At 39.4% G+C, this 115,343-nt stretch carries 94 protein-coding genes, 3 tRNA genes and 4 pseudogenes (1 of these 101 only partly in view); 46 read left to right on the top strand and 55 right to left on the bottom strand.

The features are described from left to right. Positions 1-12 precede the first annotated feature (12 nt). On the top strand, positions 13-984 hold the full coding sequence (sds, locus tag ACOWPH_RS24980; protein WP_015212813.1) for a solanesyl diphosphate synthase: 972 nt from the start codon (positions 13-15) through the stop codon (positions 982-984). Between the two features lie 63 nt (positions 985-1,047). Here the strand turns inward: sds and ACOWPH_RS24975 are convergent. After that, positions 1,048-1,525 (bottom strand): annotated as a pseudogene (locus ACOWPH_RS24975) (hypothetical protein). Between the two features lie 176 nt (positions 1,526-1,701). On the opposite strand from ACOWPH_RS24975, the gene hetZ reads away from it, so the two are divergent. The 5 genes from hetZ to gmk all read left to right on the top strand — a co-directional run bounded on the left by hetZ (position 1,702) and on the right by gmk (position 8,837). Continuing rightward, positions 1,702-2,892, top strand: a complete 1,191-nt coding sequence (gene hetZ, locus ACOWPH_RS24970; protein WP_015212811.1) for a heterocyst differentiation protein HetZ — start codon at positions 1,702-1,704, stop codon at positions 2,890-2,892. Between the two features lie 149 nt (positions 2,893-3,041). Beyond that, positions 3,042-3,887, top strand: a complete 846-nt coding sequence (locus ACOWPH_RS24965) for a hypothetical protein (protein WP_015212810.1) — start codon at positions 3,042-3,044, stop codon at positions 3,885-3,887. A gap of 302 nt (positions 3,888-4,189) precedes the next feature. Beyond that, complete coding sequence (locus ACOWPH_RS24960) at positions 4,190-6,490, top strand: transglutaminase TgpA family protein (RefSeq protein WP_015212809.1); 2,301 nt, start codon at positions 4,190-4,192, stop codon at positions 6,488-6,490. Positions 6,491-7,786: 1,296 nt separating this feature from the next. After that, positions 7,787-8,053 (top strand): extracellular matrix/biofilm regulator RemA, encoded by a 267-nt coding sequence (gene remA, locus ACOWPH_RS24955; RefSeq protein ID WP_012410221.1) that lies wholly within the window; start codon positions 7,787-7,789, stop codon positions 8,051-8,053. Positions 8,054-8,228: 175 nt separating this feature from the next. Next, a complete protein-coding gene (gmk, locus tag ACOWPH_RS24950) occupies positions 8,229-8,837 on the top strand; it encodes a guanylate kinase (protein ID WP_015212808.1) in 609 nt (202 codons plus the stop codon). Between the two features lie 83 nt (positions 8,838-8,920). Here gmk and ACOWPH_RS24945 read toward each other — a convergent pair whose 3' ends face one another. From ACOWPH_RS24945 to ACOWPH_RS24935, 3 genes are all read right to left on the bottom strand, one after another. Next, positions 8,921-9,442, bottom strand: a complete 522-nt coding sequence (locus tag ACOWPH_RS24945; RefSeq protein WP_015212807.1) for a photosystem I reaction center protein subunit XI — start codon at positions 9,440-9,442, stop codon at positions 8,921-8,923. 122 nt (positions 9,443-9,564) lie between these two features. Beyond that, positions 9,565-9,714 carry a photosystem I reaction center subunit IX gene (psaJ, locus tag ACOWPH_RS24940; protein ID WP_006276004.1) on the bottom strand — a complete coding sequence of 50 codons (150 nt, stop codon included), beginning with the start codon at positions 9,712-9,714 and terminating at the stop codon, positions 9,565-9,567. Between the two features lie 40 nt (positions 9,715-9,754). Next, positions 9,755-10,249 carry a photosystem I reaction center protein PsaF subunit III gene (locus ACOWPH_RS24935; protein ID WP_015212806.1) on the bottom strand — a complete coding sequence of 165 codons (495 nt, stop codon included), beginning with the start codon at positions 10,247-10,249 and terminating at the stop codon, positions 9,755-9,757. A gap of 223 nt (positions 10,250-10,472) precedes the next feature. Between ACOWPH_RS24935 and tsaD the strand changes: the two genes are divergently transcribed. After that, positions 10,473-11,522 (top strand): tRNA (adenosine(37)-N6)-threonylcarbamoyltransferase complex transferase subunit TsaD, encoded by a 1,050-nt coding sequence (tsaD, locus tag ACOWPH_RS24930; protein ID WP_015212805.1) that lies wholly within the window; start codon positions 10,473-10,475, stop codon positions 11,520-11,522. A gap of 50 nt (positions 11,523-11,572) precedes the next feature. Here the strand turns inward: tsaD and ACOWPH_RS24925 are convergent, their stop codons facing one another. Further along, positions 11,573-12,478, bottom strand: coding sequence for an alpha/beta fold hydrolase (locus tag ACOWPH_RS24925; protein WP_015212804.1), 906 nt, complete (start codon positions 12,476-12,478; stop codon positions 11,573-11,575). A gap of 120 nt (positions 12,479-12,598) precedes the next feature. Further along, complete coding sequence (locus tag ACOWPH_RS24920; protein ID WP_015212803.1) at positions 12,599-13,318, bottom strand: hypothetical protein; 720 nt, start codon at positions 13,316-13,318, stop codon at positions 12,599-12,601. Positions 13,319-14,322: 1,004 nt separating this feature from the next. Between ACOWPH_RS24920 and ACOWPH_RS24915 the strand changes: the two genes are divergently transcribed. From ACOWPH_RS24915 to prmC, 4 genes and pseudogenes are all read left to right on the top strand, one after another. After that, positions 14,323-14,850: a GNAT family N-acetyltransferase gene (locus tag ACOWPH_RS24915; RefSeq protein ID WP_015212802.1), complete on the top strand. Its 528-nt coding sequence runs from the start codon at positions 14,323-14,325 to the stop codon at positions 14,848-14,850. Between the two features lie 274 nt (positions 14,851-15,124). Further along, a tRNA-Pro gene (locus ACOWPH_RS24910) sits at positions 15,125-15,198 on the top strand. A gap of 673 nt (positions 15,199-15,871) precedes the next feature. Further along, positions 15,872-16,677, top strand: a pseudogene (locus ACOWPH_RS24905) (Tic22 family protein). 2 nt (positions 16,678-16,679) lie between these two features. Continuing rightward, positions 16,680-17,600, top strand: a complete 921-nt coding sequence (gene prmC / locus ACOWPH_RS24900) for a peptide chain release factor N(5)-glutamine methyltransferase (protein WP_015212798.1) — start codon at positions 16,680-16,682, stop codon at positions 17,598-17,600. 40 nt (positions 17,601-17,640) lie between these two features. Here prmC and ACOWPH_RS24895 read toward each other — a convergent pair whose 3' ends face one another. From ACOWPH_RS24895 to ACOWPH_RS24850, 10 genes are all read right to left on the bottom strand, one after another. After that, the gene (locus ACOWPH_RS24895) at positions 17,641-19,368 is read right to left on the bottom strand and encodes an Rqc2 family fibronectin-binding protein (protein ID WP_015212797.1); all 1,728 of its coding nucleotides are present in this window, start codon (positions 19,366-19,368) and stop codon (positions 17,641-17,643) included. Positions 19,369-19,574: 206 nt separating this feature from the next. Beyond that, positions 19,575-19,847 carry a hypothetical protein gene (locus ACOWPH_RS24890; protein WP_015212796.1) on the bottom strand — a complete coding sequence of 91 codons (273 nt, stop codon included), beginning with the start codon at positions 19,845-19,847 and terminating at the stop codon, positions 19,575-19,577. 102 nt (positions 19,848-19,949) lie between these two features. Further along, positions 19,950-21,215 carry a glycosyltransferase family 4 protein gene (locus tag ACOWPH_RS24885; RefSeq protein WP_015212795.1) on the bottom strand — a complete coding sequence of 422 codons (1,266 nt, stop codon included), beginning with the start codon at positions 21,213-21,215 and terminating at the stop codon, positions 19,950-19,952. Between the two features lie 1,183 nt (positions 21,216-22,398). Next, positions 22,399-22,893: an RNA recognition motif domain-containing protein gene (locus tag ACOWPH_RS24880; RefSeq protein WP_015212794.1), complete on the bottom strand. Its 495-nt coding sequence runs from the start codon at positions 22,891-22,893 to the stop codon at positions 22,399-22,401. 351 nt (positions 22,894-23,244) lie between these two features. Continuing rightward, positions 23,245-23,430 carry a hypothetical protein gene (locus ACOWPH_RS24875; RefSeq protein ID WP_015212793.1) on the bottom strand — a complete coding sequence of 62 codons (186 nt, stop codon included), beginning with the start codon at positions 23,428-23,430 and terminating at the stop codon, positions 23,245-23,247. Positions 23,431-23,491: 61 nt separating this feature from the next. Next, complete coding sequence (locus ACOWPH_RS24870) at positions 23,492-25,714, bottom strand: M48 family metalloprotease (protein WP_015212792.1); 2,223 nt, start codon at positions 25,712-25,714, stop codon at positions 23,492-23,494. Between the two features lie 202 nt (positions 25,715-25,916). Then, a complete protein-coding gene (prfC, locus tag ACOWPH_RS24865; protein ID WP_422665630.1) occupies positions 25,917-27,557 on the bottom strand; it encodes a peptide chain release factor 3 in 1,641 nt (546 codons plus the stop codon). 331 nt (positions 27,558-27,888) lie between these two features. Continuing rightward, positions 27,889-28,302, bottom strand: a complete 414-nt coding sequence (locus ACOWPH_RS24860) for a type II toxin-antitoxin system VapC family toxin (RefSeq protein WP_015212790.1) — start codon at positions 28,300-28,302, stop codon at positions 27,889-27,891. Then, complete coding sequence (locus tag ACOWPH_RS24855) at positions 28,293-28,556, bottom strand: hypothetical protein (RefSeq protein ID WP_250855161.1); 264 nt, start codon at positions 28,554-28,556, stop codon at positions 28,293-28,295. The genes ACOWPH_RS24860 and ACOWPH_RS24855 overlap by 10 nt, the downstream gene beginning before the upstream one ends. A gap of 878 nt (positions 28,557-29,434) precedes the next feature. Continuing rightward, positions 29,435-29,770 (bottom strand): hypothetical protein, encoded by a 336-nt coding sequence (locus ACOWPH_RS24850; protein ID WP_250973210.1) that lies wholly within the window; start codon positions 29,768-29,770, stop codon positions 29,435-29,437. A 124-nt stretch (positions 29,771-29,894) separates the two neighbouring features. Between ACOWPH_RS24850 and ACOWPH_RS24845 the strand changes: the two genes are divergently transcribed. The 9 genes and pseudogenes from ACOWPH_RS24845 (at position 29,895) to ACOWPH_RS24805 (ending at position 41,326) form a co-directional block, all read left to right on the top strand. Continuing rightward, a complete protein-coding gene (locus tag ACOWPH_RS24845; RefSeq protein ID WP_015212788.1) occupies positions 29,895-30,254 on the top strand; it encodes a DUF4870 domain-containing protein in 360 nt (119 codons plus the stop codon). Positions 30,255-30,525: 271 nt separating this feature from the next. Continuing rightward, positions 30,526-31,503 (top strand): porphobilinogen synthase, encoded by a 978-nt coding sequence (gene hemB, locus ACOWPH_RS24840; protein WP_015212787.1) that lies wholly within the window; start codon positions 30,526-30,528, stop codon positions 31,501-31,503. A 381-nt stretch (positions 31,504-31,884) separates the two neighbouring features. Beyond that, positions 31,885-32,112 (top strand): annotated as a pseudogene (locus ACOWPH_RS24835) (type II toxin-antitoxin system HigB family toxin); the annotation flags it as partial. Between the two features lie 57 nt (positions 32,113-32,169). Beyond that, positions 32,170-32,589: a helix-turn-helix domain-containing protein gene (locus ACOWPH_RS24830; protein ID WP_015212786.1), complete on the top strand. Its 420-nt coding sequence runs from the start codon at positions 32,170-32,172 to the stop codon at positions 32,587-32,589. 420 nt (positions 32,590-33,009) lie between these two features. Further along, the gene (locus ACOWPH_RS24825; protein ID WP_015212785.1) at positions 33,010-36,030 is read left to right on the top strand and encodes a valine--tRNA ligase; all 3,021 of its coding nucleotides are present in this window, start codon (positions 33,010-33,012) and stop codon (positions 36,028-36,030) included. 169 nt (positions 36,031-36,199) lie between these two features. Further along, a complete protein-coding gene (locus ACOWPH_RS24820; RefSeq protein WP_015212784.1) occupies positions 36,200-36,631 on the top strand; it encodes a hypothetical protein in 432 nt (143 codons plus the stop codon). 416 nt (positions 36,632-37,047) lie between these two features. Continuing rightward, positions 37,048-38,496, top strand: a complete 1,449-nt coding sequence (gene atpD / locus ACOWPH_RS24815; protein WP_015212783.1) for a F0F1 ATP synthase subunit beta — start codon at positions 37,048-37,050, stop codon at positions 38,494-38,496. Positions 38,497-38,605: 109 nt separating this feature from the next. Next, complete coding sequence (atpC, locus tag ACOWPH_RS24810; RefSeq protein ID WP_042465614.1) at positions 38,606-39,019, top strand: ATP synthase F1 subunit epsilon; 414 nt, start codon at positions 38,606-38,608, stop codon at positions 39,017-39,019. Between the two features lie 195 nt (positions 39,020-39,214). Further along, a complete protein-coding gene (locus ACOWPH_RS24805; RefSeq protein ID WP_015212781.1) occupies positions 39,215-41,326 on the top strand; it encodes an SPFH domain-containing protein in 2,112 nt (703 codons plus the stop codon). 201 nt (positions 41,327-41,527) lie between these two features. Here ACOWPH_RS24805 and ACOWPH_RS24800 read toward each other — a convergent pair whose 3' ends face one another. Continuing rightward, positions 41,528-41,827, bottom strand: a complete 300-nt coding sequence (locus tag ACOWPH_RS24800; RefSeq protein ID WP_013190996.1) for a 30S ribosomal protein PSRP-3 — start codon at positions 41,825-41,827, stop codon at positions 41,528-41,530. Between the two features lie 313 nt (positions 41,828-42,140). On the opposite strand from ACOWPH_RS24800, the gene ACOWPH_RS24795 reads away from it, so the two are divergent. Further along, complete coding sequence (locus ACOWPH_RS24795; protein WP_042464492.1) at positions 42,141-42,947, top strand: tetratricopeptide repeat protein; 807 nt, start codon at positions 42,141-42,143, stop codon at positions 42,945-42,947. A 184-nt stretch (positions 42,948-43,131) separates the two neighbouring features. Here the strand turns inward: ACOWPH_RS24795 and ACOWPH_RS24790 are convergent, their stop codons facing one another. Beyond that, the gene (locus ACOWPH_RS24790; protein ID WP_015212779.1) at positions 43,132-43,632 is read right to left on the bottom strand and encodes a dihydrofolate reductase; all 501 of its coding nucleotides are present in this window, start codon (positions 43,630-43,632) and stop codon (positions 43,132-43,134) included. Positions 43,633-43,903: 271 nt separating this feature from the next. Between ACOWPH_RS24790 and ACOWPH_RS24785 the strand changes: the two genes are divergently transcribed. Next, positions 43,904-45,184, top strand: coding sequence for a glycosyltransferase (locus tag ACOWPH_RS24785; protein ID WP_015212778.1), 1,281 nt, complete (start codon positions 43,904-43,906; stop codon positions 45,182-45,184). 278 nt (positions 45,185-45,462) lie between these two features. After that, on the top strand, positions 45,463-46,563 hold the full coding sequence (locus ACOWPH_RS24780) for a glycosyltransferase family 4 protein (RefSeq protein ID WP_015212777.1): 1,101 nt from the start codon (positions 45,463-45,465) through the stop codon (positions 46,561-46,563). 248 nt (positions 46,564-46,811) lie between these two features. On the opposite strand, the gene ACOWPH_RS24775 is transcribed toward ACOWPH_RS24780, so the two are convergent. Together ACOWPH_RS24775 and ruvB are read right to left on the bottom strand one after the other, a co-directional pair. Next, entirely contained in the window at positions 46,812-47,603 is a 792-nt protein-coding gene (locus tag ACOWPH_RS24775; RefSeq protein ID WP_015212776.1) for a TIGR01548 family HAD-type hydrolase, read from the bottom strand. 29 nt (positions 47,604-47,632) lie between these two features. Beyond that, a complete protein-coding gene (ruvB, locus tag ACOWPH_RS24770; RefSeq protein WP_015212775.1) occupies positions 47,633-48,736 on the bottom strand; it encodes a Holliday junction branch migration DNA helicase RuvB in 1,104 nt (367 codons plus the stop codon). Between the two features lie 347 nt (positions 48,737-49,083). Here ruvB and hisF point away from each other — a divergent pair, with 347 nt between their 5' ends. The 5 genes from hisF (at position 49,084) to ACOWPH_RS24745 (ending at position 52,004) form a co-directional block, all read left to right on the top strand. Then, complete coding sequence (gene hisF, locus ACOWPH_RS24765; RefSeq protein ID WP_015212774.1) at positions 49,084-49,857, top strand: imidazole glycerol phosphate synthase subunit HisF; 774 nt, start codon at positions 49,084-49,086, stop codon at positions 49,855-49,857. A gap of 99 nt (positions 49,858-49,956) precedes the next feature. Continuing rightward, entirely contained in the window at positions 49,957-50,148 is a 192-nt protein-coding gene (locus tag ACOWPH_RS24760; protein WP_015212773.1) for a hypothetical protein, read from the top strand. A gap of 122 nt (positions 50,149-50,270) precedes the next feature. Further along, positions 50,271-50,343 (top strand) — tRNA-Ala (locus tag ACOWPH_RS24755). Between the two features lie 271 nt (positions 50,344-50,614). Continuing rightward, positions 50,615-51,823 carry an alanine racemase gene (gene alr, locus ACOWPH_RS24750; protein WP_015212772.1) on the top strand — a complete coding sequence of 403 codons (1,209 nt, stop codon included), beginning with the start codon at positions 50,615-50,617 and terminating at the stop codon, positions 51,821-51,823. 99 nt (positions 51,824-51,922) lie between these two features. Further along, positions 51,923-52,004, top strand: a tRNA-Leu gene (locus ACOWPH_RS24745). A 32-nt stretch (positions 52,005-52,036) separates the two neighbouring features. On the opposite strand, the gene arsS is transcribed toward ACOWPH_RS24745, so the two are convergent. The 15 genes from arsS to ACOWPH_RS24670 all read right to left on the bottom strand — a co-directional run bounded on the left by arsS (position 52,037) and on the right by ACOWPH_RS24670 (position 66,471). Continuing rightward, a complete protein-coding gene (gene arsS / locus ACOWPH_RS24740) occupies positions 52,037-53,023 on the bottom strand; it encodes an arsenosugar biosynthesis radical SAM (seleno)protein ArsS (protein WP_015212771.1) in 987 nt (328 codons plus the stop codon). 449 nt (positions 53,024-53,472) lie between these two features. Beyond that, a complete protein-coding gene (gene arsM / locus ACOWPH_RS24735; RefSeq protein WP_015212770.1) occupies positions 53,473-54,441 on the bottom strand; it encodes an arsenosugar biosynthesis arsenite methyltransferase ArsM in 969 nt (322 codons plus the stop codon). A 94-nt stretch (positions 54,442-54,535) separates the two neighbouring features. After that, the gene (locus ACOWPH_RS24730) at positions 54,536-55,210 is read right to left on the bottom strand and encodes a response regulator transcription factor (RefSeq protein ID WP_042464489.1); all 675 of its coding nucleotides are present in this window, start codon (positions 55,208-55,210) and stop codon (positions 54,536-54,538) included. 145 nt (positions 55,211-55,355) lie between these two features. Continuing rightward, a complete protein-coding gene (locus ACOWPH_RS24725) occupies positions 55,356-56,786 on the bottom strand; it encodes a sensor histidine kinase (protein WP_015212768.1) in 1,431 nt (476 codons plus the stop codon). 247 nt (positions 56,787-57,033) lie between these two features. Continuing rightward, complete coding sequence (locus ACOWPH_RS24720; RefSeq protein WP_015212767.1) at positions 57,034-57,489, bottom strand: DM13 domain-containing protein; 456 nt, start codon at positions 57,487-57,489, stop codon at positions 57,034-57,036. A 93-nt stretch (positions 57,490-57,582) separates the two neighbouring features. Then, on the bottom strand, positions 57,583-58,383 hold the full coding sequence (locus tag ACOWPH_RS24715; RefSeq protein WP_015212766.1) for a GNAT family N-acetyltransferase: 801 nt from the start codon (positions 58,381-58,383) through the stop codon (positions 57,583-57,585). 640 nt (positions 58,384-59,023) lie between these two features. Continuing rightward, the gene (locus ACOWPH_RS24710; RefSeq protein WP_015212765.1) at positions 59,024-59,944 is read right to left on the bottom strand and encodes an NAD(+) kinase; all 921 of its coding nucleotides are present in this window, start codon (positions 59,942-59,944) and stop codon (positions 59,024-59,026) included. Between the two features lie 6 nt (positions 59,945-59,950). Next, on the bottom strand, positions 59,951-60,256 hold the full coding sequence (gene nuoK / locus ACOWPH_RS24705; RefSeq protein ID WP_015212764.1) for an NADH-quinone oxidoreductase subunit NuoK: 306 nt from the start codon (positions 60,254-60,256) through the stop codon (positions 59,951-59,953). A gap of 102 nt (positions 60,257-60,358) precedes the next feature. After that, complete coding sequence (locus tag ACOWPH_RS24700; protein WP_015212763.1) at positions 60,359-60,970, bottom strand: NADH-quinone oxidoreductase subunit J; 612 nt, start codon at positions 60,968-60,970, stop codon at positions 60,359-60,361. A gap of 79 nt (positions 60,971-61,049) precedes the next feature. Beyond that, positions 61,050-61,634, bottom strand: a complete 585-nt coding sequence (gene ndhI / locus ACOWPH_RS24695) for an NAD(P)H-quinone oxidoreductase subunit I (RefSeq protein ID WP_015212762.1) — start codon at positions 61,632-61,634, stop codon at positions 61,050-61,052. Positions 61,635-61,725: 91 nt separating this feature from the next. Then, positions 61,726-62,844, bottom strand: a complete 1,119-nt coding sequence (gene nuoH / locus ACOWPH_RS24690) for an NADH-quinone oxidoreductase subunit NuoH (RefSeq protein WP_015212761.1) — start codon at positions 62,842-62,844, stop codon at positions 61,726-61,728. 561 nt (positions 62,845-63,405) lie between these two features. Further along, positions 63,406-64,542 (bottom strand): citrate synthase, encoded by a 1,137-nt coding sequence (locus tag ACOWPH_RS24685; protein ID WP_015212760.1) that lies wholly within the window; start codon positions 64,540-64,542, stop codon positions 63,406-63,408. Positions 64,543-64,654: 112 nt separating this feature from the next. Further along, positions 64,655-65,149, bottom strand: a complete 495-nt coding sequence (gene sixA, locus ACOWPH_RS24680) for a phosphohistidine phosphatase SixA (protein WP_015212759.1) — start codon at positions 65,147-65,149, stop codon at positions 64,655-64,657. Between the two features lie 318 nt (positions 65,150-65,467). Then, positions 65,468-66,148, bottom strand: coding sequence for a Shedu immune nuclease family protein (locus tag ACOWPH_RS24675; protein ID WP_015212758.1), 681 nt, complete (start codon positions 66,146-66,148; stop codon positions 65,468-65,470). Next, positions 66,145-66,471, bottom strand: a complete 327-nt coding sequence (locus tag ACOWPH_RS24670; RefSeq protein WP_015212757.1) for a type II toxin-antitoxin system RelE family toxin — start codon at positions 66,469-66,471, stop codon at positions 66,145-66,147. Before ACOWPH_RS24670 ends, ACOWPH_RS24675 begins: the two co-directional genes overlap by 4 nt. A 503-nt stretch (positions 66,472-66,974) precedes the next feature. Between ACOWPH_RS24670 and gap the strand changes: the two genes are divergently transcribed. The 3 genes from gap (at position 66,975) to ACOWPH_RS24655 (ending at position 70,717) form a co-directional block, all read left to right on the top strand. Continuing rightward, the gene (gene gap, locus ACOWPH_RS24665) at positions 66,975-68,000 is read left to right on the top strand and encodes a type I glyceraldehyde-3-phosphate dehydrogenase (RefSeq protein WP_015212756.1); all 1,026 of its coding nucleotides are present in this window, start codon (positions 66,975-66,977) and stop codon (positions 67,998-68,000) included. A gap of 130 nt (positions 68,001-68,130) precedes the next feature. Next, the gene (gene pyk / locus ACOWPH_RS24660; RefSeq protein WP_015212755.1) at positions 68,131-69,561 is read left to right on the top strand and encodes a pyruvate kinase; all 1,431 of its coding nucleotides are present in this window, start codon (positions 68,131-68,133) and stop codon (positions 69,559-69,561) included. A gap of 154 nt (positions 69,562-69,715) precedes the next feature. Beyond that, positions 69,716-70,717, top strand: a complete 1,002-nt coding sequence (locus ACOWPH_RS24655) for a transaldolase (protein ID WP_015212754.1) — start codon at positions 69,716-69,718, stop codon at positions 70,715-70,717. 106 nt (positions 70,718-70,823) lie between these two features. Here ACOWPH_RS24655 and ACOWPH_RS24650 read toward each other — a convergent pair whose 3' ends face one another. The 14 genes and pseudogenes from ACOWPH_RS24650 to ACOWPH_RS24585 form a co-directional block, all read right to left on the bottom strand. Beyond that, complete coding sequence (locus tag ACOWPH_RS24650; RefSeq protein ID WP_015212753.1) at positions 70,824-73,265, bottom strand: ABC transporter substrate-binding protein; 2,442 nt, start codon at positions 73,263-73,265, stop codon at positions 70,824-70,826. A gap of 208 nt (positions 73,266-73,473) precedes the next feature. Then, the gene (locus ACOWPH_RS24645; RefSeq protein WP_015212752.1) at positions 73,474-74,595 is read right to left on the bottom strand and encodes a DUF1822 family protein; all 1,122 of its coding nucleotides are present in this window, start codon (positions 74,593-74,595) and stop codon (positions 73,474-73,476) included. 6 nt (positions 74,596-74,601) lie between these two features. Further along, positions 74,602-75,267, bottom strand: a complete 666-nt coding sequence (locus ACOWPH_RS24640) for a sigma-70 family RNA polymerase sigma factor (protein ID WP_250855263.1) — start codon at positions 75,265-75,267, stop codon at positions 74,602-74,604. Positions 75,268-75,342: 75 nt separating this feature from the next. Further along, on the bottom strand, positions 75,343-77,712 hold the full coding sequence (locus tag ACOWPH_RS24635; RefSeq protein WP_096713104.1) for a tetratricopeptide repeat protein: 2,370 nt from the start codon (positions 77,710-77,712) through the stop codon (positions 75,343-75,345). A 111-nt stretch (positions 77,713-77,823) separates the two neighbouring features. Further along, positions 77,824-78,645, bottom strand: a complete 822-nt coding sequence (locus tag ACOWPH_RS24630; protein ID WP_015212749.1) for a glycine-rich domain-containing protein — start codon at positions 78,643-78,645, stop codon at positions 77,824-77,826. Positions 78,646-79,033: 388 nt separating this feature from the next. Continuing rightward, positions 79,034-80,701, bottom strand: a pseudogene (locus ACOWPH_RS24625) (IS1634 family transposase). A 300-nt stretch (positions 80,702-81,001) separates the two neighbouring features. Further along, positions 81,002-82,579 (bottom strand): HlyD family efflux transporter periplasmic adaptor subunit, encoded by a 1,578-nt coding sequence (locus ACOWPH_RS24620; protein WP_015212747.1) that lies wholly within the window; start codon positions 82,577-82,579, stop codon positions 81,002-81,004. A gap of 99 nt (positions 82,580-82,678) precedes the next feature. Next, positions 82,679-85,684 (bottom strand): peptidase domain-containing ABC transporter, encoded by a 3,006-nt coding sequence (locus ACOWPH_RS24615; RefSeq protein WP_015212746.1) that lies wholly within the window; start codon positions 85,682-85,684, stop codon positions 82,679-82,681. 87 nt (positions 85,685-85,771) lie between these two features. Next, the gene (locus ACOWPH_RS24610) at positions 85,772-86,497 is read right to left on the bottom strand and encodes a peptidylprolyl isomerase (protein ID WP_015212745.1); all 726 of its coding nucleotides are present in this window, start codon (positions 86,495-86,497) and stop codon (positions 85,772-85,774) included. A 643-nt stretch (positions 86,498-87,140) separates the two neighbouring features. Further along, complete coding sequence (locus tag ACOWPH_RS24605; RefSeq protein WP_015212744.1) at positions 87,141-89,036, bottom strand: FG-GAP-like repeat-containing protein; 1,896 nt, start codon at positions 89,034-89,036, stop codon at positions 87,141-87,143. Between the two features lie 305 nt (positions 89,037-89,341). Continuing rightward, entirely contained in the window at positions 89,342-90,115 is a 774-nt protein-coding gene (locus tag ACOWPH_RS24600) for a COP23 domain-containing protein (protein WP_015212743.1), read from the bottom strand. A 153-nt stretch (positions 90,116-90,268) separates the two neighbouring features. Then, positions 90,269-91,402: a CO2 hydration protein gene (locus tag ACOWPH_RS24595; protein ID WP_015212742.1), complete on the bottom strand. Its 1,134-nt coding sequence runs from the start codon at positions 91,400-91,402 to the stop codon at positions 90,269-90,271. 101 nt (positions 91,403-91,503) lie between these two features. Further along, entirely contained in the window at positions 91,504-93,003 is a 1,500-nt protein-coding gene (locus ACOWPH_RS24590) for an NADH-quinone oxidoreductase subunit M (RefSeq protein ID WP_042464483.1), read from the bottom strand. Positions 93,004-93,123: 120 nt separating this feature from the next. After that, positions 93,124-94,980 (bottom strand): NAD(P)H-quinone oxidoreductase subunit F, encoded by a 1,857-nt coding sequence (locus ACOWPH_RS24585; RefSeq protein WP_015212740.1) that lies wholly within the window; start codon positions 94,978-94,980, stop codon positions 93,124-93,126. Positions 94,981-95,637: 657 nt separating this feature from the next. Between ACOWPH_RS24585 and ACOWPH_RS24580 the strand changes: the two genes are divergently transcribed. The 11 genes from ACOWPH_RS24580 to ACOWPH_RS24530 all read left to right on the top strand — a co-directional run bounded on the left by ACOWPH_RS24580 (position 95,638) and on the right by ACOWPH_RS24530 (position 107,209). Continuing rightward, positions 95,638-95,946, top strand: coding sequence for a carbon dioxide-concentrating mechanism protein CcmK (locus tag ACOWPH_RS24580; protein ID WP_015212739.1), 309 nt, complete (start codon positions 95,638-95,640; stop codon positions 95,944-95,946). A gap of 88 nt (positions 95,947-96,034) precedes the next feature. Further along, positions 96,035-96,379 (top strand): carbon dioxide-concentrating mechanism protein CcmK, encoded by a 345-nt coding sequence (locus ACOWPH_RS24575; RefSeq protein ID WP_015212738.1) that lies wholly within the window; start codon positions 96,035-96,037, stop codon positions 96,377-96,379. A 6-nt stretch (positions 96,380-96,385) separates the two neighbouring features. Next, entirely contained in the window at positions 96,386-96,685 is a 300-nt protein-coding gene (locus ACOWPH_RS24570; protein WP_015212737.1) for a EutN/CcmL family microcompartment protein, read from the top strand. A gap of 124 nt (positions 96,686-96,809) precedes the next feature. Next, entirely contained in the window at positions 96,810-98,474 is a 1,665-nt protein-coding gene (locus ACOWPH_RS24565; protein WP_015212736.1) for a ribulose bisphosphate carboxylase small subunit, read from the top strand. A 97-nt stretch (positions 98,475-98,571) separates the two neighbouring features. Next, positions 98,572-99,336, top strand: coding sequence for a hexapeptide repeat-containing transferase (locus ACOWPH_RS24560; protein ID WP_015212735.1), 765 nt, complete (start codon positions 98,572-98,574; stop codon positions 99,334-99,336). A gap of 52 nt (positions 99,337-99,388) precedes the next feature. After that, a complete protein-coding gene (locus tag ACOWPH_RS24555) occupies positions 99,389-100,183 on the top strand; it encodes a BMC domain-containing protein (RefSeq protein WP_015212734.1) in 795 nt (264 codons plus the stop codon). A 246-nt stretch (positions 100,184-100,429) separates the two neighbouring features. Next, positions 100,430-101,371, top strand: a complete 942-nt coding sequence (locus tag ACOWPH_RS24550) for a LysR family transcriptional regulator (RefSeq protein WP_015212733.1) — start codon at positions 100,430-100,432, stop codon at positions 101,369-101,371. Positions 101,372-101,558: 187 nt separating this feature from the next. Beyond that, positions 101,559-103,187: a mucoidy inhibitor MuiA family protein gene (locus ACOWPH_RS24545; RefSeq protein WP_015212732.1), complete on the top strand. Its 1,629-nt coding sequence runs from the start codon at positions 101,559-101,561 to the stop codon at positions 103,185-103,187. Positions 103,188-103,311: 124 nt separating this feature from the next. Continuing rightward, the gene (locus ACOWPH_RS24540; RefSeq protein ID WP_015212731.1) at positions 103,312-104,535 is read left to right on the top strand and encodes an AAA family ATPase; all 1,224 of its coding nucleotides are present in this window, start codon (positions 103,312-103,314) and stop codon (positions 104,533-104,535) included. A gap of 5 nt (positions 104,536-104,540) precedes the next feature. Beyond that, entirely contained in the window at positions 104,541-105,614 is a 1,074-nt protein-coding gene (locus ACOWPH_RS24535) for a hypothetical protein (RefSeq protein WP_015212730.1), read from the top strand. After that, positions 105,611-107,209: a DUF262 domain-containing protein gene (locus ACOWPH_RS24530; RefSeq protein ID WP_015212729.1), complete on the top strand. Its 1,599-nt coding sequence runs from the start codon at positions 105,611-105,613 to the stop codon at positions 107,207-107,209. Before ACOWPH_RS24535 ends, ACOWPH_RS24530 begins: the two co-directional genes overlap by 4 nt. Before the next feature lie 38 nt (positions 107,210-107,247). On the opposite strand, the gene ACOWPH_RS24525 is transcribed toward ACOWPH_RS24530, so the two are convergent. The 3 genes from ACOWPH_RS24525 to ACOWPH_RS24515 form a co-directional block, all read right to left on the bottom strand. Next, positions 107,248-107,511: a DUF29 domain-containing protein gene (locus ACOWPH_RS24525; protein ID WP_015212728.1), complete on the bottom strand. Its 264-nt coding sequence runs from the start codon at positions 107,509-107,511 to the stop codon at positions 107,248-107,250. Between the two features lie 95 nt (positions 107,512-107,606). Then, entirely contained in the window at positions 107,607-107,987 is a 381-nt protein-coding gene (locus ACOWPH_RS24520; protein WP_015212727.1) for a PIN domain-containing protein, read from the bottom strand. Continuing rightward, entirely contained in the window at positions 107,984-108,244 is a 261-nt protein-coding gene (locus ACOWPH_RS24515) for an AbrB/MazE/SpoVT family DNA-binding domain-containing protein (protein ID WP_015212726.1), read from the bottom strand. Before ACOWPH_RS24515 ends, ACOWPH_RS24520 begins: the two co-directional genes overlap by 4 nt. Positions 108,245-108,652: 408 nt before the next feature. Here ACOWPH_RS24515 and ACOWPH_RS24510 point away from each other — a divergent pair, with 408 nt between their 5' ends. Then, the gene (locus ACOWPH_RS24510; protein WP_015212725.1) at positions 108,653-109,363 is read left to right on the top strand and encodes a Uma2 family endonuclease; all 711 of its coding nucleotides are present in this window, start codon (positions 108,653-108,655) and stop codon (positions 109,361-109,363) included. Here ACOWPH_RS24510 and ACOWPH_RS24505 read toward each other — a convergent pair. Further along, positions 109,360-109,560 carry a hypothetical protein gene (locus ACOWPH_RS24505; RefSeq protein WP_015212724.1) on the bottom strand — a complete coding sequence of 67 codons (201 nt, stop codon included), beginning with the start codon at positions 109,558-109,560 and terminating at the stop codon, positions 109,360-109,362. The two genes, ACOWPH_RS24510 and ACOWPH_RS24505, sit on opposite strands and share 4 nt — an antisense overlap. 117 nt (positions 109,561-109,677) lie before the next feature. On the opposite strand from ACOWPH_RS24505, the gene mnmE reads away from it, so the two are divergent. Then, complete coding sequence (gene mnmE / locus ACOWPH_RS24500) at positions 109,678-111,072, top strand: tRNA uridine-5-carboxymethylaminomethyl(34) synthesis GTPase MnmE (protein ID WP_015212723.1); 1,395 nt, start codon at positions 109,678-109,680, stop codon at positions 111,070-111,072. Between the two features lie 146 nt (positions 111,073-111,218). Here the strand turns inward: mnmE and ACOWPH_RS24495 are convergent, their stop codons facing one another. Then, on the bottom strand, positions 111,219-112,412 hold the full coding sequence (locus ACOWPH_RS24495) for a DUF4336 domain-containing protein (RefSeq protein ID WP_015212722.1): 1,194 nt from the start codon (positions 112,410-112,412) through the stop codon (positions 111,219-111,221). Positions 112,413-112,590: 178 nt separating this feature from the next. Between ACOWPH_RS24495 and ACOWPH_RS24490 the strand changes: the two genes are divergently transcribed. Further along, positions 112,591-113,337 (top strand): DUF561 domain-containing protein, encoded by a 747-nt coding sequence (locus ACOWPH_RS24490; protein WP_015212721.1) that lies wholly within the window; start codon positions 112,591-112,593, stop codon positions 113,335-113,337. A gap of 163 nt (positions 113,338-113,500) precedes the next feature. On the opposite strand, the gene ACOWPH_RS24485 is transcribed toward ACOWPH_RS24490, so the two are convergent. Then, positions 113,501-114,649 (bottom strand): DegT/DnrJ/EryC1/StrS family aminotransferase, encoded by a 1,149-nt coding sequence (locus ACOWPH_RS24485; RefSeq protein WP_015212720.1) that lies wholly within the window; start codon positions 114,647-114,649, stop codon positions 113,501-113,503. A 223-nt stretch (positions 114,650-114,872) separates the two neighbouring features. Here ACOWPH_RS24485 and ACOWPH_RS24480 point away from each other — a divergent pair, with 223 nt between their 5' ends. Next, on the top strand, positions 114,873-115,343 hold the 5' portion of the coding sequence (locus ACOWPH_RS24480; RefSeq protein ID WP_015212719.1) for an ABC transporter permease. Its footprint extends 306 nt past the window's final position; 471 of the gene's 777 nt are visible here — the first part of the coding sequence; its start codon is at positions 114,873-114,875; the stop codon falls past the right edge of the window.

Raw genomic sequence — 115,343 nt, 5'->3', positions numbered from 1 at the left:
GTCCACCCATCCATGACCCCAGCCACCTCCCTGTTCACCCCTGTGGAAGCAGACCTGCGAATACTAGCAGATAACCTCACACAGCTAGTTGGAAATCGCCACCCCATCCTCTATGCAGCAGCCGAACATTTGTTTGGAGCTGGGGGAAAACGTATCAGACCAGCTATTGTGCTGCTAATATCACGGGCAACCATGCTAAAACAAGATATTACGCCCCGTCATCGTCGCCTAGCAGAGATTACGGAAATGATCCACACAGCCAGCCTGGTACATGATGATGTAGTGGATGAATCCAATATGCGCCGTGGTGTACCTACGGTTCATAGTTTGTTTGGTAATCGCATTGCTATACTAGCAGGAGATTTTCTCTTTGCTCAGTCCTCCTGGTATTTAGCAAATCTAGATAACTTGGATGTAGTAAAACTGCTTTCAGAAGTGATCATGGATTTTGCCTCTGGGGAGATCCAACAAGGGTTAAATCATTTTGACACTAATCTTGCTACAGAAACTTACCTGAAAAAGAGTTACTACAAAACAGCTTCATTAATTGCCAACAGTTCTAAAGCAGCTGGATTACTTAGCGAAGTTTCCCCAGAGAGAGCCGAAAATTTGTATAACTACGGTAAGCATATTGGTCTGGCATTCCAGATAGTAGATGATATTCTAGATTTCACTAGTTCTACAGATACTTTAGGTAAACCAGCCGGATCTGATCTCAAAAGCGGTAATCTGACTGCACCAGTATTATTTGCCTTGGAGGAACAACCTTACTTAGAAGCGCTGATTGAAAGAGAGTTTGCCCAAGAAGGAGATTTAGAACAGGCACTAGGGCTGATTTCAGATAGCCAAGGCATACAACGGGCTAGAGAATTAGCTGCTCACCATGCTAAGGTAGCAGCTGAACATATTGCTACTCTAGAACCCTCAGATTCACTGCAAGCATTAATTAATATGACTGATTATGTACTGAGTCGGACTTGTTAGAGAATTTTGGATTTTAGATTTTAGGTTCGATCGCAAATCCAAAATCTAAAATCTAAAATTGATTCAAGCAATATCTGGAGGCACTTGTTGATTGGGTCTGTGTTGTTGCAGGTTTTGCTGAATCAGGTTTTGCAGTTCAGCTCGCTGCACTTCAATAGCGTCGCTGGTTGTTCCAGGAGTCTCAAAAAAAACTATACTATCTACTGGTGCTAATGCCATCAGTTGAAACAAAATATGAATTACTGGAATGGATGGAGCTACTACTTGAGGGTTAAGCCCAGCAGATGAGAACAGAGAAACATCCTGTAATCTAGGAAAGGCGTAAACCACGTGCTTTTCTAATTCTGGATTTGCCTTGTTGCTTAATGTAGTTAAAATCCAGCTTGACTGCGAATTTTGGAGAATATAGTACTGGGGGTAGCGTAACTTTTGGGCGATCGCTCTCAGCACAGGTGGCAACTGTAGTTACGAGTTTTGGTGTCACACCATCCTGGGGTGCATTATCAATCAATAATTGAATTTGTACTTCTAGATCCGTCATGACTTGTAAATAGCTCTTGAGTAATGTCCAAAATATTAAAGCAGGTAACAGGAAACAGGGAACAGTTACAACTGACCACTGATAACTGGTAGCTTATACACGAAATCTATCAAGCTAACACCCACAGCCCTACAGGTTGTGTTTAAGTATGTTAGGGTCTTTTTAAAATTCAGACTATGAATTCAGCCGCAACTGCAACTACTCAGGGAGAGAATTCTATCGGCGTGGAGGTTATATTTCAATTCCTATTGAAGGAGCTACAGCAGTCAACCAAGGCTTCTGAAAAGAATTGCCACAATGTGGCATTGCGAATTGCTGGTGAAGTCCTGCGAATTTGTAATGAAAGTAAACGCATCCAAGCTTCCGGTGAAATAGAAAGTGCCGCCATGACCTTAGCCCGACATCGGCTGCAACAGTGTCTCAGGTACTATCAATTCGGTTCCAATCGGGGCAGGATAGAACTACACAGTACTCTAAGTGCAATCATCTATCGCTATATTAATCCTCCTCAAAAGCAATTAAGCTATCAAGGGCGGCTGACTATCATAGAAGATTTTCTCCAGAGTTTTTATCTGGAGGCATTGAATGCTTTCCGTAGGGAGAATCAACAAGAACCGACCTACCGCCCCCAAACCTTACTAGAATTGTCCGAATATATGGCATTTACCGAGCGCTATGGTAAACGCCGGATTCCTTTACCAGGAAGACAACAACAGCTAATTATCCTGCGAGCGCAAACTTTCTCACAACAGCAACCGCCAGAAACTAGTATAGACATAGAAAAAGCTGCTGAAGGTGGTAGTGGTGAATCGGATGGATTTTGGGAAGATCCAGCCATACAGCAGTTAAGATCAGCAATGGCGATGCAATCTGAACCTGAACCTGAAGAAGACACCCTGCGCTCTGTTGTGATTACCGAATTAATGAATTATCTCGAACAAAGGCAACAATCAGACTGTGCTGATTACTTCTCTCTCCGACTTCAGGATTTATCCGCGCCGGAAATTGAGTCGATTTTGGGTTTAACCTCACGTCAGCGAGACTACTTGCAGCAGCGTTTCAAGTATCATTTAATTCGGTTTGCACTCTTGCATCGTTGGGAATTAGTTCATGAATGGTTGGAAGCTTCTTTACCTACTAATTTAGGTTTAACCCCCCACCAATGGCAAGTCTACACAGCGCAGTTGGATGATCTAGAAATGTCATTACTAGAGTTGAAGCAACAAAGTCAATCTGACGAAACAATTGCCAAAACTTTAGGATTGTCAATAGCACAACTACAAAAACGGTGGTTTAAAATTTTGGAACAAGCTTGGGAAATTCGTAACTCATTAGTGTCCGGATCTAGTGCATCTACCCATGAATAGTGACTCACAACCTTACGATCCGAGTGACTCAATTGGTTTTTGGCAGATAATGTCAAACCGGCGAGCATCCCTCGGTAGATTGTGAGAAAATTGATGGGTTAGAAGACCCTCTCAAGGAAGCCACTACATTATAAAGTGGTGAGCCAGAGTTGGGAGGAAAACCCCAAACCTTTCAACTAGGAGAAATTCCTACTGTGCAAGAACGTTTCCAAGCCGTCCTTAAGCGTCGGTTACAAATCGAAATCCAAGACCACCCACCTTTGTTCCCTTGGGAAAGCCAATTAATAGATTATCCAGAATTTGTCGAAGAGCCGTCGATTGCCTTAGTTCCTGCCTGGGGGTGGTTGGCACAGCAATCGAAACTCAATTTGCCAGTTACTTTACCAGACAAAATTTTCCAACAATTGATGGAAAAATGTCAGTTATTACTGACATCTTCTCTGCCCTTAGGCCCTAAATTGGTTCAGGCGGTAGAGAGCTTTTTTCCCGAAGATTACCAGTTAATAAATGATTTAGCTGGGTTGGTACTCAGAAGCGCCTATCGTTCCGTAGATGCTCTGGAAACAATACCCAATATTCAGAGAGATTACTCAGATTTACAACCACGTCAGCAAATGGCGTTGTCGTTAATGGCAGCTAAACAACTGCTAGAAAATCTGACTCTGCCAATTTCTATCACCAATCCGGTGATAGAAAAACAATGGCAAACTACGGCTGGGACTCTAAGTATCAGAGTAGAATTACAGTTTTTGGGTAAGCTAACTAAATTACGTATTCACAGTGAGTTACCTACTCAAGGAGTTTTGAAGCTACGAATGAATGGTATTCAAGGTTATGCTTCTAGCACACCAGAGATAGTTGCACAATCTTCGGTTTTGGCTAAACCGAGTGTTGAATTATACTGTGAACGTACTAACCAGAATTATACTCTGGAAGTTAAATGCCCAGAACTAGAACAAGAGCCATTGTTGTTGGCAATTAATCTCACCGTGTAATCCAATATTACTGATGCTAGAGTTCTCTGTTGATTAACGCTGATAAAAAAAGATGATTATCCTGGGTTTCAAATTTACTCCTCTTTGCAAAAACACTAATTAAGGCATTTATTAGGAAGTAACTATGAGCTGGACACGTACAAAAAATGCGTAGATTCCCTTAGAAAGTTCAAGGGAGTCTAAGGCTAGGATATGTATGGGCTAAGATAGAAGACAAGGTAATCAGTTTTTTGCCCTAGTATTGTGTCCGTAGCGTCTACATCATAGTTATACTTACCTAAATAATGTTAAATTTCTCCAGGATGAATCGATTTTTGCGCGTACCTGTAGGTAATGACTGGCTGCCAACTAGACAGCGGTCGTCTTTAACAGAAGTGGAAGATTCAATCCTTTTACGGTTTCTAGTGTTAGGGTTGGTAATTTTAGGAACTGTGGCGACGGATATTGCATCTGAGACTACCTTTAGTCTTTGGGCAGTGCCTCTAAGTATAGTGGGAGCAATTTGGAGTTACTACCGTCGTCGCAATGCTAATATTCCCGTCAAGTTTTGTATCGCCATAGGAATGTTAGTCGCTCTTGGTGCTTTTTTTGGCCGATTCCTGGGTGATTGGAATGATACACGACTGAGTTTGGCACAGTTACTAATTGAGCTTCAGGTGCTGCACAGTTATGATACTCCCCGACGCAAGGATTTGGGGTATTCAATTGTGATCGGTTTAATACTCTTAGGTGTAGCTGCAACATTAAGTCAAACTATGGGGTTTGCACCTGTGTTGCTGTTATTTTTAGGATTGGCTCTACCGACTTTAGTTCTAGACTATCGATCGCGCTTGGGTTTAAAACCAACAAAAAAAGAGAAGTTTGCCAAAAAGAATACTGCTAGTTCCAATTTCAAAGTTTTAATTGTCAATTTTTTAGTAATTTTGGGGATAGGACTAGGCATTTTCGCTATTTTGCCCCGATTTCCCGGTTATCAACTTAAGTCTTTTCCTGTCAGTGCGCCGATTGAATTAAAGGGCAATTTTACAGGTCGCAATATTAATAACCCTGGTTATGTCCGTGAAGGTAATGGAAGTGGTAATGGGAATGGTACGGGACAGGGAAGCAGTGGTCAAGCAGGTAAAGTAGATAATAATTTTTATTACGGTTTTAATAGCGAGATGAACCAAAACCTGCGGGGGGAAATGAAACCCAAGGTGGTGATGCGGGTAAGATCTCAAGCAGAAGGTTTTTGGCGAGTTCTAGCTTTTGACCGTTATACAGGAAAGGGGTGGAAAATTTCTCGTAATGATCAAGTTACTACCTTGAGGAGATCATCTTGGAATTACAGAATTTTTGTTGATCTCCCCCTGATGAGAACTCTAACAAAAGAGGTAGTACAAACTTATAATGTGGTATCAGATTTGCCTAATCTGATACCTTCTTTGTCTTATCCCAAAGAAATCTACTTTCCTGGGCCTGTGATCGCGGTTGATCCAGAAGGGGGTTTGCGATCGCCTGTACAATTATCAGAAGGGATGACTTATACAGTAGTTTCGGAAGTTCCCTACCGCGATCGCACTTTGTTAGGTAAAGCTACAAATAAATACTCAACAGACATTAAAAATCATTATCTGCAAATCCCCCCAGAAATTTCTGAAAAAGTCCGCAACAAAACCGAAGAAATTCTAGCTAACTATAATCATGAACGGGTTTCTCGAACAGAAGATACTAGAACCCTCAATTCAGCTTATGAAAAGACTCTTTACCTAGCGCAGTATCTCAAACAAAATTATTCTATTCCTGAAAACCCTTTAGGATTACCTTATCTAGATGAAAAAGATGATTTGGTAGAGTCCTTTTTGTTTAAAAATCAAGGAGGCTATCCAGACCAATTTGCTACTGTGCTAACTATGATGCTGCGTTCGATTGGTATTCCAGCAAGGTTAGTAGCGGGGTTTGCACCAGGAGAATTTAATCCATTTACGGGGATGTATATTGTCCGTAACACCGATGCTTACGCCATGACGGAAGTGTATTTTCCTAAATATGGGTGGTTTGCTTTTGATCCAATTCCCAATCATCCTTTAATTCCTCCTTCCATTGAAGAAGATCAGACTTTTAGCGTGTTGCGTCAGTTTTGGAGTTGGGTAGCTGGTTGGCTACCAACTCCTGTGACAGGTTTACTAAATAATGTATTTGGGACAGTGTTTAGCTGGTTATTTAGAGCGATCGCTTGGTTTTTAGCTTTATTTTCTCAAGGTTGGCTAGGAGTATTAACTGGCTTAATTGTCGGGACAACTACAGCCTTCTTTGGTTGGTTGGGTTGGGTACAATGGCGAAAATGGCTCAACCGTCGTTGGTTAAAAAAATTGCCACCAATGGAAAGCCTGTATCAACAAATGCTGCAATGGACAGCCGAAAAAGGTTTGGGTAAACATCCAGCGCAGACACCCTTGGAATATGCCCAAGTGTCATACCAACAACATCCCAGAGAAACTGCTCAAGTGATAGATGAAATTTGTCAAGCGTATGTTAGTTGGCGTTATGGTGGTCATATTCCTAATTGGAAGCAATTACAGCAACGCTGGCAAGATTTGAACAAGACAAAGAGCGCTAAGTGATTTAGTTTTCAGCCACATTTCCACTACAACTAAGCGCCCACCAAGCCAAATGGGTAAATTGGGCGCACTCAAACCAAGTTAAAGTAAAGGCAAGATAAACAATTAGCACCGCTTCAATGCCCCGGTAAGGGGAATTTATCACCTGCCACAAACACCATTGCCAACACTCTCTGAGCGTGTCCTAACAAGCGCGAGTTGAGCAAATTCTGGCATCGCATCCTGCGATAAATCAAACTCTACCGCATCAGGACTGAGTGATACTTCTGTGAACTTGATGTAGAGATTGTTGAGCGGTACTGCTTGCGTCCAAGGGTATGAGCGGAAAGGCGTAGATTTTTTTCCTTCATGCAACAAAGCCACAAAATGTTTTAAGATTCAGGTACGGCTACCACTTGAACGATAATACCTTAACCCACAGACTCCACCCCAAATTGCACCTAGAATCGTTCCAGTTTGAACACAAAAGAGCCAAACAAAAATTAAATATCCTGCCATCATTCCGTGACTGAGACCACTCAAGTTCGGATTTGAGAAACTTGGATCTGTTCGTATCGTCCATTTATACCACAACCATCCGATAAAAAAACCAGCACTAGAACCAAGTAAACCAACAATAAATGACCACAAAAATGTTGATAATCCGTACTTAAAAGACCTCAAACGCACTGTAGCGAGCGCGACAAATATCACTCCTATGAATGCTGCAATTGTTACTGTTGATAGAATTAGTCTTACTATTGAATCCCCCTTAATTACTCTTAAAGTTGACAATTACTTAAAATTTCACTATTGTATTTTGTTCATGTCATCTCCATATTATTAACTATATCAACACCTTGATTTGCATTGTTGAGAACAAAGACATTAGCACTTGTATTCTACGTAAGTACACCGTTGCCATGAATTACCAATCAGCGTAAAATAGGCTTTTTCAACTAACGCGCTTATTAGCTTTTGTTCTTAAAACTTTTCCTTCTTGTCAGTTCGCTACGTCCACTTAAGGTATCGCACTATATAGTATAATGACTCGTTCTTAGAAGTAGATAAGCGTAGCGATAGTTATTGAGGTGGGGCGAGTGTCAAAGGGGCTTTCTCTTATCTCTGATGAGTATAATTGCCAATATGTCTTTAGAGAGATTTTTAGGATATTTAGTTGATAAATAGCTAAAAAAAAGCAGTTGTTATTAAAAAACTCAATTTAGCTAGACTTTAGGCGTTGTAACTACGATTCTTTAGATATAACATGGGAATAAGTTTATCACAAGCTTTTTCTAGCGCCTTTAGCGTCAGTTTTTTATGGAAATTCAGTTAATCAACATCGGTTTTGGCAACATCGTATCCGCCAATCGAGTAGTTGCCATTGTCAGTCCAGAATCTGCTCCCATTAAGCGCATCATTACCGATGCTAGGGACAGAGGCCAACTGATTGATGCCACCTACGGTCGTCGGACTAGGGCTGTAATTATCACTGATTCCAGCCACGTCATTTTATCAGCGATTCAGCCGGAGACAGTAGCAAATCGCTTTGTCATTTCCCGTGATCATCAGACTGTAGATAATTAGTTAGAGGTGGGGCTGTCAACCCCCCCTATTTGCATCATCTCGGCATGAGGATATGAATTAGATAGGTGTTCTGTCACTATTGCTACAAATTCTTTAGTCCCAGCTTTCTCTGGCAACTAATACAAGACTAATGAATAATATCTATTGATGAATTAATTCACAAGTTGAACGGATAATGCAAGTTTTACCCATCCCTAGTGGTGCTACTACGAAAGAATCCCCATCTCTGGGTAAGCTGATTGTTTTGACTGGTCCCAGCGGAGTCGGCAAAGGTACTTTAATGCGATCGCTTCTCCAGCGTCATCCAGAATTCTATTATTCAGTATCTGCAACTACTCGTTCCCCCCGTCCCGGAGAAACCAACGGCAAAAACTATTACTTTATTAGCCGTAAAGAGTTTGAACAACTAGTTGCTCAAGGGGAATTCTTGGAATGGGCAGAATTTGCTGGTAACTATTACGGTACACCTCGTGAAGCTGTACTTAACCATATTCAGTCTGGTAAGTTGGTGGTACTAGAAATAGAACTAGAAGGAGCAAGGCAAATTAGAAACTCCTTTCCTAGCGCCCTCAGCATTTTTATTCTGCCGCCGTCATTTTCCGAATTAGAAAAACGGATACGCGGACGAGGACAAGATTCTCAAGAAGCGATCGCTCGTCGTCTGCGCCGTGCCGAAGAAGAAATCAACGCCGCAAATGAATTTGATACTCAAATTATAAATGACGATTTTGACACCGCTGTCAATCAAATAGAAACGTTTCTATTTAAAGAAACAACGGTTTAAGAACACATCTATTTTGGTAATAGGTAATAGGTAATAGCAACAAATCAATTACAACTACCCATTACCCATTACCGGAAATCAAATTAACCCACTAGACCTTGGATAAGTCCCAAATTACCAGTCAAAAAGTAAGCAACTACTGCACCACCAATACCACCAATTAAGAAAGCACTGGCAAAGTTATTCCAACTTTCCTTAGAGTTAAAAGCATCTACTGGAGGGTTGGGGACAGTAACACTAGCGAGTGCTTTGTCAGGATTGCTATTGGAATATAGAGATAGGCAGGCTGTGAGAATTACAACCAAACCAATACTAGCCAGCAACCCAGCTAAATTAGCATTAGGTGCGTCCCGCAGTGGGCCCAATTTAGCAAATGGTCCAAATAACAAATAACCATGTGCCATACCGACTTCTAGACCCCTTCTAGAAGGATTTAGACCAGGGCGATAGGCAGGCAAGTTATTAATAAACCACTTGACCAACGGAGAAGAATTAATTGGGGTTTCTAGATTGCCATCTTGTGGATCACGTCCAGCGGGTCTAACTGTCTCCCGATTTCTGGGGTCACTGGGGAGATTCTTGGATCTATCTACTGCTTGCGCCATATTTTTATGTTGCCTCTAAATTCAGAATGGTGGCATTTATTTTCATTTGTAGGGGCGAATTGCATTCGCCCTTACTTATCAGTCATCAGTCTGTTAACCGATATAAATCTCAGTTTTTCACCCTATGGTAGAGGATGGAAAAGTAAGTCCGGGAAAAAACGGTTAAATTCGATCAAAATACCTGCTGTGATTGTCAGCCAGATGGTAGCTGCCACAGGTGCTGTGGAAATGAACTTAATCAAATAGGATGATTGGTCGCTTTTATCAGCCATGAATTTAGTCTCCAAAAACAAGTGAATGAGTTCAGATGAATTAGCGTGGAGAAACAGTAATTTCTGAATCCTTCGCTGTTAATTCGCCTGAGAGAAGTTCTTTAATTGCTGCTGCTGGCCAAGCAAACCCAGTGGTAATAATGGGTAGTGCTAAACCCAAATCGATTTGGATTTCTTTTTGTTCAGCATCCGAACCCTTTTTGATCGCTTGTAGATAAGCGCGACCAACCCAACCAATCCAACCAGCAATATAGAGGAAAAGGATGCTGGGGATTAAAAAGTCACCAGCGCGGTCTAGGCGACCATCTACAATCAGGTGAGGATAACCTTCTGGGCCACATAGCGCTTGAGAATAACGCTCAAACCGCTTTTTGCCTGATTCGGGGTCAGCGGTGGTGTTACGGGCATTTTGTGCTAGTGCTTGAAATGCGGGAGAGTCTTTACAGGGTACAAGGTTAGCGCCCAAAGCTTGAGCTTGAGGAGCAAAATTGAACCAAAGACCAATCGCTAAAATCAAAGCAAACAATCGTCGCATGGAGTTGTTTCCTTTTATTACAAAACAAGAAGTTCTTTGTACAAAACGAAGCGGCTTGTACAGTGTTTTAATTTGCATAACTAGCAAGTCATCATACTCTTGGGCGGGAACCGAGTAAAGTTTAAGTAAATAAAAGTTAAAGCTTCTCAACCAAAAGTAAGAATTGGGGGCTGGGAAAAATTCATCACAATCACCACTTACCAATTACCAATCACTAATCCCTATGTCAACCGTTTTAGCAATCGAAACCAGTTGTGATGAGACTGCCGTCGCAATTGTTAACAATCGTCATGTTTACAGCAGTGTCATAGCCTCTCAAATTCCCATTCATCAACAGTATGGTGGAGTAGTGCCAGAGGTCGCATCGCGTCAGCACTTAGAAATTGTTAATCAAGCTATAGCGCAGGCTATGGATGAAAGTCATTTGGAGTGGGGACAAATTGATGGAATTGCGGCTACCTGTGCGCCAGGACTCGTAGGAGCGCTGTTAGTGGGGTTAACAGCAGCCAAGACCTTAGCGATGGTACATCAAAAACCGTTTTTGGGTGTTCATCACCTCGAAGGTCATATCTATGCGACTTACTTGAGCGAGTCAACTTTAAACCCCCCATTTCTTAGCTTACTTGTTTCAGGCGGACATACAAGCTTGATTTATGTGAAAGATTGTGGTATGTACGAAACCTTAGGAGAAACCCGTGATGATGCGGCGGGTGAAGCTTTTGATAAGGTGGCGAGGTTGTTAAAGCTGGGTTATCCCGGTGGGCCAATTATTGACAAGCTGGCACAAGAGGGGAACCCCCAAGCCTTTGCACTACCAGAAGGAAAAATTTCTCTACCGGGTGGGGGTTTTCATCCCTACGATAGTAGTTTTAGCGGACTAAAAACAGCGGTATTGCGTGTAGTACAGCAGTTAGAAAAAGACGGTGGGCAAGTGCCTTTAGCAGATGTAGCGGCCAGCTTTCAGGAAACTATAGCGCGATCGCTGACCAAAAGAGCGATCGCTTGCGCCCGTGATTATGGTTTAGATACAATTGCCGTCGGTGGTGGCGTAGCAGCTAATAGTGGACTGAGAAAGAACTTACAAGCTGCTGCTGCCCAGCATAATCTAAAAAGAGTCCTTTTCCCACCATTCAAATTTTGTACTGATAACGCCGCCATGATTGGCTGTGCTGCATCGGATCATCTCTCTCGTGGACACACATCCCCCCTCACATTAGGCGTTCATTCTCGGCTACCCCTAACACAGGTCATGCAATTATATTCACCCAAGTAGCTAATCATCTAGTTTAAGCTGGTAATTGGTGATTAAAGTCCGTTATTTCCCTATTCTCTTTTAAACTCCCCAATAACCAATGACCGGATATGATCAGCAACTGCCTCCGGTTGCTCTAACATCCCCAGATGTCCACAATCGGGAATTTCCATAAAATTATCGCCAACATATTGGAACAGCCGATGAAAACTGGCTAAGTGACGTACATACTTAGATTCCATCACTTTATCGTCAGCACCAGCTAAAAAATAAACTGGCTGCTTTAGTTGTGATACTAACTGAGGTAAGCGGTTAACTTCCTCCTCCGTAGTAGAATCTAAAAGCGTTCCTAGTGCAGCTTCTGGATCAGCAACAATGAAATCAATCACTCTTTGACGCGCCCAATAGCGATCTAAAGGGCGTGCTACACTTGCTCTACTAAACAACAAATCAATCAAAGGTAATTGGAAAAGCCAACGTGGGCGAACTTGTAAAAACTTCTGACCTGCCAAGCGAAACTGCTCAAATGCTTCTTTAAGATAAATACCACCACCTGCATTAATACAAATAACTCCTTTAACACAATCAGGTAATTGAGCAGCTGCCCACAAGGCAATAGTGCCTCCCAACGAATGACCAATTAGCCAAACACTAGAAATATTTAAGTGTTCCAAAAGTATGACTAAATCCTGAGCATAGGCAGAAGGAGAATATAGAGAATCAGCAGCATCTTGAGCATTGATCTGCAAAACAGTTTCCGCTGGCTCCAAATCAAATTTGGACTGAGACTGGGATTCACCAAAACCTCGCAAATCATAAGACAAACACTGGAAATCAACTGATAGGCGAGAAATCACAGGTTGCCAGTATCCACGACTATTAAGCCAACCGTGGATAAATACTAAAGCATGAGGGCAAGACGTAGGAGCCGTTAGCTCATATGCGTGTGGAACGCCTAAGATTTCTATTGTTGCCATACGTGTATCGTACTGCTAAGGGCGGGTGCGACTAAATACGAGGAGAGAAAAATAAATTCAAAATCCCCTGTGAGAAGCCGCTGTGCGTCTACAAAATCCAAAATTTGAATTTTTCTATACTCATCGACCTAGTAACCTCTGTCGCACTCCTTCAGCAATCTTGTTACCCAGATATTCAGGAATCAGACTTTCATTTGGTCCCAATAAATAGAGTATTAACCTTGTACGTCCGCGCCAAACCAACAAATTGGCATTAACTACGAGCAGGTCTTCCTGCCAGATGCCATACATAACTTTATAAAATAATCCTGGTTGATTATCAGCTTCAATGACTAAGGCCGGGAGATGAAAAACTGGATCTACATAGAACTCGGTTTGTACCTGCTCTAAACCAGCATTAAGGTTAAACTCCACCGCTAACATCTCTTCTACCTCAAACCGATTGCCCAAAGCCTCACGAATGGCACGACAAACATTTTCTGCGGTTTTTTCGGTCAAGGCTTTGCTGCCACGAGACACCAACAGCTTAATAAACACTAACATTGGTGGTCGGATCTGACCATAAAGGCTCAATCCATGAATAGTCAAGCCATAAGCTGCCAGCACACCAAAAATATCACTGAGGAGAAAAGACTGATTACGGTATGCAAAGTGCAGCGCACTTTTGCTACCTTCAGGTTTCATCTCTATAACTGCTCGTCTGGTTTTATATAGACGGTAAGCCAGTCGTAAATTTTGCAGTTGAATCTCACTACTAACAAATTGCTCATAAAATTGGGGAAACGCTCGGTTAAAGCGCTTTAGGAGTTCCAGTGTCGAAGATTTTAAACCAGAAGTCATTGTTGGTGGTAAGACTTGCTTGCTTTGTTAAAAATAAAGCTAAAAACTACGTTATCTACTACTTTGTTCTCATATCTTTCTGTTTGAGGACTTAATCATAGACTTTAGTTAATGGCGGGAAATGTGTTGGAAGTTTGATATCATACCAGCTGCAAACGAACAATATACATAATTTATAAGAAACTTTGAGTCTTTTTATCTTGAAAATGCATCAAAATTATAGACTTGAGCAAGGTAGAGTACCTCATGATGTAGTATCTTGATTTGAGCTAAATCCGACAGGAACAATTTTATACTTATACCTTTTCAGAGAAGCAAGCTACAACTGTGCAGAAAATTCTTTTATGAAAATCAGACACAAATAGATGCTTTGGTTAGAAGACGAGACTCTTTTAAGCGCTTGATCTGGGAGTATGCCACTGTATTAGATTTAGAGGAGTGTGAAAACAAAGTGCTACAGTTGGAAATGATTAGTGTGAAAAGTTTAGCGCAAACGACAAAAAGCCTCTCACTCACCCACAAGGAATTAATGAGAAAAGTTTTTGGGAAGTAAGGAGTCCCATCTCAACCTCTAATGAATACCACTCATTGAGGGAGTGGGTGATAATTCAACAAGCTCTATCACCACCAATTGCCAGGCCCCTGATGTATTCACGAACTCATCAAATCTGATATAATCTAATTAATTAGGTGTAATCCAAATTAAATGCTGAAAAGCAGCCTATTTAAATTTCGGTGAATAATATTGCAAAAAAGCTCCTAGGGCATAGGACTTTAAAGCTCAGTCAATGTCTTCAAAGAAGAGTCGCTGAGAAACCCATACTGACCTGAAAAGGAGTGTGTGGAGTATGTCACTAACTAGCTGTGACTATTGTCAAAACCCAAAACACTAAAAATTCAAATTTATGTGTCTGGATATACAATAAATACAGTTATCTTAACTTGTGAATCAACACTCTCAAAGAGTGGCAACAATTCAGTCATATTAACCGAACCACGTTGGCATGGGTTTTTGGAAAACTTGGTTTAGTGCTTCTGAGTCTGTAACGACAAATAAAACAACCGCATTTGAAGAGTATACAACGGGAGATAGAGGCAACTCTAACGCCAGTAAAGATAACATTGTTTTCAGTACTGAGCGCGATATCGACCTGTATGAACTAGAAGAACTCTGTGACGCGGTTGGTTGGTCACGTCGCCCCCTGAGAAAAGTAAAAAAAGCCATTGAGCATAGTTTTCTCGTCGCCTCTATGTGGCAAGTACGAGGAAATCACAAAAGGTTGATTGGTTTTGCCCGTGCTACCTCAGATCATGCTTTTAATGCCACTATCTGGGATGTGGTAGTTCACCCAGACTTCCAAAGTCAAGGACTGGGTAAGGCGTTAATGAAATATGTCCTCAAAAAACTCAGGAGTGAAGAGATTAGCAATGTTACTCTTTTTGCTGATCCCCATGTTGTAGATTTTTACAGGACTATGGGATTTATGCCTGATCCAGAAGGTATTAAAGGGATGTTTTGGTATCCTCATTAATCCTCAAGCGAAAACAGACAAAAGAGGTTGCTTCTATAAAACGGCTAAAATACCCAAAGTGTGCTAAGATAGTTTAGCGATTAGCATTCTTATAGCAAAATCACTTCTGTCAGGGCGAGTTAGCGAAAAAACTCTTAATTGAGAAAATAATTTTATTTTTCTGGCTAAGAGGGTTCGCAATCAGCTTTGATTTATGATATGATAGCGGAGATGACTAAGCAAAGCATAATTTTGGTTATGTAAAGCTAAACTATCGACAGCAAGATAGTTTTTTCGGGATGTAGCGCAGCTTGGTAGCGCGCCTGCTTTGGGAGCAGGATGCCGCAGGTTCAAATCCTGTCATCCCGATTTTTGGTAAATATCAAATCTCCTTGTTTGTTCATAAATAGATACACCAGTCACAGGCAAAGACTTAATCTTTGTCACACTTTAGCTTGCATTCCGTAGGGTAACAAGCGTAAGGGCAGTGAAGCATTTGGGAGATTGATAGATACAGCAATTTGTGCGATCGCTTTACTCAAAATGAGAATTTTCAGCATTTTTTAGTATAAAATGTTTTTTTATCTTGTTTTTTGGAAAAATTACTGCAAATAATTACACAAAATTCATTAAATAGATAGATTCTTTTGTTTTTCCCTTGAAAAGTCTTCACTAATGAATTTAATAGTGTTATCTTTTTCAGGTCTGCCAGAGAAGCGATGCCTGCTAAGGGCATAGCCATAGCAGTGGGAACAATTAATTTAATCATAGCTTCACCACTAGTTGAGAAAAACAATAAAATAGCATTGTTCTGATCAAGAGTCCGGGAGATCACTCCCCGCTTGAGAAGAAATATAATAGGCTAATACAGTATTTAGTCCTGAATGGCAAGACAGCTAAAAACAATTAGCTCAATCTATAAGTTATTTAAACACCAAATAGCTTAACAGATAACTGAAATCAGGTGTTGTTGTATAAATCTAAACCATTTTTTTGATTGTCTAAGTTAATTCAACTATTAAAATTGAAGTGAGGAGTAGTTATGAAATCATTAGTTCGCTTGGGCGCAACCTTAGGTCTAGTAGGTGGTACGTTGCTCTTAAGTGTCGTATAGGGATTAATATTCCTGTGCAGGCATTAACAGAACAACAAATAAAAGATAAATTAGACTCAGTACCTGTTTACTTGATTACTAACGAGAAAGGTCTACCCCTGAGTCGTAACTTACCTGATGCTCAAAATGGGCAAAAAGGTGGCTCGGTGACAGGAGTATATATGAGTCGCCAGGAAGCTTTAGCTTTTATCAAAGAACTACGAAATGTGAAAAATAAAGATCCAAAACTGGAAGACATGGCTAAGAAACTACAAGTTACAGCTGTGCCTTTAGGTGTGATTTATCAACAATTACAACAAACAAAAAACCAGGCCAATCGCCTCTTGTTTGCTTTTAAACCTGTAGACCAAGAACTCAAAGGGGCTTTAGAGTTGCTACGCGCCAGTGGTCAAAAAATAGATCAATTTAAAAGTGTACCAGTTTTTGCCGTGAGATTTGCACCAGATAAGGGGTATGTACCAATTCAAGTAACTGCTGATAAACAGCAATTAATTCCTCTATTCTTGAGTAAACAAGACGCACAAGGTTTATTGAACCAGGTGAAGCCAAAGTTTCCTACGGCTGATATTCAAGTTATAGATGTGGATGGGGTGATTAAAACTTTAAAAGATAAAAGCGATTCGTGGTTAAACCAAGTCGTCTTGGTGCCATCGGCAGAGTCTAGAGAATATATTAGAACTCTACCAAAAGAAAATGCTCCTAAGCCGAAAAGTTTACCTGCCAAGCAATTTTAAGCATGATGAGTCAACAGCCAAGGGCGGTTTGTGGTTTAGAACTTTGGCAGTGGCGCAATCAAGCAATTGAGACTGCGATCGCTCACGATATCCTCCCGTTGGAAGTAGATTGGCTGTTACAGGAAATAGCAGGTTTAGACCGCTTGGCGCTGCGTTTGGAGTCTTTTAAAACATCGACTCCAATAAAAATGCAGTTGTCTCTAGATGAGTTAGAGCAGTTGTGGCAGAGGCGTTTACATGACCGCTTGCCAGTACAGTACATCGCTGGGGTGACACCTTGGCGATTTTTTAAAATCGCGGTGTCCAATGCCGTCTTAATTCCCAGACCGGAAACAGAGTGTTTGATTGATTTAGCTGTAGTGGCTGCTAAAAATAGCCCAATAGAAGGTTTAGAACAAGGACATTGGGCGGACTTGGGGACTGGTAGTGGTGCGATCGCTCTTGGATTAGCTGATGTATTGACAAACACCACAATTCATGCAGTTGATTTAAGCCCAGAAGCATTAGCCGTTGCTCAAACCAATGCCAAAAATTTAGGTTTTGCAGAACGGATTAAATTTTATCAGGGTTCTTGGTGGGAACCTCTAAAATCTCTGAAATGTCAGTTTAGCGGCATGGTATCCAATCCGCCATATATTCCCACCAGTACCGTACTTACATTACAGCCAGAAGTAGTTAATCATGAACCCCATTTAGCCCTAGATGGTGGTGTTGATGGTTTAGACTACATTCGTCATTTAATTGATATTTCCCCCCATTATTTACGTCCTGGTGGGGTGTGGTTGATTGAAATGATGGCAGGACAGGCAGATACAGTCAGAGAACTGCTACAAAATCATGGTAGTTATGAAAATATTCAGATTCATGCTGATTTAGCGGGAATTGAACGTTTTGCTTTGGCTTGTAAAAAAATGATTGTCTGATAGCGCAGCGTGGCGCAAGCCATATCAGGATTTACAGGATTTAATGATTACGCATAATTTCCGGTTGTCCCCAAATAATTGTTTCTTGCTTGTAAATTACAAGTCCTGGTTTAGTGCCTTTGGGTTTGTAGACGTGCTTTGGTTGAGTATAAACTACTGGTACTTGGTCACTTTGACGAGCGCGACTGAAGTAAGCGGCAAGATTGGCGGTAAACTGTAAATCAGCTTCTTCTGCGACTGTTCCCGGTTCAAGACGTAGCAGGACATGGCTACCAGGAATTTCTTGAGCGTGAAACCAGAGGTCATAATCACCGGCTACCCGAAATGTTAATTGGTCATTTTGGATGTTGTTACGACCAATTAAAACTTCAAAGCCGCTAGGGGTGCGATAACGATGAAAATTGATACTTGCAGTCTCGTTGGTACTGCGGCTGCGGTATTCTAGGGCTTCTAGATATTTTTGCCCGATTAATTCATCACGAATTTCTTCTAAAGCTTGTAAATCTGCTGCTGTTTGGTATTTTTCTATTTGGGAAATAGCTGCTTCTACTTGTTCCAAATAATCAATTTCTGATTGCACTTCAAATAGTAGGGGTTCGACAGCAGCACGAGCGCGTTTAAGTTTTTGGTGCTGTTTATAAAGCTTCTGGGCGTTTTGAACGGCGTTTTTATCTGGGAGAAGTGCGATCGCAATTGGTTTACCAGTTTCAAAGTCTGACAGAACAATTTCTTTCATCCCCGGTTGCCAATTTTGCAAATATGCCATCAATAAGTCGGCTTTTTGGCGATATTCATCGGCTTGATCTGACTGCTTTAAGCGATCGCTAAAAGTTTGGGCTTTAGTCCGCAATTTACCCAAAATGTTACTCAATTTCTGAATTAACTGATGACGCAATTGAGCAAATAACTGTTGATTTAACTCAGCTATGTAATATTGATTGAGTAATTCTTGGATATCCTTGGCTGGTGCGACAACACCCCAACCCATGACAGTATATCCATTTGCCGTCCAAGCCGGTTGGAATCTACCAACTTCCAAGGCTTGTAGCCATTCTTGCCAACGTGTAAATAACCTGTTCCAATCATCAGCAGTCAGGGCATCAGTGCTGCTTTCTGGTGCTATATCTGCTACTAGCAACATCGTATCTAGCAAAGCTGCACTCAAACCCCGATAATTTTTCAGTAGTTGCCGCTTAATAGCGCCTGGGACTAAACTAACCCGTTCTTGCCAACGTGCTTGGGATTCACTCAAACTGGGGATAGGGCCAGTCTGTTTAGGTGGTGGTTCATAAGACTGTCCGGTTTGGATGGGACGGACGCTGGATTGTTGCTGACTAACTTGATGGGCAGCAGTGATAATAAAATTGCTGGCATCGGTGAGAATGGCGTTACTGTACTTACCCATCACTTCCACATACAAGTGATAGAGGGCATTTTCACCGGGACGACGGGCAAATTGTAAATCAATCACACGTTCCCAAGGAGCGATCGCTTCAATTGCCACTAAGGCCAAACCACCCAACTGATGAATTAACTGTTGACTAAAGGTAAATGTATCTGGTGTGCGTGGTGGTGGTTCCCCAATACAAATGCGTGTCGCTTGGGGATGCCAAGAAACCTCTAGCCACACCCGTTGTTTTAAGGTACGTAAGGCTATGGCAATAGTATAGCGATCGCGCTGGTATACCTGTTCTGTCCGCGAGGGAAGCCAGTTAGCGCGTAGTTCGCTACAAGCAGCTGTGAGAGTAGTAAAATCAACTGGTTGCAAAACGATTACTCACTGGCATTTAAAGTTTTATCTCTATTAAATCAGTCGGAAGCACTAACGAGTATTGAGTAACGAGTACTTAGTATTGAGTACCTAGTACTGTAAATCTCTGTAGGAATGACTGAATTTAGATCAGTAGCAAAGCATTGAGCAGCGTGTAATTAATTTGATTTTTCACTCAATACTCAATACTCGTTACTCGTTACTCACTGCCAGGGTGAAGGAATAGCTGTGGTTGAAAGCACTTCTTTTGCCATCAGCCTTAAACCTGTTTTACCACAACTGGGGCATTCAATCTCAAGATACTCTGAAGAAGTTACATCTACCTCACTCAAAAGACCTTGTTTACAATGCCAACACTCAAAAATTACCCGACTAACGGGTTGGTTGCAATCTAGTATCCTGATGTGTTGAGAAGCCGTAGCTTCGGCTTCTGTTCTTCTGGGCTTAGGAAATTTTTTGAGTTCTTGAACTTCCATTATTTTACCTGCCTAACTCTTTATTGACTTTACCCCAATATCAAGACATGGGAAGTCAAAGTATGAATAAGAAACAGGCTGAAACCTTTACCAATTCTATGTTTAAAGGGTAAGCAATGCAGGTTCTTTAACTGGTTGCATGAGTTGGGTGTATAGCTGATCTAGCTGCATAGCTACACCATCCCAGCTAAACTTACTCATCACCCGTCTATGACCTGATTGACCCAATTCTGCTCGCCATTCGGGGTTGCTGAGAATGCGGTCAATGGCATGACTAAAGGCCGCTACGTCTTGGGGTGGTACTAATAACCCAGTGTTTTCATTAACGACGGTGAACTGAAGCCCACCGACATCACTAGCTATGACTGGTGTGCCACTGGCCATTGCTTCCACTGCTACCAATCCAAAGGGTTCGTAGTGACTGGGTACAACGCAAACATCAGCAGCGGCATAGTAAGTTGGTAGAACTTCTTGACTAAGACGACCTGGAAAACAAGTACATTCGCTCATTCCCAATTCGTTGACAATGGATTCAATGCGATCGCGTTCTCTACCGTCGCTGTTACCTGGGGTACTTCCACCACCAATAATTAGCTTTAGGTCTTTTGAGCCATAAAACTTTGATTCACGCACTGCACGCACCAAGGTTTCTATGCCTTTGCGCGGGTCAAAACGCCCTACATACAATACAATTTTAGCCTCTGGTTCAATTCCCAATGCTGCTCTAGCTGCTTCTCTTTTGACTGAACCAAAACGCCGAATATCTGTACCGCAGGGAATAATGTCAATCTCGCCTTGATCAGAAACGAGCGATCGCATATGTTGCTTTTCTTGCGGACTTGTCGCCACAATTCTTTCAGCAGTTTCCAAAACTTCTTTTTCTACTGCTAGGCGTTGACTAGCCACAAGAGGAATACTTTCTATTGTGTTGTATTTAACTATTCCTAAAGAATGGTATGTGTGAACCTGTTTACTTCCTTGGATTTGCTTCAACTGCAACCCTACCCAGCTAGAAAGCCAGTAATTAGTGTGAACCAACTCATATTGAATGCCGTTTTCTTGTTGAAATTGCAATAACTGTTCCACGAATTCCGGCAAGTATTTAAAACCGTTATCCCGTGGTACAAATTCAATCGGACCTGCTGTTAACCGAATGGTTCGACATTGAGAGTTATGTTGAACAATCGTTTCTTGTTCAGCACTCACTCTGCGGCTAAACATATCAACTTTCCATCCCAGCCGAGATAGTGCTTCACCCACTTGGAGTACATAAACATTCTGTCCTCCAGCCTCCTCTTTCCCAATTTCAATCGCCGGATCACCGTGAACTGAAATCAAGGCAATGCGTTTGTCAGTGGTAGACTTCATAAGTTGTGTTTTGCTTATTTTCACAAGGTAGTAGGCAGTTTCAAGCTGGCGTTATTCACGCTTCCCTGAATAATCTAGAAGGTCTTAGTAATTTTTATTCTAATTATGTCAGAAAAAATTCATATATTGTTCATAATTCGGTAGTTTATTTCTAGTATTTACATTTGATTTATTTATGAATTATTTGTAGTAATAATATTCAATGATTTTGATAGACAAAACCCTATTTGCTTATAAAAAAATACAGCAAAATCCATAAATTATGACCTATATATTAGCCATAAAAAGAATTTACTGTGGAGATATAACAGCACAATAAAAGTGAATTTTAAATCTTTTAATTTCGCGTTTTAAGCTAGTTATTCATTTGTATGAATAATGCTAATTACGTGTCAATTTGCTCCTATTAACTGTCAAGAACAGAGGGATTTTTGACAAACTTATTTTTTTAGTGATTGTATTAACAGATACTATTATGAGAAAATATTATTTTTTGTTAAATAAGATACATTCTTGTAAAAAAACTGATAAATAGGGCTTGCTGAACGCGAAGAGCGTGCCGTTAGGCATATAAGTCTTTTCGTTAGGGCTAGGAGTCAGGAGCCAGGAGAAGAATTAGAGGGAGATCACAATAGTCTCTAATTTGGGTAAATGAATGGTTTTTGATGGTTTCATCACTTATTCCTTGCACTTTATTGTATCTTATCCCCCTATATCCCTTGATTTATATAGGTTTTACATTTATTCAGCATCCCCTAAATATTTCTAAGAAACTAAGAAAATCAAACCTTATACTGCAAACGGGCTTAACTGGTGATAAGGCTTTCCCTGCGCTCTCAATGAGAGTAGAGGCAGAGCCTCTGTGATAGCATTCCTAGTCAGAGACTAGGAACGAGATAACGAGATATGGTAAAGATTTGAGCTTATTTAATTACACTCAATAAATTAAAATTGAGCAGTGCGGAAGGCCTAGTTTGGCTTTCAGCACTGCTCAATACCTTTTTTATTGGTGTTGGTTTGCACAAAAAACAGTCCCACATGGGGGCTGGTGATTTCAGTTTTTAGATTAGTGGCTGATATTGATCATCAGCAAACAAGCCAACTCACTAAGATAAAAAATAATTAAAAATTAAAAATCAGCTTAATTTGCGATTCTTAATTTTTAATCTCTTTGCCTAAAGGATCAGTTTGTAGTTTGTGCAGCCAGCATCTGTTTCAGCTTTTCTAAGTCAGCTGCCCAACGGGGATCTGGACGAATAGCGTCTGAATCAACATTGCTAGTTGTTTCACGTACACTGCTACCGCCACCACGCCGAGACTTCTTAGCGCCTTTTTCACGACGACTTTCTTTGTTGATGCTAGGTGTGGGAATGCTAGTAGCTTGACTAGCAACTTTAGGAGCTTGCTCATCACCCTCTTCACCTTTGGTGCGAGGTAATGCCTTCTCCAGCTTAATGGCAGTGTCTTTGAACATTTGACCATTATATTTTTCAATAATTTGGTCTGCTTGTTCGTCATTGTTCACCGTTAGAAAACCGAAACCACGACATTTACCTGTTTTGCGGTCTTTAATTAGTTTAGTGGTGACTGCATCGCCTTCTTCTGCAAATACTGCTTGCAATTCTTGACGATCTATTTCTTCTTTAGGCAAATTACCTATGTATAGGCGAACGGACATGAACTATACCTCCAGAGTTTAAATGAACTTGTCTTGACAAAACAATTACCTTGGCTTTGGCTTTTAAATAGATGCTATTAACTAAAATCGCCATAAACCAATTTTTTTAATCCAAACTGCCAACCTATACAATACAGTTTTTTGTTGGGATCAAGCTTATTTAAGACAAAAGGGCTACTGCGCCCAGCTAATACCATCTTAATTCTAAGAATTGTAAATTTAATAGCCCACCGTCCGCCACAGTAAATGAATTCTTTCTAGGTTCTATCGGCAGGACAAAATACCATCTCTTAAGATTATCACGGTATTTTTTACGTAGCTAGTTCAGCACCTACATTTTTGCCGATAGTATTAATGCATCGTAACATAAAACACAATTTTTGGACAAGGTGTAGAAGTTGGAAACAAAAACCAGCCACTGGCTGGTTGATTTGCTGCTGTGTTGGGAGAAGAAAAGGACATGGATTTAGTGGTGACAGCCAGACAAATCATTAATTTGGGGGGCTGAATTACTGATTGTGTAACTAAATGTAACATTTTTGTGGCTAACCTGCAACTTTTGTTTACGTTTCATTTGATCGGTCAATAAATTGCAGTGTTATCTTGCCAGAGATTGCGCTGTCAACATGATATATGCTCCCCATGCTTGGGCGACGACTGCCAAAACAGTAGACCAAATGGGATGAGGACTGTTAATGGTTTTGCCACTTTGAGTTTCTAGGGTTTGGATGTCTATCCAAGGTGTTGCTCCTCTTCTTAACCAGCCTGTAACGATAATTTGGCGACCAATCCATTTTGTGGGGTTGATTGACTGTCCTAACCAAGGAATGTGGTGTAATTTCACTAAACCTGTGCTGGATTGCAGAATGAGGTCTTGTCCGAGACAGTTGGCAGTACCCCGACGACCTAATAATTTACCTGCTAGACGGACGCTGATGCTATCGAGTGGTAAAACAGAGGGATCGGTTAATAAATGGGAGAGATGGTCATCGGCTTGTAAATTAAAGGGTTTAATTTCTGGAAAAAAGGCATTAATCCGCATGACTGTACCGATGCTAAAGCCAATCATGAAAAAACCTATGACGAAGTTCCAATCATCGTAAATCCATTTCAGGTTTAACAAATGCATGGCAAATGCGGTTTGCCAAATTAACCAGAACAGAACTGCTAATAAAAAACTGATGGGAATTCCCAACCAGGGGGCGATTTGTAATAGGAATGACTGAGTTTTGACTTGGCAAGATCCTTCAATGGTCAGATGCAGTTCAGGTTCTAAATGCCAATTACGGGCTATTTCGCACAGGCGTTCAATGCGATCGCCCATGAGGGGGTGACTATTATTAATGGTAAACCATCGCCGATAGGGATTGAAGTTTTCCCACATTAAGAATGACTCAAAGGAAAGATGCCTGACCATACTTCCTAAAGAAAGACTTTGTTGGTAGCTGACTGGAGCTAAGACATTCAAGCTTTCTAACTGCCAACTAGTCTGTTCTTGTTTTTGAATATCATCAGCAACACCAATGGAAATTTTGAGTAAGGCACGAATTAGCCCATTGGGATTGCCTGTAATTTCAGCAGCATGGCGATCGCTATAATAAAGCCGAAACCGGGAATTAAGCAAAGTTGTACCAGTCAGTAAACACCAAATTCCATAGGTCAGTCCAGCCAAACCTGTAGTAGTCCAGCACCAGATTTTCTTTTCGCTTTTGTTTCCCCAAACTGATAGTTGGTAATACAGTCGATAAAATGGCAGAGTCACTAGCAATGCCAAAGACATGACATTAAAATCCCATCGGCCAATTTGTCCGAGAGCAAGTGCGTAGATAGTCGCTATTTCATCATCCGTTAATTGTTCTAACAGACCTTGACTCACAGTAATTCTGGCTGTGCTGGGCAGATTTCCATAGGACAGCATGATAGGTGCTGATATTGGTAAAATTCGTAATTTAGGAATTTTCCAATGTCGCTGTTGACAAGTTCGTTGTAATACCCGAAATGCCTCACGACTATGAGTGTGTAAAACTTCTTTGGATAGGTGTTCTTGACTATAAAAGCTTGCTAATAGCCCATCAATTAACCAAGGAGACAATCCGATCAAAACCAAAAATAAGACTAGTATTAATAAACTAGGATTGCCATATAAAAGTTGTAATGGCTCTAAATATGGAAGTTTGTCTAAAATCTGGTTGATTAAACCCATTCCCAACATGACGAATGCTCGCAACATCCAAAATAGCGCGATGAATGTTCCTGCTGCTAGTAAACAGGAGAGCATGGAGAGCAGGAAGTTAGGCTTACGGAGAGGTTGCCATATCTTAGCGCGTCGGGCTTGTCGCCAAAATATGTTAATCGGTTCAGATTTTGTCCCACCGACAGAACCTATTAAGCCAGTATTTGATAATTCAGGGTAAGCAGCAGGGATATTCTTTTTAATCACACCCTCTAGCGTCTGGTGTGTTGACACAGCATCGACTGAGGGAGTATCTAAAGAATTATCAAAGTTGACAAACTCAGTTTCAATGTTTTTACTTTTTTGATGGCGTTTTTGGCGTTTTTTGAGGTGTTCAAGAGCGCGTGTTGCCCACTCTTTAACTTCTGGATTACCACTCGAAATCAGATTCTGACAGAGGGCGATCGCTTGAGAAGCTTCTCCTGTACGTGCATAAGCCATGACCAAGCCAACCTGGGCTTGTAAGCAAGTATTGCTTTGATTCTGGCTGCCAGCAATAGGTTCCAGTTGAGTAATTGCTGCGTAGTAATTTCCCTGTTTGAGGGCAACTAAACCAGCCTCCAAAGATGATTTTTCATGTGAAGGCATACAAATTTTGGCACTCCAATTTCTTCAAGGTGATACACGTTGGTGCAAAAGTGCGAAATTGAGATACTCTGATAATTCGTAATTCGTAATTCGTAATTCGTAATTCGTAATTCGTAATTCGTAATTCGTAATTCGTAATTCGTAATTCGTAATTCGTAATTCAGAATGACGAATTAAGTTGACAATTGCTCCCTTGGTTGTGTCAAGAGTGAATTATTCCTCCACGGGGTTTTTGGCTGGAGAATACAGGAGCGATCGCACTTAATTTCAACTCTGGATGGTCGCCCTCTAGCTGTTGACAATTCCATTCATTGCGGAATAGCAACACTGGTCGTCCCATACTGTCTTTCACAGTAGTTGTGTTAAATAAACGTCCTACTTGCTGCAAAGCTTCCCAACCACCTTCAACCCAACGGGCGACACTGTAGGGCAATAAATCTAGTATGGTTTCTACACCGTACTCATTTTGTAACCGAAACTGCACCACTTCAAATTGCAACTGACCCACCGCTGCCAAAATAGGATCGCGCTTGGCTTCATCAGTAGAGTACATAATCTGCACAGCACCCTCTTCCCGTAATTCGGAAACGCCTTTTTGAAATTGCTTAAATTTAGAGGGGTTGGGGTTTCTGAGAGTGGCAAACAGTTCTGGTGAGAAGTAAGGAATTCCCTCATATTCCAGTTTTTGCCCTGTATAAATTGTGTCGCCTATTGCAAAAACGCCGGGATTATTCAAACCGATAACATCACCAGGATAAGCGACATCAATGGATTCACGTTCTTGAGCGAAAAGTTTTTGCGGTCGAGATAGACGGACAACTTTACCTGTGCGAGCATGATTAACTGTCATATCTTTTTCAAACTTACCTGTGCAGACCCGGACAAAAGCCACGCGATCTCTATGCTTGGGGTCCATGTTGGCTTGCAGTTTGAAGACAAATCCTGAAAATTCCGGGTAGCTGGGGGGAACTTCTCCAAGGCTGCTGCTATGTGTACCTGGTTTGAGGGCATAGTCCAGGAAGTACTTGAGAAATAACTCCACTCCGAAGTTAGTCATGGCGCTACCAAAGAATACGGGTGTCATTTTTCCTTGATGCACTAAATCCAAATCTAAGTCTCCTCCTGCTCCTTCTAATAGTTCTAAATCACTTTTTAGTTGGTGGTAAAGGCTTTCTTCTAGTAATTCTTCAATTGAGCCATCGCCTAAGTTAATGATGGTATCACGGGCTTCTTTGCTGCCGTGGGAGCTACGTTCAAACAGATGGATTTGCTGTTGGTGGCGATCAAAAACACCTTTAAAGCGATCGCCCATTCCTATCGGCCAATTCACCGCATAGGTCTGTAATCCCAATTCTTGCTCAATCTCATCCAACAGTTCTAGGGGTTCTCTTCCCGGACGGTCGAGTTTATTGACAAAGGTGAAAATAGGTATACCCCTAAGCTTACACACTTCAAACAGTTTCCGGGTTTGGGGTTCTAACCCTTTAGCAGCATCAATTAGCATCACCGCATTATCAGCAGCGGCTAAAGTTCGATAGGTGTCTTCACTAAAATCCTGGTGTCCAGGAGTATCAAGCAAATTAATCTGACAATTACGGTAGATAAATTGCAACACCGTCGAAGTAATAGAAATACCCCGTTGTTGTTCCATCGCCATCCAGTCAGAAGTCGCTTTACGCTGCGCTCTCCGGGCTTTTACTGCCCCAGCTTCGTGAATAGCACCCCCGTATAATAATAGTTTTTCCGTTAACGTAGTTTTACCAGCATCAGGGTGAGAAATAATCGCAAAATTGCGTCTTAGATCCACCGCTTCCAGCAGTTCATCTTGAATTTCCGTAGACATGATTGTAATTTGTGTGTTACTTAACTTAATGTAATCTTTTCCAGGACTAGGAATCACATTTGTAAATTCATTCTATTAATCTTCACATCTGAATCAATCTTACTCAATTCAGAAATTAATCAGTGTAATAGTTGACAAATGCCCGATTTTTCATTATATTTTTATTATAGTGGGAATCTGTACGCGCATATATAAGGTTTAGATTTTTCCAACATCATTAAATTGTCTGATAGCGAAGCATGGCGTAGCCATATCAGGATATCCAGGATTTATAGGATTTGGGTTTAAATTATAATGTTTTGAATATTGATTTTATAAGCTATTTTTATCTCTAAAGAAAATCTGCTAAACAGTTACCTAATTTTAAATTTTCTATGTTTTCAAAATCACTATCATAAGTAAATAAAATTAAATTATGTTGAATTGCTGTAGCTGCAATCCAAATATCATTAGTAGGTATAGGTTTTCCTTTCTTTCGTAATTGAGAATAAATGAGAGCATAATATTTTGATGTTTTCTCATCTATAGGAAATACTTTGACTCTAGGAGATTCCATAAATTTTTCCAATTCATCAAGATTAATTTCTGGTTTATTTCCTAGCGCAAAACCTCCTAGTAATTCTCCAAGGATGATGGGATTGATGACAATAATATCTACATTTCCAATTATTGCAACTGCTTCATTTTGATTACGTTTAAAAGCAGTATAAGCATTGGTATCTAATAAGATTGATTTTATTGCCATAATTGTTGATCTATTTCATTAAATTGTTGAGTATTCAGTAAAAATTCAGTTTCATCTTCTTTTGTCCATGTTCCAGCAAGATAATCTAAATCATGGTAAGGATAGGAAGTAGATAAATATTTTTCTGCCGATTCCACGGTTTCTGAATGTTTCATATTATTTATTTTACCAGTAAATTCTTTTATCCATTGATAAAGGTTATTTAGTTCTTGTTCTGGTATTTTGTCAATTTCTGCTTGAATAAGTTCTTTCATAGTCATAGCTTTTACTCCTGGTGGGAATTTATTATATTATATCTGAATGAATAACTGCCAGAATCAGGTTATCCAGGATTTAAGGATGTAGGTTTTTTATGTTTAGATGATTCAGCCTGCATTACACTACAGGTTTTTATTTGTCTGAATCAGGATGTACAGGATGTGGGTTTAGATGATATTGTTTGATATCAGAATTTTTGCAATGTGGGGATTTTTTAGATATTCGCTATATTATGTCAGTGAATGATTATTAAATAAATCTCTAAAACATCACATTTTCCACCAATATCCTGTAAATCCTTTAATTCTGTGCATTATCTCGTCTTGTCTCCGACACACTTCGTGAACGGTCGATAACCACCTGATTCTGACAATTGAGAGATTCAGATCCCCTACTAATTTTATTTATATTATCATTACAAAAATCAATAACATCTAAAATACTTTATGAATCACAATCCTGTAAATCCTTTAATCCTGGATATCCTGATTCAGACTTGATAATTTTCTGTAACCCTTAAATGTTACACTTTACAAGTCTCGACGCGAGAGAAGAAAGCCAACCCAAATAAACCCAACCATAAACAATCTCCATTTAGCCAAAGATAAAGCAACTTGCAGTAAAGAGGGAGGTGGACTTCTGGTGCTTTCTTGTCAAAAGTAATATCACTGTAATACAACCATTCACCTCCTTAGTTAGATACAAAATTACCTCTCCCCAATCCTCCCCTTACCAAGGGGAGGGTGCGCGACAGCGCGGGTGGGGTGTATTTCATGAGCTTGGGAATTGCTATAAGTGCTTCTAATTCTGATAATTGTCCTTTATTCTGAACATATTTAAATAAAGTCTCTCCATCAATATATTCCATCACCACTCAAAAAAGTTCACCTTCTTGGATGACTTCATCAACTTTGAGAATATGCGGATGGTCAAAACCTTTAATTGTCAAGGCTTTGTTAATAAACTTAACCTGTTGTTCTGCAAAGTCATCACTGAGTTGCATGATTGAGTTCAGGGTTTTGATGGCGTATAATTTACCCGTGCTGGGTTCTAAAGCTTTGTAGGTAAAACCAAAACCACCACTACCCAAAGCTTTACCCTGAATAATAAATCTACCGTTATTGATTTTTTGATCTGGTTGCCAAATAATCATACCTTGGATAGTCGATATTGCTGAGATTGATTTAATATCTTGTAAAAGATATATCATGATAGCAATTCTATCTGGTTTTCTCATATCCCCAACTTATAAAAGAAGTTATGTATTTTTTAGTCTGAAAATCGAGCCTTCTTTCTTGATATAATAAATAACCAGAACTGAATAGGAGGCAACAATGTACGACAGCGATAAACGTAAACTATTATCAGCTTTATGTCACGGGGCCATTTTTTTCAGCACCGCAATAGTATCTGTTGGTTTACCTATAGCCATATTATTTGTATCCGATGATCCTGTCGTTAAAGACAATGCGAAGGAATCAATCAATTTCCACTTTAACGTTTGGTTCTACGGTGCAATTCTGGGAGCTTTGTTTTTTCTAACTGGTTGGTTAGTTTTACCACTAATTATTTTGTTACCACTCGCCGGTTTAGGATATATCATCCACTGGGGACTAACAATCTGGGCGCTAATTGGTGTTTTTAGCAATCCTGATCAACCTTGCCGTTATCCGTTTATTTTCCGATTTCTTTAGAATTAAGATTAGGTAGTTTGATTAATCACAAACATTTGATTTAACAATTTACTCAAATTAATTGAATGATTTTTTTAAGATTGTTTTTTGTAAATTTGTTCTAAGCAAATGTCAACTAAGTTGTAAAATACAAAATTGCCCCACAGCTTCATCAACAGTAGGGCAAAGACAGTTAAGCACTGTTTCTAGTTTGTCTGAAGGTCACAAGATAAAACTTGACTTTTGTGACGCTTTCCTTTATGTCCATTGAGTTTTTTGTTGATAAAAAATTATGTTTCCTACACATCGCCCCCGCCGTTTACGTACTCATCCACAATTGCGTCGAATGGTGCGTGAAACCGTTTTAACAACTAATGATTTGATTTATCCACTGTTTGCTGTTCCAGGCGAAAGTGTTGCTAAAGAAGTAAAATCTATGCCTGGTGTTTACCAACTTTCGGTAGATAAAATTGTTGAAGAGGCAAAGGAAGTTTATGATTTAGGTATTCCTGCTATTATCTTATTTGGAATTCCGGCAGATAAAGATGTAGATGCTACAGGTGCTTGGCATGATTGTGGTATTGTCCAAAAAGCAGCAACCGCCGTTAAAGAAGCAGTTCCTGATTTAATTGTCATGGCTGATACTTGTTTGTGTGAATATACAAATCATGGTCATTGTGGTTATTTACAAGTTGGTGATTTGACAGGACGAGTTTTAAATGATCCAACTTTGGAATTATTGAAGAAAACAGCAGTTTCTCAAGCAAAAGCCGGCGCTGATATTATCGCACCTTCGGGAATGATGGATGGTTTTGTCCAAGCAATTCGTGCGGGTTTAGATGAAGCGGGATTTGAAGATATCCCGATTATGTCTTATGCTGCTAAATATGCTTCTGCTTATTATGGGCCGTTTAGAGATGCAGCAGATTCTACACCTCAGTTTGGAGATAGACGCACTTACCAAATGGACCCTGGTAACGCCCGTGAAGCGATAAAAGAAATTGAGTTGGATATTGCTGAAGGCGCTGATATGCTGATGGTGAAGCCAGCTTTGGCATATATGGATATTATCTGGCGTGTGAAGGAAGCTAGTAATTTACCTGTTGCTGCTTACAATGTTTCTGGTGAGTATGCGATGGTGAAGGCTGCGGCTTTAAATGGTTGGATTGATGAACAGCGCGTTGTGATGGAAACTTTGACTGGGTTTAAACGGGCTGGTGCTGATTTGATTTTGACTTACCACGCTAAAGATGCGGCTCGGTGGTTGTAATAAGATAATGTCTCACGCAAAGGCGCAAAGGCGCAAAGAGGATTTTGAGTGTTTTTGTGTTTGGGCGTGAGATTTTTGGTTTTTGGTTGCAGTTCATGGAAATTAACCCTGGTGAAATTTTTGTAGGGGTGCAGGATGAATAAGTTGAACTGAGTAAGCCCGTCATAACTTACACAAAGATTAAAAAATTATAAGTTGACAAATAAATATAAAGTGTGTTATGATTGATTGTTGTAGCTAATTTTATTATTTTTGTGCTATCTTGGGTTTAGGTATACCTAAAAATAGCTGCAAAAGTAGGAAAATAGCTTATGAAAATAATATTCCGAAGCAAGATTCAAGGAATTCACCAGCAAATACCCTGATGCTAAAGCTAATCTTTCAACTTGGCATAAGCGAGTCAAATTAGCTAAATGGCAAGATTTTAATGAAGTCTGCCAAAATTTCAAACAAGGGAGCGTTGATAAAGTCAGTGATTTTATTATTTTTGATATTTGTGGTACAGACTATCGCTTAATTACTTATATTGATTTCATCGGCAAGAAAGTATACTTAAAATATTTCCTGACTCACGCGGACTATAGTAAAGATAAATGGAAAAATGATTAAAAGTCTGAGCTATTAATAAAAACGTTGCCGACTGTAACGGGTGTTAAGGTAGTAATTATGATTAAGACTTCTGATAAAGCTCTAAGCTACATTAATTTATTACAAACTTTTCCTCCTAGACCTATTAAATCTGATGAGGAACTACTTGCTACTCAAAATGTAATTGATTCTCTGTTAGACAATACTCCATTAACACCAGATGAGCAGGACTATCTTGATTTATTAGGTACTTTAGTTTACGAATACGAGCAAACAAAAGAGCCTGTTCCTGATATTCATGGAATAGAGTTACTCAAAGCTCTTATGGAAGAATATGGGTTGTATCAACAGGATTTGATTCCTGTATTTAAGACAGAATCTATGGTGTCAGATATTTTAACAGAAAAAAGCCAACTAACTGTTAGTCACATCCAAGAGTTAGCAGAGTTTTTCCATCTTTCATCTGCTGTTTTTTTACCGCTACCTACTCAAAATTGATAAGTGAATTATCAATATAATTATCTGAAAAATTATTCCTGAAGTCTTTCATCTATAGATGTTCAAAAATTGAGGATGTATTGACTGATAATTTTTTTTTAGCTTTTGAGGTGCTTCACTAGGTATACATATTCCTATATTCTTCAATAGTGAAAAGGTAGATAGGGGGACTGCATAGTTTTTCCATTTTTAATAATTCTAAAATTAAGTACTTAGGCAGAATTATTTACACATTTTTGAATACGAATGAAACGGCTGCATTCTTTTACTGTTGCCTGTTTCCTATTTCTTTGTATAATTATACAATTTATTTTGCACGAGTGCTGATTACAGGTTGGGCTGAAAATATAGAAGCTAATCTACAATCCTCCTCCAAGCCTGTGGCAAAATTGATCAGAGTCCTAACTGATTATTCCCAGCATGACCGCAACTATTCCCAATCTCCCCAGTCTGTACGAACCTTTCTCCACAGAAGCCAAATGGCAAAAATTCTGGGAAGAAAACCAAGTTTACAAAGCTGACCCTGACCACAAAGGCGAACCCTACTGTATCGTCATTCCTCCCCCAAACGTGACCGGCAGTTTGCATATGGGTCACGCCTTTGAAAGTGCGTTGATTGATACCCTCGTGCGCTACCATCGCATGAAAGGACGTAATACCCTCTGGCTACCCGGAACTGACCACGCGAGTATTGCTGTACAAACAATTCTGGAAAAGCAACTTAAGGCTGAAGGTAAAACTCGCTATGATTTGGGACGGGAAAAATTCCTAGAACGCGCTTGGCAATGGAAAGCGGAATCTGGGGGTACAATTGTTAATCAGCTGCGCCGTTTGGGTGTTTCGGTGGACTGGACACGGGAACGCTTCACTTTAGATGAAGGTTTATCGAAAGCTGTTTTAGAAGCATTTATTCGTTTGTATGATGAAAAGTTAATTTATCGCGGTAATTATTTGGTGAATTGGTGTCCTGCTTCTCAGTCTGCGGTGTCTGATTTAGAAGTAGAACCAAAAGAGGTAAATGGTAATCTTTGGCACTTTCGCTATCCCTTGAGTGATGGTTCTGGTTTTGTAGAAGTGGCAACAACTCGACCAGAGACGATGTTGGGTGATACAGCAGTTGCGGTGAATCCCGAAGATGAAAGGTATAAACATTTAATTGGTAAAACCCTGACTTTGCCAATTATGAACCGGGAAATCCCCATTATTGGTGATGAGTTGGTTGACCCTACTTTCGGTACGGGTTGCGTGAAAGTGACTCCAGCCCATGACCTCAATGATTTTGAAATGGGTAAACGTCATGATTTGCCGTTTATCAATATTATGAATAAAGACGGTACTCTGAACGAAAATGCTGGGGAGTTTCAAGGTCAAGACCGCTTTGTGGCTAGGAAAAATGTTGTTTCTCGCCTAGAAGCAGATGGGGTTCTGGTGAAGATAGAAGATTATAAACATACAGTACCTTATAGCGATCGCGGAAAAGTACCTGTTGAACCTCTCCTTTCTACCCAGTGGTTTGTTAATATTCGCCCCCTTGCTGACAAAACTCTCGAATTTTTAGATAATCAAAATTCCCCTGATTTCGTTCCCCAACGCTGGACAAAAGTTTATCGTGACTGGTTGGTAAATCTGCGCGACTGGTGTATTTCTCGTCAACTATGGTGGGGTCATCAAATCCCTGCTTGGTATGCTGTCAGCGAAACCGGCGGACAAATCACCGACTCAACACCCCATTTTGTAGCGCGCAATGAAGCTGAAGCTTGGGAAAAAGCCAAATCACAATTTGGAGAAAATGTCCAATTAGAACAAGACCCCGACGTTTTAGATACTTGGTTTTCTTCTGGTTTATGGCCATTTTCAACTTTAGGCTGGCCAGAACAAACCCCAGATTTAACAACTTATTATCCCAACGCCACCTTAGTTACAGGTTTTGATATCATCTTTTTCTGGGTTGCGAGAATGACGATGATGGCGGGACATTTCACCGGACAAATGCCATTTAAAACTGTTTATATTCACGGCTTGGTTAGGGATGAAAATAATAAGAAAATGTCGAAATCGGCAAATAATGGTATTGATCCATTATTGCTAATTGATAAATATGGTACTGATGCCCTTCGTTATACCTTAATTAAAGAAGTAGCGGGTGCTGGTCAAGATATTCGTTTAGAATATGACCGCAAAAAAGATGAATCCATATCTGTAGAAGCATCTCGAAATTTTGCCAATAAGTTGTGGAATGCTGCCAGATTTGTAATGATGAATTTGGATGGGCAAACTCCAGCCCAATTGGGTAAACCTGAACCGACAGAACTCAGTGATAAATGGATTATTTCCCGTTATCATCAAGTAGTTAAACAAACCACTAATTATATCGACAATTACGGTTTAGGGGAAGCAGCAAAAGGACTTTATGAGTTTATTTGGGGTGATTTTTGCGATTGGTATATTGAATTAGTAAAATCTCGCCTCCAAAAAGATGCAGATCCCCCATCTCGCAAAGTTGCCCAGCAAATTCTTGCCTATATTTTAGAAGGAATTTTAAAACTACTTCATCCCTTGATGCCTCATATTACTGAGGAAATTTGGCAAACTCTGACTCAGCAACCAGCAGAAAATCCACAAATTATCGCCTTGCAGCCCTATCCTGAAACGGATGAAAAATTAATTGACCAAGCTTTAGAAGAACAGTTTGAATTGTTAATTAATACTATTCGCACAATTCGCAATTTACGAGCGGAAGCTGACATTAAACCTGGGGTAAAAGTCGCGGCTAATTTGCAAAGTGAAAATGCCAATGAGCGATTCATTCTCAACGCTGGCCAATCTTATATTCAAGATTTGGCAAAGGTGGAAACTTTAACTATTACTGACAAAACAACTACTGACGAACAAAAAAGCCAACCTGTTGTCACTAAATCAGCTTTTAAGGGTTTAAAAACTATTGGCTTAATTATTGTCGGACTTGTCTTGTTAAGAGTTGCTATTATTGTCGGGAATGCTTCACTGCGTCTTCCCATTTTTGGCGCTTTCTTTGAAACAGTTGGTCTTGGTTATACTGGTTGGTTTATTGTCTACAATATACTCAATGCTGAAAGCAGACAAAAGTTATTTGCAAATTTGCCCAAAACTGATACCCAAGACCTACCACAACCAGAATCTACCCAAATCGAAGAATCAGACAATTCTATTTCTGGTGTTGTCGGTACTGTTCAAGTCGTAATTCCCTTAAAAGGTGTAGTAGATATTGAGGCTCTCCGTGCCAAACTAGAGAAAAGTATCAGCAAAGCCGAAGCTGAAGCTACATCCCTACGTGCTAGACTGAGTAATTCTAAGTTTGTGGATAAAGCTCCCGCAGATGTAGTTCAAGGTGTGCGTGATGCTTTAACAGAGGCTGAGAAACAAGCGGAAATTTTGCGCGTTCGCCTTCAGGCGTTGCCGTAGGTATCGCTTGCTTACCTTATAACAATTGACTAGTAATAGGTAATCGGTGACAGGTGACAGAAAGAAATTGACCAATTACCAGTTACCGTTCGGCTGACGCTCACAGCGTCAGCCAATTACCAATTACTAACTATTAATTACCTAATTTTGAATTGGGAACGCAGCGACAATGCTATACTTAGCCCAAGTACGTAAAAATGATTTTTTAGACCAATATCAATTACGCTTATTAGCACGTCAGGAATCTGAACATTTATGGTCAATTATTTCTGAAGAGGCATTTATTCTCTTAGGAAAAGGGAATACCATGAGTGAAAAAGTGCTGGTGTTAGTTGAGCTTTCCTCTACAGGTGATATAGAAGTTATTGAAGATGCTACTTGTTGGATAGTTTATCTAGTACAAACTTATCTCAAAACAGGTATTACTCCAGAATTTTTACAAAAAGAAGCAGAACAAGCGGAAAATTGGCGACAGGCGTTAACTTTGCAAAACCAAGATTTAGCACGTCGTTCCTTAGAATTAGAAGCCCGTAGGGAACAAATTCAAGCCTTAGAAGAAAGTATTAATCGGGAAAAAACTGAACAACCAGACAATTCGTAATATTTTCTTTTCTGTGGTGTAATAGAAAATTTAATACCTCATCAGCAGCAAAGGTAATAATGAAGTTCAGTGTAAACGATCGGCTGGCATGGAAGGATTCTTCTGGTAAAACTTTGCGCGACACCGAGAAGCAAGAAATATCAACCGCTAATAAACAAATCTAGCCAAAAGGTTAGTGTGATCGCCGCTCTTGTAAAGTTATGCCGAGGGAGAGTATGATCTCCCGCCCTTCCAAATATTTGATACTAAAATTTTCTAAGTAGTTAAAGGATTTTCAAGAAATCGGGGATCTACTCTTAATAATGAATTTAAGGCGAAGGTGGGGGCGTTAGGTGCTAACCTAAAAGATGACATTGCCTGATCTCAGGTCGTTTACGACCCATTCTCAAAAATAGCTTCAATCATTTAGGCGCAGCATGGTCACCACCGCAGAAAAAACAAACATCGGTTACATTACTCAAATCATTGGTCCAGTCGTAGACGTTAAATTTCCCAGCGGGAAATTGCCTCAAATCTACAACGCTTTGACCATCAAAGGCACCAACGAAGCCGGACAGGAAATCAACCTCACCGTTGAAGTACAGCAACTACTAGGCGACAACCAGGTACGGGCTGTGGCTATGAGTACCACAGATGGCCTAGTGCGCGGTTTGGAAACTGTTGATACTGGCGCTCCCATCACCGTGCCTGTAGGTAAAGTTACCTTAGGACGGATTTTCAACGTTTTGGGCGAACCCGTAGATAACCGGGGTCCTGTAAATGCTGAAGCAACTCTACCCATTCACCGTCCTGCTCCTAAATTCACAGATTTGGAAACCAATCCTTCTGTGTTTGAAACGGGGATTAAGGTTGTTGACTTGCTAACTCCCTATCGACGCGGTGGAAAAATCGGTCTATTCGGTGGTGCTGGTGTTGGTAAAACCGTGATCATGATGGAATTGATCAACAACATCGCTACTCAGCACGGTGGCGTGTCTGTGTTTGCTGGTGTGGGTGAGCGGACACGGGAAGGAAATGACCTCTACAACGAAATGATGGAATCTGGGGTTATCAATAAAGATAATCTCAACGAATCCAAGATTGCTCTCGTTTATGGTCAAATGAACGAGCCACCCGGAGCTAGAATGCGGGTTGGTTTGTCTGGTTTGACAATGGCTGAGTATTTCCGTGATGTCAACAAGCAAGACGTATTGCTGTTTGTTGATAACATTTTCCGGTTTGTACAAGCTGGTTCTGAAGTATCGGCGCTGTTGGGTCGGATGCCTTCTGCGGTAGGATATCAGCCTACCTTAGGTACTGACGTAGGTGCGTTGCAAGAGCGGATTACTTCGACTACAGAGGGTTCTATTACTTCTATTCAAGCTGTATATGTACCTGCGGATGACTTGACAGATCCCGCACCTGCAACTACATTTGCTCACTTGGATGGAACAACAGTATTGTCTCGCGGTTTAGCATCTAAAGGTATTTATCCTGCGGTTGATCCCCTAGGTTCTACTTCCACCATGCTTCAACCGAACATTGTTGGTGAAGACCACTACAACACCGCTCGTGCTGTACAATCAACCCTACAACGTTACAAAGAACTACAAGATATCATCGCTATTCTTGGTTTAGATGAATTGTCTGAAGAAGACCGTCTAATTGTGGCACGGGCGCGAAAAGTTGAGCGTTTCTTGTCTCAGCCATTCTTCGTAGCAGAAGTATTTACTGGTTCTCCTGGTAAGTATGTGAAGTTGGAAGACACCATTAAAGGATTCAAACAAATTCTGTCTGGTGAGTTGGATGCTTTACCAGAGCAAGCTTTCTACTTGGTAGGCGATATTAACGAAGCGATCGCTAAAGGTGAAAAGCTTAAAGGTTAATTAGGTAATGGGTAATCGGTGATGGGTAATGGGTAAGAAATTCTTGCCAATCACCAATTGCCTTTTTCCCAGTTACCAGTCACCCTTTCGCCAATTAGAAATTAACAATATGACCTTAACTGTTCGTGTAATTGCCCCAGATAAGACTGTTTGGGATGCCCCAGCTGAAGAAGTGATTTTACCTAGCACTACTGGGCAATTAGGTATCCTATCTGGACACGCACCGATGTTATCAGCCTTAGATATAGGTGTAATGCGTGTTCGTGCCAATAAAAATCAAGATTGGCAAGCGATCGCTCTTTTGGGTGGTTTTGCTGAAGTTGATGAAGATGAAGTGACTATCTTGGTTAATGGTGCTGAACGTGGCGACAAAATCAACCTGGAAGAAGCCCGCACAGCTTACAACCAAGCCCAAACTCTTCTGAATCAAGTTTCGGCAGGCGACCGTCAAGCACAAATCCAGGCAACCAAAGCCTTTAAACGCGCCCGCGCTCGTTTTCAAGCTGCCGGTGGTTTGGTCTAAAAACATTCAAATTGTCAGAACAGGCATTTTGCTCACTAGGGGTTTAACAGTGTTAAACCCCTATTGTCTTTAAAGTACATAGCAGAATCCTGGCTTTTTATTTATACTCAAAAAAATTACATCAAGTTTAAGAAAATAACCTCTGCCTTAGTGAAGTGATATTTTAGATGATTAATTGCCCAAAGGGGCAAAAATATGAACAGCTTTCTATCTTCCTTTGGTAAGAGTAAACAAAATAAGTTTGTAAAGTTGACAACATCGACTGTAGCAGCTTTAGCCTTAGCTAGTGGTATTAATGCCGCCAATGCGACAAGTATAAAAACGCCCACAGCAAAAGAAGTTATCTCCGCCTCAGTCCAGCCTGGTCAAACAGAACCCAACATCAGCCAATTAACAAATAATAAACCTCAATATCAAGCAATGGGGCTAGAACCTTTTGCATTGATACCGCTGATTTTAGTTGGTGGGTTCGTGATTAGTGTCCCGCTGATATTTGGGGGACTGGTAGTTATCGGTGAACGCGAAGTCGGTATTGTGGTGAAAAAATTTGCCCTAACAGGTAAAGGACTACCTGCGGGAAGATTAATCGCCCTTAACGGAGAAGCCGGTTTACAAGCAGATACCCTTGCACCTGGTTGGCATTGGGGACATTGGCCTTGGCAATACTCAATCAAAAAAGAGTCGATCATTGTTGTCCCCCAAGGTCAAATTGCCTTGATTGTCGCCGCAGATGGCGCACAAAATCCACCAGAGCGGATTTTAGGCAAAATTGTCGAATGTGATAATTTCCAAGATGCTCGTAAATTCTTGACTAAAGGTGGTGAAAAAGGTCGGCAAATGGGCTTTCTCACTGCTGGTAGTTACCGTATCAATACTGCTTTGTTCAAAGTGATTACAGCGGCTAACGCTAGTACTCATGGCATGAGTGCAGAACAATTGAATGTATATAGTGTCAAATCTGATAAAGTTGGCATTGTCACTACTTTGGATGGGTTGCCCATTTCACCAGGAGAAATTGCTGGGGTTGTAATTGAAGGACATGACAACTTCCAAAATGGACAGAAATTTATTAATGGTGGTGGCAGAAGGGGTTTGCAAGAGCAGATTTTATTATCTGGTTCTTGGAATTTGAATCCTTGGTTTGTACAGGTAGAACAAGTACCCATGACAGAAATACCCATTGGTTATGTAGGTGTGGTAATTTCTTTCGTGGGACAAGAGCAAGAAGATATCAGCGGTGCAGCTTTCACTCATGGTAATTTGGTGCATCAGGGACATAAAGGCGTTTGGGTAGAACCTCTGTATCCTGGTAAACACCCGACTAACTCCCGGATTATGAAAATTGAGTTAGTACCAACAACAAACATAGTTTTAAATTGGTCAGGTCGGACGGAAAGACATAGCTATGATGAGAAATTACAATCTTTAACCGTGCGATCGCGTGATGGTTTCGCATTTGATTTAGAAGTAGCGCAGATTATTCATGTCGGTGCTTTAGATGCACCAAAGGTCATTTCCCGCGTTGGTGCAATGCAAAATTTGGTAGATCATGTCCTAGAACCAACCATTGGTAACTACTTCCGCAACTCTGCTCAAAACTGCACTGTACTCGACTTTTTAACAGCGCGGAGTGAACGCCAAACTGAAGCTGCTGAATTTATTAAGGCAGCTTTGCGTGCCTATGATGTCCAAGCAATTGACACCTTAATTGGTGATATTCAACCACCTGCCGCCTTAATGCAGACACAGACAGACCGGAAAATTGCGGAAGAAGAACGCAAAACTTACGAAGTTCAGCAAATGGCGCAAACCCAACGCCAACAACTGGTACGGGAAACAGCCTTGGCTAATATTCAGCAAGAAATGGTCAAATCTGAGCAAAGTGTCCAAATTGCCGAACTTAAAGCCCAAGCTGCAATTAAGGAAGCCAATGGTGAAGCAGAAGCAACAAAACTCAAATCTATAGCTGAAGCCGATGGTATCCGGGCCACAGGTAACGCTAAAGCTGAAACCTATCGTACAGGTGTGCAAGCTTTGGGTTCTCAAGGTTACACAGCCATGCAGTTAATGCAAATTATAGGCGATCGCAATGTGCGTCTCATTCCTGATGTTATGGTTGCTGGTAACAATGGCAATAGCAACGGTTTGGTAGATGGTTTACTGTCGATGATTTTATGGAATCAAACAGGTAAAACACATCCAGAAACCAAAATGCCTGTACCACCACCACCACCGCTAACTAAAATTGAACCAAATGATCAAAATAATAATTCCCAATTAGTTGTGCAATCCCCAGTAGATAAATAATATTCCGTTTGTAGAAATGTTTTATGGAACATCTCTACAGTTGATCAAAAGCAGGGTGTAGGGAAGCGCCAAAATGGGGAAAAGGTGACTAGGGAGGATGGGGAGATCAGGAAAATAACGTTCTAGCTATTTCCTATCTTTCACCTGTCACCTGTCACCTTCTTCCTGCCTTCAATCACCAATTAGCAATTGCTAAAAGGATCAAGCACTACCTGTGAAGGCAACTTCTGGGAATTTCAACTGGGCTTCGGCCATGGGACGGTTTCTGCCTTCTTCTTGCCAGTAGTTGATTACTTCTGTTGCTTTGTTGAGCAACTCAACGCGGTCAACGTCTGTAATCCAGTGTTTGGATTCTAACTCTTTTTTTAATTCTTCCCAGGCATCATTTCTGGGCCAGAAAAAATACTTGGTCAAAGGACTAGTACCTTTACCAACAACCTGATCAACTGCTAGAGCGACGTTCTCATCTAACCAGAGAATTTTTAAAATGAACTTGGTCAATTACACCTCCGGGAAAAATCCGGCTATTACTTACTAAGTTAGCGATGCCTGCGGCGGCCTACACCGAGGCTTATTTTAACGCAAACTCTGACCAATTGACCAGCCCTTTGGGACGGTAACAGGATGGAACCGATAAGGAATATTTATGCTTTATCAATACCTTGTCCAAGTTGAAAAAAACCTTGATTTGTAGGTTGGGTTGAAGCATGAAACCCAACAAATGCGTTGAGTTGCGCTGTCGCTTAACCCAACCTACCGAAAATGGACAAGGTATTGTTTATGATTAATGTTATTGCCCATCACAGAGCGATCGATGATTAAATTAATCTGTATTTTTTTAAGTTTGTTACTTGTGTTTGGTTGGAGTACACCAGTAATGGCACAATCCTCAATAGGGATTACTACCCAAGAAGAGTTACAACAAGGGGATGAGTTAGCAACTAAGGCATTTGTAGCTACAAATCAAGGTGATTTTGCTACCGCTGAAAACTATTGGACAGAGATTATTGAAAAGTTTCCGACTAATGCCGGTGCTTGGAGTAATCGGGGCAATTCCCGCGTTAGCCAGAATAAATTGGCAGCAGCACTGACAGATTACAACAAAGCTGTAGAATTAGCACCAAATGTCACAGACCCTTATTTAAATCGAGGGACAGCGTTAGAAGGTTTGGGGAGATGGGAAGAAGCGATCGCAGATTATAATCATGTTTTAGAGCTAGACCCTAACGATGCAATGGCTTACAACAATCGGGGTAACGCCAAAACCGGGTTAGGAAAATGGGAAAGTGCGATCGCAGATTACCAAAAAGCCACAGAAATCGCTCCCAATTTTGCCTTCGCTAGAGCTAATTATGCCCTAGCTTTATATGAAACTAATCAAATAGACAAAGCTATCCGGGAAATGCGAAATATAGTCCGTAAATATCCCAAATTCGCTGATATGCGTGCCGCCTTAACAGCTGCATACTGGGTAAGTGGACAAAAAGGTGAAGCGGAAAGCAATTGGGTAGCAGCTTATGGACTTGATAGCCGCTATAAAGATATGAACTGGGTGCAAAATATCCGTCGTTGGCCTCCCAGTATGGTAGCAGCCTTGGATAAATTTCTGCACTTACAGTAAATGAGTTTGCTATTACAGCAGAAGTCAGGAGTCAGGAGTAAAACTGGCTTTGTGTATAGGTTTCAATTTAGATTTTGTACCTCCTAACTACACAAACTGCTGTAACTCTTGTTGATAGTATTCTACTATACAGTTTTATCCATACTGAATGCGATGCCTGCATCGCACTCCAAACAAATTTAAACTAAACCCTTTCCATCTCCACAAACTTAAACTTAAAGCCATTTTCCTGCAAATGTTCTTCTTTGGTTACTTTACCGAAATCTGCAAACTCAGGAAAATATATATCTCCCTCAAAATTACCTTCCACAATTGTCAAATAAAGCTTATCCGCAAATTTGATCGCCTCAGTATAAATATCTCCACCACCAGCAATAAATATCTCCTCCGTTTCACTCATTTTAGCCCATTCAACCGCCTCCAAAAGTGAATAAAAAATAACACAACCGGGAGCTTGATAATCAAGATTTCTGGTAACAATTATATTTGTACGATTTGGCAGCGGTTGATAAAAAGTAGAATAAGTTCTCCGACCCATAATCACAGGATGCCGCCAGGTAATTTCTTGAAAATGACGTTCATCTGTGGGAATAATCCAAGGAATACCCACATGAATATGTTCCTTTGTTGAATCAGCTAAAATCCGATTCTCAGAAATAGCTGCAATGAGGCTGATTAGAGGCATAATTGGCACTATCCTTAATAATTATCTTTACCACATCAGGTTTTCGCTAGTTAAATATATAACAATTTTTTGAACAGTGCGGTATAGTTTTTAATCGCCAAACCCGTAAGGGCAGGGTTTTCTCGCTCTCGATTGTATTGTAGCCAAAAGATACAAGCTATAAGTTTTTGAAATTATAGTAAACACTTATAAACGGAAATACCTATGCTTTGAATCTATGAGTCGCTTTTCTGGTATACATCATTGTAATTAACCAGAAAATATAATAATTATGACTCATTATGGCTTAATCTGTCCTGGTTCTACTGGTCACTTAAATACTATGTTACCTCTAGGACGCGAATTACAAAAGCGTGGTCATCGCATTACTTTATTTGGAACCCCCTTTGTTCAACCGAAAGCAGAAGCTGCTGGTTTCAACTTCCGAGTCATCGGAGAAACCGAATGGTCGCCCCAAAAAGCTACTCAATTTTATACAAAATTGGGAGAACTAAGTGGAATGGCAGCCGTTAAATATACAATGAATGGGGTAGCACTCAGAGCAGAAGTGAGTCTCCGGGATACACCAAAAAGTGCCAAAGAAGATGGTGTAGAAGCATTATTAGTAGACCAAATTTGCTTTGAGGGTGAGAGCATTGCTAAATTACTCAAAATACCTTTTATTACCGTATGCAGTGCGGTAGTAATTAATCAAGAAGACACTATTCCTCCTTATTTTGCAAACTGGAGCTATAACCTAGCATGGTGGGCGCGTCTTCGTAATCTAGCAGGTTATTCACTATTTAATAGGATTAATAAACCAGTCCGTCAGGTGATATCAGAGTATCGCCAAAAGTGGAATTTACCGTCATACTCCAGTGACGAAGATTTATTTTCCAAACTAGCAATTATTAGCCAAGAACCGGCTGAACTTGAGTTCCCTCGTAATAATTTACCGCAATGTTTTCATTTTACAGGCCCATATCATGATTCTACAGGAAGACCAGCAATTGATTTCCCCTTTGATAAATTAACAGGACAACCCTTAATTTATGCTTCAATGGGAACTTTACAAAATCGGTTATTACCAGTTTTCCAAAAAATTGCCACAGCTTGCCAAGATTTGGATGCACAATTAGTAATTTCTTTGGGTGGTTCGGCTGATCCTGAAGTTCTTCAAGGAATACCAGGGAATCCTTTAGTAGTTCGTTATGCACCGCAATTACAATTATTAGAAAAGGTAGATTTAACTATTACCCATGCAGGATTAAATACCACATTGGAATGTTTAATAAATGGTGTACCAATGGTAGCAATTCCAGTAACCAATGACCAACCAGGAGTAGCTTCGCGTATAGTTTGGTCAGGATGTGGAGAAGCTGTACCTGTTAAGAAAGTTAATGTTAATAATTTACGGACTGCTATTAACAAGGTGTTAACAGAAGATTCTTATAAAAAGAATGCTTTGCGGTTGCAAGCAGCAATTAAAAAAGCCGGGGGAGTAAAGCAAGCAGTTGATATTGTTGAACAGGCTGTATCTGGTGGTAAGCCTGTTTTAGCTCAAAAAAATTAATCAGTAATAGTGATAGTTTCACAACAAAAAATATCAGTTAAAATCAATTATGACATTAATTTCAGCCTCGAAAGTATTCAATAATTTAAACTAACTTATATATTGATCTTTCTAAATCAGAAGCTCAGTTTTAATATATAATCTTGTTAATATCAATTTTAGGACTTACCCAAGATTGAACTCAAAACCTGATTCTTGAGTAGGGGTAATTCATGAATTACCCCTACTTCCGTTCTGTTTTGCGTAAGTCCTGAATATTTTTGTAGAAATAAAACAATATGGATTGGGACAATAACTCAATTGTAATTTATTCCAATTTTCCATTTCATCTAGAAGATTGGTCTCCTCTTTCTATTAATAAAGGAATTGGAGGAAGTGAAGAAGCGATCATTTACTTAAGTCAAGAACTCTTGAAATTAGGTTATCAAGTCACAGTTTTTAACAGATGCGGTAACATGGAGGGAGAATATAATGGTGTAGTTTATCAATCTGTTGATAAATTTAATCCTGAAGATAATTTTAACGTTTTTATTGCTCATCGTACTTGGACACAACCAATGAAAATGGAAATAAAGGCTAAAAAAACTGCTATTTGGATGCACGACAACCCTAAATTATTTCCTGAAATAGAAGAATTTCAACGTGCAGAATTTTTAAGAAGTTTTGACAAGCTGTTTATGCTGTCGAATTTTCATAAAGCTATGCTACCAGATTGGATTCCTGAAGAGAAAATCTTTTTAACTACTAATGGGATTAATTTAGAAGATTTCAATTTAACAGGACTTACTAGAAATCCCAAAAGACTAATTTCGATTAGTGATTATACAAGAGGCATTGAAAATTTATTAATGCAATGGGAAAAGGTTCTTAAAGAAGTACCGGATGTGGAATTGCATATTTTTTATGGTTGGCAAGGAGTTGATGCACTCATTAATTCACCTTATATTGAGAGATTTCCCCAATTACCGGATAAAAAGAAGCAAATAATGGAACTGTTCGACCAGAAAAATGTTTATGAACATGGCAGAATTGGACACAAGCAGTTAGTTGAGGAATTATTTAAATCAGGTATTTGGGTTTATCCTTGCCATACTATTGCAGAGATTTTCTGTATTAGTGCTTGGAAAGCGCAAGCTGCTGGTTGTGTTCCTGTAGTCACAACTTATGCAGGTTTAGAAGAAACTGTCCAATCAGGTATTAGAATTAAAGGACCTGCGGGAGACGAGGAAACTAATAATATTTTTATTGAAGCAGTGATAGACTTGTTGAAAAATCCTGAAAAGCAAGAAACTCTGAGACAGGAAGCTTTATCTCTCAGAGATTCTTTTGGTTGGGATAAAGTTGCTCAACAATGGCATAAGGAATTTATTTTAGATTAACTCGAACTGTGTGCGTTAGCAAAGCTTCAAGACCTCAACTAACGCTAGTTTGCAAAACTAAGTGAGTTTTGAGAACTTGAGGCAGTTTCAATGCAGATATTTTTATTTATCTCCCAATAATGGGCGCAAAATTGTAATAGACGTATGGTGAAGATTAAATATGCTTTATTGGGAACGTCTCTACATCCTTTGTTCGGAGATATCTAATCAATTTTAAACCCATTGCTTGACTGATTTTATAATATTTATTATACCTTTTGCAATTCCTGAATCTGCGTGTAAGTCAGTTCCTGCACATTACTAAATACTATATTTGCCCCTGCTTGAATTAATGTTTCAGTATAAGCATCACGTCGCGTTGCTGTTTCTTGTACATGGGGCGGTAAAACTCCCACAGCCAGCCAAGTGCGAGAATCATCTATATTTCTGGCTTTTTCGACGGTGTACATATCTGCAACCGTATCACCTACATAAACTACTGTTTGTTTTCTATCACTACCGTTCTCTAATAAGCTAATAGTGGCAAAAAGTCCTGTGGGGTCAGGTTTACCAGGTGCGTCTTCCATTGCAATTAAGATAGGAGATTGCAAACCTAAGCGTTTTTCTAAAACATAAGTAGCAGAACCGCGAGTAGCACCGCTGAAAAATCCCCAACCTATGCCCGTTTGTGTGAGTTCTTGAAAATAACTAGGCTGGGCTAATAAAGGTTCGTTACAAATGTACCCATTCCAATTTTCCGGGTCTGTACCTCGGTAACGGGTTTGAAAATAAGCAACAATATTTTGATAATCTAATTGCAGTTGTTCGCGGTTTTGTCCTTGGGTAGCAAAGTGACGGTAAATAAATTCCTGGGAGGCTTCCCAATCGTTATTCCAAATTCCTTCAGATTTGAGGTTGTCAATGTCTTCAGGTGTGGGACGATAAGCTTGGTTGGTAAAATGCTCCACGGTATCTGCTAAGGCGCGGCGATAAGAACCACCAACATCACGGATAACGCCATCTATATCAAAAACGACTATTGCTTTTGTTTGTTGAGTCATGGGAATGGGGAATTGATATTTGCAGGGAATTAAAGCAATGATAATTGCTCATTGGGTGGTTTAAATCCCATGTGTTTATATGCGGCTTGCGTGGCAACTCGACCACGAGGAGTGCGGCTTAAATAACCAATTTGCATTAAATAAGGTTCATAAACTTCTTCAATGGTTTGGGTGTCTTCACCTGTAGCCGCAGCGATGGTTTCTAAACCCACTGGCCCACCATTGAAGTTTTCAATGATCATACTCAGCATCTTTCTATCTGTCCAATCTAAACCGCAAGGATCTACTTGGAATAGTTGTAAAGCTTCAGCAGCAACGTTTTCATTGATTTCTCCACAGGTTTTAACCTCAGCATAATCACGGACTCGTTTTAATAATCTATTTGCAATCCGTGGCGTTCCCCGTGAACGTTTGGCAATTTCTGTAGCCCCATCCGAGTTGACTGGTGTTTTTAATAATTCAGCGGTGCGGAGAACAATTTGACTGAGTTCGTCAACTTCATAAAATCGCAGTTTTTGAACTAAGCCAAAGCGATCGCGTAAAGGTGAAGTTAATGCACCTACACGGGTTGTCGCCCCCACTAAGGTAAACTTAACTAATGGTATACTTCTAATCCGGGCGCTGGAACCCTTACCCACGGTAATATCTAAGCGATAATCTTCCATCGCTGGATACAAAATCTCTTCAGTCATCCGCGACAGGCGATGAATTTCATCAATAAAAAGCACATCTCCGGCTTTGAGATTCACCAATAACCCAACTATATCCCTTGGTCGTTCCAATGCTGGGGCGCTGGTAATTTTACAACTTACTCCCATCTCTGAGGCTAAAATCATCGCCATTGTGGTTTTACCCAAGCCAGGAGGACCATACAGCAACAGATGATCCATCACTTCACTCCTAGACTTAGCAGCTTTAATGGCAATATCTAGTACATCTTTTAAGTCTTTTTGACCAATGTAATCTGCAAATCGCTGGGGTCGAATACTCTCTTCTTGTTTACCTTCTTCATCAATAGCAGCTTCAGGTTGCAATATATTATTTTCCTGGGGAGGTACTTTTGCTGACTCCCTCGGCTGTTGAGGTTCTTTATTAGGTTCTTGTCCGCTTTTTTTTGAGGAGATTATCGCCATAATTTTCAGAAATTCAGAAGTAGAGGTTTAGCACCGATAAATCGTTACAGCAGTCAAGAAGTACAACCAGTATAGGATATTTGCAGTTAGTTGAAATACAGTGACAGCACCAAAAAGCATGGATTTCTATTCTAGCTTATCAATTTACTAGTAATCAATTTGGATTAACCTTTACATAGATATAGGAGTGAAACGCGGCATCTTGCGAGATGCTGCGCTTTGTTCAGTATGAGAAGACTAGCTTCATTATCTTCTAAGAGCTTAAGTGTATTCATCCTCTTGTCACCTATTTGCCAATTACCTTTACAATTTAAATTCCGGCAATTACCAGGAGGATGAAAGTCGTTATGTTATCTAAAAGAATTTTACCTTGCTTGGATGTCAAGGCGGGACGAGTTGTTAAAGGAGTTAATTTTGTAAATCTGAAGGATGCGGGTGATCCGGTAGAACTGGCCAAGGTTTATAACGAAGCCGGTGCTGATGAGTTAGTGTTTCTCGATATTACGGCAACTCATGAAGACCGGGACACGATTATTGATGTGGTTTACCGGACTGCTGAACAGGTCTTTATTCCATTGACTGTGGGGGGTGGGATTCAAACCTTAGAAAATGTTAAAGGTTTGTTACGAGCCGGAGCTGACAAGGTTAGTATTAATTCTGCGGCAGTCCGTGACCCAAGTTTAATTAATCGGGCAAGCGATCGCTTTGGTAATCAATGTATAGTTGTTGCCGTCGATGCTAGACGAAGAGTTGACCCCAATAACCCCGGCTGGGATGTATATGTAAGAGGGGGAAGAGAAAATACTGGCAAAGATGCCTTACTGTGGGCGCAGGAAGTGGAACAACGTGGGGCCGGTGAATTGCTGGTGACAAGTATGGACGCAGATGGTACTCAAGCTGGTTATGACATAGAGTTAACACGAGCGATCGCTCAATCTGTAGAAATTCCGGTCATTGCCTCTGGAGGTGCAGGAAATTGTGAACATATCCACGATGCCCTAACTACAGGTAAAGCAGAAGCCGCATTATTAGCCTCTTTGTTACATTACGGGCAGTTAAGCGTAGCCCAAATTAAGAATTATTTGCAAGAGCGATCCATTCCAGTCCGAATACCCTGCTAATACTAAATGGAAATTAGCCACATCTCTACTCAAGTTCGACACAGTTACCCAAAACAATGTTAAGATTATGTCTACTAGTATGAATAAATATTAAGAACTATGTTGATTCCTATTTTACTTTTTGATGTGGCGCTGGTGGCCTGGTCGCTGCACCTGATGGAGAAAGCCTACCAGAGCAAAGAATTTTCTCTCATGTTAGCTGGTACATTGGTTGCCCTAGCTGCTGCCGCTATGTTAGTAGTCTATTTCTTGATGGGTCATTGTATGACTTATCTGATACAAGTTTCTTAGACGAGTACTCACATCTAATAAAGTAAAGGGTATAGCTCACATTTAATTTCAAATTAAATATTTAACAACCAATTTCTTGACAAAATATCAACAACTAAGGTAATATAGTAAATGCGTTTCACGGGGTTATAGCTCAGTTGGTAGAGCGCTTGAATGGCATTCAAGAGGTCAGGGGTTCGATTCCCCTTAGCTCCATTTTGGAGATTAAATTAAGAGTAATCTAACTCTACCAATCTCAGGCACAACTATCGCACTTTATCATTAAGTTGCCTCAGTTTCCCTATTAGGGGTTTAACAATGCTCAACCCCCAGTATTTATAGAAACTGAACACTTGCCAACATCTTGTATAAACTCCCGGATAAAAGGTAAACTTTCCTGATTAAATTGATATGGCTTTGAGGGTAGCAAACCAGAATCATCAGATAGTCTGGGAGCTTTGCAGTGGTGTGAGAGGAGTGAATTACAATGTTAAGTCGCAAGCAAACCCCTAGTTTTGCTGATAATCAGGAGCGTGATACCTACGCTTGGTTTTCTCAACGCGCTTGGGTAGAAATAGATTTAGGTGCGTTGTCTAATAATGTTAAGCAGTTGGTAAGGTTTTTATCACCAAGTACCCAGTTGATGGCGGTTGTAAAAGCTGATGCCTATGGACATGGAGCGGTGGCAGTTGCGAAAACAGTTCTAGAAGCCGGTGCGAGTTGTTTGGGAGTGGCTACAGTTCCCGAAGGAATTCAATTAAGGGAAGGTGGAATAAAAGCTCCGATTTTAATTTTAGGAGCAACACATACACCAGAACAAGTTCATGCGATCGCTCATTGGCAACTTCAACCAACACTATGCAACCCCAAACAAGCTTTAATATTTTCTAATACACTCGAAGCAATTAATTATAATTTTCCCATACCTGTACACATCAAATTAGATACAGGAATGTCGAGATTAGGTACAAATTGGCAAGAAGCAGCTGATTTTGTGCAGTTAGTACAAGGATTACCTCATCTTGATATTGCCAGCATTTATTCTCACCTAGCAACAGCTGATAGTCCTGATACTACAGTCATGCAAGAACAGCATAGGAGATTTGAGGAAGCGATATCTACCATAGGTTACGCCAACCCACAAATCAAAGCCAAAGGCATCAAAATTCCCAGCTTGCATTTAGCCAACTCAGCAGCTACCCTTGCAGATCCAAAATTACACTATGACATGGTGCGTGCCGGTTTAGCTATTTACGGACTCTATCCCGCATCTCATTTACAAGACAAAATCAAATTACAACCAGTTTTACAACTCAAAGCACGTGTCACTCAGGTTAAAACCATAGCTCCTGGGACTGGTGTTAGCTATGGTCATCAGTTTATCGCACCCAAAGAAATGCGTCTTGCCGTTGTTGGTATTGGTTATGCAGACGGAGTTCCCCGCAGTCTTTCCAACCAAATGCAGGTATTAATTCGTGGGCAGAGAATACCACAAATAGGCACAATTACAATGGATCAAATCATGTTAGATGTCAGTTCCATACCCGATATACAAGAGGGTGAAATAGTTACCCTACTAGGAGAACAGGGAACAGAACAAATCACAGCCGATGATTGGGCTAATCAATTAAATACCATTTCTTGGGAAATTCTCTGCGGCTTCAAGCATCGTCTACCCCGTGTAGCTGTCATGTAGGAGGCTGGAAACTGGGAACTGGATCAGAGTTTTACTAATCACCAATTCCCAATTACCTCTTGCCAACCATAATTTGTTATGCTAATATTAGATACTGATGCGGATATGGCGAAATTGGCAGACGCGCTAGATTTAGGTTCTAGTTCCGAAAGGAGTGAAGGTTCAAGTCCTTTTATCCGCACTTAATTGAGAACAAATACATTTTTGGTGTTATCATACTAAAGCACCACCACAACTAGAACCACAACCGGCGGTACAACCATAGCAATAATCAGCAGTTTGAACTTCCCTAATCATATCTAAACTACCAGATTCTAACAATTTTCTAATTGTTAGGGTTTTACCATTAAAAGTTTTTGCAGGTAAGTTCATCATTTGATTGAAATCACAATCATATACATTACCTAAATAATCAACTGAAATTTGATCACGGCACATTAAATTTTCAACTGTATCGGGGTTAAAATTAGATTCTAAAAACTGCAAATAGCCTGAATAAAGTTGTTTTCCTTCTAAGTATAATTTTGTTCTACCTACAGGTAAATTAGTGATGGTAAAGAGGTTATTAAACACTATACCAAAATTTTCTTGTAGGAACATTTTATAAGCTATTTCTAGGTTTGTCTGTTCAGGAGTGACTGAAAATTTTTCACTCGTGGGTAAGGGAGGATTGTACACTAAATCTAAAATTAAATTTGGATTTTTTGCATATCCAAGTTGATTTAACCATTGCAGGGCGCGAATAGAGTCATTAAACACACCATTCCCCCGCATTTTATCTACATTATCTGCAAGGTAACAAGGTAGGGAAGCAACAATTCTCACTTGGTGTTTAGCGAAGAATTCTGGTAAATATCCAAATCCATCAACGAAATAAATTGTCAGATTTGACCGGACAATTACTTTTTTTTCTGCTAAACTTGCGGCTTCTACTAGTGGCTTAAAACCATAATTCATTTCTGGAGCGCCACCAGTTAAATCTACAATTTTAATTTCGGGAAATTTAAATATGAATTCAATTAATTCCAGTCCAATTTCTAGGTTTAGTTCTTCTGTTCTTTTTGGACTTGCTTCAACATGACAATGATTGCAGCTAAGGTTACAGCGTTTACCTAAATTAATCTGTAATACATTTATTTCCTTTTTTGTTAAAGGTGAAGTTAATTTATGTTTGAACTGGGTATTTGATGTATTCTGCATTGCTTACTAGTTCCGAAATATGACAAAATTTTTCTTGCTTATTATTGCACTAATTTAATTTATAAGTGATACCACTAAGAGGATGTTTGAAAAGTGGTTGCTGATGTATTAAAAACTTTAGATCCTCCTAAATCCTCCTTTTTAAGGAGGACTTTGACTCTAGTTCCCCCCCTTCTTAAGGGGGGTTAGGGGGGAATGGCTCCGCCACGCAAGCTATCATTGAGTGTCTAAAATCACCACCCGAAACTTTTCAAACACCCTCTAATAATCGCCGCAGTAGGCAAAGTTAATACTCAAGATAGTAGGATGTGGTAGAAAACACGTAAGGAATCAGGATACAGAATGTTTGATATAGCAGGGAACTCTTAACAGAATAAAAAATATTCTTCTTCCTTCTTTCTCCTGACTCCTGACTCCTGACTCCTGACTCCTGATTTCTTACCTAAAATCTAACAGCAACCTCCGCCATCATAGTGCCAAGTGGAATCTGTTACCATAATTTCTTCCGGCTTTAAATCTCCGAGTTTAGCGGCTGTTTTATCACAGACTGCGGCAGGAATTCCACGTTGTAAAATGTGACCTGCTTGATCATTAAAAAATGCTTCTTGTCCTGCATAAATTGCGGTTTTGCCAGTGAATATACAAGCTCCATCTTCAGGAATATCAACCTTAAAGGAGACGGAATCAAGGCTTTCTAATAAAAGATTTTCTGCTAGTTGATAAGTTTGTTTATCTAATAATCTATAAGGGCGACGGGCGCGAATTTCTATCTGCCCAAAACCAGCATTTATAATTAGTTGGGTATACTCTTGATATGTAAGTGCGCCTGATAAACAAATGGCACGTAATCGTTCATCTTGTTGTAAATGGGTGGGAATGGGACTGGTAGCTATGGGGTCACTCATTTGCAATCTTCCACCGGGTTTTAATACCCGATAAGCTTCTTTTAAAGCACGGGTTAAATCTGCTGGTTCAAAAATGTTGAAAAGACAATTCTGTGCTAATACATTCACCGCAGCATCATCAACGGGTAAATTAAAGGCATCTCCGGGGCGAATCTCGATAAAACTGGTATCAAACCAAGGATTTTGTTGAGCAGCCATTTCTAAGTTACGTGTGGCAGCTTCGCGCATGGCTGCTACTGGTTCAACAGCAATGACAGCACCAGGACGACGGGAAAAGTAAGCAAATTGTAATGCTTCTAGTCCACCGCCAACACCAACATAAAGGACTGTGGGTTGATTTGCGAGTTCGGTGGGGTGAACTGTTGTTCCACAGCCATAATTCATTTCCTGCATTGGCAAAGGAATTTTCAATCCTGGTAATTGCAGGGGTGTGCTTTGAACACAACACAGTCCTACTTCTGGTGTTTGAGCAACTTCGCTATAAAATTGTGCTGCGGTTTCTAAATAAGTCATTGTTGCTGTATGAAATTAGCTTTGTATATATCAATTGTGGATATTAATATATTGGAGTGGGAATTTAATGAGTTTTCGCTGAGAGTTCATTAATTTATTCGCGTAATACATAGCCGACACCACGCACAGTTTGAACGAGACGCTTTTCATTGTTGGCTTCCAGTTTCAAGCGCAAGTAGCGAATATAAACTTCAATTATGTTGGAATCACCCATGAAGTCATAACCCCAGACTTCTTCTAAAATGCGATCGCGCGTAATTACCTGGCGCGGATGGGCGAGTAGATAGTCCAGCAAATCAAATTCCTTCGCAGTCAACTCTACTAATCGCTTTCCTCGATAGACTTCCCGCGTGCGGCGATTTAAACTTAGGTCATCAAATGCTAAGATATCTGCGGTATCTGTTTCCCGGTTTCGTCTCAGGTGGGCGCGGACTCTGGCTAATAATTCTTCGACACTAAATGGTTTGACTACGTAATCATCAGCACCAGCATCTAAACCAGCAACGCGATCGCTCACTTCATCTTTAGCGGTTAATAAAATTATCGGTACTTTATCACCGGTACTCCGTAAGCGACGGCAAATTTCTAACCCCGACACACCAGGTAGCATCCAGTCTAAAATTATTAAATCTAGATTTAACTCCCTTGCCGCAGTCAGGGCGGTTAGTCCATCATAGGCTACACTAACTTGATAGCCTTCATAACTCAATTCTAACTCTATAAATCGAGCTAATTTGACTTCATCTTCAACCAGTAAGATGTGCGTCATAATAATATTCAGGATTTCAGCAGGGATGTTAATTATACACAGAATGATAACTATAGAGAATATGTTTAAATACTCAATAGCTAGACATCTCATAGATATAATTTAGCTTAGTATAAACATGGATAAGTAACAAGATCATCTTTATTTACTGCGATGATGAGGCTGGTATAGTAATTGTAAAGGTACTTCCTTTTCCTTGGCGCGATCGCACACTTACATTCCCACCCATACTCTCTACAAGAGTCTTAACAATCGACAACCCTAAACCACAACCCCCAGTTGAAGAAGTACGGGCTTCATCTACACGGTAAAAACGCTCAAAAATTCGTGATTGGTGTTGTAAAGGAATGCCATAACCTTGGTCACAAACTTGAATAACTGCTTCTTCACCTTGCAGATGCAATTTAATCATTACAGGTGTTTCTGCTGGCGAATACTTCACCGCATTATCAATTAAATTTAGTAATACTTGTTTTAGACGATTATAATCTATTCTCGCCTCAATTAGCTGATTTATGGACTCAATTTCGATTATGCGATCGCTATACTTTTCTGCCATACTCACAACTTCTGCTACCAAATCATTGAGTAAACACAATTCCCGCCGCAAATGCAAATAACCACTATCAGCCCTTGCTAAATCGAGTAAATCTTGCAAAAGACGGATAGTGTGTTCAGTTTCTATTGCAGCAGTTTCCAAAGCTTCCTGTTGTGCGGATGTTAAATTATGTTGTCGGCGCAAAACACTTTGTAAATAACCATGAACAATTGTTAAAGGCGTGCGTAACTCATGGGAAACATTACTAACAAATTGCCTTTCTTGTTCCCAAGATTGGGCAAGACGGGCTAACATCATATTGAAAGTTTGAGTTAATTCTTTGACTTCACTAGGTGCGTGTTCAAGATATAATTGGGCTTGTCCTAAATCTGCTAGAGATATAACAGCAGTCATTTGGTTTAACTGGCGCAATGGTTGTAGAGAGCGCTGAATGTAAAATGCGATCGCCAAAGAAATAACTATAATTACCAAAATACTCACAATAGCCAAACTTTTAACCATTCCCAAAAACATTGTTTGTTCACGAGTTACATCTTGTACCAGAAATAAATTACCCAAAGCCTTACCCTTAAGTGGTAACGCACCACCACATAAAATATAATAGCGTTGACTAACTTTTATTAATTCGGGTTGAACCGACATCTCCGTTAAAGACATAAGCTCAGTTGCTGTTATATCTGGAAGCAGATTCCAATTACTAGATTTACCTATAATTTTCTTATCAGTACCTTTAATCCATAAAAATGTATCAGTAGTTGTTAAGTTATTTATTGCTTTTTGTAAACTAGTTTCCAGAGGATACATTTCACTATAAAGTTGCACATCCTGCGGCAAGCGATCAGCAATTTGAGCAATATTATATTTATGACTAGTAATTAAAATTTGCTGCATTTTCCAACTTGTCCAACTTGCAAGTCCTCCTAATCCCAAAGCTGAAACTAGAGCAATACCAATAGTCAGACGTAACCGTAAAGAAAATATATCAATTTTTTGCCAAACCTTGCTGATTTGTTTCACTTTAATAATCTTGAAGTTGATATCAGAAAAATTTTATAGCCTTTCCCACTCTAGTAAGATACAAAATTACCCCTCCCCAACCCTCCCCTTGGTAAGGGGAGGGTGCGCGACAGCGCGGGTGGGGTGTATTTCATGAGCTTGGGAATTGCTATATTTGGAAATGTTAACTGTTAAATTTAAAATTCTGATTCAATAAAAATTATCAGGAATGAAAACAGAATAATATCCATCAGCACTCCCACTACAACTACTTAGGTAAACCAGCATAACCAAAGCTAACATTAAATCGACGGCACCAAATACCAACAGAACCAAAGTCTGATAATCTCACATTTTTAGGTAGAGCATAACGTTGAGAACCTTTAGTTTTTTGTAAAGAAGCAATACTTATATAATCTTGCTTTTTAATATTATATTTTGGTGGTTTATCACCACGATACAAAATTACAACTAAATCAGGTCCATGATCCGTATTGAAATTATTGTCTAATGCTAAGTAGCGGTTGCTATTTATAGTAATAATGCTCACTTTTCCCTGAGTTCTATGTTCCAAAGTCTTAAAGCTTTCAGACTGTACTACTGAAGGAGTGACACTAGCCACAGACTCAGGCTGATTATTGATGGGAGTCGAGCTTACTTCCTTGGTACAGCCTACAGTTACAATTGCCACAATACCAAAAATAGCTAAATATTTTAACTTCATACTTAAACCTCCTTAAAATTTATCTTTAAGGATAATTTAAAGCCTGATATTATCGAAAAAATTAATTTAACATGAGAATTAGTTTAAGATTTACTAATGTTCAGATGCTAATTTGACTTCGCTTGAGTAACAGCATCTAGCGAAATCTGCAATATTAGATATTATTAAAAAATCAATAGTTTTAAACTGCTTATCAATAGCTGGTAGGCTGCATATTTTAGCACCAATGCTTAAATATGCTTGTAAAATTTTTGGAATTTCTAGATCATTATATATATCTTGACAGTGTGGAGTCATTTCTATGCGGTATTCTGAATTAGGGTGAACCAAGATACTTGGGTGCATCAAATCATGCTCCTGAAAATAATTATAAGCACAAGTAGCTTGTTTAGGACATTGTGTTAGTAATGATGCACAACCAAAAAAATATTGCTTTCCACTCCCAAGTAGATAATTAGCTAGTCCTTCCCAAAGTAATAACAGTGTATGACTATTGCGGTATTCTTTAGCTATACAAGCACGTCCAACTTCTACAGATTCCTGAAGCATAAAATCAGGAATTTTATTGAGATTAAATATGTCAGCAGAATCGAAACCTAACCCTTTACCAGCCATTGTATAGGTTTGCATTCTATATGTACCAATCGTCTTACCAGTATGTTTAGCAATAAGTATCAAATGATGGCAAACCTGATCAAACTTATCCTGATCCATTTGGGTAGTGTTAGAACCAGAAAATCCCAAACCTAGTTCTAGATTAAAAACCTCAAAACGTAAGCGGAATATAGATTCTAATTCTTCTTCAGTTGAAGCAAGTCGTAGGATGTACTTTTCATTTTGCAAAACGGGAAACTTAGGAGGATGCAATAAAGAATTGATTTGATGGTAATACATTTACATCTGTTTTCCTACTTGTATTTGCGAAATATCCCGCTAGAATTTAGAGCATACTAAATAAGTCATCGTGATAAATGATCTAGTTAGGGAGGGAACAGTTAACAGTGAAATAATACAGCGATTTCCTTCGGTTCCACAAATGTCTAAATATTGCTGCTTAAATACTTAGATAATATATAGGACTCCTATTTGATTTTTGAACAAACTCAGTACACCTTATATTCCTTCTTTTATGTTCCCTATTCCCTATTCCCTTTTCCCTGCCTCAACGAAAAATTCATGAATCAAATCGGATCACTATACATGAATTTAGCTAAACACTATTGCAGAAGAAATAGGAACAACTATTCTCTATTCCATTGTTTGATGATTATTGGAGATAGATTTCTTTTATTATCGACATTTTTATAAATAAAATCTGGCAATAAGATACAAATCAATCTAATTCACAATTTAATTTTTCTGTCAATAGTAATTATGTTCAGAAAGTCAAAATAGTCAGGGCTTACCCAACTTGCATATTAGTAAGGTGCGTCAGATCTATAAATTGGTTAGTATCAAAAAGCCCCCGAATTGATCCGAGGGCTAATAATTCACCAGTGAACTGCGGTAAAATTATGGGAAAAATACATTGCAATCAATTGCGGTGATTATTGTTGTAGCGAACTCTAGTACCTGCCCAAAGTAACTTTTCCCGCAGCGTCTGATAATATGAATTGTTATCCCGTAAAACAATAAATTTAGCCAGACAATCAGCCATCCGCACATCAACACGATGGCCTGGCCAAATTGAAGTAGATAACACCCCATCCATCCACAATTTAGTACTTAAATCATAATCCCCCAACGGCCAAATACTGACCACAGAACCAGGGGGTAAAATCAACGGACGACTAGAAAGACTCATTGGACAAATGGGTGTGATAGTAATCGCTTCCATCCCATCATGCATAATCGGTCCACTGGCAGAAACAGTGTAACCAGTAGAACCGGTGGGAGTAGAGATAATTAGCCCATCTCCTACATATTGATCAACTACCTCCCCGTCAATTTCCATTTCCAGAATAGAAGTGATCATTCTGTCAGCAGAAGCAGGTTTGACGCAAAACTCGTTCAAAGCTAGGTAATGTTCAGTCACTGGTTCCAAATTTGTCCGATGACCTTCATATACGGCCGCTTGCAACATCATCCGCCGCTGAATAGCATAACGATCCTCAAACAGACGATCCCACACACGTTCTGGTTCTTGAAATTCTTCCACAGACTCAGTTAAAAATCCCAAATGGCCTCCAACATTCACTCCCAAAATGGGAATGCCTGCTGAGGCTAAATGTCTAGCACCTGTTAAAACAGTACCGTCGCCACCAAGTACTAAAGCTAGGTCTATTGGTTGAGTAGCGGACGCTAAGAAAACCGGATAGGGGTTATCTTTCGGACCGCTAGGCCCCACCAATACTTGGCACTGACGTTCCTCTAGTTGTTTAGCACAGAGTTCTGCCCAGCGTTTGCTCTGGGAGTCTCGCGCTTTATAAGCAATGATTACCTGCTTGAGTTGCACGTACTGTTACCACTTCAGGAGATTAAACTGCTCCATATCGACGGTATCACGGTTGCGATAAATGGCCAGCACGATCGCTAAACCAACCGCCGCTTCAGCAGCAGCCACGGTAATCACAAAAACTGTGAAAACCTGACCTTTAATTAATGTTGAGTCAATAAAGTTGGAAAATGCCATTAAATTCAGATTAACAGCATTCAACAATAACTCAATTGACATCAGCACCCGCACCGCGTTACGGCTAGTAATTAAGCCATAGATGCCAATGCAAAACAAAGCTGCTGCTAGTAATAAAAAGTACTGAAGTTGCATGATTGGTGATTGGTAATTGGTGATTGGTAATGGGTGATTGGTCATGGGTCATGGGTCATGGGTCATTCATCTTCCCAGTCCCCAGTCCCCAGTCCCCAATCCCTAGTCCTCAGTTCCAGTACTGGTTGATACCAGTTCTCTGGGGCGTTCTGGCAAAGTTAAGATAGATTGTTGTCGTTGAGCAGAATCTGATTCGTCTGGTAAATATTCCCGACGTGCCAAAATAATTGCTCCTACCATTGCCATGAGCAACAAAATAGAAGCCAACTCAAAGGGTAGTAAAAAGTCGGTGAAAAAATGTTCACCAATCACAACTATAGAACTTTCACCAGCCACAGGAACAGAGGAATAAGCCCAAGGAGTTGCCAGTACCATCGTACTCAATAGGGCAAATAATCCTATACTTACAATACCTGTAACTATTTTCCGCAACCCAGCACTGGGTAAAGGTGAGAAATCCTGACGCTTGTTAACCAACATAATGGCAAACAAAATCAGCACGTTAATCGCACCAACATAAATCAAAATCTGTGCTGATGCTACAAAATCACCATTTAGCAACAGGTAAAGTCCAGACATACTGATGAATACACCACCCAGTAAAAAGGCAGAATAGACGATGTTAGAAAACAGCACTACACCTAGTGCTGCCCCAATCATCATCACAGCCAGTATGCCCAATGAAACAACCTGTACTCCTTCCGCTAGATTCACTTTTTTTGATCCTTTTGATGTTTGATAAATGCTCACTGGTAACTGGTAATTGGAAAAAATATTGATTACCTATTACCTATTACCCATTACCATTTTCTACAAGGTCTTCTGGACGAGAACCAGCGCGAGGTGCATCTGCGGGTACACCGTGGGGTTCCATAACACCTTTAGGTAGGTAAACTAGTTCGCGCAGTGGTGTCACCATTGGATCGTCTGTAACTTTGTAAGGCAATCGTCCTAATGCTACGCTGTCATAGTTTAATTCGTGGCGATCATACGTAGCAAGTTCATATTCTTCTGTCATTGATAAACAGTTTGTTGGACAGTATTCCACGCAGTTACCACAGAAGATACAAACTCCAAAGTCAATACTGTAGTGATTGAGCTTTTTCTTCTTGGTGGCTTTGTCAAATTCCCAATCAACTACAGGGAGGTTAATGGGACAGACGCGAACACAGACTTCACAAGCGATACACTTGTCAAATTCGTAGTGAATTCTACCGCGAAACCTTTCCCCAGGAATCAATTTTTCGTAGGGATACTGGACGGTAACTGGACGACGCTGCATGTGGTCAAAGGTGACAGAAAGCCCCTGACCAATATAACGAGCCGATTGTACTGCTTCTTTGGCGTAATCACCAACTTGTTTGAGGAACTTTAGCATTGTTTGTGTCTCTCACTCTTTTGGATTTTGGATTTTGGATTTTAGATTTCAGATTCAATCTAAAATCTAAAATCTACAATCTAAAATTGGTTTAGCCACCGAAGGCGACGGGAAAGGCTAATTTCAGGGCGGCGGTTAATAGGAGATTAACCAAACCAACTGGTAGCAAGAATTTCCACCCTAAATCTAATAATTGGTCAATTCTTACCCGTGGTAGTGTCCAACGGATGAGGATGGCGATAAATACCAGGAAGTAAGCTTTGAGTACGGTCATAGTGATACCTAGGGAGGCAGTTACTACCTGTAAAACAGGGTTTGTGTCACTGACTCCCAGCCAATCACCTATGAGACTAACGGGAATAGGAAAATGCCAACCACCTAGATACAAAATTGCTACTAGGAGGGAAGAAAGTATCAAGTTAATGTAAGAACCTAAGTAAAATAGACCGAATTTCATCCCGGAGTATTCAGTCTGATACCCTGCTACTAGTTCTTCTTCTGCTTCGGGTAAGTCAAATGGTAAGCGTTCGCATTCAGCTAGGGCTGCAATCCAAAAGATGATGAAACCAAGTGGTTGTCGCCAAATGTTCCAGCCTAGGATGCCAAAATGAGATTGCTGATTGACAATATCAACTGTGCTGAGGCTATTAGACATCATGGCGATCGCTAATACACTCAACGCCAAAGGAATTTCATAACTGATTGACTGTGCTGCTGCCCGCAAACCCCCCAATAGGGAGTATTTATTATTAGATGCGTAGCCAGCCATTAATAAGCCAATGGGCTGAATACTAGACAAAGCAATCCACAAGAATACCCCCATTCCCACGTTGGTAATGACGATATTTTCCCCAAAGGGAACAATCAGAAATGACAAAAATACCGGAATTACTACAATTATTGGTCCGAGGGTAAACAGCCAGCGGTCTGCTTGGGCAGGGACGATATCTTCTTTAAAGATTAGCTTCAGACCATCCGCTACAGGCACTAGCAACCCAAAAGGCCCTTGAAATTCTGGGCCAATCCGTTGCTGTGCAGCAGCAGAAATTTTCCGTTCTAGCCAGGTAGCAACGAGTACTCCCACTGTTGCACCAATCAGCATTAGGATCATTGGTAACGGCATCCAAATCGCTTTGGCCGCCCCTGGTGGTATTCCTAAATCCCTGACAGATTGAATAAAAGTTCCTTGGAGGTCAATTCCTGCATTCATTTTTGCTACTCTTTAAGTCGTCAAGTCACGGTGAATCCCAACTATTAATTGAGTTAATAACTAGAATTAGCTCTATTGAGATGATGCCTGATTGTAGATTTGTTGCCAATTCCCATGTTTAGTATATCCTTGGATGGTTTTTGCCCCGTAAACCAAGAGACAACTTCTGCTTATGGTTGGGATTGAAATTGGCTAATGCTGGGGATTGGTAACGCTTCAGCCTACCGTCAGTGACTATTGGAAACTGGAATCAGATTTCTTTTCTTTTTGCCTTTTCCCTGTCACTGTCCCCTAAACAATACAAATTGGCCGCTTTCCTGGTGATAACGGGTTTCTACTCTATAGAAATTGTCTGATGTTCTAGCAATGGAGGGCTTTGAAAACAGTATCAATTTAAGATTCTCGATTTGAGATTTTTAACTCAAGCCTAATAGAGGAGATAGATGACAGTTATGAATCTGTCCATCTATGGGCATGAATCCCAAATCTAAAATCTAAAATTGATTACTTGTCAGCTAATTACGGGAAATTCTTCTTAACTGTCACCTGTTCCCTAGCTAGTTAACGGTTGTCGATGGGAAGATAAGGAACTTCGTGACGACCGTTGTAAATTTGAGTAGGACGGAAAATCCGGTTTTCTGCGAGTTGTTCTTTCCAGTGTGCTAACCAACCAGCCACGCGTGCGATCGCAAAAACAGGTGTAAACAAGTCCGTAGGAATCCCCATTTTCCGATACACCAAACCAGAATAAAAGTCAACATTGGGATAAACTCCTTTGCTGCCAACCTTCTCTGCCATTACCCGTTCCATTTCTTGGGCAACTTCATAGTACTTGTCGTAGCCAAATTTATCAAACAACTGCTCCGCCAAGTTTTGCAAGATTGTCGCCCGTGGATCTTTCACTTTGTAGACACGATGTCCAAAGCCCATAATCTTCGCTTTCCGTTGCAGAAGATCATCTACATAGGGACGGACATTATCTACACAACCAATTTCTTCTAACATCTGAATTACTTCTTCGTTAGCTCCACCATGCAGGGGTCCACCTAAAGTACCCACCGCACTAGCAACCACCGCATAGGGGTCAGTTAAGGTAGAAGCCGTCACCCTCGCACTGAAGGTAGAAGCATTCATTGTATGCTCGACGTGGAGAATCAAGCAGATGTCAAAAATCTTTGCTGCTAAAGGATCTGGTTCCTTCTCATTCAGCATATACAAGAAGTTGGCGGAATAATCCAAGTCATCCCGTGGCTTTACAGGGTCATTCCCTTGCCGCATTAACTGGAACGCTGCTACCATCGTGGGAATAGTTGCCATTAAGCGCACTACAGCATCACGAATATAGACCGGATTATGTAAATCCCGTCGAGAATAAAATAGACCCAATGCAGCCGCAGAGGCTTGCAGCGCATCCATAGGGTGTCCACTTTCGGGAAAGCATTTCATCATATCCCGAATGCGATATTTTATCCGTCTGTGGTAGCGAATTTCATGCTCAAACGCTTCCAATTCTTCTTTGTTTGGCAATTCACCCCAGATTAAGAGATAAGCAGTTTCTATAAACGTACTTTTTTCTGCTAATTCCTCAATCCGAATGCCACGATATTCTAGTATTCCCTTTTGCCCATCTACATAACTAATACTCGATTGGGCTGCGGGAATGCCTTCTAAACCAGGCTTGTATTCGCACACCGTCATGGCAACACCATCTGCTTTGTGAAATATCTGATCACGCTAACTTACCAGAGGTTATTTTCACCATAACAGTTGCCGATCTAACAACTATTCTATGCGAAAGGTTGAAAAACTGTTATGGCAGGTACTTGGGTGGTATCAACAAGAACAACTGACTACGACCCAGAGGAGATCCTATTTCTGGTAGTTTTATCCCAATCATACCTGCTTTTTTGAGGACGAGGCGCTCTTTTGCTTCTCCCCAAAGCAGATTTTCTGCCCAATTGCTCAAATTAGGCTCATGTCCCACCAATGCTAGTTGGTTTGAGTGAGTATAATTTCTCGGTTCAAACCATTCTTTTAGCCAACTATTAATGTTACCTTCTGGGCTGAGGTGATGCAATTCTTCTAACTCTGAACTCAGTCCAGCCTCAATGAGAATTTCTGCGGTTTGCTGGGCGCGGACGAGGGGACTAGTCAGGATTAAATCAAAGTGTAAATCTAGTTTTACTAATCTTTGGGCTACTCTCTCGGTTTTTTGTCTTCCTTCTTTGGTTAGCTGACGTTCTTCATCTTTTAGTTCTGCTTGATGTTCTTCGGCGATACCATGACGAATTAAGTATAATTCCATATTAATAATTTAGATTGTGTTTGGTTCTAGTACCTAATAAATCTCGACAAATTTTACAAACTAAAAAATTGTTAATTTCTCTACCATGTGTGAATAGCCGATGATTTTTGGCTGACTCTATTGATATAAATGGTGTGCTTAATTCCTTCGCGTAGAAATGCATAACTACAAATTTTAAAATGGTAGATTAAATCTATGTGTTTTATGTGCTAATGCAAGCTAGTATACTGCGGCGTAAGTGAATGAACCATTAAAATTTGTGAAAAATCTGCGATTTGAACTCCCTGTAAAAGGTACGCGTACTTACGCCGTACTGTACTAGGGTGATGTGCAATCGCTCTCATCTGTGGAAATAATTCGATCAGCCTCTGATTCTGCTTCATAAATCAGTGGATACAGTGAAAGTCTATCTCTAATATCTCTGGCTAATTGGTCAAATGTTATGCAAATTACTTTGCGTGAGTCTACTAAAACCTTGTTTAAACGCCATTTTAATCTAGCTTTATCAAGAAGAGAGATAAACGCGTCTCTACCTATAATAAGAATGCCGTAAAATTCTATATTTTCACTGTCAAAAATAGAGAGAAATGAGGTCGTTTTCTTAAAATCATCAATTTTCCAAAACCAATCAATGATTTGACTGAAACCATGCTCAAACCTAGGCGACCAATCTAATGTACTTCTTCCTCTATTTACAAATATACTGTCTTTAGTAGCATCTTCAAATTCAATAAAACAGTAAGTGTTATTTATACAATCACCAACGACTAAATCAGCACGAAAATCACCAAATAAGGAAAATTCATGTTTAATTTGGTTGCATCTGACTAAATCAGGAACGTAAGACCCAATAAATGCAGATAAATGTAGCCTATCCTTAAAGAATGGTAGTATATCTTTACTTTCTTGTAATTCACTATTAAGCAGTAATTTATCAAATTCATCAAGCTCTAATAGACACTGTTTAAGGTCTAATTTAAAGGAATCTAGACCTTTCATATCCTATCCATTTCCAATGATCCATATAATCTCTCAAGACGATCGTGATTGACTATATCGACAATAGTTACTTCTACATCTTGAAATTTAAAAATAATTCTATATTTTACGCCTGCTCTCGCAATAAAATAATTAGGAACAGATTTGATTCTATTAATTTTAAGCATTGAACAATCAGGAAAATTTTCTAGGTAATTAATGACACGAATAACTTTTTCCTGATCTTTAGTCTGTAAAGCATCCAGTGATATTTGTGCTTTATCAAGTAAAGCTACTTTGTTTCTGTTTAACTGTTGGTTATTAGATTCAATACCTAAATTCATAACATGACAGAATTTTTCTAGATAATATCCACATTATACTGTAGGATTACTATTTGATTTTTGTTGGCGTAGCCTGCGCTTGCGCTTACAGGATTATGTATTGTATGGTGCGTTAGAATGAAATCCGTAACGCTCCGTTCTCAAGGGTTTGGTGCGTTACGCTGTCGCTTTAGCGTAGCCATGCCCGCAGGGCTATACACACCCTACGTATATTTTCAATAATCAAACCGGATTCCTATATATTCAATAAGTTTTACATAGGTAACAATTCTATAGAAACCAATACTGATTGAACTTTAACACAGATATATGGTTATGAAAATAATGTATCCAATAATGATTAATGACCAATAACTAATGATCAATCACTAATGCCTAAACCTTAAAATATGCCAGCTAAATCGACTCTATGCCTTTTGTGACTGTAAGAATCAGCTAAGTGAGATTAGAATTAACCCGGCTAATTATCCTTAGTTGAATCCTCAAAAACAGGAGGTTTAATTGTGACGAAGTTGAAAGTTGGTATTAATGGATTCGGTCGTATTGGCAGACTTGTGCTTCGTGCTGGTCTTACTAACCCCAACATTGAATTTGTGGGAATTAATGATTTAGTTCCACCTGATAATCTTGCTTATCTCTTAAAGTATGACTCTACACACGGTAAATTAAAGAGCAAGATAGAAGCAAAGGAAGATGGCATAGTTATTGATGGCCATTTTATCCCTTGTATGTCGGTGAGAAATCCGGCAGAATTACCTTGGGGTAAATTGGGCGCTGATTATGTTGTTGAATCTACAGGACTTTTCACCGACTATGCAGGGGCTGAAAATCACCTGAAAGCAGGTGCAAAACGAGTGGTGATTTCTGCACCTACCAAAGAACCAGACAAGGTAAAAACATTGTTGATGGGTGTAAATCATCATTTGTTTGACCCAGCAAAGGATTTAATTGTTTCCAATGCAAGTTGTACTACAAATTGTTTGGCTCCTATTGCTAAAGTTATTAATGACAACTTTGGTTTAACTGAAGGACTGATGACTACAGTCCACGCGACGACAGCCACTCAACCCACGGTAGATGGCCCCAGTAAAAAAGACTGGCGAGGTGGAAGAGGTGCGGCTCAAAATATTATTCCCTCCGCTACAGGGGCTGCTAAAGCGGTGGCTTTGGTTTTACCAGAGTTGAAGGGTAAGTTGACTGGTATGGCTTTCCGGGTTCCTACACCCGATGTCTCGGTGGTTGACTTGACTTTCAAAACTGCTAAAGCTACGAGTTACAAAGAAATCTGTGCGGTGATGAAGAAAGCTGCTGAAGGTACATTGACAGGTGTTTTGGGTTACACCGATGAAGAGGTGGTATCAACTGATTTTCAAGGTGATGCCCACTCTAGCATTTTTGATGCAGGTGCGGGAATTGAACTGAATTCCAATTTCTTTAAAGTTGTCTCCTGGTATGACAACGAGTGGGGTTATTCCAACCGTGTTGTTGATTTGATGTTGTCAATGGCACAGAAAGAAGGATTGATTTAGATGATTGGTCATGGGTGATTGGTAATTGGTAATGGGGAAAATTATTCCCCCTGCACCCTGCACCCTTCCCCCCTGCTTCTTCCTGGGCTTAACGGGGTGCGCTACTTTACCGTTATTCCCTATTTTTGTTATGCGTCGAACTAAAATTATCTGTACTGTTGGCCCGGCTACTTCTGCACCTGAAAAGCTAGAAGCTTTGGTGAAGGCGGGAATGAATGTGGCACGGCTGAATTTTTCCCATGGTGCTTATGAGGCTCACGCCCAAACTTTTCACCATTTGCGGCGCATTAGTAGCGACTTACAAAGACCGATCGCTATTATGCAAGATTTATGTGGTCCGAAAATCCGTCTGGGTAAGTTACCACCGGAAGGACTGATGTTAGAAGCTGGTAGCGAAGTGACTTTTCTGTTGCAAGATAAGGGTGAAACTATTGATGAGTTACCCCTACCGCTACCGACTTTGTTCGCTATGGTGCGCCCTGGTGAACCCATTTTAATTAATGATGGTCGGGTGAAGTTGACTGTAACGAGTCGTGATGCTGATAAAATTCGCGCTCATGTCAATATTGGGGGTTTGGTTTCGACTCATAAAGGTGTGAATTTACCCGCCACGCCTTTACCTGTGAGTTCGATTACAGAAAAGGATTTGATGGATTTGCGGTTTGGGATTCAGTTGGGTGTAGACTGGGTTGCAGTTTCTTTTGTGCGATCGCCCCAAGACCTCGAACCTGCAAAAAGAATGATTGAAGCTGCTGGCGCAAAAATTCGCCTCATTGCCAAAATTGAACGCGCAGAAGCCGTAGAACAACTAGACGCTATCCTTAATGCTGCTGACGCAATTATGATCGCTCGTGGTGATTTGGGAGTAGAAGTACCTATTCATCAAGTCCCTCTTATTCAAAAAGACATTACTCGTCGCTGTAATCAAGCTGGTAAGCCGGTTATCACTGCTACTCAAATGCTGGAGTCGATGATTAGCGCCCCAGATCCCACCCGCGCAGAAGCTACGGACGTTGCTAACTCTATTTTAGATGGTACGGATGCCGTCATGCTTTCTGGTGAAACTGCTGTGGGAGAATACCCTATTGAGGCTGTGCAGATGATGCATAACATCGCTGTACAAACAGAAACGGCGCTTAAAGCTGGTAGTAGACATTCCTGGAATCATGAAGCTGGTTGTCTGAGTGTAACGGAATCAGTAGCACAAGCAGTTTGTCGGATTGCCTATGAAACTGGTTCTAAAGCAATTCTCTGTAACACCACTTCGGGGAATACAGCCAGACTAATTTCTAAATATCGTCCTTTGACTCCGATTATTACTCTTACCTCTGAGGCTATTGCTTACCGACAATTAGCACTATCTTGGGGTGTGGAACCTTTACTGATTCCACCTGTACATAGTGCGGAAGAAATGTTTATGAAAGTTGTCAACAGTGTTGTGGAAGGCGGTTTTGCCGAGGATGGTGATAAAGTGGTCATTACCTCTGGTATCCCAGTTGGTCAATCAGGAACAACTAGTTTAATTAAAGTGCATTCGATTGGACAGCCAATTACGGCATAAGACATCTAAAATGGGGCTGAGGCCTAAGCCAAGTCAGGAAAATTAGGCAATCGTTAAGAAAGATTGCCAGAATCGGAATTGTGTGGAAGATGAAAGAGTTTAAATAATTGGGGATTGGGTAAATCCTAAACCAAAAAAAATCACGGAGTATGTTATGCCTAAGAATTTACTGGAACAATTGCGGGCAGTAACCGTAGTAGTAGCCGATACAGGCGATATCCAATCTATTGGCAAGTTTAAGCCCCAAGATGCTACCACCAATCCCTCACTGATTACCGCTGCGGCACAAATGCCGGAATATCAGGAAATTGTTGATCAAACTTTACTCAAAGCTAAAAAAGATGCAGGTGCAGGTGCTACCCAATCAGAGGTAGTCTCTCTAGCTTTTGACCGTTTGGCGGTATCCTTTGGATTGAAGATTTTGCAAATTATCCCCGGTCGGGTTTCTACAGAGGTAGATGCTCGTTTATCCTATGATACAGAAGCTACTCTGGCTAAAGCACGGGATTTGATTGCTCAATATAAAGCTGCTGGTATTTCTCCCAATCGGGTTTTGATTAAAATTGCTGCTACTTGGGAAGGTATCAAGGCGGCGGAAATTTTGGAAAAAGAAGGTATTCACTGTAATCTGACTTTACTATTTGGTGTCCATCAAGCGATCGCTTGCGCGGAAGCTGGTATCACTCTTATTTCTCCTTTCGTTGGTCGCATTCTTGACTGGTACAAGAAAGATACCGGACGCGACAACTACCCCGCAGCAGAAGATCCAGGTGTATTGTCAGTCACCAAAATCTATAACTACTACAAGAAGTTTGGTTACAAAACTGAAGTTATGGGCGCAAGCTTCCGTAACATCGGCGAAATTACTGAACTTGCTGGTTGTGATTTGTTGACCATTTCTCCTGGTTTGTTAACAGAACTGCAAAACACTGTTGCAGAATTACCACGCAAACTTGACCCTGCGAAGGTATCAGATTTGTCTCTTGAAAAAATCTCCGTTGATAAAGCTACCTTCGACAAGATGCACGCCGCTGACCGGATGGCATCTGATAAACTTTCAGAAGGTATTGATGGCTTTACCAAAGCACTAATTGCTCTAGAACAACTACTAGCAGAGCGTTTGGCTCGTCTTGAAAGCCAAAAGGTAACAGCGTAATCATTTGAGATAATTGAGCTACCTTCAACCTTTTTAGGGTTTTGTTCAGAAAATAAATTATCTAATCTTGTGGGATGGGCATCCTGCCCGTCCTTTCACCAATTACCTATTTTGGTACAAAGTTGTAGCCAGTGGGTGTACTTGGATCTGGCTGTATTTGGACTAAAACAGCTTTACCGATTCTATCTCCTGTGCGATCGCCCCATGATAAAAATCTAATTGTCCCAGTAGCACCTAAAAAAGAAAAATTATTACTTAAAGCTTGTTGAATATTTATTCTCGTACTACCTTTTTTTTGCATAGCAGTAGCTACTACTTTAGTAGCATCAAAAGCCGTCGCTGTACGCCAAGTAATTAAGCTTTTTTCACCCCAAAGGCGATTAGCATTTTGAACAAATGCCTGATGATCTGCAACATTAATATTCCAAGGAACTGCCATTATCATCCCATTAACTGCATTCCCAGCAGCAAGAGTTTCTTGAGTTTCTAAACTAGGATTTCCTAATAATAAAAACTTCCCTTGATTACTTTTAGCGAGTTCAATAGCTGGATTAATTCTGTCAACTTGAGGATTCAACAGGATAGCAGTTGCTTTTTTATCAATTGCTTTTTGAATAATCTGCTCGCTGCGGAAATTATCAGCAGCAAAATCGCAATTAATATCATTAATTAACTCTAAGCCTTTACTATCCATCATATTAACAAAAGCTTGCTCAAAAGACTGGTCTGTAGCTTTAGAATCACTGCAAATAACAATCTTATTTTTTTTGTTATTCTTGGCATATTCAGCCACAGTTTCAGCAGTTGTAGTGAAACTAATTACAGTTCTATAAATATAATTACCATGAGTCCGGTCTTGACGATCTGTTAATTTTGTAGAACTACTAGTTGGCGAAATCATCACCAATTTCCCAGCCTGGTATATATCAGCAGCAGGTACACTAGCATCACTGCTATTATGACCAACTACCGCTAAAATATCCGCATTTTCAACAAATCTTTTTGCTACTTGTTTAGCTATTTCTGGGTTATTATCATCATTAGCAATTTGTATTTGTAAAAACTTACCATTTACCCCACCATCATTATTTATCTCTTGTTGCGCCTGTGCTAATCCTCGCAGTATTTCTTGTGCTACCGAAGGATTACTACCTATAGGAACAGCTACACCAATTTTGATTACTTCTTTATAACTAATCTTTGCATTTTCTAAATATATCAAAGCCTCCGGATCATTCGGATATTCCTGTAAATAAGTAATAAGTTTGTTAACTGCTTGATTGTAATTTTTCCACCAAAATGCTTTTATAGCTTCTTCTTTATTTAAATTAGTCACCGCACTAAATAATATTTTCTCCCCATAACTAAACCGATTCCGCAATTTAATTTCCTGTAAACTCAACCATAAAACAGCACCGATAATTACAAATAACATCGTAACTGTAACTGACTTAGCAACCATCTTTTGGAAATTACGAGGTTGGGGATATTTTAGTAATGCTGCCGCTGGATTTTGAAAAATTACAGGTATCCAAGAAGCACAAGGATATTCATTTTCTAACTCTTCCTGTAAACGTACACGCGCTTGTTGTACAGAAGTATATAAAGATTCACCAGATGCAAAAACTGTGAGAAAATATTCTAGAAAATGTTGAGCGACAATATCAGGAACAGGTTCTCGCATCACAATTATATAAGGAATTTTTAAATCTGCTAAATTGCGTGCTAATCCTAAACCATCACAAGAATTAAAAATTGCTAATTTCAATCCTTTTTTAACAGCATATCCCAGGCTATAACGCAAATCTAAAAGTGATAAACTTTCATTGTCATTAATTTGAATTTCTCCCCAACTATCACCTTCTTGACTGCAACTATGTCCAGCAAAAAATAAAATATCCCAAGATTGATTCCATAATTTTTTGACTATTTCTTGACGTGATGGTTGCAGCAAAGGTTCAATAATTGCACCTGGCAATTTGGCTGTCAATGCTTGTAAATCTTTTTGAATATCAATTTCTTGACTATTACCTAAAATAGCTAGAATTTTAACTGGAATTTTTAGTTGCATTGTTGAGGGTTTATACTCTGAACTAATCACAACCTCTGGCTGAATATGACTAGTATGAAAGATCTCCCATAAATGCCAAGGAAGTCTTCTTAATAGCGAATCTTGTGTTTCTAAAATAAAGCGGACATTATCCCATTCACCGATTTTTTGTAAAAATTGCCTTTCTAACTTTCTTACAGATGGTTGATTTAGCCAAGCATTAAAACTAGACTTCAATTTTTGAGCAGCAGCATCACAAACTTCTGTAGTAGATACATTAGTTATTTGCGTTTGCGGAACAGTAATTAACCAATTACCAGGCAATTTATAATAAGCTGATTGCCATTCATAATAAGTTTGAGGAATTTCCAAATCTGCTGGAAACCTGCCATAAATTTCTGCAAAATGAGGTTTACCGTCTTCAGCAATTCTAATTTTTACAGGAAACCCTTTTTCAAAGCTACCTTCCCCAATTTCGAATATTACCAGCTTACCCACTGTTGTTACCTTAATTGATTCGTCTGGTTAAATGACAAATTTTTCTATGCTAGTCTATGTAGGTTGGGTTAAGCGACAGCACAACCCAACGAATGCTTATAAATGTTGGGTTTTGTTCCTCAACCCAACCTACGTAATTCTATTTTTTGAGCTTAACCGGCAAGTATTGCAACCAAACCTACAATTTTCTTAACTAAACCGTATTGGTTTAAATGACAAACTTTTCTGTAATGGTTGCATTATTTAGAGTAACCCGAATTTGGAATTTTTCACCTAATTCAGCACAAAATTTTAATTGGATGTAATTATCTTTTTGTTCTCTAGCTTTAACTTCTAAAAATGGTTGTCCATTTTCATACAATCCTGATAATAATAAATCTGCTGGTAAATAAAGTCGATTTCCCATTGGATATACCCGCAAAAGCACAGCAAATGTTTTATCTATTTTTGGTAAAATAGCCACCATTAAAGCAACAGAATTTCCGGCTAACTGCATTCCTAAATCCATGATTCGTCTAGCAGTAATTACAGGATGATTTGGTGCTATTGTCCATAAAACTTCTGCTAGAGTCCAACGGATTTCTTCATCATTAGTAGTTTGTAAAAGATAAACAAGAATATCCGTTACTTCTACATCTGAATTAGGTAATAATCTTGACGGCAAGATTTTCTCCCAACTGCGCTGGGGATATAATTGTTCAACAACTTGCCAAACTTTTTTGGGTGTATCTATTTCAAATCCTCGTACTTTTAGAGAACGAAAGGCTAATTGTGGGATTTTTTGTAAAGCTAATTCCTCAATGCTTTGCCATTGGGATGTATATATTCCTTCTAACCATTGTCTTAATTTTACACCCGAAAATTGATGGTAATGTTCTATTAAAAGTTCTAATGGTTGTAACTGTTTTAGGTTAATTTCCGTTGTGGTAACTTCGGGCAAAAACCCTATAATTTTACCTTCTTGACAAGTTTGATTAATTTCTACTATTACATAACCAAAACGATCATTCGAGACTTCAGGAGGAATATAACAAACTTCTTCTCCTGTTCTGATATATCTACATTCTAAATGTCCGATTCCAGTTAATAATAAATCCGCCACATCTCCACCCATTCTTCCCCAACAATCCCAACTATGACTAGCTTCTATTGCAGTAGAAATATCTAACATTTGCAAATAATTATTTACAACTTGTACGGCTAAAGTATTCAGATATACGAGTTTAGCTTTTTCTTGATTTGGTTGTTCTTGGGCAAATTTTAAGGCTGTATCTCGTAACTTTGCGGAAATAGGAATAGAAATGCTTTGCTGTTCAGTAGGATAATTCATGACTTGCTATATATCAAAGTAACCTTCGCTATCAAAATAAGCTTGGGATTTACCAAAGTTGAGAAGACGGGGAAAACATTGACGTTGATAGAAATTACTCAGAGTTGCTATAGGTATACCAAACTCTTTAGATAAATCTATCCAAGATGTTTCTGGTGGTAAACGACGGGCAATTAAAACGTAACAATTAACATCAGGACGATCTCTGATATGAATACGTTGCAGTTCTAGAGAATTTGTTTTTAACCATTCTTGAATTTCATTTAATATTGGTCTTGGTTCTGGTGGTGCAGGAATTAAATTTGCAGGATCTATTTGTTGTTCATTGTCTTCTAGGAGTAAATTGAATTTATTTTTTTGTTCATAATAGTTAATTCTTTTATCTTGTAAACGATAACTTAAGTAATTATTGATCCAAGTGATAACACTACTTTTCTCAGGATTATAGGATTCTTTTGCAGTAGTTGCTTCACAAAGATTTCGGCAAAAAAAACACCAGGTTTCCTGTAAAGCTTCTTCTGCATCAGGTATACCGATTCCACGCAATAATTTACCTGTTTTTTGAATCAGTAAAATAATTTGATTTAATCCTTTTTGACGGGCAATACTGCCCCTAGAATGTTGACAGGTTTCTTGAATAAGTTGAAGGATTTTTGCTTCTAATTCATCCATGTGATTAGGTTAATTTAATCGTGATACATAATACCATTTTTTGAGATTGCTATAAAGCGGCAAAAACATTTTCTCCTATTTTCGATCAATGTTTATCTTCTGAATTAAATCGAGAATATATTGATATTGGACTATTTCCCCTTGTTGTTGAAATAGTTTAGATGCTTTTTGCAAATCAGCAATTGCACCTTTCTTATCTCTTGATTGAAGGCGGGCAGCACCTCGGTTGAAGTAGGCTATTGCAAGGTTAGGATTAATACGCAGGGCTTGGTTGCAATCTTCAATTGCTCCTTTCATATCTCCAGATTCAAGACGGGCATTACCTCGGTTAAGGTAAGCTTCTGCAAAGTTGGGATTAATACGCAGGACTTGGTTGCAATCTTCTATCGCCCCTTTAAAATCTCCAGATTTACAACGGGCAAAACCTCGATTTTGGTAGGCTTCTGCCAAGTTAGGATTAATATGCAGAGCTTGGTTGTAATCTTCTATCGCCCCTTTCACATCTCCAGATTCACGACGGGTAACACCTCGGTTAAGGTAAGCTTCTGCCAAGTTGGGATTAATACGCAGGGCTTGGTTGAAATCTTCTATCTCCGCTTGCCTATCTCCTGAATAATTGTGGGCAAGACCTCGGTTATAGTAAGCTTCTGCATAATTAGGATTAATACGCAGGGCTTGGTTGAAATCTTCAATTGCTCCTTTAAAATCTCCCGATTCACAACGGGCAAAACCTCGATTTTGGTAGGCTTGTGCAAGGTTAGGATTAATACGTATAGCTTGGTTGAAATCTTCTATCGCCCCTTTAAAATCTCCCGATTCACAACGGGCAAAACCTCGATTTCGGTAGGCTTGTGCAAGGTTAGGATTAATACGCAGTCCTTGGTTGTAATCTTCAATTGCTCGTTTTATATCTCCAGATTCACGTCGGGCATTACCTCGGTTAAGGTAAGCTTCTGCCAATTTAGGATTAATACGCAGGGCTTGGTTGCAATCTTCAATTGCTCCTTCCACATCTCCAGATTCACAACGGGCATTACTTCGGTTACAGTATGCTTCTGCCAATTTAGGATTAATACGCAGGGCTTGGTTGCAATCTTCAATTGCTCCTTGCACATCTCCAGCTTCACAACGGGCATTACCTCGGTTACAGTATGCTTCTGCTAAGTTGGGATTAATACTTATAGCTTGGTTGTAATCTTCCATCCCCCCGTTCATATCTCCCGATTGAAGACGGGCAAAACCTCGGCTCAAATAGGCTTCTACAGAGTTAGGATTAATACTTAGAGCTTGATTATAATCTTCCATCGCTCCTTTCATATCTCCTAATTTACTGCGGGCATTACCTCGGTTACAGTATGCTTCTGCAAAGTTGGGATTAATACTTAGGGCTTGACTGTAATATTCCATTGCCGCCTTCATATCACCAGATTGAGCGCAGGCATTACCTTGATTGTAATATTTAATTGCCTCTTTCACATCTCCTAATTCACCGGGTGTATTACCGCCATCCTCATGAACACTACTACTTTTACTAGTTACTGGAATCGCTTTTTCGTCCTTGTTATGGTCAGAACAGTTTTTACATTCCTGTATAAATCGGATAACTCTTTGTTTTCCTCTAATGGTTGTAACAATAAACTCTTGATAAGTCCAGTTGAGGGTAAATTTTTTGCATTTAGGACATTGGCGATTATTAATTGCTAAAATTATTTTTGAAAAAAAAACTATTACAAACAACCCAGCCAGTATAATTTGCCAATTTTCCCAGAAGTTACCTTGTTGCCAATTAGGTTTAGTGATATTGAGAATGTTGCTAGGAAATGTAATCTGAACTTCTAAGTTTTCTTGTGGTTCAATAGGCTGAGTAGCAACAAACTCGAATGTTTTCGGATTTACTTGACGGGCTATAGCCGCAGTACCAAAATTTTCAAATCTCAAGACTTTACCAGATAAAGCTTCCGGTAATTGCACCTGAACTTTTGATACTTGAACTGGGGCTTCGCGATCTGCGAAAATTGCTTTCCAGTAAACTTGAGTATTATCACCATTAATATGCAGTCCCCCAACTACACGATATTTAATTACAAAAATATGTGATTCTGGTGGTTCTAATTGATGTTGCCAACTAATCCAAAACTGATTATTTTCAATTCCTGTTTCACTAGGAATAATTTGATTATTTTCTTCAACTGTTACATCTGTAATTTCATCAACTTTATCTAAGCGGATGTAGCGATATCGTTGAGTTGAGTAATCAGATTTGAATACATATTTTTGTTCTTCTGTGATTAACATATCTCCGTTTGTTTGCACGTCGATATTAACGTTAATATAGTCCCAATAAAACGGTAATTCTTGGGCAATAGCATGGGTAAATGTAATCAGAATTGTTACTAATACAGCTATTAAAGAAAACCCAATTCTTCTCATCAAAAAATTATTCATATTTTCCTTTTCTCCACGTTCTTTGCGCTACGCCAGTTGCTATAAGTCGGCAGAGCCGTCCAACGCACTGGCTCCTCTGCGTGAGACAAAAATCAATAGCCTAGAAAACGATTAACCACCACCACCGCAGCCACCACCACCGCAGCCACCACCACCGCAACCACCACCACCGCAACCACCACCACCGCAACCACTGCTACCACCACCACTGCTACCACCACTGCTACCACCACCACCACTTCTAGCAGATGTAGATATTACAAAGATCACAGAACCAACTACTATCAAGAAAAACCAGAATCCTATAGAATTTTGAGAACTTTGGGAATTACTATTATTTGATGCTAATAAAATCTGAGAATTGGTAAGGATTAATGTCAAGGTAAACAAAAATGCTAAATAAAAATGATCGGGAATAAAATGAAAAACATTTATGTTTGGTAACTTAAATACTGGTTTGGGTAAAACCCAATTTTTGTGAGTATCTACACGCTGAAAATTAGCTTCTTTATCAAAACGAATATGAGAAGCTGGCCAAATATCTATGGGTGGAGTTTCTCCAAAAAACTGTTCGTAACTGACTATGGTATTCAGATACCAATTATTAAATTTATTATATTCCTTGACACCACCACGAGTGGGACCATGATCTAGTTGTGTACCTAATATTTCACAAAAATCATCCCAATAAGATTGGGTATATGTTAAATGTAAATGCCAAACTTGATCAACTTGATCAGATGGTGTAACTGGATGACCAGCAAAAACAGCGATAACGGCAAACTTTTTATATTCATCTATTACACGCTGAGTATATTCAATTGTCCAGTTATTCTCCCTTGCTAATCTCTGGCTAAAAGAGAAAGAAACATTTTTTTCATCTAAAGAAAATTCCTGAAGGCGTTGATACAATTCTGCTTGTTGAAGATTCATAGATTTTGGGAATTAATCTTGTTTCTATAAGTTCTTCTGTCAATGCAGGGTGATGTTATCTATATCTTTACAAAACTTTACAATTTTAGAACCCACATTCCGCAGATGTGACTCAGATTATTGATATTTTTGAAAAATTCCAGCCAGGAAAATTTTATCTACCTAATTTTTCTGGCTGAATTTAACTTTATTTGCCAAAAGATAGAGCTTATTAAGTAAGTTAATTTCACAAGTTTTTAAAATAGATTCTCTCTCTCAATTAAAGTAGTCATTTTCGGTAAAATAAACATGACAATTAAAGCCAAGAATATTTCCGTCTTCGCTAAAAACTTCTATTTACTACTTTTACCCTTGAACTTTCTACATCTTTTAGGTCAAATAAACCACATCAAGTAATTAGATAATATTTACTACAACTCTTTCCTAAATATCTGACAATCTTTTCACGTTCCTCCGTTAAATTGCTCATTTGTTTCTGTCCATTTATGATTACCAAATGTACAGCCTGAAACATCTGAAATACCCACCTCATTGTCGGTTTATTTGTGATTTTCTTAACTTGATTTCTAATCCCATCATCAAATTTAGCTAATTCTTGCCTTAATTTTCTTTGGGCAAGGTTATAGACTAACAAACACAATCCCATTATCATTGCTATTGCTTCTACTCTTTCCGGGGTTTTGACAAATACGCTTGATGTAAAAAACAATGGGTCTTTTAAAAATCTAAATCCTCTTTCGTTAGATTGTTGAGCTTTGTATTCTTCTAATACTTTCTCATCACTCAATTCATTTCTATCTAATACATTCGTTGCTAATATAAATCTCCCTGCGTTAATTTTTTCAGTTTCTATTACTTCTTCTCTTGTTTCTATTTGACCTTTTATTTGATATTTTATTTGACTTGGTTCGGTCAATTTACTTGGTCTACCTGCTGTTTTATATTCTAGTTTCTCTATGTATTCAATTTCTTTTATTTGGTGATATTTCCAGGATTTTGATAGCTTTTCTATTACTATTTTTGCATCTGGCTGACAGGCGAACTCTTGTCTGGATAGTTTGCTGAGTGCGGCTTTTGCTTTTGCTTCCTGTTTTTTGACTTGTTTTCTACTTGTTGGATACTTGATTTTTTTCTGATTTCACTTTCTACGATTATCCATCTTTGTTTTATGCCTGCATATTCTGATTCTTTGGCTGCTATTTTATAGCCTGATATTTGACTATCTTTCCATTCTGCTTCTTTTATATCTACAATTTTATTTTTTGCTTCTTTGATACTTAGTGGTACTCTTGTTATCCATTTCAGTTCTCTCATTGCTGCTAAGTTTTCTGCTGTATATAAGGCACTGTCTGCTACACTTATGCCCTCAAATGTCCATTGTTTTTTAAATTCTTTTAATCTTTCTACAAATACACTTTTATCATCTACGTTTCCTGAGTCTACTTTTAAATATAATGGGATGTCTCCATCTCCTGTTACTATCATGTCTATGATAAATTGTTTCAAGTCTGGTCTTTTATCTCTTGAATATCCGTGGACTATTTCTATTGCTTTCATCTCCGGTTCTATTTCTAATTTATTCTCTTCTGTTTCTTGCTTTATTTCGTCTATTTCTTTGATTTCTTTTTTGTACTCTCCTTCTACACTCATTGATGTCCCATCTAAATGAATACTATCCATTTCTACTTGGAATTTATGGGCTGCTTTTATGGCTACTGCTGTAAATATCTTGGTTGTTCCTATTTGATGATATTTGTCTAGTTCTCTTCCTAGTTTGTCGTCATTTAAATGCTCTGGTAATACTCCTTCTCCTATTAAATGTTCTGTTGCTTTTCCTACAAAAAAATTCCCCAAATAGATATAATGGGGCGCTTAAAAACCCTAATCCATTCAATATCATCGCTTTTACTACTTGTCCTGGTGTTAGGGTTTCTTTTGTTTTTATTCCCACTATTTTATTCACTTCTTCTACCAATTCCATCTCGTCTATTATTCCTGCTACTATTCCTAAATGGTCTATATCTAGGGTTTGTATGGCAACTTGAGACTCTTTCACGGTTTTTCCCTTCTCTATTTGACGCTTTTTATTTTAACAAATAAAAGCCTGAAATCCTTGCTAGACAATCTTTTCAGGCTTTTCTTTCTCTAAATTTTTAATTCCTAAATTTGCTTTAACATCTGCGGAATGTGGGTTAGAAAAACATATCCAAAAAAATAGAGACGTTGCCTGCAACGCCTCTAAAATAGAGTAAATTTAATAAACTAGATACAGCATCTTCGGGGTAAATGAGAGACAAAAATGAGTTTTATTCTTGTACAGGTGTATTGCAATACGCCCCTTTTAGCTACTGCTGTATTAACGCACCTCTTTGAGGCTTTCAACTTGCTTGGTAAACATTTCCGTAAACAAACTCATGACTGTTCGTTCTTCACGCACCTTAATGTTGGCAGTAATTGACATACCAGACTGTAAAGAGATGTTTTTACCTGTCATTTCTAGGTATTGTTTATCTAAGCTGATAGTAGCTGGAAATCTATAAAATTGATGAGTCTGATCTGGGGGTAAAGCATCCGAACCGATATCAATTATCTCACCTTTAATATCGCCAAACTGACTGAAGGGAAATGAGTCAATTCTTACATCTACCTTCATACCTTTGCGGACAAAACCAATATCTTTATTGGTGATAAATACATCAGCAACATATTTATCATTTGGCACGATTTGCAATAACTTCTGGGTGGGGTTGGCTACAAACCCAGGATTTTTAGCTTGCATATCAAACACTATACCCGCTACAGGTGCGCGAAGTTCTTGATATCTAACATTTAATTGCGTCTGCGAAATTTTACTTGTAATATCGGCCAATCGCTGCTCGTTATCCAGGATGATTCTCATGAATTGACTATCAACTTCTGCAATCCGCTTTTTATTATCAGCTATCTTATCCAAAATGGATTTATCAGAAAATGCGACTGTATTAGTTACTTCTTGTTGCCGTTTTTGAATATCCAACTGAAGGCGTTTTTCTTCTTCAAACAATTGTGCTACTTCAGCCTTGAGAGTTTGTACTTGCTGCTGCTGGTTAAGATATTGAAGTTGAGAGATACCTCCTTCTTCTGCTAATATTTTGAGTTTACTTAAAATACCTTCCTGAATTGCTAAACTATTTTGCGTATCTTGTCGTTTTAGTAGTGTTTGCGATAATTGTTTTCTCGTTTTTTCTACTTCTAAATTTGCTGCGGCAGATCGGGAATCTAATTCTGTTTTAGCAGCTATGAGACGTTGTTGTTCGTCAATTCCATTCCCTGATTCTGTTCCTAAATTTTTTAGTTGAGAACGCAGTAGTTCATTTTCTGCCACTAAGGATGCTCGACTTTTGAGGAGAAAAGCCGATTCTGCTGGTAATCTACTGCGTAAAAAGTCTAATTCTGATGCTGTACCTGTACTTGCTCCCATCAAGCGCCGATAAATATCGTTTTCTTTGGTTAAAGCGACGCGAATCTTATTTAAGGAACTCAATTCCGCTAAGGTAGCAATAGAATCAAAAGTTAAGAGTAAGTCTCCAGGTTTTACTTCTTGCCCGTCTTTGACATAAACAGATTTCACCACACCACTAATGGGAGCTTGTACTTCTTTGACTGTTCCTTCCGGTTTTAATTGACCTGTTGCGGGAACGACTTGCTCGATTTTGGCAAAATTAGCCCAAGCAATCCCAAAACAAGCTAAACCCATCAAGGTGATCATGATGGTACGTGACCAAATAGGAGACTGACGTAGGACTACAGATTGCTCAAAACTATCCTGATAAGGTGTAATTAAGGAATTTTTTGCAGCTTTTTTTGGCAGTGTTAGCACCTGGGAATCTTGCTTTTTGCCGTTACCGTTGCCGTTGCCATTACCGTTTACATGATGTCCATTAAGTAGAGTCATATAATTTTAGATTTTAGATTTGTGATGTTGAATGGAAAATTTAATTTTCAATAGGTTAAATAACCGATTTGCAGGACGGGTTTTAGCCGCCCATACAAATTACAAATTAACTTCTTGTTGTTGATAAAGATAGAAATAATGACCTTTAGTAGCCATTAATTCTTGATGACTACCTTGCTCTATTACCCTACCACCATCCATGACGATAATCGTATCTGCACTACTGACAGTATTCAGACGGTGAGTAATAAAGAAGACGGTAGTTCCTTGAAATGCTCTAGCTAAATTTAGACCTATTTGCCTCTCTGTTGGATAATCTAAGGCGCTAGTGGCTTCGTCTAAAACTAATAATTTAGGCTTTTGTAAAATCGAACGTGCGATCGCAATTCGCTGTCTTTGTCCACCGGAAAGGGCTGAACCTCTTTCTCCTACTCTGGTGTTGTAACCATTGGGTAGATTCATGATAAATTCATGGGCTACAGCAATCCTCGCCGCTTCGATAATTTCCTCGGTTGTAGCTTCAGGATTTGTTAGCGCAATGTTTTCTTGCACTGTGCCATCAAACAACAACGGATCTTGAGGAACGACTCCAACTTGCCGACGCAGTGAATAAAGTTCTACTTTGCCAATGTCGTAACCATCAATCAAAATTCTGCCTGACTCGACGTTGTAAAGTCTGAGCAGTAATTTCATCATTGTGCTTTTACCTGATCCGCTTTGTCCGACAATACCGACAAATTTACCAGCCTCGAAATCAAGGCTGACATTATTGAGTTGTAGTGGTCCACTGGGAGCAAATCGGAAGGAAACGTTTTCGTATTTGACTGCACCAGATATTGCAGGTAAGGGAATGTTGCCCTTGTCTGCTTCTGCTTCTTGTGGGGTATCAACAATATCGCTGAGACGTTCTAAAGATAACCCAGTTTCTTGGAAATTCTGCCAGATTTGCGCTAAACGTAATATGGGGCTAGTTACGTAACTGGAGATAATTCTAAAGGCGATTAATTCTCCTAAAGTTAACTCTCCTTGCAATACTAGATAAGCTCCCACCCACAACACTAGTAAGCTGCTGAGTTTGTTGAGAAACTGACTGGTGGAATTAGCCAGGGTGGAAGTGATCACGGTTTTAAACCCTGCGGCCACAAACTTAGCGTAACGTTCTTGCCAGGAAAAACGCGATCGCAATTCAATATTTTGCGCTTTCACTGTTTGAATCCCTGACATGACCTCAACTAAGTAAGATTGAGTTGCGGCGTTACGTTCAGCTTTTACACGCAATTGTCGGCTGACTGTGGGGGCAGCAATTAACGTAATCACCACAAATAAGGGGATTGTTCCTAACCCCACGACAGTCAGTTTCCAACTGTAAAATATCATGACAACGATATACACCACAGAAAATAAGGCATCTAATCCCACTGTTAGAGCCGTACCTGTGAGAAACTGACGAATATTTTCTAACTCATTAACACGAGTAGATAATTCACCTACCGGTCGGCGTTCAAAATAACGGAGTGGCAACCGCAGCAAGTGGTCAATAATTTGTGACCCCAAACTCATATCAATGCGGTTGGTCGTATCCACAAATAAGTATGTTCGCAGTGTAGTGAGTATGGCCTCAAAGACACCAACCGCTAATAGTAACACCCCTAAAATATTCAGGGTACTAATACTATTTTGAACGATGACTTTATCAATAATTAACTGAATAACGAGGGGATTAGCTAAAGCTGCTAATTGTACAAAAAAGGACGCGATGAATACTTCTATGAGGACGCGACGATATTTAGATAAGTAGGGTAAAAACCAGCGTAAACCAAAGCGTTCTTGGGGTGTTTCCTGGGTAGCACTGAGTAATAAAACTCTGAGTTGCGGCTGCAAATTGTTTTCGTCAGTCTCTAATTCTTCTAATAGTTTTCCTGGTTTGCAGCGGATAATGCCTTGGGAAGGTACACCTAAAACTACTGTATTTGCATCTACTGCATAGATAACAGCAAAACTACCACTATATTGAATTAAGGCTGGTGCAGGAATACGTGCAATTGCCGCAGCGGGAACATCTACTAATTGGGATCTGAGTCCGATTAATTCTGCTAAATAAGCGCAAAGTTGAAAGGATATACTCCCTTGACGTTTCATTTGCTCATTTAAAATCCGCCGCACTACCTCCTTACGGAAGGGCATTTCTAGGTGCTTGGCGAGCATTTGAAAGCAAGCAAGGGTAGAATTCAATTCCCCCTGGGCGCGAAAAAATGGATAGTTTAGATGTTTTTGTTTAACTTGTGGTGTATCCGATGGTGATGGAAAAACTTCCTCTGTTGATGCGTAAGGAATATCTAACTCATCTCTAATTTGTAATTGACTGCCTGCAAGTTCCTGTTCTACTTGATCATCATTCAGGAATAATAAATCTGTGGGATTTATACCTATCAACCGTGCTGGAGTTTTACCCATAACTTCCAGAACATTTTTGCCATTGCTAGATTCTAATTGAGAACCTGGGGAAAGATTGGTTACTGTACCACCACCACTAAAAAACCAGATGCGATTATCATCTAGTTGACTGAAGGGGGTTTTTCCTGGTTCTACATAATGGATTTCTGCCCCTGATAAAGCTTGTTGGCTAATTTCTTTGAGATTTAAACCTGCGTTGGCTTGCCGGGCTAACTGGGGGCTGAGAACGTCGAATATTTCTATGATGTGACTAGAGTTTTGACGCGTATGGGCAAAGGCTGGATTTTGGGAAAGCAGATTTAAATAATCTACTGTACTTAAAGTTAAGCAGATAACTTCGGTGGATGCGATCGCTGTTTCACAAGCAATCTGCCTCAATAAACTAATTTCACCAATTATCGCTCCCGGTTCCAGTATTTTTAAAGTAATTGGTAATTGGGTTTGGGGGTCATACGCTAACAGTCGCACTCGCCCTTCATAAAGAATTGCTATGCGGTCAGGTAGTTTTTCTTTACTAATTATTTTTTGACCTATCCGGTAGCGTAAAGCTTGCTGTTGTGATAAAAAACTATTTTTTTCCGCTGTCGATAGTTGTTCAAATCCATCAACGGTAGTGAGAAATTCTTCAAAAGCGCTCTTTATATAAGTCATGTTTATGAAAATTAGTTAATTTACTATTGGCTTGGAAAAGTTAATATTTTCAACATCATTGAGCTATTTATTCATATCGTCGCCAATTCATCCTTCTAATTCTTTAATTTGCCAATTTTGTGCAGATGTTTGTGCTTGCAACCAACCCTGAAAACGTTCATTTAACAATCGCTGACGCAGTGGGCGATCCATCTGCGCCGGCAGTAATTTCTCTAACCGCACAATCACTATCCACTCTCCTATTTGAGTGGGCGGTGAAATTTGTCGTGGTTGGCTAGTAGATAAAATTTTCACTAGCGATTGATGAAGAGATTGTAATTCTACTGGACCGACTAAACCATCTGTTTGAGCTTCAGGCCCTTGGGCATATTCCCGCGCCAATTGAGCAAAGGACTGTTCTCCTTCTTGGATGCGGAAATAGATTTCTTGAGCAATACCGATATCAGCAGTAGTAATTAGGGAATAGATTACTCTATCCAACTGAGGTTTACGTTGGAAGAAATAAGATTCTAAGTCTTGTCCCCATGAAGCTTCTTTGAATTTTTCTAGTTTTAATTGACGAATGGCCGTGCTGTTCAATTGCTCAGAACTGATTTCTTGTCGCCCTTGATATTGTTGAGCTAACTGTTCGCAGGCAAGTTGTTCTTCTTGTGGCGTACACTCAATCTGTGCGATCGCTTGATCAATGATCACTTCTTTGAGCAATGGAGGAATTAATTGGTATTTAGCTAGTAATTGTAGAACTTCTGGGGCTGTCAGTATGCGTTGGCTATGCTCACCGGAGGCATCGCTAAATTGCAGAACTTGATTCATATCACTTGTGAACAAGGTTAACACCGTTATAAATTGTTGTTAAAAACATAGTAGAAACAGATTGTTGGCAGTTTATATATGGGTTAAGCTTATACAATTCTTTACAATCTCAGCCCTGGTGTTTAGCTCTTTCCGTGTACATAAATAGATTGTTACCAAGAATACTAGTATAAACCGAATATCTTTTGATCACCCTTGGTAACAAAGGCATCCATATTTGCAGATATCGTACCAAATTATCATAATTTTTTGAATTTGCAACCTTAAATTGGCAGTCAGGTCAAAAAACTTTGAAATTTAACGCCTGATTCACTCAAAATATATATTCATAAGCACCTAAGCAGAAATATTTAGCTATTATGGAACACTAATGAAATCGCTGTATTTGAAGATTCTTAAGCCTTACCTGTATGTACTAACTACATAATTTATTGTTTAGGTACAGCAACTGTCAGCACGATTATTTTTTAGGGTGGGTAATACCCACCCTACTTGATTGGGAGTTGAAATTGTTAACTAAGAGTTCTCCAATTAAAAAAATATCCCAAAATTTCTTGTGGTGCGGGCATCTTGCCCGCTAATAATATAAGGACGGGCAAGATGCCCATCCCACAAGATTGGATCATCTTTTTTGTGGAGTTCTCTAAATAACAGTAATATCACTAGCACTCAGACTAGGCAGATTAGTCAAGACCGCAATGCGAATACTAGCAACGGCACCATTGCCGTCAACATCAAAAAACAAAGAACCATTACTACTGTTATAAATGAACCTTTGTAAGCCATCAGTGGCTGCATTCGTACCTATGCCAGAAACAAAAGCCGCAGCGTTTAACGCGCCTGCACTTAAACCACCACCAAATCCAATAGCAGAGATGTGGATATTGTCTTCACCAACTACAAAGTCTTGAATCCTATCAATACCTTCATTGGGATTATTAAATTGGAAAATATCATTACCCAAACCACCAATTAGGGTATCATTACCCAAACCACCAATTAGGGTATCATTACCTGCTTGACCGTAAAGATAGTCATTGCCATTATTCCCAGCAAGGATATTATTGCCATCACTCCCAGTGAGATTGTTATTCAGGTCGTTGCCTGTACCGTTAATATCCTTACTTTCAGTTAAAGTCAGACGTTCTATATTGTTTCCTAAAGTGAAATCGACAGAGGAGTTAACTGTATCGATACCAGCAGCAGCATCTTCAATAACTGTGTCACCTAAATCATCAACGGTATAAACATCATTACTATTACCGCCAATTAGGGTATCAGCACCTATACCACCATCGAGCTTGTCGTTGCCATCTCCACCAATCAGGACATCATCACCTTCATTACCGTAAAGATAGTCATTACCTGTTCCGCTATCGAGAATATTATTGCCACTATTACCAGTGAGATTGTTATTCAGGTTATTACCTGTACCGTCGATATTGTTGTTTCCAGTTAGAGTTAGACGTTCTATGTTGTCGCTTAAGGTGTAAGTGACTGAGGATATAACTCTATCTATGCCACCATCAGCATCTTCAGTAACTGTGTCACCAATACTATCGACAAAGTAATTGCTATTGCCAGGAGTGTTAGTGAAATTATCTCCTACAGTAGTATTCAACAACACAGAAATATTATTACCGAGTTGGTTAGCTACTAATAAGTCTAGTTTGTTGTCACCATTAAAATCTCCCACAGCTACGGAGCGAGACCCATTTCCTGCATCATAGTTAGTAGCAGTGCCGAAGTTACCTGTGCCATCACCGAAAAGTAATGAAACATTATCATCATCGCTGTTGCCTACCAATAAATCAAAGTGTCCGTCACCGTTGATATCGGCTACAGTCACTGATCGAGGTTCTGCTCCTACATTAAAGTCAGTCTGAGCGTTAAAGCCACCTAAGCCATCTCCCAGCTGTACTGACACAACTGAAGCACCAGACTTAACAATGGCTATATCTGGAACACCATCTTCGTCGAAATCTTCTACTGCGATCGCACGGGTAGTATTACCAACTGAATAGGTCTGAGCAGATCCGAATGCACCTAAGCCAGTTCCGGGGAAGACAGACACATCAGAGCTGGAAAAATTACCCGCAGCTACGTCTAGCTTGCCATCTTTGTTGAAGTCTCCCAGGGAGATCGCACTTAGATTTGTTCCAGGGATAGCAACTGTAATGGGAGCGTCAAAATTACCAGTTCCATCTCCCAGTAGAATTGAGATATCGCTATCAGGATTTAGGTTTGGAGGAACGGTTTGGAGATCAGGTAAGTCAAAGTTTGCTGTTGCTAAATCTAAATTACCATCCCCGTCAAAGTCTCCTACAGCTACTGAAATAGGGTTATATAACCCGACTGCGGGACTAGAAATCAGGGAAAAATCACCTAGTCCATTACCCAGAAGTACTGAGATTGTCTTATCAAGAGAGTTTGCTACTGCTGCATCTAGATTACCATCCCCGTCGAAGTCTCCTACAGCTACTGAAAAAGGAGCTGAACCGACGGTAGTATTAGTGGGCGTACTAAATGATATTGTCATTTACTTGTTCCTGGATAAAGTTGAAGCACTGTATTTATCTAAATTGAAAGCTGTCATATTTGTCTGGATCAGGATCACTGTTACCTGACAAATAATGCCTTTTTTGAAATTCTCACCAATCAATGTAAGCTAAAAATCTTGAATAATCGAAAAGTCTCACCATATTTTTACGTAAAATTTATATTAACTAAGTCTTAAAATTACCCACAGGCAAAAGCTTCCTTGTAAATAAGCACAAAGAAGCCAAAAATGAATTTATTAATAATTACTTCAACAGTAAATATTTAGCTGAGATAAATCATAAATCAGCGGAATAACCGTGGGTTGAGGATAGTAGTATTTTGTGGTCGAGAAGGACGACCAATTGAGACTCCATTTCGCAAGTTAGTTGCTGTACCACCATCTTGACGATCTAGGAAAGGTTTCAAATTAATGCCATTTTTAGATGAATTAGCACGATTATTACCACCACCTAAAAGACTGCGTCCCAAGTTGTATAATTCGTTCGTTCCTCCTTGGTTACGATTAGCATAAGTATTAACAGCTATGGTTTGTTGTCCGTTGTCAGCAGTAGCCAAGTTGTTGAAAACACTACTGCGGATAGCGTAAGGGTCTTGTCCACGGGGAACTGTGAGTACAATCCGACAACCAGTGTTAGCTTCTGTAGTGACACAGATAATATTTTCGTTATTTTCTACAGCTATCTGGAGTTCTTGTAAGCCATCTGGGCGATATAATTCTAAACGAGTTGCGATCGCTTCACAACGATTTTGTGGTGTCCAACCACCACCCAAGGCTTGAGGTGCTGCCCAAGCGAAAAATTGACCTGGTTGACTTTGGGGCTGGTACATGACAGTATATCTACCATTATAATATTGACAGCTAAATCTTTTGCTGCTGTCAACAGTGCTGGAAGTCGGTATATTAGTAGATGGTCTGGGTGGTACTGTTGTTGATGAGCCGGATGGTACCGTGGGGACAACAACACCATCAACTTGGGCAAAGGCTACAGAATTGCTAAGAAGTAAGGATAAGCTAAGACTACTCAAAAATAAAACCTGAAGTGGTTGTAACGACATAATTCAACCTCTAAATATTTCACTGATACATCTAGTGACGAAGAATTTTATTTTTTGATTCATCTGAGAAGCTTATTTTTCTTTTTATTGTTTCAATTGTTTTGTCACATACACCATTATTATCAGGCTAAAAGCTGTGTAACCGCGCTTTGCTCAAGATTTATTCACTTCCCCTATTTGCGAGTTTTTTAACCTATCCATCCACTTTTCTAAATAAACAAGATTAGCTGTTTGCTCAGATGGATCTTGTGTATCTATAGGATAAGGTGACAATCCTAAAATGGCTGCTGTCGTTACGCAAAACATTGACTTTTGAAAACTCATACAAATTTGTACACGTAAGTCATCTTCACCACGACGACTGCGACGATAAATATCATGTAAATATTCTGGTAAATAATGACGCATATCTTGCATCAACAACGTGGGAGGAATCCCTGCACCACCTATAGGTAAAGGATCTGCATATAAGGCACCATACTGAAATCGAGATTGATCTGGGGGGATTTGATAAGCTTGAGCATTGAGGGAAACTGTGCCGGCAAAAGGGGTTCCCCGGAAAAAAATGGCTTCTACATATGGAATAGCTGTATCTGCTAAAAAAGTCAAACCGACTGATTTCGGAATAAGTTCATAGACTTTGTTGTCAATTTTGACATTGTAAGTAATTGGCTTGAGTGCATCTGCTACTAAACCTGCTTTGATGTGATCTACAACTTGAGGAATAGTTTTGATTTCGCCGTTGTCATAGCGGTCTGATAAACTCAGGAACATATCAGCCATTACTCGCCAAAATTGACCTAACCCAGTGTAATAAGCTGAGACACGCAACTGTTCTGTGAGAAAGTCAGGAAACAGTTGGTTAAGTCCTAAGATTAAGGGATTTTTTTGAAATTTAGCAGCAATAACAGCTTGTGTTCTGTTTTGAAATTCTGCGGTATCTAAGTATGTATCTAATCCTCCACCACCATGCCACATCATGGCTTTCAAACAATATTCTGCATATTCAAAATTAATTCTGTCATGCCACCAATGACGGAGTAATTTGGCGAAAGAAATCTCACCATTAAAATATTTAAAAAATTGAAAAAATACTAAAAATTGATGTTCGGCTATGTAAATTAGATTTTGAGAATAGGCATCTAAAACTACACCATAGCTTTTGAGAATGCCCACGACTTCCATGACATTCTCTGGACTGTCAGAGAGTAATGCTCCTCCATTTGTTAACTGTTGAATATATTCAGATAAAGGCTTATTAACAGGTTTTTTTTTAAGATTAACCATTACTATTTCTCCAAGAAATTAACAATAAATCACGGTTGGGGGATAAGAGTTAAAAATTAGCTTGTAGTAGAATTTAATCTCTACCACAAAACTAATATCTTTTAAGTTTTACCAGCTTTATCTACTGGTGCATTTGCTACTAAACTTGGTGTATTTACCATTGCGGTGATTGTGGCTTGACTCCAATGCACTAACCAAGATGGTTGGATGCCGAAAATCACAATTAATACAGCTAAGATAAATGCAGGAATGCGATCGCTCCAATAAACTCGTGGTAGGTTGGTAACTTGTGCAGATAAACGCCCAAAAAAGGCGCGATTGAGAAGAATTAAGAAGTAAACCGCAGTTAAACCTGTACCTAGCATTGATAACAGGGTTTGTACTGGAAAAACCTCGAAACTGCCTCGAAAAATAATAAATTCGGAAATAAAACCTACCATTCCCGGTATCCCAGCACTAGCCATGACTCCCAAAACTATCAATGTGCCGATGACGGGCATACCCCGTTCTGGGTTTAGCAGTCCACGAATAACATCTAAATCACGGCTACCAGCTTTTTTATATACAACTCCCACCAGTAAAAACATCATGGCAGAAATCAAGCCGTGGCTAATCATTTGCATAACAGCACCTAATACGCTGAGGGGTGTGGCTGCTGCTGCTGCTAACAAAATATAGCCCATATGTCCGATAGAACTGTAGGCTACCATTTTTTTCATATCAGTTTGAGCGATCGCACAAGATGCACCAAACAAGACGCTAATTACTGCCCATGTGGCTAAAGTTGGTGCTATATATTCCCACGCTTGCGGCAACAAGTTCATTCCAAATCTGAGTAAACCGTAAGTTCCTAATTTCAACAATACCCCAGCTAATAAAACAGAAATCGGTGTGGAAGCTTCGACGTGGGCATCAGGCAACCAAGTATGAAAGGGAACCAGGGGAATTTTAATTCCAAAACCTATCAAAATCCCTACTAGTAGTAACAATTGAGTCGCTAAAGGTAGATTATGGGCGTTAATGGTTGCTAGTCCAAAGCTTGGAGAATCACTTAACCAAACCATCCCCAGAAAACTAGCTAAAATCAAGATTCCCGAAACTGCTGTATAAATCAGAAACTTGGTAGCTGCATAACCACGCTTTGCACCACCCCAAATTGCAATTAGTAGATAGAGGGGAATTAGTTCTAACTCATAAAACAGGAAAAATAACAATAAATCCTGTGCCAAGAATGCTCCTATCACCCCAGCATTCAGGAGTAGGATTAACGAGTAATAAAATCTCGGACGCTGAAGAGATTCATCGCTGCTGTAGATGGCAATAGCAGTCAAAAGTCCATTCAACAATAATAATGGCAATGATAAACCATCTATGCCTAGATTATAGTTTAATCCCAAGGCTTCTATCCAAGGTATGGATTCAGCAAATTGTATGCCGACTTCATCAGGATGAAACTGAATCGCCAGGAAAATTGACCATAAGAAAATCATTACGGACACGGCCAAAGCCGTTCCACGGGAAACTTTCCCACTGATAGGATAGGGATAGAAACCAATTAAGGCGGCACCAAGTAAAGGCAGCAAAATCAACGTACTCAGCATCATAAGCAGTGAAGGAAATGGGGATGGGGGATAAGGAAGATGGGGAGGGTTGGGGAGGTGGGGAGAATAACCTTCTACCTATTCCCTGTCACCTGTAACCTGTAACCTGTCACCTTCTTCCTAAAAAGGTAATTTATCAAGTAAGCCTAATGACCAACTAATAAAGAAACCAAGGACGCTAATCACTACGAGAATAGTCAGCATATAGGCTTGAGATTGACCAGAAATGCTGTACTTTAAACTTTGACCACTAAAAATGGCAGCAAAACCGACTAAGTTTACGAAACCATCGACTAAATAGCGATCGCTCCAAGAGGAAATCTTTGATAACATAGCTACGGCACTGACAATGGTGAGACGATAAACTCTGTCAATGTAAAAATCGTAACCTAGTAAATCTTGAATAAATCTCCATGCCAGAATTCTGGATCTTGACCAAGCTTTATGTAGATACATTGTTGCACCAATACCCACCCCCAGTACAGTAGAAGTTAGCAAAGCCAATACCACATACCAATCAATACTTTCCCATCCTGGCAACAAGTACCATTGCTGTAGCATGAGGGGTAATAGTAGGGTCAATATCGTTAAAGTCACCATTGGGAAGGCCATCTGCCAAGCAACTTCGGGGGCGCGGCGGGTCTTCTGTTGCGGTTCTCCCCAAAAGATTAAGCGGAAAACTCTGGTCAAATTCAATGCTGTCAAGCCATTGACTAATAATAAAACCACAATTACCCAAGGGTTAACTTTCACCAAGCCATCAGCCCAAGCCAGCATTGCCCAAAAGCTACCCAGTGGTAATAATGTCACCATCCCAGCTGAACCAACGACAAAGGCTGTAGTAGTGGCTGGCATCCGTGACCATAAACCACCCATTTCTGTTAAATCTTGAGTTTGGGTAGTGTAGATGATGGAACCGGAACTCATGAATAATAATGCTTTAGCGATCGCATGAGTCAACAGCAACATCAAAGCTACACCCCCTTGCTGTAAACCCACAGCCAAAAATACCAAACCCATGTAGGCACTCGTGGAATGAGATAACGCCCGTTTAATATCAATTTGCGCGATTGACACCAAGGTTGCACCTAATGCCGTCACTGTACCCATCACAACTAAAGCATTTAGTGCCACTGGTGAGAGTGCTAATAATGGCTGAATTTTGTACAATACATAAGCACCACCTGCTACTACCAGGGAATTCCGCATCACCGAAGCTGGGTTAGGGCCTTCCATTGCTTCATCTAACCACAGGTGTAGGGGAAACTGAGCGCATTTACCAGCAGGCCCAGCAATCAAGGACACACCTATTAAGGTTGATGTTAATGGACTCAAATGAGCCGTTTGCGCCCACTCATACAAGTCAGAAAAGTTTAAACTACCAGCTTGGGTGGAAAGGGTAACTACACCCATCAGTAACAATAAATCTCCCACCCGTTTGGTTAAAAACGCATCCCGCGCTGCCGTTACTACCAATGGTTGAGCATACCAAAAACCAACTAGCAAGTAGGTGGAAAGGGTGAGAACTTCCAACAAGGCATAGCTGAGAAACAGAGAATCACTGATCGCCAAACCACTCAAGGCCGCCTCAAAAAATCCCAGTAGCCCAAAAAAACGTGCTATCGACCAGTCCTTTTCCATGTAACCCAAGGCATAAATTTGAGCTAACAGACTCAATCCTGTGATTAAAACTATTGCACCAATACTGACCGGCGATAGTTCTAAAGCAAATGTTAAGTTAAAATCCGCAGCTTGGAACCAAGTGATTACTAAAGTTTCTGGATCTCTATCCCAGATATTTTGAAATACCAACAGGCTATGGACAAAAGCCACCAAAGTCGTCAACAAGTTCAAGTAGGCCGCAGGTCTTGGCCCTGTTCGTTGAATTATTCCTATGCTCCAAGGCAAGGTTAAAACTGCCCCTAGTAAGCTATAAAAAGGTACAAACCAACTTGTAAAAAATAGAAACTCATTCATTTAAATTTTCCTTGACGACTCAGCTTTTAGTTTCTTAGACACCCTAAAAACAATTCTTCGCTTAAACAACGTTAATTTTGAAAAAATCAAGTTTTTTTTAACTATTTTTCAAATAAACTTTAAGCAGCATTTTTACTTTAATGTGCGCTATTTAATGGCAGTTAAATATCAGTTTACAGATTTAACAGCATTTACTTACCTTTACTAATCATCCGGGTAGAAATATAAATTTCTACTTGGTGCCAAGAATTTTATAGTTTATATTTAAAAAAGTTATATATTTTTCATTTAATACCTGTGCAAATAGCAAAAATTGAGGAAAGACCGAGACGGTAGAATATACAGCCTCTGCTCAATCCTGACCAGATATGGTTAGCCCTGGTTATGAATGTGATTTTCTAAATGTAATAAAGAAATTATAAAGCATAAGCGGCCGCTCTAGGAAACCGTGAAATTTGATTAAATTTAGGAGTGCATTAAGTTTTGTTAAGTTTTTTAAAACTTTTTTATTACAAACTATTATAGTAATTTATGTTGCCAGGGATGCCAAGGTTTTATATGCTTAATTTTAGAAGTATTTTCTTCCCTCAAGATAAGCATCCCCGTCAAAAATTTCAACCCATAGTACTAATTGATTAAATTTTTAGGAGTTCTGCGATGCCAATTGCAGTTGGAATGATTGAGACTAAAGGCTTTCCAGCAGTAGTAGAAGCTGCTGATGCGATGGTGAAAGCAGCCCGTGTAACTTTGGTAGGATATGAGAAAATCGGTAGTGCGCGTGTTACCGTAATAGTCCGGGGTGATGTATCTGAAGTACAAGCTTCAGTAGCGGCTGGAGTTGACGCAGCCAGAAGAGTAAATGGCGGAGAAGTGTTGTCTACTCACATCATTGCTCGTCCTCATGAAAACCTGGAATACGTCTTACCAATTCGTTACACAGAAGCAGTAGAACAGTTCCGCACTTAAAAAGTGTTTAAACAAAGCGATTAACGGTGTTGCTTGCTTGAGTAGAAATTTTTGCCTGTCTGAAAACTTGATTTAAGGATTTACAATAATGTCAATTGCAGTGGGAATGGTTGAAACGCTGGGCTTTCCAGCAGTAGTAGAAGCTGCTGACGCGATGGTGAAAGCTGCTCGCGTTACCTTAGTAGGCTATGAAAAAATCGGTAGTGGTCGGGTGACAGTCATCGTTCGTGGTGACGTTTCCGAAGTCCAAGCTTCAGTAGCCGCTGGAGTTGAAAATGTAAAGCGAGTCAACGGTGGACAAGTGCTGTCTACTCACATCATTGCTCGTCCTCACGAAAACTTGGAATACGTTCTACCAATTCGTTATACAGAAGATGTAGAACAGTTCCGGGAAGGTGTAAACGCAATTCGTCCTTTCGGCAGAAGACCATAATTTAGAATGCAAATTGCCAAAGTTCGTGGCACAGTAGTTAGCACGCAAAAAGATCCAAGTCTTAGAGGTGTCAAACTACTGCTGTTGCAATTAGTAGATGAAGACGGAAAACTCCTGCCAGAATATGAGGTAGCAGCCGATAATGTCGGAGCAGGAGTGGAAGAGTGGGTGCTGTTTAGTCGTAATGGTGCCGCTCGTCAAGTTCTTGGCAATGAACAACGTCCGTTAGATGCAGCAGTAGTGGCGATAATAGATACTATATACGTTGAAGATCGCCTCCTTTACAGCAAAAAAGACCAAATATAGATAGTCAGAAAGCAGGGAACAGGGAACAGGGACAGGAAGAGAGAATAAATTATTTTTTGCCTTTTGCCTTTTGCCTTCTTCTACTGACCACTGACAAAAAGCTTATTTCAGGAGGAATCTCGCGATGGCAGTCCGCAGCACGGCGGCCCCCCCAACCCCGTGGTCTAGGAGTTTAGCTGAACCCGATATCCACAAAACCGCATTTGTACACTCTTCTTCTCTTATTATTGGGGATGTACACCTGGGTCAAAATGTGATTATTGCTCCAGGAACTTCGATTAGAGCAGATGAAGGCACACCTTTTTTTATTGGTGAAAATACTAATATTCAAGATGGTGTAGTAATTCATGGGTTGGAGCAAGGCCGAGTAATTGGTGATGATGACCAAAAATACTCGGTATGGATTGGTAAGAATGCTTCAATTACCCACATGGCGCTCATTCATGGGCCAGCATACATTGGTGACAGTTGCTTTATTGGCTTTCGCTCCACGGTATTTAATGCCAGGGTAGGGGCTGGTTGCATCGTCATGATGCACGCTTTAATCCAAGATGTAGAAATTCCCCCAGGTAAATACGTAGCTTCTGGCTCGATAATTACTACGCAGCAGCAAGCTGACCGCTTGCCAGACGTACAAGCTCAGGATGAGGAATTTGCTCACCATGTTGTGGGGATTAACCAGGCTTTGCGGACTGGTTATCGCTGTGCAGAGGATCTTAAGTGTATTACCCCGATTCGGGATGAGCTTAATCTGTCTGGGGCTAAATCTTATACAAGAAGTATTGTTGTTGAAGAGTTGGAAAGGAGTAGTGAAGTGGCAAGCAAATTGGGTGCAGAAACAGTAGAACACGTGCGTTATTTACTGAATCAAGGTTATAAAATTGGCACGGAACATGTAGATCAAAGACGTTTTCGCACAGGTTCTTGGCAAAGCTGCCAGCCGATTGAAACGAGGTCTTTAGGAGAAGCGATCGCAGCATTAGAATCTTGTCTATTAGACCACAGTGGCGAGTATGTGCGTTTGTTCGGCATTGACAACGGTAGAAAACGGGTGTTAGAAACCATCATTCAACGTCCCGATGGTGTAGTTGCAGGTACATCTAGCATTAAAACTCCTGCGACTACATCTTACAAGAGCTACAACGGCAATGGCAACGGCAATGGTAACGGTGCTGTGGCTATTGGTGGACTCAGTGCTGAAACTGTTAACCAAATTCGCCAACTCTTGGCTAATGGTTACAAAATTGGTACAGAACACGTAAACGAGCGTCGTTTCCGTACAGGTACTTGGGAAAGTTGTAACCCCATTGAAGCAACCTCAGCTAATGATGTAGTTGCCGCTTTGGAAGAATGCATGGTTAACCACCAAGGCGAATATGTGCGTTTGATTGGCATTGACAGCAAAGCCAAACGTCGGGTACTGGAAACAATTATCCAACGTCCTAACGGTCAAGAAGTATCTTCAGGGAGTGCTAAAACAGCAGTAGCTGCCAATTATGGTGGTCGAACTGCAACTGCAACCAGCACTCGCTTGAGTACAGAAGTAATAGACCAGCTGAGACAGTTGTTAACCGGTGGGTTTAAGATTAGCGTTGAACACGTAGACCAAAGACGTTTCCGAACAGGTACTTGGGCAAGCTGCGGTCAGATTCAGGCTACATCTGAACGAGATGCGATCGCTGCCTTAGAAGCTATCATTTCTGAATATGCAGGTGAATATATACGCTTGATTGGTATTGATTCCGCAGCCAAACGCCGCGTGTTGGAAGCAATTATCCAACGTCCATAATTAATTGAGTAATGGGTAATGGGTAATATATTCTTACCAATTACCACTTACCAATTAGCAATATCATCGAGTTTGATCTTCCAAGGGAATAAATTCCATGTCTGTGCCGTTGCTTCGCCTCAGCGACAATTTTGATACGTGTATCAGTGGCGAGGTGAATATTCATAAGAGCGCGGTACTTGCTCCAGGAGTAATACTCCAAGCAGCTACCAACAGTAAAATTATTATTGGTCCTGGGGTCTGTATTGGCATGGGGTCAATTCTCCAGGTTAACGAAGGTATTCTAGAAGTAGAAGCAGGAGTGAATCTGGGAGCCGGTTTTTTGATGGTTGGTCAAGGCAAAATCGGGGCTAATGCTTGTATTGGTGCAGCAACGACAGTATTCAACTGTTCCGTCGCAGCAGGACAAGTGGTTGCACCTGGATCGCTTTTGGGAGACACCAGTCGCCAAGTTGAAGAAACCCAACAAATTGAACCATCCACTCATAATTCCACTGCCACAAAAGTTGGAGAGGAAAAGCAAGAAGAAAAAGTAATTTCTTCAACTCATTTTTCAGCCTCAGCCTTTGTGGAGTTTCAACACCAGTCGAATACTGTTTCTCAGCCTTCTCCGACTCCCAAAAGCCAATCTCCCCCAGTAGAGGAACAGGCTCAAGTTGCTGAATCTCACCAAGAAGAACCTAATACCCCAGAATCTGCCGAAATTAGTAATCCAGAAGCAGCACCAGGCCAAGCTGAAACTGAAGCTAATAATACTTTTGGCACTCAAATTTACGGACAAGGTAGCATCAACAGGCTATTGATCACATTGTTTCCCCATAGACAATCCTTGAACGACCAACACTCTGACAATTCCTTGTAGTAAGTGTTAATTGTTAAGTGGAGAGTTTTGTGAGTATCCTGGAGAATTTACGATGGAAACATCTAATCAACGGTCTCTTACCACTATCCAGCCATCACGTCGCCGTCATCGAGACAACTTCAAGGATACTGCCTTGGGTTTAGTATCTACTCTTAGCTTTCCAGCAATAGTTGGAACAGCTGATATGATGTTGAAATCGGCCGGAGTTCACTTGGTTGGATATGAAAAAATCGGTAGTGGTCACTGCACAGCAATTATCCGGGGTGGTATTGCTGATGTTCGTTTGGCTGTAGAAGCTGGTGTCCAAACTGCTGAACAATTTGGTCAGTTGGTTTCTAGTCTGGTGATTCCCAGACCTTATCCCAACCTTGATATTGTGCTGCCAATTACTAACCGCATCAGCAAATTGATGGAGGAAGGCAGTTATAGCCGATTGAGTAATCAAGCAATTGGTTTGGTGGAAACGCGGGGTTTTCCGGCAATGGTAGGCGCTTGTGATGCCATGCTCAAATCTGCTGATGTTCATTTGGCAGCTTATGAAAAAATTGGTGCGGGTTTGTGTACAGCTATTATTCGTGGTTCTGTGGCTAATGTGGCCGTAGCCGTAGAAGCGGGAATGTTTGAGGCTGAACGCATTGGGGAATTAAACGCGGTGATGGTAATTCCTCGTCCTTTGGATGAAATGGAGCTAACCTTACCGATCGCAAGTTGTTGGATAGAAGAACGCGAACCGTTAAATATTCCCTTGAATATTAGGGATAAAATTGTAGATGCAGAAGCTGTGGAGTTGCCAGATTTAGCCAGATTGCCTGTCAAAATTAAGGAAGAACTATGGAACGATGAATGATGAATTCTAAATAATAAATTATTCAATATTCAGCATTCATCTTGAGTTGGAAGGCATTTTGTCATTTGCTTGTTTTCTGATGATAACTTCTTCACTCCATAAGTCCAATACCGCACTTCTGATAGCGAACATAGACTTTTGTCTATACTTAGACTCACAACTTGGTATGTGTGCCATTACATAATTGGCTAGTGTTAAGCAATACTGAAATATATGTCTACGAATTGCTATTAGAGGAGAATCACCTTGAACCAAGCGACGCTGCACCAGTTGAAGGTGTTCGAGGCCGCTGCACGGCACGGTAGCTTTACTCGTGCTGCTGAAGAGTTATTTCTTACCCAACCTACCGTATCAATGCAGATCAAGCAGCTGACAAAATCGGTAGGGTTGCCATTATTTGAGCAGGTGGGAAAACGGTTATTTTTGACGGAAGCGGGACGGGAGTTATTTGCCACTTGTCGCCAGATTTTTGAGACTATCAGCCAATTTGAAATGACGGTGGCAGATTTAAAAGGACTGAAACAAGGTCAATTAAGATTGGCTGTGATCACTACGGCTAAATATATTATTCCCCGTTTGTTGGGGCCTTTTTGTCAACTTTATCCGGGAATTGATATATCGCTCCAAGTCACGAATCATGAACGGATTTTGGAACGTATGATTGGTAATTTGGATGATTTGTATATTATGAGCCAAGTTCCAGATCATCTGGATATCAATTTCGAGCCTTTTTTAGAAAATCCTTTGGTAGTTTTTGCACCTTTTAATCATCCTTTGGCAAAGGAAAAAAATATTCCCATAGAACGGCTAGGAGAAGAACCTTTTATTATGCGTGAACCAGGTTCGGGTACACGTCGCGCTGTGCAGAGTCTCTTTGACGAACATGGGATCAAGGTGAAGGTGAAATTGGAATTGGGAAGTAATGAAGCGATTAAACAAGCAATAGCTGGAGGTTTGGGAATTTCGGTTTTATCTCGTCATACTTTATTGACAGATGCTCATGAATTCAGCATTTTGGATGTGCAGAATTTTCCTATTAAACGCACTTGGTATATCGTTTACCCAGCAGGTAAGCAGTTATCTATTGTTGCGCGTACTTATTATGAGTATCTGCTAGAGGCCGCAAAGAAGATTGTAGAGCAAAACCTTATCCCTCTAAGTATTACGGCTGATAAACTTTCAGAATAAAGTTTACATCCAAAATTTCCTGTCTGCTTGACGATGTAACCTCAAACCATTGACAATTAGCTAACAGAAACATTAAATCCAGTGAACAGTTATCTAGGATCACGGAGGGGAATTTAGCTCCAAACGATGAAACTGATAACTGATAACTGTTAAATTGATAACTGTTAAACATGAGGCAAAACTGGTAGTGGTGAACCCGGAAATATCATCTTGGCGCAAGACAGTACAAAGCCAAATTGTTGCTGTGACAGTCTATGGCGACAAAGCTTTAGTTACAAGACGAGGTGTTATATCGCTTACAGGACAAGAACGGGAGTTATTAATTACACCATTGCCTGTAACTCTGGAAACTGAGTCTGTGCGGATAAGCGGTGCTGGTACGGTAGGAGTGCGGTTAGTGGGAGTGAGTTGCGAGCGCATTTACACTACTGAACCAGTGGCTGAAAGAGTGGCACAGTTGACAAGACAAATTCAACAACTAGAAGCAGAAAAACGCCATTTACAAGCTCAAATAGATGCCTTGGCATTACAATCTCATTTTATTGCTGGTTTGGGGGAGAAGACGGAAGAACCCTTTGCTCAGAGCCTGTCGCGCAAAAATCTGAGTTTGAGTGAAACATTGGATTTTCTCAACTTTATTGGTAGTCAGTATAGCGAATATGCGATCGCATCTGGGGAATGTAAAACCCAACAGCAAGAAATAGAAAAGCAATTACAATCACTCCGCACTGCATTACAAAAAATTCAAACACCCCACCCCAAAGAAAGCTTAAGCGTAGTTGTGGGAATAGAAGTTGGGGGAGAAGGTGAATTTGAGTTAGAGATGTCTTATCTGGTAAATCGTGCTAACTGGAAACCCCTTTATGACTTGCGGGTAGATAGTTTAAGCAAGACACTACATCTCAGCTATTTGGCAGAAGTTACCCAAAGTACAGGGGAAGATTGGCTAGATGTAGCTCTTACCCTTTCAACTGCTAAACCGGGATTAGGTACACTACCACCTAAGTTGAAACCTTGGTATATCGACACTCCACGTATACGCACAGATGATACTCTGACTATGCAGCGTTCCATGTCTCCTCCTCCTGCTATGGCAATACTTTTACCTACTCCAAGTAGTATGTCAAAACCAGTAAAAGAAGAAGATGAAGAAAATTTTATTGACGCAGAAATAGTTGTTACTGAAGTATCTAAACAAGGAAGTGTAGTTACTTTTAAACTAAATAGTGGTGGTAATATTCCTAGTGATGGCGCACCTCATAAAATAACGATTTGGCAAGGTGATTACCCTTGTAATTTTAATTATGTAGGAATGCCACGTTTAGTTAGTTTTGCTTATTTGCAAGCTACTATAAAAAATAGTCCTGATGGTGCAACTTTATTACCAGGAAAAGCAAATATTTTTCGTGATACTATTTTTGTCAGTGCAACTCAATTAGAAAATATTGCTCCAGGACAAGAATTTAAAATAAATTTAGGTATAGATGAAGGTTTAAAAGTTGAGCGTGATTTAGTTGAACGTCAGGTAGATAAGAAACTGATGAGCAGCCAACGCAGAGTTACCTATGCTTATCGAGTTGTAATTACTAACTTGTTAAATCAAGAAGCAAATTTGAAATTAACTGAACAATTACCAGTTAGTCGTAATGAGCAAATCAAGGTGCGTCTTAGCCGTTCTCAGCCACAAATTCAATTAGGTGAAATGGGAATTTTGGAATGGGATATTGTGCTTGCACCACAGGAACAACAAGAAGTATATTATCAATTCACTGTTGAGCATCCACCGGAGTTAACGGTGTTGGGTTTGGATATTTAGTATTTAGAAGATAATACTACCCGCACTTAATTTACAAATGTAGTCTAAACACAGGGAGCATATCATATAAAAATAGTATGATTACTTCCTATACTTCGTTAAATTTGAAAGTTTAATAAAAATCATGAAAGTAAAATCTATTTCATTTGAAAATTACAAAGCATTTTACGAAAAACAGACAATGCAACTAAAACCAATTACTATTTTGATTGGTAAAAACAGTTCTGGTAAAAGTTCTATCGCTAAACTATTTACTTTGCTTGAAAACTCGCTCAAGGGAGATAATGATGAACCTTTGTTATTAAAAAATAATGGAGTGGAATTAGGTGCAGATTTTGATCATCTATTTCCTGAGAATAACCCTGGTGGTATTACTTTGAATTTTCAGATTATTTTTGAGAATAATATACAACTAGCAGTTGGTTTATTGAAAAAAGTAGATGGCTATGGTTTAGATATTTTTCAATGGAAATATAAAGATCAGAAACAGGAATTTGATCTAGAAGATCTAGAACCTTTTGGTGGGGGATACCTTAACGATATCAACCAGAAATTTTACGAGTGCGAATTTAAAGGATTTATACCTAATAAATTTGTAAAAGAAGGTACAAATGAAAATTTATCTGAAAACTTTATAATACCAAAAATTGATGTAGATTATATTGGACCATTTAGAATTTTACCCCAGAGATGCTTTTCTTTACATGGACAGATAAAATTTAGAGATACAGGTATTACAGGTGAAAATGCTTATTTAATGCTTGGAGTCAGTAAATTAGAGAAAAAAGATAAATTGTATGAAAAAGTAGGACAGTGGTATAAGGAACATTTTGACGGTTGGGAATTAATAGTAGATAATACAAGTAAAAAACCTCTTATTCAAATTTTACTTTTAAAAAATGATACTGAAGTAAATATTATGGATGTTGGACAAGGAATGAATCAAGCCTTGCCTTTAGTGGTTCGTGCTAATGTTACCAATAGACCTGATTCAATAATTGTTTTAGAACAACCAGAACTACATTTACATCCTGCTGCACATGGTGATTTAGCTGAGTTATTTGCAAAGTCAGCTAAGGAAAATAATCAGACTTTTATCATTGAAACTCACTCTGAAAATATAATCTTACGTCTTCGTAAGCTGATAGTTGAGAATGATTTTGGCTTTACAAAAGATGATTTAGTAATTTACTGGATAGAAGATGCTGAGTTAAAAGGAAAAGAACTGCGTGAAATCACAGTTGATGAAGAAGGTGTTTTAAGTGATTGGCCTGAAGGTGTTTTTAATGAAAATGTTAAAGAAATAATTTTTATGAGAAAAGCATTAAATAAGAAAAGGAAGCATTGATACCAATGATAGTAAAATTCAATCCAGATTTATTTACTTCTGAAGATGCAAATATTCAATCTAAAACTTCAAGAATAATTTTGGAGATTTTGGAGGATAAATTCCTGTGGGATATAGATAATTTAGATGAATTGTTTTTGTCAGAAGATGAAAATAATTTTTTCAAAATTCCATTTAGTGAGAAATGGATCTCTCCTGGAGACAAGGAAGAATTACTTAATAAAATAAAAGAGATTTATAGTATCTCGACTTATATAACTCCTGCACATCATCATTATCTAACAACTATCAAAATTGGGATAAAAAATGATGAAATTCATCCTAGTGAGGCTTACAGAATTATAAATGAGCGTTCATTGATTATTCTTGAAAACTATCCCAATGATTGGAAGTTTATAAGAGGTATTATTGATAAATATGAACATTTTGGAAAAAGAAAAAGCATATATCAGCTTATAAAAAAGGCATTAGACAATCATTATTTAATTTATGATCATGCTGGGGGTAGTGGAATACAAAAGCAAATTCAAGGATGGGTGGAAGGTATTTACCAAAATATGTACCAGTATAAATTAATGGCAATCTTTGATAGTGATAGAAAACATCCAAATGATTTTAAAAATGACTATAAAAATTTAATAGAATACATAAAAAATAGGAGTATTAATTCTCCTCCAAGTAAAAATGACATAATATATGAAAATACAGATATAATTGTATGGCATATGCTTTCCAAGAGGGCTATTGAAAACTATGTACCGTTAAGCGTAATTAAAAAAAGTATAACTAATTTAAACAATGAGCAAATATCTAATTTGGATCGGTTAGATAATACTCCCGAAATAATGGATTTTATTGTATATTATAAGCCAACACCTCTGGCTAATGACTACTATATTAGTATAGGAAAAGACAAGGTAAAAGATCAATTTCCCGAAATGTTCCTTACTCCTTTCCTAGTGAGTGAATTAGAAAACAGGTGTAATCATCACCAAGTTTCAATTGAATTACCTAATGGAACAACCGAGAAAGTTTCTGAAATCGAACAAATATTACTTAAAATTGCAAAAATAGTATGAGCGATAAAATAAGTGTTAAACCCGATACTATATATCTTGAAGACCTATTAAATGATATAGCTAATGGAGCATATAAAATACCTATATTTCAAAGAGAATTTGTTTGGAAATCCTCTCAAATACTTGAATTATTTGATAGTATTTTAAAAGGTTATCCAATAGGTAGTTTACTATTTTGGAATACTAAAGGCTATAAAACCAAAGACAAAATAGGTCCATACACTATAAAAAAAGAAAATAGTGATACTAGATATGTTTTAGATGGATTTCAACGAATATCTACGTTATTTGGAGTATTGATTAATCCTAAAGAATTTCCTGAAACAAATAAGAATGAATTGAGAGATTTTTTAATTTACTTTGATATTAGGGAAAATAATTTTAGCTATATAAGAAATAAAAAGGATAAGAACGTATTTTCAATTCCACTTTATGAAATTTATGATAATCGTGAATTATTTAATTTTCTTCGTGAATTAGATAAAGAAGATATTACAGAAATTGAAAAAAATGAATACATTGATAATGCAAGAAATTTGCATAATATTTTACATAAATATAGGCTGCCTTATGTAGAAATAAAAGGAGGAGATATAAAAAGTGCTGTTGAAATTTTTTCTAGAGTGAACTCAACAGGAACAGAAATTTCAGAAGACTTTATGCTTTCAGCACTTAGCTATAATCAAGAAACAGGATTTTTGCTCAGTGATTCAATTACTGAATTCCTTAACAGTTTAAATGTTTATAATTTTGAAGATTTGAAAAGGGATACTATTTTAGACTGTATTTCTAACAATGTTCACAATATACCTGGAAAGATTTATTTTGATGTAAAAACAGAAGAATTATTAAAAAAGGATTTAGGCTTAGAATCGTTTACAAATAAGGCATATTCACATATTAGAAGAGCAGTGGAGTTTTTATATAAACATTTGTTTGTAATAGATAGTCGTTTACTACCTTATCCATCTCAATTAATTTTTATTTCTGAATATTTTAGATTAAACCCAGCACCGACAACTGAACAATACAAAGCCTTAGAAAATTGGTTTTGGGTAACAACATATTCAAACTATTTTACATTGTATTCTTTAAGCCAACAAAGAAGTGCTTATCAAGTATTTTATAAATTTGCAAAGGCAGAACATCCTAATGGAATTTATAAAGTGAATAGCGATATTCCTTTTAGTACAGCTAAGTATCCAGATAAATTAAATTTTACGGGCGTAAGACCAAAAGCATTACAATTATTTTATTTGAAATCAATAATCGAAAGTAGTCCAGTTCAAGATAGAGAAGGAATGAAAGAAATTTTTATTTTTGCTTCTTCAAAAAAAGATAGAACTCCAGGTAATATAATTCTTAGGCTATCATCTGAATTTGAGAGAGATCAAGATAAAAAACAGATTAAAAATTTTATTGAAGAATCTTCAATTGAAATTCTAGATAGGCATTTCATAACTTCAGAAATGGTAGATTTATACAAACAAGATAAAAAAGAAGAATTTATTTCAGAAAGAGACAACTATTTGAAATCAAAAGAGCGTAATTTTGTCGGGAATATGAATATTATATATACAGATAATAATGAATAAAATAATATTAAATTTCGTAGTGTGTTCGTAAGCATTTGCTAATAACGATTGTTTCTAATGGTGATTTGCCAGCTTTTAGAACGCTTATCTGGTTGATATTGCCATTTGAGCAGGTGCATAACAATTAATCTTAGATAGCTTCGCAAAGCTTTCTTTTCAATCCGTCTCAAAGTTTCAAGTTCCTCAATTAAATTGTCAATATCCAAAAATTGAAATTGATGTTTTTGTAATTTTTCTATCGTAGTTTCTAGCCACAGAGAATAATCTTGCTCGTATAAAGTTGATTGAGTTTGTATTTTCATGACTTTCTTATGCTTGACAGTATAGCTTTTTCTAGACTTTGAGCTTATTCTACGATCATAATTTCATCCCAAATAATGATTAACACAACACTCCCCTAACGAATAACACGCACATCTAAAGTCAGACCAAGGTTAGCCCAAATGCGATCAGTGGTCAAAACTGGAATCCCAAGCCTTAAACCCACACTCAGACAAGCTCTATCCCCAAGAGACAGCCCATATTGACGGGTTTGTTGCCAAAGTTGTCCCGTTAGCAACCCATCCTCTGGTGTAAATGGCTCTATTTTCATTCCCAAAGCATCAAGATCATCGCGCATTCCATCAACAAGTACACCAGCAGCGATCGCTTTTTGTACCACTTCAGCCCAATTCACACTAGAAATAACGGACTCTGCTAATACGGCTTCAACTGCTTCACCACCAGGTTCATCCTGCAAATAAGCCAGCAGAGCAGAAGCATCAAGAACCGCTTTCATGCAGTTTCCTCTCGGTTCGCTTCTTCCCTGCGTTCAGCTACCAACTCATCAGCAAGGCTCATACCCTTCGGTAATTGGGAAAAACGAGCTTTGAGTCTACGCTTAATAGTTTCCTGTTTTTCGAGAATCAGCCGGCCTTCTTCAAGATGTGCAATTAGGATATCACCAGGTTCAAAGCCAAGTGATTTCCTTAAAGATGCAGGAATCACTAATCGACCTTGGGAACTTAAATGTACTTCAACAAATATATTAGGCATACAACTTATTTTTGTGCCATATTTTTATTATATATGCCACAAAGTGTTAGTTGTGGTCATAAAAATCAGCTATTGCCACTAGAGATACTAAGAAATAGTATAAAATTTAGTAGTGCGATCGTAAATCTTCTCTAAGAGGTTGTTTGAAAACTTTTTCGTGTGGGATATGACACCCGCAGATTTCCCTAACCCCCCCCTTCGGCAAGCTCAGGGCATCGCGTAAAAAGGGGATATCGATTAATTCTGATACTTTTCAAACATCCTCTAAGAGTGTCGTCAACGAAGTTTTTTTGGTGGATTAATCTTGAGTATTTTCAGAATTTCTACACTCAATTAGCAGGAAAATTTTGAACAGATGTTTTATGTTTAATTTAAGTTAACTATTTTATTGCTGAAACAGTTATCGCCATGTCTATTATCCAAGATATTCCCGTCCCAGAAGATGTTATATTTCCTCCAGGAGATTTATATAGTGACGAACCGCCTTTGGAAACTGATTTACATCGACTACAAATGACGCTGCTCATTCAATGTCTTGAGTGGTTGTGGCAAAATAATAATGAGTTCTATGCGTCTGGCAATATTACGATTTATTACAGTCCTCGGCAACTGAAATCTGAATATTTCCGGGGTCCAGATTTTTTTGTCGTGTTGGAGACTGAACGTAAACCCCGTAAAAGTTGGGTTGTTTGGGAAGAAGATGGTAAGTATCCCAATGTAATTGTCGAACTGCTATCAGATTCTACAGCTAAAACAGACAAGGGTTTAAAAAAACAAATTTACCAAGATATTTTTAGAACACCGGAATATTTTTGGTTTGATCCTCACAATTTAGAGTTTGCTGGGTTTGTGCTTCTAGCTGGAAAGTATCAACCAATAGAACCTAATGATCAAGGTTGGTTGTGGAGTCAGCAGTTAGAGTTATTTTTGGGAGTTGATCAAAACAAATTACGCTTTTTCACTGTTGAAGGAGAATTAGTTCCCACACCTGAAGAAGTAGCAAAACAGGAATTTGCAAGGGCTGAACAGGAGAAACAACGGGCTGAACAGGAGAAACAATGCAGCGATCGCTTGGCGGCGAAGCTGCGAGAATTAGGTATTGATCCAAATGCTGTTTAAGGATCTTCTGGAAATACCCATTTTGGCGGTTCGGTCATTTTTTTCCGCAGTCGTTCTTCAGCCATTTCTAGCATTTGATCCAAAGAAGTCTCTTCAATAAACTTAGAAGTTGCTTCTCTAAACTCGATATTGGGACATTTATCGCCTAAAACGCAACCGTTAACGCAGGTTTCAGCGCAGTTAATTTTTTGCTCCACGGTGGACTCCTCTCTAAAGTACGGCTTTATTACCCTTTAGATAAATATTACTATTAAGTTCGTAGGGTTATCAGAGGTTATTCTTTCTGTCACCTGTCACCTGTCACCTAAACTCCCATGTCGGAATTATTAGCTAATACTGGAACGATCGCTGCTATAGCTACTGCTGTTGTCCCTCAACAAGGTAGTGTGGGGATTGTGCGGGTTTCTGGTGATCATGCAATAGCGATCGCACAAACTCTATTTTCTGCACCTGGAAGACAAGTTTGGTCAAGTCACCGCATTCTCTATGGTTACATTCGTCAACCCCAAACGAAGCAAGTTGTTGATGAAGCTTTATTGCTAATCATGAAAGCACCCCGTTCTTTCACCCGTGAAGATGTGGTGGAATTCCATTGTCACGGGGGAATTATGGCCGTACAACAAGTATTGCAACTATGTTTAGAAAATGGTGCGAGATTAGCGCAACCAGGAGAATTTACATTAAGAGCGTTTTTAAATGGAAGATTGGATTTAACCCAAGCAGAAAGTATTGCAGATTTAGTTGGTGCGAAATCTCCCCAAGCAGCACAAACGGCTTTAGCTGGGTTACAAGGTAAATTAGCTCATCCTATTCGTCAGTTACGCGCTCAATGTTTGGATATTTTGGCGGAAATTGAAGCGCGGATTGATTTTGAGGAAGATTTACCACCCTTAGATGAGCAAAGAATTATTGCTGAGATTGATCAAGTTACCGCAGAAATAACCAAGTTATTAGCAACAAAAGATAAAGGTGAATTATTGCGAACTGGGTTAAAAGTGGCGATTGTTGGTCGTCCCAATGTGGGAAAATCGAGTTTATTGAATGCGTGGAGTCAGAGTGATCGCGCTATTGTCACAGATTTACCGGGTACAACCCGCGATGTAGTTGAATCTCAGCTAGTTGTGGGGGGGATTCCTATCCAGGTTTTAGATACCGCAGGGATTCGGGAGACAGCAGATCAGGTGGAAAAAATAGGGGTAGAGCGATCGCGTCGTGCTGCGAATAATGCTGATTTAGTCTTATTTACCATTGATGCTTTCGCAGGTTGGACAGATGCAGATCAAGAGATTTATGAACAAGTAAAACACCGTCCAGTAATTTTGGTAATTAATAAAATAGATTTAATTTCAGTAGAACAAAAACAAACTCTTCAATCCAAAATCCAAAATCCAAAATCTAAAATTGTCACCGCAGCAGCGCAGAATCAAGGAATTGATGGTTTAGAAACTGCTATTTTAGAAATAGTCCAAGCAGGAAAAGTACAAGCTGCTGATATGGATTTAGCAATTAATCAAAGACAAGCCGCAGCTTTAACAAAAGCGAAAATTGATTTAGAACAAGTACAAAAAACAATTATCGAGCAGTTACCTTTAGATTTTTGGACAATTGATCTGAGAGGAGCGATTTATGCGTTGGGAGAAATTACCGGAGAAGAGGTGACGGAATCGGTTTTGGATAGGATCTTTAGCAGGTTCTGTATTGGGAAATAATTCAGTTTGAACAGTTATCATCTCTGTTTGGGGAGGAAATATGACAAGTTTATTATTCAGTAATTAGCCGATATGATATAACTGGTGATCAAATCTCAGTTTTAATCCTGTAAATCATTTAATCCTGGAAATCCTGATTCTGACAATTAAACCTTATCCTTTACTGGTGTGGCAATACCACGCTTCACTAAACTAGCTTCTAGTTCCTGAATAAATTGCAAATCTTTCACTAATAAAGGTTTATCATCTTTTAATAATGGTTTTTTTTCTAAAAAAGTAAAGGCTTGCCGAAATTGCAGCGGACTCGCTTTAATGGGTGAATCAAAATGGCAAGAAATAATTTGATTAAAATCCCAACTTGCAACGTGATCAGCCCAATCTAATACCTGTTTTGGTGCTTGGGGAAGAATGAGAACTTGTAAAATCGGTGCTACAAAAGGACGACCATTTCCACACAAGGCATCAAAAGACTGTTGCCAGTTATTTTGCCAGCGAAAGGGAAATAAACCAAAATATGCCTTTGGTGAATGGTCTGGTGCTTTTTTCGCATCATGCCACATTTCTCTTATTCCCATAATTTCTAACGCACTGGGACGAAAATAAATAGCAAATAAAGATATTCTTTGCCATCCTTGACGACGACTGACTTGATTATCTTTTATAACTTGTTGTGCATTTTCTCTAGCGTGAAATAATAAAGGATATGGTTCTAATTGTAAAATTTCTGGTGGTTCTTCGGAAACTGAAAGTATAGTATCTGTAAGCAAGAGAGTGCGCGATGGTTTGTGCAGTAATGCGACTTCCACAAAAGCGCCACGTCCTAAATTTATATCTAAAATTTTATATTCAAATTCATCACCAAAAGGATTTTGAGAAATATCCTCTGGTATGTCTAAAGTCCGTTTTTGGGGAAAACCAAGCCAACTTAATGGCAGATTTAACGGAAAACTCCATTGGTGAGGAGCAACATAAACTAAAGCTTGAGGAAATTTTCTGGCAAAGGGGCCAACAAAAATTTTATGCTCTAAACCAGAACCAGTAGGCAAAATGATATATTTAACTTCACCGTGCTTTGCTGCTAACTCCTGAACTAAACGGATACATTCTGGTGTGGGTGCAATAGGTGCATAAACTACAAGACCACCTGCTTGTAGCTTGATGACGGTCATCCGAATTGGGACTATGGTATACAGGATGCCTTGTAATTGATCAAATGTCCAAATAGTATCCTTGACTATTTCCCGGCGCATTGTTCGCCTTCTACCGTAGGGATATAGTGGTAAAACAGGCCAAAAAGGCCATGACCAATCTCGCTGATTTATGCTTCCTGGAGCGTTCATTGTTTTTTAACTCAAAGCTTCTTTCCCATTTCTAGCATTAACAGGATTTTTAGTTCTTTGGATAGATGTTTTTAGTGTTATTGTCTTGAATTCTGAAAGTCTCTTGCTCTAGCCTCTAGTTTCCAGAGTCTATATAGTGTAAAAATATTCCTACTTTGATAGCTGTAAAACAAGAATTATGACAATTCATCCTAACTTGCAACGTGCTTTTGCTAACCGCAGTGTCCTGAAGGTGATTAGCGGTTTGAATAACTTCAATGCTGAAAGTGTTGCTGCTACCATTAAAGCGGCTGAATTTGGTGGTGCGACTTTTGTAGATATTGCTGCTGATGTGGCTTTGGTGCAATTAACTAAAAGTTTAACAAGCTTACCTGTTTGTGTTTCCGCAGTTGAGCCGGAAAAATTTGTCCAAGCTGTAGCTGCTGGTGCTGATTTAATTGAAATCGGTAATTTTGATTCTTTTTACGCTCAAGGACGCAGATTTGAGGCTGAAGAAGTTTTAGCCCTAACTCGCCAAACCCGCGCTTTATTACCCGAAATTACTCTATCTGTAACCGTTCCTCACATCCTAGAATTAGACCAACAGGTACAACTAGCTGAGGAATTGGTAAAAGCTGGTGCTGATATCATCCAAACTGAAGGTGGTACTAGCAGCAAACCTGCTCACGGTGGTACTTTGGGATTGATTGAAAAGGCTGCTCCTACTTTGGCTGCGGCTTATGAAATTTCCCGCGTGGTTTCTGTGCCTGTATTGTGCGCTTCTGGCATTTCTAATGTTACTGCACCTTTAGCGATCGCATCTGGTGCTGCTGGTGTTGGTGTCGGTTCTGCTATCAACCAACTCAATAGCGAAATCGCCATGATTGCTGCTGTCCGTAGCTTAGTGGAAGCTTTGGCAACTGCTAATACTCGGACATTTGCATAAATTCCTATAGGAGTCAGGAGTCAGGAGTCAGGAGTCAGGAGTCAGGAGTCAGGAGTCAGGAGTCAGGAGTCAGGAGTCAGGAGTCAGGAGTCAGGAGAAATAATTAACTTTTCCGCTATTCCCTCTTAAACTGTCACCTGTCACCTGTTCCCTGTCACCTCTTCTAGCTTAAACAATCTTTCAAGGCATAAATTACTTTATCTTGCTGTTCCTGGGTTAGTTCTGGGAACATGGGTAAAGATATCACCTCGTGACAAGCTTGCTCTGATACTGGCAATTGTCCCGGTTGATAACCTAGATGTTCATAAACTGGTTGCAGATGTAAAGGACGGGGATAGTAAAGCATGGAACTCACTTCTTTTTCTTGTAATTGAGTCCGCACCCAATCCCGATATTTAGCACTTGCACCATTTCTGCCTTCACTAGAAACGCGAATGGTATATTGATTCCAAACTCCCACTCCTCCTAGTAATTCTTGGGGTGTGGTGATACCGGGAACTTGACTGAGGTATTGGTAGTAATAAGCGGCTATTTGTTGCCGTTGTTTGTTCCAAGTATCTAGATAGCGCAGTTTAATTTGCAGAATTACGGCTTGAATGGCATCTAAACGGCTATTGACACCTATTTCTTCGTGAATATATCTTTCTTTACTGCCATGTTCTCGCAATATTCTCAACTTGGCTGCGATCGCACTATCATTAGTTGTAATTGCACCACCATCACCGCAACCACCCAGATTCTTAGTTGGGTAAAAGCTAAAACAACCAACGTGTCCAATGCTGCCAACTTTTTGACTATCCCAAGTTGCACCTGTGGCTTGAGCGCAATCCTCAATTACTGCTAAATTGTGAAATTGAGCAACCTCCATCAAAGCTGTCATATCCACAGGTAGTCCAAACAAGTGAACTGGGATCATAGCCTTGGTCTTAGGTGTAATTGCCTCTGTTATTTGGGCTACATCCAAATTAAAGGTAGTGGCATCAATATCAACAAAAACAGGTGTTGCACCTACAGCACTGATCACTTCAGTAGTTGCAAAAAAGGTGAAAGGTGTGGTAATAACTTCATCACCTGCACCAACTCCTAAAGCGCGTAGTGCTAAATACAGCGCATCTGTACCAGAATTACAAGCTACACATTCACTTACACCATGATAAGCAGCAAATTGTTGCTCAAAGCCTGCAATTGCGGGGCCACCAATATAACGGCCTGAAGCAAGCACCTCTAGAACAGCACTACTTACTTCCGCTTCAATAGTCGCGTATTGCTGCTTTATATCAAATGCGGGAATGGAATTTACTCTTTGGATCATAATTTATTATTTTAATCGAGATACAAAAGATACACTTTTACGGGTGCTGTTTGCTAATGGAATTTTGAATTATTCGCGTGTAGGCTGTTTGATAGCAGAAGTCAGGAGTCAGAAATTAGGAATCAGGAGTAAAAACCTGTTTTAGACAGAGTTTCATGATCAATTGATGTCCTCGCCATCTTGTCGTTGCTACAAGTATAAAATCCCAGGAAATAGAGAAACCATGCCGGATTTGATTAAACTGGATATTGTAGATTTAGCATTAGCTGTAGCATTAATAGCGATCGCTCTTGGTTTATCTGCCTGGGAAAAATTAGGACTAGAGTTAAACTTAGCCTTAGCTACCGGTAGAACCATCCTCCAACTCATCGTATTAGGATACGTTTTAGACTTCATCTTTGCTGTAGACAATGTTTGGGCAGTTTTAGCGATTTTAACAATCATGCTGACAATTACGGCGATTGTCGCACGAAATCGCATCAGCCAAAAAGTTCCTCAAGTACTACCTTTAGTGTGGGGAGCAATTTTTGTAAGTACCGCCTTAACATTGCTTTATACCAACTTTTTAATTATCCAACCAGATAGATGGTACGAACCACGTTATCTAATTCCTTTAGCCTGTATATTGATTGGTAATGGCATGAATGCAGCAGCAGTAGCAGGAGAACGTCTTGTAAGTGCGATTAACCAATCT

The organism is Anabaena sp. PCC 7938 (assembly GCF_049315035.1).
In the GTDB taxonomy this organism is placed as follows: domain Bacteria; phylum Cyanobacteriota; class Cyanobacteriia; order Cyanobacteriales; family Nostocaceae; genus Anabaena; species Anabaena cylindrica.
The sequence above is the reverse complement of the archived record's forward strand: the minus strand, read 5'-3'. Positions and strand labels throughout refer to the sequence as shown.

Bases quoted from the DNA above. Each gene is read 5' to 3' on its own strand.
- ACOWPH_RS24495 (WP_015212722.1), bottom strand. From the start codon at position 112,412: ATGAACGCTCCAGGAAGCATAAATCAGCGAGATTGGTCATGGCCTTTT.
- alr (WP_015212772.1), top strand. From the start codon at position 50,615: ATGTTAAGTCGCAAGCAAACCCCTAGTTTTGCTGATAATCAGGAGCGT.
- ACOWPH_RS24775 (WP_015212776.1), bottom strand. From the start codon at position 47,603: ATGACTCAACAAACAAAAGCAATAGTCGTTTTTGATATAGATGGCGTT.
- tsaD (WP_015212805.1), top strand. From the start codon at position 10,473: ATGTCAACCGTTTTAGCAATCGAAACCAGTTGTGATGAGACTGCCGTC.
- atpC (WP_042465614.1), top strand. From the start codon at position 38,606: ATGACCTTAACTGTTCGTGTAATTGCCCCAGATAAGACTGTTTGGGAT.
- ACOWPH_RS24915 (WP_015212802.1), top strand. From the start codon at position 14,323: ATGGGTTTTTGGAAAACTTGGTTTAGTGCTTCTGAGTCTGTAACGACA.
- nuoK (WP_015212764.1), bottom strand. From the start codon at position 60,256: ATGCAACTTCAGTACTTTTTATTACTAGCAGCAGCTTTGTTTTGCATT.
- ndhI (WP_015212762.1), bottom strand. From the start codon at position 61,634: ATGCTAAAGTTCCTCAAACAAGTTGGTGATTACGCCAAAGAAGCAGTA.
- ACOWPH_RS24635 (WP_096713104.1), bottom strand. From the start codon at position 77,712: ATGAATAATTTTTTGATGAGAAGAATTGGGTTTTCTTTAATAGCTGTA.
- ACOWPH_RS24655 (WP_015212754.1), top strand. From the start codon at position 69,716: ATGCCTAAGAATTTACTGGAACAATTGCGGGCAGTAACCGTAGTAGTA.
- ACOWPH_RS24615 (WP_015212746.1), bottom strand. From the start codon at position 85,684: ATGACTTATATAAAGAGCGCTTTTGAAGAATTTCTCACTACCGTTGAT.
- ACOWPH_RS24570 (WP_015212737.1), top strand. From the start codon at position 96,386: ATGCAAATTGCCAAAGTTCGTGGCACAGTAGTTAGCACGCAAAAAGAT.
- ACOWPH_RS24885 (WP_015212795.1), bottom strand. From the start codon at position 21,215: ATGAAGTCTACCACTGACAAACGCATTGCCTTGATTTCAGTTCACGGT.
- gmk (WP_015212808.1), top strand. From the start codon at position 8,229: ATGCAAGTTTTACCCATCCCTAGTGGTGCTACTACGAAAGAATCCCCA.
- ACOWPH_RS24960 (WP_015212809.1), top strand. From the start codon at position 4,190: ATGAATCGATTTTTGCGCGTACCTGTAGGTAATGACTGGCTGCCAACT.
- arsS (WP_015212771.1), bottom strand. From the start codon at position 53,023: ATGCAGAATACATCAAATACCCAGTTCAAACATAAATTAACTTCACCT.
- ACOWPH_RS24935 (WP_015212806.1), bottom strand. From the start codon at position 10,249: ATGCGACGATTGTTTGCTTTGATTTTAGCGATTGGTCTTTGGTTCAAT.
- ACOWPH_RS24855 (WP_250855161.1), bottom strand. From the start codon at position 28,556: ATGAAAGAACTTATTCAAGCAGAAATTGACAAAATACCAGAACAAGAA.
- ACOWPH_RS24805 (WP_015212781.1), top strand. From the start codon at position 39,215: ATGAACAGCTTTCTATCTTCCTTTGGTAAGAGTAAACAAAATAAGTTT.
- ACOWPH_RS24715 (WP_015212766.1), bottom strand. From the start codon at position 58,383: ATGTATTACCATCAAATCAATTCTTTATTGCATCCTCCTAAGTTTCCC.
- ACOWPH_RS24760 (WP_015212773.1), top strand. From the start codon at position 49,957: ATGTTGATTCCTATTTTACTTTTTGATGTGGCGCTGGTGGCCTGGTCG.
- ACOWPH_RS24555 (WP_015212734.1), top strand. From the start codon at position 99,389: ATGGAAACATCTAATCAACGGTCTCTTACCACTATCCAGCCATCACGT.
- nuoH (WP_015212761.1), bottom strand. From the start codon at position 62,844: ATGAATGCAGGAATTGACCTCCAAGGAACTTTTATTCAATCTGTCAGG.
- ACOWPH_RS24845 (WP_015212788.1), top strand. From the start codon at position 29,895: ATGTACGACAGCGATAAACGTAAACTATTATCAGCTTTATGTCACGGG.
- ACOWPH_RS24595 (WP_015212742.1), bottom strand. From the start codon at position 91,402: ATGGTTAATCTTAAAAAAAAACCTGTTAATAAGCCTTTATCTGAATAT.
- ACOWPH_RS24860 (WP_015212790.1), bottom strand. From the start codon at position 28,302: ATGGCAATAAAATCAATCTTATTAGATACCAATGCTTATACTGCTTTT.
- ACOWPH_RS24875 (WP_015212793.1), bottom strand. From the start codon at position 23,430: ATGTTACATTTAGTTACACAATCAGTAATTCAGCCCCCCAAATTAATG.
- ACOWPH_RS24515 (WP_015212726.1), bottom strand. From the start codon at position 108,244: ATGCCTAATATATTTGTTGAAGTACATTTAAGTTCCCAAGGTCGATTA.
- ACOWPH_RS24920 (WP_015212803.1), bottom strand. From the start codon at position 13,318: ATGACTTCTGGTTTAAAATCTTCGACACTGGAACTCCTAAAGCGCTTT.
- ACOWPH_RS24685 (WP_015212760.1), bottom strand. From the start codon at position 64,542: ATGACGGTGTGCGAATACAAGCCTGGTTTAGAAGGCATTCCCGCAGCC.
- ACOWPH_RS24670 (WP_015212757.1), bottom strand. From the start codon at position 66,471: ATGAATTTAGGTATTGAATCTAATAACCAACAGTTAAACAGAAACAAA.
- ACOWPH_RS24945 (WP_015212807.1), bottom strand. From the start codon at position 9,442: ATGGCGCAAGCAGTAGATAGATCCAAGAATCTCCCCAGTGACCCCAGA.
- ACOWPH_RS24530 (WP_015212729.1), top strand. From the start codon at position 105,611: ATGAGCGATAAAATAAGTGTTAAACCCGATACTATATATCTTGAAGAC.
- ACOWPH_RS24830 (WP_015212786.1), top strand. From the start codon at position 32,170: ATGATTAAGACTTCTGATAAAGCTCTAAGCTACATTAATTTATTACAA.
- ACOWPH_RS24640 (WP_250855263.1), bottom strand. From the start codon at position 75,267: ATGGATGAATTAGAAGCAAAAATCCTTCAACTTATTCAAGAAACCTGT.
- sixA (WP_015212759.1), bottom strand. From the start codon at position 65,149: ATGGAATTATACTTAATTCGTCATGGTATCGCCGAAGAACATCAAGCA.
- ACOWPH_RS24605 (WP_015212744.1), bottom strand. From the start codon at position 89,036: ATGACAATATCATTTAGTACGCCCACTAATACTACCGTCGGTTCAGCT.
- ACOWPH_RS24630 (WP_015212749.1), bottom strand. From the start codon at position 78,645: ATGAATCTTCAACAAGCAGAATTGTATCAACGCCTTCAGGAATTTTCT.
- ACOWPH_RS24520 (WP_015212727.1), bottom strand. From the start codon at position 107,987: ATGAAAGCGGTTCTTGATGCTTCTGCTCTGCTGGCTTATTTGCAGGAT.
- ACOWPH_RS24780 (WP_015212777.1), top strand. From the start codon at position 45,463: ATGGATTGGGACAATAACTCAATTGTAATTTATTCCAATTTTCCATTT.
- ACOWPH_RS24575 (WP_015212738.1), top strand. From the start codon at position 96,035: ATGTCAATTGCAGTGGGAATGGTTGAAACGCTGGGCTTTCCAGCAGTA.
- sds (WP_015212813.1), top strand. From the start codon at position 13: ATGACCCCAGCCACCTCCCTGTTCACCCCTGTGGAAGCAGACCTGCGA.
- ACOWPH_RS24600 (WP_015212743.1), bottom strand. From the start codon at position 90,115: ATGTCGTTACAACCACTTCAGGTTTTATTTTTGAGTAGTCTTAGCTTA.
- ACOWPH_RS24925 (WP_015212804.1), bottom strand. From the start codon at position 12,478: ATGGCAACAATAGAAATCTTAGGCGTTCCACACGCATATGAGCTAACG.
- ACOWPH_RS24645 (WP_015212752.1), bottom strand. From the start codon at position 74,595: ATGAATTATCCTACTGAACAGCAAAGCATTTCTATTCCTATTTCCGCA.
- atpD (WP_015212783.1), top strand. From the start codon at position 37,048: ATGGTCACCACCGCAGAAAAAACAAACATCGGTTACATTACTCAAATC.
- ACOWPH_RS24490 (WP_015212721.1), top strand. From the start codon at position 112,591: ATGACAATTCATCCTAACTTGCAACGTGCTTTTGCTAACCGCAGTGTC.
- prmC (WP_015212798.1), top strand. From the start codon at position 16,680: ATGATGAGTCAACAGCCAAGGGCGGTTTGTGGTTTAGAACTTTGGCAG.
- hetZ (WP_015212811.1), top strand. From the start codon at position 1,702: ATGAATTCAGCCGCAACTGCAACTACTCAGGGAGAGAATTCTATCGGC.
- ACOWPH_RS24525 (WP_015212728.1), bottom strand. From the start codon at position 107,511: ATGAAAATACAAACTCAATCAACTTTATACGAGCAAGATTATTCTCTG.
- ACOWPH_RS24610 (WP_015212745.1), bottom strand. From the start codon at position 86,497: ATGAATCAAGTTCTGCAATTTAGCGATGCCTCCGGTGAGCATAGCCAA.
- ACOWPH_RS24870 (WP_015212792.1), bottom strand. From the start codon at position 25,714: ATGCCTTCACATGAAAAATCATCTTTGGAGGCTGGTTTAGTTGCCCTC.
- ACOWPH_RS24720 (WP_015212767.1), bottom strand. From the start codon at position 57,489: ATGAAGTTAAAATATTTAGCTATTTTTGGTATTGTGGCAATTGTAACT.
- pyk (WP_015212755.1), top strand. From the start codon at position 68,131: ATGCGTCGAACTAAAATTATCTGTACTGTTGGCCCGGCTACTTCTGCA.
- ACOWPH_RS24785 (WP_015212778.1), top strand. From the start codon at position 43,904: ATGACTCATTATGGCTTAATCTGTCCTGGTTCTACTGGTCACTTAAAT.
- hisF (WP_015212774.1), top strand. From the start codon at position 49,084: ATGTTATCTAAAAGAATTTTACCTTGCTTGGATGTCAAGGCGGGACGA.
- ACOWPH_RS24560 (WP_015212735.1), top strand. From the start codon at position 98,572: ATGTCTGTGCCGTTGCTTCGCCTCAGCGACAATTTTGATACGTGTATC.
- hemB (WP_015212787.1), top strand. From the start codon at position 30,526: ATGTTTCCTACACATCGCCCCCGCCGTTTACGTACTCATCCACAATTG.
- mnmE (WP_015212723.1), top strand. From the start codon at position 109,678: ATGTCGGAATTATTAGCTAATACTGGAACGATCGCTGCTATAGCTACT.
- ACOWPH_RS24540 (WP_015212731.1), top strand. From the start codon at position 103,312: ATGAAAGTAAAATCTATTTCATTTGAAAATTACAAAGCATTTTACGAA.
- ACOWPH_RS24795 (WP_042464492.1), top strand. From the start codon at position 42,141: ATGATTAAATTAATCTGTATTTTTTTAAGTTTGTTACTTGTGTTTGGT.
- ACOWPH_RS24590 (WP_042464483.1), bottom strand. From the start codon at position 93,003: ATGCTGAGTACGTTGATTTTGCTGCCTTTACTTGGTGCCGCCTTAATT.
- ACOWPH_RS24580 (WP_015212739.1), top strand. From the start codon at position 95,638: ATGCCAATTGCAGTTGGAATGATTGAGACTAAAGGCTTTCCAGCAGTA.
- ACOWPH_RS24620 (WP_015212747.1), bottom strand. From the start codon at position 82,579: ATGACTCTACTTAATGGACATCATGTAAACGGTAATGGCAACGGCAAC.
- remA (WP_012410221.1), top strand. From the start codon at position 7,787: ATGGAAATTCAGTTAATCAACATCGGTTTTGGCAACATCGTATCCGCC.
- ACOWPH_RS24880 (WP_015212794.1), bottom strand. From the start codon at position 22,893: ATGTCCGTTCGCCTATACATAGGTAATTTGCCTAAAGAAGAAATAGAT.
- ACOWPH_RS24730 (WP_042464489.1), bottom strand. From the start codon at position 55,210: ATGACGCACATCTTACTGGTTGAAGATGAAGTCAAATTAGCTCGATTT.
- ruvB (WP_015212775.1), bottom strand. From the start codon at position 48,736: ATGGCGATAATCTCCTCAAAAAAAAGCGGACAAGAACCTAATAAAGAA.
- psaJ (WP_006276004.1), bottom strand. From the start codon at position 9,714: ATGGCTGATAAAAGCGACCAATCATCCTATTTGATTAAGTTCATTTCC.
- ACOWPH_RS24890 (WP_015212796.1), bottom strand. From the start codon at position 19,847: ATGGAAGTTCAAGAACTCAAAAAATTTCCTAAGCCCAGAAGAACAGAA.
- ACOWPH_RS24850 (WP_250973210.1), bottom strand. From the start codon at position 29,770: ATGATATATCTTTTACAAGATATTAAATCAATCTCAGCAATATCGACT.
- ACOWPH_RS24825 (WP_015212785.1), top strand. From the start codon at position 33,010: ATGACCGCAACTATTCCCAATCTCCCCAGTCTGTACGAACCTTTCTCC.
- ACOWPH_RS24535 (WP_015212730.1), top strand. From the start codon at position 104,541: ATGATAGTAAAATTCAATCCAGATTTATTTACTTCTGAAGATGCAAAT.
- arsM (WP_015212770.1), bottom strand. From the start codon at position 54,441: ATGACTTATTTAGAAACCGCAGCACAATTTTATAGCGAAGTTGCTCAA.
- ACOWPH_RS24675 (WP_015212758.1), bottom strand. From the start codon at position 66,148: ATGAAAGGTCTAGATTCCTTTAAATTAGACCTTAAACAGTGTCTATTA.
- ACOWPH_RS24485 (WP_015212720.1), bottom strand. From the start codon at position 114,649: ATGATCCAAAGAGTAAATTCCATTCCCGCATTTGATATAAAGCAGCAA.
- ACOWPH_RS24820 (WP_015212784.1), top strand. From the start codon at position 36,200: ATGCTATACTTAGCCCAAGTACGTAAAAATGATTTTTTAGACCAATAT.
- ACOWPH_RS24790 (WP_015212779.1), bottom strand. From the start codon at position 43,632: ATGCCTCTAATCAGCCTCATTGCAGCTATTTCTGAGAATCGGATTTTA.
- prfC (WP_422665630.1), bottom strand. From the start codon at position 27,557: ATGTCTACGGAAATTCAAGATGAACTGCTGGAAGCGGTGGATCTAAGA.
- ACOWPH_RS24565 (WP_015212736.1), top strand. From the start codon at position 96,810: ATGGCAGTCCGCAGCACGGCGGCCCCCCCAACCCCGTGGTCTAGGAGT.
- ACOWPH_RS24510 (WP_015212725.1), top strand. From the start codon at position 108,653: ATGTCTATTATCCAAGATATTCCCGTCCCAGAAGATGTTATATTTCCT.
- ACOWPH_RS24585 (WP_015212740.1), bottom strand. From the start codon at position 94,980: ATGAATGAGTTTCTATTTTTTACAAGTTGGTTTGTACCTTTTTATAGC.